Origin of the sequence: uncultured Psychrobacter sp., from assembly GCF_947500265.1 — a bacterium.
Taxonomy (GTDB): domain Bacteria; phylum Pseudomonadota; class Gammaproteobacteria; order Pseudomonadales; family Moraxellaceae; genus Psychrobacter.
Map to the genome: position 1 here is coordinate 346,029 of NZ_CANMRN010000001.1, position 115,343 is coordinate 461,371.

Below are 115,343 nucleotides of genomic sequence, written 5' to 3' on the forward strand. Positions count from 1 at the left end.
CAGGTTTTGCCTCTGAATATCCAGGCAAAATAAATAAACTGATCTTGGTCAATCCTGCTCAAGGCTACGGAGAGTTTGAGCAAGCAAAGCAAGATGAGGTTGCCAATGTGCGTCCAAAGCTTCTGCGTGAATTGGGTGGTACAGAGATGGCGAGGCAGAGGAGTAGTGCCTTGTTATTCGATGCTAGCAATGACAAGGTTGCGCTGCTCGAAAAAGTAATGGAGGACATTACGATAGAAGGGTTTGAAAAAGCATCACGGTTATTGGCGCATGACAGTATCCACCATTATCTAGCAACGATAGACAAATCTGTCGACTTAATTTATGGCACTGAGGATGGTATTACCACCCCCAAGATTATGTTTGAGATTGCAGCACGGCATAAAAATATCACCTTGCATGCTATTGATGCCGCCAGCCATTTATCGTACTTGGATCAGCCAGAGCGTTTTAACCAAGTACTTCTCTCCATTATTAAAGGTGATGATTTATGAGTTTTAAAGTAAGAGATAAGGTAGTCATCATCACTGGTGGCTCCTCTGGTATAGGACTTGAATTGGTCAAGCTATTCCTAGCAGAAGGTGCCAACGTCGCTTGGTGTGGTAGAAACCAAGAAAAGCTTCAATCAACCTTCGACGCGTTGAGTGCAGAATACGACGCAAACCAGATGTTCATTCATCAATGCGATGTGCTCGACAAAGAGCAGGTAGCAGATTATGTCGCGTTAGTGATCGAAAAATTTGGCGCAATTGACATGCTTGTGAATAACGCCGGACAAGGCAAAGTAGCAGATTTTTTTGCCACCGAAGAGCAAGACTGGGTTGATGAGCTTAAATTAAAGGTTTTTAGCGTGGTGAATATGATTAATGCGACGTTACCACATCTAAAGCAGTCCGATATTGCGTCGATAACCAACGTGAACTCTTTACTAGGTCTAAAGCCAGAAACGCACATGGTAGCAACCTCAGTCGCCAGAGCAGGCTTATTGAATCTAAGTAAGAATCTCGCTAATGAGCTGGTCAAAGAAAACATTAGAGTTAATTCTATATTGATTGGGTTGGTGGAGTCTGGGCAGTGGCGCAGACGTTTTGAGGAACGATCAGACCAAAGCAAAAACTGGCAAGAATGGACGGCCCACGTCGCTACCAAAAAGCAGATTCCACTTGGCCGTCTAGGTAAGCCCGAGGAGGCAGCTTACGCACTTCTGTTTTTGGCATCGCCATTATCCTCTTATACCACAGGATCAGTTGTTGATGTCTCTGGTGGCTTGAGCAAAGAAATATAAAAGATATAAACAGGAGTAAGGCATGAAAAGCGTGATGTTCATAGGCTACGGATCAATGGCAAAAAAAGTACATGAGATGTTGCCTCAAAATATCGTTTTATCAACGGTAGTTGCCAGTCCTAAAAGCGCAGAGAGTATCAAGGCGGAGATAGGCGACTCTATCGAGGTGATTACTTGCGTTGATGATTTAACTAACATGCCTGATTTGGCCATTGAGATGTCAGGACAAAATGGACTCAAAGAACATGCCATCAAGATTTTAGAGAAGTGCATACCCCTTGGTATTGTCTCTGTCGGGGCGTTTACCGATGAGACGTTTGCCGTCGCACTTGCTGATGCTGCACAAAGAAACGGGGTGAATATTCGTATCTTAGCGGGTGCCGTGGCTGGCATTGATGGTATCAATGCGGCAAGTTTGGCGGGACTGGACCGTGTAGTGTATCAAGGCAGAAAGCAGCCAGACAGCTGGAAGGGCAGTCATGCTGACCAGCTTATTGATTACGATCATTTAAAAGAAGCAACGGTTTTCTTTACAGGCACTGCGAGAGAAGCGGCGGCTTTATTCCCAGCCAATTCAAACGTTGCTGCCACCATTGCGCTGGCAGGTGTTGGTCTTGATCATACGACAGTAGAGCTAATCGCTGATCCAGCACTTGAACACAATATTCATCATATCACCGCTGAAGGCGTATTCGGTAAGCTTGAGATCAGTATGACTGGATTACCCTTAGCCGAAAACCCTAAGACTTCAAGTTTAGCAGCCTTTAGTGCTTTGCGCTTGTGCTGTCAGATTGACCAAACCTTACAAATATAAAGCGCCATTAATGTGAGAAACCTTATGAAAAAAATATTTATTGCAGGTAAGTGGAAGCTTGGTGGTGGCAAACCGTCAAAAAGTTATTACCCAGCCGATCATTCAGAAAATGCGGAAATATCAACCGCAAGTTTGGATGATGTCAATGAAGCCATTTTAGCGGCTGATGCTGCTTGGAGACACTCAGACTGGCGCGACACATTACCCTCAGAAAAGGCCACCATTTTATTTAAAGTGGCAAACCTATTAGAAGATAAGAAAACATTTTTAGCCAAACTGCAAACCCGAGATAATGGTAAGCCGATCTCCGAAACCATGGGTCTGGTAAATAGTGCGATTGCCACGACTCGATATATCGCCAGTTGTCTTGAAACCTTAGACAACGAGCTGACCAATCAGCGCATCAAGTCTGTCTTGACGTTCACCACTTATGAGCCGTTAGGGGTAATTGCCGCGATCACACCATGGAACTCTCCAATTGCATCAGAGATACAAAAAATCATACCCGCGCTGGCAGGGGGCAATGCCGTTATCCTAAAACCTGCTGAAGCAACCTCTCTTATCGCCCTTGAGTTGGCGACGATATTTGAAGAGGCCGGCTTACCAGCAGGTTTATTTAGTGTGTTGACTGGTAAAGGCTCTGTCGTTGGAGAAGCGATTGTCAAACATCCGCTGGTACAAAAAATTTCTTTTACTGGCAGTACCAGTACGGGTAGACACTTAGCGCATGTGGCAGCTGAAAAGCTTATTTCTACGTCCTTAGAGCTGGGTGGTAAATCCCCTACGATTGTCCTTGAAGATGCCAACGTTGATATTGCAGTAAACGGTGTGATTTACGGCATTTTCAGCTCATCGGGCCAAGCTTGTATTGCAGGCTCAAGACTATTTATTCATCAGAGTATTTACGACAAGTTTTTAGATGCTTTGATTGAGAAAACTAAGAAAATCATCGTAGGTGACCCAGAAGCACCCAACACACAAATGGGGCCTTTAGTCAGTGAAGCGCATCTTAATACGGTTGATGACTACGTCAAAATGGCTAAAGAAGAGGGCGGTAATGTCGTGACTGGCGGCTACAGACTCACTGGCGAAAACTTTGACAAAGGCTCTTACTATGCACCAACTATCATCACCGGGTTAACCAACCAAGCCCAAATCTGCCAAGAAGAGATATTCGGTCCTGTGCTGGTTGCAATGCCATTTAGTGACGAAGACGCATTGGTGGCTGAAGCGAATCAGAGTGTCTATGGTCTTGCCGCTGGTATATGGACAGAGGACTATCGAAAAGCGCTTGATATGGCGAAACGTCTTGAGGCCGGAACAATATGGATCAATACGTATAAAAAATTCTCTATCGCTACCCCCTTTAGTGGGCACAAAGAAAGTGGCGTCGGTAAAGAAAAAGGAAGACTGGGTATTTTAGATTATATGCAAACAAAAAGTATATTTCTAAACCTTGATGAAACACCAAACCCATGGTGTGAAGTCAAATAGTTATATATCAAATAACTATATTTAATACATGTATTAAACAACCAGATTATTAACATACAGGGATGAGATTATGACAGTCAAAGTAACCGTCGGTGAATTAGTAGCGAGAGTTTTGGAAGAACATGGTGTGAGCGATGTTTTTGGCTTGATTTCTATTCATAACCTACCGATTGCCGATGCCATTGGTAGAAGAGATAAAATCAGATTTATTTGTTCACGGGGAGAAGCGGGATGCGTCAACATGGCAGATGCGTATTCTCGATTCAAAGGGTTAGGTGTGGCCATCACCAGTACGGGTGCAGGTTCAGGCAATGCTATTGGCTCTTTGGTTGAAGCATGTAATGCGGGTAGCCCAGTTATTCATATCACAGGACAAGTTGAAAAAGAATACTTGGATCGTGATGCAAGCTTTATCCATGAAGCGGCTGATCAGCTTGGTTACTTAAAGTCCAGTAGTAAAGCGGCTTTTAGAATTTTGAGTCCTGAGCACGCGGTTGGCATGGTGAGAGAGGCGATTCGGGTAGCGACTACTGTGCCCAAAGGCCCCGTCAGTATTGAAATACCGATTGATGTACAAGCGACAACCATTGAGCTACCTACTGAGTTATCGTATGTGGGCGCTATGCAATTACCTGACGCCCATAAGAAAGATGTGGATTTTGTTGCTGAGCAAATCCAATCTGCCAAAAACCCTATTTTATGGATAGGCGGCGGCTGTATCAAAGCGAGTGCTGAGATCGAAAAATTGGCTGACATGGGCATACCTGTGGTGTCTTCCACTCATGCGCGCGGTGTCTTAGCCGATACGCACCCAAGAAGTTTAAATGCGTTTCATAACTCATCCGCAGTCGAAGCGCTCATCACAGAGAGTGATGCTTGCATCGTTATTGGCTCTCGCTTACGTAGTAATGAGACAAAAACCTACTCACTAAAATTCCCAGAAAACCTGATACAGATCGATGCAAGCCCAATGGCGCAGCAAAGAAATTATTCGGTCAAACACTTTTTTTGTGCTGAAGCAAAATCTTTTTTGCAGAATGTCATCCAGAGGTTAGGAGACACATCCAAAATAGATGCAGACTATGATCAGCGTATCAAATCGGCAAAGGACTTTGCCATTAATGCATTGGAGACTCAGCTAGGGCCGTATGCTGATCTGTGCTACTTGTTGCGTAAAGCCTTGCCAGAAGACGGCATATTGGTGAGAGACATTACGATGTCGGGCAGCACGTGGGGCAGTCGATTGTTCCCAGTCAATAAGCCGTTACAGAATATTCATTCTTTGGCGGGCGCGATTGGCCTTGGTCTATCACATGGGATTGGTACGGCAATCGCCAATCCAGACAAAAAAACAGTGGCGTTAGTAGGTGATGGTGGTTTGATGCTAGGTGTAGGCGAGATTGCCACAGCCATACAAGAGAACGCTAATATGGTTTTACTAGTGATGAACGACGGGGGTTATGGTGTCATGCGCGGTATTCAAAAAGAGTACTTTGATGGTAGACAGTATTACAACGAGCTACATACACCTTCTTTCATTGCACTTGGTGAAGCGATGGGTTGCAAATCTTACAAAGCAGACTCTCTAGAAGAGTTTGATATCCATATTAATGAAGCTATGAAACAAGATGGTATGTGTTTGGTTGAAGTCAATATGAATGCGATTGGTCCGCTCAAGTTCGCAGGGCCACCACAAAAGAAATTGTACTAAACATTGATATCAGTTGGTTTTACAAGAAGGATTTTTACTAATTGGATGATAGGAATTTCTCATGACTAAACTAATTTTCAAATCTTTGATTGTGTTAGTGCCAGTATTGTGGCTACCAACAATCACCAGTGCTCAAGCCAAAGTAATTGAACTAAAAAGTGAGGATGGAACTAAGGAGCTAAACGTTGGTGGCGTTATAAGATTTAATCAGCGTTATCAGAGTTGGAGTGAGGATAAGTATAATTCCGATTTAGGCGATCCTGAGTTTGATATTTTTCGTTTAGATGTTGATGGGGAGTACGATGATTTTTATTTGAATAGTAGTTATATCTTTCAAGATGATGATAAAACTTCTATTGAAAAAGCTTATGTAGGCTATAACGTAGATGAAGAAAACAGCGTTGAGGCAGGGTTGGTCTATAAGCCTTTTGCGATTTATCCTTATCCTCAAAATGGCTGGACCTATCATCTACCTTTCTTTTTGGGTTACGGCAACAATATTGCCCCGGGTGTAAATCTAAATCATGAAAGCAAAGATTGGGATATTAAGCTTGGGTATTATCCTGAGATGTTATCTGAAAGTCTTAGATACTCACCTGAAAGTGGGGCTTATAGCGAATTGGATAATACGTTCCCTTTTATGAGCCAGTATGAGAATGAAAAGAAGAACCAATTTAATGCGCGTGTGGCTCGCAAGTTTGAAACAGAGGCGGGTAAGCAGGAAATTGGTATGTCGGGTGCTTATTCCCAATTAGAGAACGGCTTAACCAATGATGATGGTAGCTATTATGCGGTAGGATTACATACCAATAATAATTTTGATCAGTTCAATGTTCAAAGTTCACTTATACATTATAACTATGATGCCAAAAATCCTAGTGGTGTTGATGATAGTATGACATTGATGGGCGCAAATGGATTAACCCCAGCATATTTTATTGCCTCAGAAGGTACCGTCGGTAGTTTAAACTTAGCATATACAATCCCAATGCAAGATATGGGTGCATTGAAAGCTGTCAAAGTATATAACGACTACAGTTATCTTAAAAAGCATCATGGTGATTGGGGTGATTCGCAAATGAATACCACAGGTCTGATGTTTATCGCGTCTCCATTTCTGGTTTGGTTAGATCATACTTACGGTAAGAATTCTAATATTATCGGTGGTGCAACCAACAGTACAGGCTTTACGTCAGCCACCTCTGAAAATAGTGATGAATGGCTTTCTAGAATCAATTTAAATGTAGGGTTTAGCTTTTAAAAAGCTGATATTAATGTTGTTACGATTTATATTTATTGATATAACTTTGAACACTATAATCAAAAAAGTTATTCATACTATACATAGTATGAATAACTTTTTTAGTATTCCTTTTTCCTTCTGGGTAACATTAATATTACGTTTGAGAATTTTGTCTTTTCTTATTATTATAAGTTTAGGACTATGTTGCTTATTATCGACAAGCTTGGCTTTATTCATTTTGTGCTATTAACAAATATAAAGTGTTTGCATCATTCTTCCTAAATGTTGTGCCACTACACTAAGATTATCTTTGTTGTTTGCTAGCTTCTTAACGGCTTTTGCTTTAAATTCTATTCTACAAGTACTGATTTTTCTGGTCGTTGTAAACTATTCATTAAAACGTTAGTTTACTCCATGGGTTCTTCAACACAGTTCGTTACCTACACTGCATATTAAATTGAACATAAGGCACAATTAGATAATGGCTACCTTCGCTGCCATGATAACCCGATTTTTCATACCAAGAGATATCCTGCTGATAAAACAGGGTAGTTGTAAAGCCAGTCATCAATAGATGTTGATTACCTTGCCCTTGAGAAGAATATTCTTTAGAAAAAGCTGTTGAAAATTGAGCAACTTGTTGACCTTTAGCCGAGTAAAAGCCATCGCTTTTCCTATCTTGTTTATAGCAAGCGACATCAAACAATCCTAGAATATCATCTCGTGTTTTCGTCCAGCTATCATGGCAAAACGTCTGTTCTACAAACTTGCGACCTGAGTCATTGACCAGTGCGCGCGGCGTCAATACCAGCTCATCCAAACGCATAAATCGATGAAAAGTTAGCATTGAAGGTGGACTAACCGCAGGTAAATCAATTTGCTCAGCATGAGTAAGCAATATGTTAGCTAAGGTAGGGTGATACGTTTTATGATGAAGTAGTAAGCTCAACGTTTGCTTCGCTCGCGTCAGTGCTACATATAACGGTCTATCATGACTATGATCTGCCTGAGCGTTTGAAGATGAGTTTGAGAGTTGATCATCAATGACATAAATATGATCAAACTCCATCCCTTTCGCACTATGATAAGTGATTAATATAACCTGTGTTTTATCATCGTATAGAATAGACTCTATCGCTTGTAATACCTGCTCATAAGTCACGTTTTCCATATCTTGAGTGCAACTGATAATTGCTTCCCAAGCTTTATCTAAATGGTTTAAGCCCCGCTTAACCCGCCAGCATTCCAAAAATTCAGCAACATTACCCTCAATAAAGTCTAAACGTTTCGCGCTCAAATCTTTAAATAACGCTTGTCCTATAAAACTATTTATGGGAGTAACTTGCTCATTTTCATTATAGCGCTGACTACTAATATTTAGAGCTTCAAGGTAATGCTGTATGGCATCGAAATATGACCATTTAGGGGCTAGTACAGCTATGGTTTCTGGCACTGCATTTTTTTGTTCATTACTTGCTAAGCGCTGCTCAATATCAGACGCGATCCATGCTGCCATGTCAACGCCTTTGGTCTGCTGGTAGTAGCCATAACGAATAGGACTATTAGGATAGGGTTTAGTCGCTTTGATGCTATGCTCAGCCTGCTTTAGACGCTCACTACTTGGCAATGTAGTAGCTATAAACTCATTGGCAAGCTCGACTATATTATTAGCACTACGATAGTTATTGAGCAGATAGTATTTTTGTTCAGTATTAACATGATAGTTGTCTGCAAACTGCTGAATATATTGAATGCTAGCGCCACGAAAGGCGTATAGGTTCTGGTCGTCGTCACCAACCACCATCAAATAGCCGCGCTGCTCAAAGTTATCATCAGTAGCATCACTATCAGCATCTATAGCAATATAGCTATCATCGGTGTCGCTATTATTGTCATCTTGTGTTTGTAGATCTGCTAATAGGCCAATCATTTGATACTGATATTCATCGATATCTTGAAACTCATCGACCATGATGTACTGAAAGTGTTGCGGCCGCTCTTGTAGTTGACTGATGGCCTGCTCAATCATCCACTGATAGCGAGCATTATCACGGCGCTTTTGTAAGTTTTTCTCTTGGCTTAAATGCTCAATGCGCGTAGCAATCTCATCAAGCGCGGCATCGGGTGCGTCTTTTTCACTCAGTCCTGTAATTTGCCGTGCCAGCCCATGGAATGTCTGAATGGTAACATTGATCGCATGATAACCAATCAAAGCCAGTAAGCGCGATCTTAGTTCAGCTACCGCCAAACGGTTATAAGCCAATATCAAAATCTTCTCAGGTTTGATTTCTTCTATCATTAATAGATAAGCGACTCTATGTACCACCACGGTGGTTTTTCCAGATCCTGGACCAGCCAGTACCATGGCCGCACGGCTTGTTTCTTTGATAATTTGTACTTGAGTGTCACTAAAATATTTAGGCAAAATCTCTTTTTCATAATCTTTGATATAAGGTTTATGCACATCGATATCGTTGTTAATATAGGTTTTAATGACTTCCGATAGAGGCTGGGTAAAGTAGTCCTCAATCAACGCTTTTTGGACATCAGCGTCTGCCTGTAACCAAAAGCTCAGCATATGGATGCGAGCGCAGCGATCTTGATAATGGGTTTGCAAATATTGATAGGCGTTTTCATGATACTTTGACGTGGATTTTCGGTGTTTGCCAATAAAGAAAATAGCATCTTGCGTATCGTCTAAGCGGCTAAGCTCAATCAGCTCCAAGCGCTGTAATTGCTCAAGTTGGGTTAAGATAGTATCAGGATCGCGCTGTAGCTTCTGGGCTAAAGTATCTAGATGAAACTCTTTACCATCGCCATCTTTTTTATCAGGTAGGGCAGGTAGTAGATGCTCTTCATATAAAGGTGTCAAATCTGCTACGAGCACTTTTGCATAGCGAACCCAGCTTTCCCAATTGTCTGGCAGATCCTCATCAATTAGCCATAACTTAGTCCTATTTGTGGAGGAGACAAACACTTGGGTCGTACCATGATTGCGTGTTTTTAAGATACCTAGTGCTCGAAACATAGGTAGAATATGACGTTTACTCGATAAATTATGGCGCTGCTGAATCAGCCAGTTGTCGAGTGCTTTGGTATTGAGCTGGGTGGTGCCTTGCATTTGTATCGCTTCAGTGCCATTTAGCGCGCCATAACTGCTATTTAGACATTCCTCTAAAGCAGTAATAATACGGCTTAAGCGATTAAGTTCACCTTTTAAATAGCGGTGTGTATATTTTAGTCGTACACGTACCACAACTTGCCACTGAGCATGACCTTGATTGACCAACTCACGTAGCCCTTTTAATAGTGACTTAACAGAATAGCCAAGCGCCAGTGCCAATTCAGGTAAATGATAGCGAGTCAGGCCAGTATTGTTATCGTTGTTAGAGCCTTCGTCACTGCTATGCTTAGCACTAACTATGTTTGTTGTCGCCGTGTTTAAGGTATCATCCGCAAGCTGCTGTAATTGAGCATAGAGCTTAGACATATTAGTATGTTGGCTGGCAGGCGATTGGCTTGAGAGTTTGATACTGATCCAAGCCGGTTGCTGGTCTTTTTCAGTCAGTAATCCGTAACGCTCGAGCGCCAATAAAGCCACTCTTACTTGGGTATTAAGTTGTTCAGTCTCGTCATCTGGTGCAAGTATAGGCGCTAGTACACTGCTAGGGAACCATTGATCTTGCATGGGTTTACTGAGAGCTGGACGTATGGCTGTCCAACAGTCTCTTAAGGTATTTGTATTTGGTATGCGTGACTCACGCTCTTGGAAAAACAAAGCTTCAATATCTCTTTGACCCCATAGCATATATGCTGCGCCGACCTCATACGACTTACGTGCTGCACGGCCAATCTCCTGAATATAAGACTCAAGGTTATTCGGCGGCCCACTATGGATAACAGTATGGATGCCCTCTTTATCAATGCCCATGCCAAAAGCATTGGTACAGACCACTACGTCTAGCTCATCATTTTTAAATTTTTCAAGTACACTCTTTTTCTGCCCCTCATTTAATTTAGAATGATAGGCGGCGGACACTAAGCCTTTTTGGGCGAAATCGTCAGCATATTGATCACAGCCTTTACGGTTACGCAGATAAACTATAGCCACGCCTTTTTCAGGATGTTCTGGATATTGGTTTTCGTACCAAACTTTGCGCTCATTTATAATTTTATAGATATGCGCTTCACGCTCGTCCTTGGCTGCTTCTATAAAATGCGCAGTAATATCGTCACGCCAAATCTTAAGGCTTTCGATAGGGGTGCCATATTGCACCAAAGTTTTATTGTCAGTTAAGGCAGTAAGCTTATCTACCAGCTCACTTTCTAAATCATCTTTGACACGTGTAGAGGCTGTGGCGGTCACTAAGCTTATGGTAGGGGGCAAGAATTCCGATGCGTTACTGCTAGTATTTGTTCTAGATGCGTTAGTATTGTCCTGATCAGATATCATTTCTAACATATCAAGCTGAAGCTTACCCTCTTTAATGTCGCTCTGGCGCTCAAGCTGCTTTGTAAAGTGTTCTCGAAGCTCGTCGCTATAACATGCCATCATGTGATCGGCGATACGCAAAAAGTCTGGGCGAAAATCAGTGCCCCATTGGCTAAGCGTATGCGCCTCATCTAATACCCAAAATGCTGGTGGGCGATTTTTGAGTAGTTGACGAATACTATGTGTACGTAGCCGCTCTGGACTCATATAAATAATATCAATATCGCCTTGCCAAATACCGTCTAAGATGTCTTTTTGGGTTTCTATGGACTGTCCTGAAGTCAGATAAGCAATACGGTTGGCGTAGTCTGGTAAATCAGTATGCAAGTTGACAACTTGGTCTTCGATTAATGCCTTTAAAGGCGATATCACTACGGTCAGCTGACGTTGGCACCTACTTAATATCAGTGCAGGTAGCTGAAAGGTCAAGCTTTTACCGCCACCTGTTGGTAATATGCCAAGAGGAATGTCTTTATTCATCAGCACTGCTTTGACAATAGACATCTGTCCTTCGCGCAAATGCTCAAATCCAAAAAAGTGATGACACTGTTGATTAATCCAATCTTCACTCGGTTCATGCAAATGCCAAAAAGTATTTTCAGCTTGGCTAAAACTATGTCTGTGGAAAGGATGCTTGATAAGCCATACTGGACGGCGTGCTTGTGGCTTATCAAAATATCTTAGCCAGTTAATAAAGGTGGCTAAACCAAGATGTTGCCATAATGTTGAGTGCTCTTTATCATCATTGCTTATATGAGTATTGCCCATATAACTTTCTAATAGGTTGATAAGATCAGTTCGATTTCCTGCGGGCAAGTTGTCAAAGATAGCTTTTATATCAAAGATATTATCTTCATCTATAGCAAAGTAGCTTTGACGGCTGAGCGTGTGTAAATGCAAAAGCTGTGGTAATAGCTTGTGCAGTAGTATTTGCATATTGGTAGGTAGGATTTGCCACGCCTGTGTGCAAAGCCCAAATACACAGCGACTTTCTAAGCAGTCAAGGACTGGGTTATTATAATCGACATTGGCTTTGTAGAGCTTAGCCAAGGCGTGGCTAGGCTGGTGCGGAATAAATAGGCAGCTCAGTATCAGTGTATCCCAAGCTTTTGCTTGCCATCGAAGCAGTTTGTCAGAACCGTCAAGCTGGCTTGTTAATAGCGTGTGTTTATAGCTAGTGGTTGATAATGTGTCGTTTAATAGCGAATATAGGTGAGGTAAATCAAACTCAATTAAATGGTGGCCACCTAAAAAATCAGCTTTATTTAATATTTCATAAATGACATCTGACTGTTGTCGAAACTGCTGAGCATTAAAGTGCCAATAGTAGTCGTTGATTAAGAAAGCACCATCTATCAGTGTCTCATTTTTAGGGTTGATTTCCAAATCAAGCCATAGAGTTTGTTGTGGGTTCAACTTTGAGAGGAGTTCAGATGCACTCTGAACGGCTGTTAATTTCTCTATATACTTCGCTGCATTGAGACGTAGAAACTCCGGTAAGCTGCTAGGTTTTGATGTTTGGATATCTGCTGTAGATGGAAGTGCGCTATTTATGGGATCAGAAATATCGTTATGACTGTTTTGAGGACTAATCTGCCCAGATATTCTGGAAGGTGAAAAAGAAGTAGGCTGGATAAAATCGGGTAGGTCTGACATGTTTTCAGCTTCTAAGTAGTAGGTAAATAAACGAACTATAGTATACAATTCTCTTTATCTTAGCCAGAGTCATAATGGGCGAGCACTTGCAAGTATTATCATATTCTTAATAAACCCTAATATTAATAACAGCATCTAAGTAAAAACCAAAGTACTAAGCACTAAATATGGTGCTAACGCTGCGTACTATATATGGTTGGCATCATATTTTTTGATTATTAAGATGTGCTTACTTTCAATGCTTAATCAGAGAGTCTGCACCTTAGACGCGTGGTTAAATAAGACTTTTGATAAGGAATTATTGCGATCAAAATTATGTGGCTATTCATCAATCAGATAGATAGAAACATCAATTTTAGTTTATTATTATTCATAATTGATATATTACGCGCTAGTTGCACAAGGATAGATAGCAAATTTTGTCGCTATCGATGTGAAAACTGCCAACTCAAACTTTGGCTCTATCTGCCAAGTAGAAATGGCAAAGTATATAAAAGGTAAGCTGATAAATACCTACTGTTACTTGAACTAAAAACTCTTGTCATGTATCTAAAATTAGTTGACCACTACAGTTCAACTACTGTAAATAACTCGCTAAATAATTTAAATAATAAGGAATATAATGACAAATGACATTATTCACCCAGTTCACCAGCTATATAATACATTTATTGAAGAATGCTTATTGAAGAATAATTCAATCCTCACTAATGAAGAAGACATATTTACATTAGAAAATTTGAAGAAAGTAAAAATCTGTTTTTTGGACTCACCTATAGAAGATAGCAATCAAGATTTTTGGCAAAAAATTAAACAGCAGTTTGAGCATGCAGATTACGAAACAAAGCTTTGCTTTGCTCATCTAAATTGGCTCTGGAGCTTACCTGCTCATGACATAACTGCTGATACCAAAGAGAAAACACCTATCTGGATATTGGGTGAAGAAGTAGACATCCGTCGCTTTAATGAATGTAGGCGAGAAAATTTTTTCCCTAAGTATGGTGTAGGTTCAACAGGTCAGTATCATAAAACTAATAAACCTGTAGAGTTAAACTACTTATTGATTCTCTGCATAACACTTAAAGAGAAGGTAGATAATGGAGGGTTTGATAAAGAAGCCATAAATGCTTTCATTATTGAAAACGCTGACATACTTTTTGAGGAAAATACTTACAGCATTGGTGAAGCAGAGTATCGACAACTAAAAAACAAAACAATCGCTATGCAAAGCTTAATGCTTCATTTAGCAAATCCTGACAAATATGAGCCCATAGCTTCAAAGCAAGATAAGCTAGCGATTAAGCAACACTTTGATGCTTTGATAAAAGATTTACCAGGATTAAAAGAAGATATTAATCTTGATGAAGAGGTTTCACTGATCAAAGAGCAGTTAGTTATATCGCAGCAAGAGCTACAGTTAGACTTCAAAAATGGGTTTAGCTTCTATAATGATCAGCTTTGGCATATTTGGAACAAGGGCATACATAATCTATCAGATGACCTGATGGCATTGCAGTATAAAAAAGCGATAGTATATTATGGCCCCCCAGGCACAGGAAAAACACACTCTGCAAACGCCTTAGCTGAATCTTTAATTGCTATTCATTTTTTACATAAAAAAGAAAACTTACAGCGCTTCCTTAAAGATAAAAAAACTGTTGTAGATGGCCGAATACATCATCTTCAATTTAATCCAAATACCTCTTATGAAGATTTCATAGCAGGCTACCAACTAAAATCAACCCCTGATGGCTCGGAAACAGTTCCTGTCGAAGGCCAATTGTTCAATATTATCGAAAAAGCAAACCAAGAAACTGAAACTACTGACAAAGATAACAAAATAAAGCTACCTCATGTACTCATTTTAGATGAGATAAATAGGGTGGATTTATCACGTGTGTTTGGGGAGTTGTTCTCTGCTATGGAGTATCGGAACAAACCTATCGAAACTGCAATTAAAGGTATTACACTCATTATTCCTGATAATTTATACATTATCGGAACCATGAATGAAATTGATTTTTCCGTAGAGCGTATGGACTTTGCTTTACGCAGACGATTTTTGTGGAAGTTTAAAGGCTATGATAAAGACGTTTTATTTAATATGCTCAGTCAGAATTCACATGACAAGCTATCAGAACATATTGAAGGATTTGTAAATGACTGCACTTTATTGAATGAATATATAAGTACAAAAATAGATGAGCTGGGCGTAGATTACCAAATTGGGCATACTTTTTTTGCTGAGTTACCTAAGATTTATGAACAAAACGCCAATTTGACAGGTAAAAGTAGAAACACGTTGAAGTTATACAAAGAAGCACGAGATATTTTATGGAATTTTTCAATAAAACCTATGTTAGAGGCTTTTTTAGGCAATACGGACAAAAAGATGGTACAGAAATATTTAACTAATGCTAAGAAATTTTTTACTCATGCAAAGTGATATTTGCACCATAAAAGTCAGGGATTGCTCGTATATTGATATAGAGGCAAATATGGCAGTTGTTATTAACAGCTGCTTTACAAGCACCAATGTATTTAGAATTAACACTGACTCAGTGGGCGATGAAACACCATTGTTAAGTTATAGTTATACTCATAAAAAGTGGCTGACAGGTAGATATATTGGAAAATTATATTTCGAATACAATGGTAGACCTCATTGTTTTGAAGTGCAGCCTCGTTTTGGTAATGCCAATATCTTAATATTATTAGAAGAAATATTTAATATTAAACTTGCACACAGCACTTCCGAGTACAAGCTGTATGATAACAGTGATAATGAGCTTTTAAAAAAGATTATAAGCATAATATGGGTTAAGACCCTGAGCAAAATTAATATACACGGTTTGCCGAAGCATAAAGTAGAAAAGCTAAATAAAAGTAGTACTGTAAGAGGTAAGATAGCTATAAAGAAAAGTGTGTTACCGATTTATAAAGAAAATTATGTAGTCTCAAAGCGGATAGAAAAAGAAGTAGACAGCACAATTTTGGCGATTTTAAAGAAAGCATACACCATCTTATGCAAAGATTATTATTTAACAGAAAATATGTTAAATGATGCGGTAAAAGAGGTAATAAGAGTACCGTGCCATAACAAGCAGGTTATCACCACGACCCAATTCCAAAAAATAAAATATGGCGCTATTTATGCTAACTATAAAGAAATAGTAGATTTCTCTTGGCATATTATTCAGTATAAGAAACAATCATCAATGCATGAAATGGCAGATATAATGGGTAATGCCTTATTTTTAGACATGGCAGAGATATGGGAAAAATATCTATTCACTATCTTAAAAAAATACTTTGCGCCTAGAGGATGGCATGTTTACTCACAGCAGTATAGAATCTACCAAAACACAGGTTTTGAACGAAGTATTATTCCAGATATTATTTTAGAAAAAGATAGTCATGTAGTTGTGCTAGATGCTAAATATAAGCGCATGACCGGTCATTTCAGAGACTATGATAGAGCTGATTTTTTCCAATTACATACTTACGGCTCTTATATGGAATCACATAATAAAAAGCTAATAGGTTTGGGGTTGATTTATCCACTAAGTGAGAGCTTCGACAAAGAAAAACTAGATAAGAACTTTGCTAACAATCTTTATGGTGACTCTACGAGTAACACTTGGTTTAAAGTAGATGGAATATGTTTAAAAGACTTACATCTCCAATTAACAGAACAAAAAGGCGGTTTTTTGAGAAGAATAGAATCGCTATTGCTTATATGACCCATATTTGATGCACCCTGACTTTAATCGCTTAAATAGACTCAAGACCTTTAAAGGGTATAACACCCGCCTTAGTAGTACCGAAGCTTCACAAGTTGATTTCTATACACTCAACCGTAGTGTTCTACAATCAATGTTATTGGCTCAATGCAAAGTTATGATCAATCAACACACAATATATGGGTTCAGGATCTAACCTCATTGAAATGACGTGTTGTGATTAAACTGTCTGTCAATATGACTAATAAAAAGTAACTGATTTATTTATAAAATAAAAAAATAGGGCTTAAATGAATTAGGCTATAAAATACAAAAAAACTTTTTTCCGATGAATATACGACAATTGTATTAATAATTTTATCAGAATGAGCTACTGTGCTTTCAGAGGATTGTTATAGTGCCCACGGCAGAATTCCAGCTCAACTTTTTAAGACGTATTCAGTGGCTGCTTGAGTCTAGCTCCTATACCTCGACCTATAAATTTGCCTTGTTAATGACAATAGTTAATCTGTCTATAGAGTCTGGAATTAATGACGACAGTGAACACAGTATTTCTTATGAGCAGTTAGCAGAGCAGTTTATACAGCTTTACTGGACACAAGCATTACCATACTCAGATCAAAGTAGTGATTCTGTACTCAGACAAAGCAGTACAACAGGGCAGGCTAGTGTTATTAATAGCATTCTAGATTTGCAGCATAAAACTAAGACAACCAGCCTGACTATAGCTCACACACAAAATATCAAACTATGGCAATCCACTATCAAAGATATTTCCTCGACTATCAAAAAGTACCCCGCAAGATATCTACAAAGTGCGGAGGACAAAGTTAGTCGTGAGTTCTTATATGTTTATGACTCAAAATCAAAGGTAATAACTTTAAAGCCTGGTATTGCATACGGTTTTACACGCTTTAGTAAAATAATTAACAAGCTATGCCAGCAATACTGGACAGAGTTCGTACGTAAGAACAGTCGTAACCAAATACATTTTAGTGATGATATTGATTTGCAGCAGTTCTTGTTCAATCAATCGCGCCAAAGTCTAAAAGTATTAATACCTATACTGATTGATACTCAGCAGGGACAGTGCTTCTATTGTCATAAACCCTTGAGAAACAATATCGAAGTTGATCACTTTATTCCTTGGTCGAAATATCCAATTGACACGACTCATAACTTCGTACTTACGGATCATAGCTGCAATAATAGTAAGCGTGATTATCTGGCTGAAGAGCTGTTTTATGAAAAATGGCTAGAACGCAATCAACAACATGGTGATACGATTGAAAAGGAAGCGAAAACTATTGGTTTTACGACCAATCAACTTCGCTCTGAAACGATCAGCCAGTGGGCTTATCAAATAGCAGTGGAACATGGGGATTTAGTTTGGTCGCCAGAATCAAGTATAAAATTACGAACTATTAACCCTAGTTTATTACCTAGGCTTAGAGGCTGATAAGTAAACTTATTATTATCTACTGGACTAAAATGAAGACTATCGAAGTTGTTGCCGCCATTGTTGTGGATGATGGAAAAATACTATGCGCTCAACGTGGCAAAAATAAGCTGAATTATCTTTCTGAGAAATTTGAGTTCCCAGGAGGTAAATTAGAAAGTGGTGAAACGCTAGAACAAGCATTAGCTCGCGAGATGAGAGAAGAGCTTGATATGTCGATTAGCGTTGATCGCCTATTACTAACAGTTGAGCATGTGTATCCAGACTTTAAAATTATTATGCACAGCTTCATTTGTTATACGCAAAGCCGTGCTTTGTTGTTGAATGAACATTTACAAGTGCTTTGGCTAGGTGTGAATGAGCTTGATACACTGGATTGGGCTGCTGCTGATCTTCCAATTGTAGAGCAGCTAAAGGCTATTATGTAATGAGCAATAAAATTCAAGAGTTACAAAATGCGTTGGTCTCTGGTTTCATAGATCATACGCGAGCTTCGAAGCATACTTTTAAACCAGAATTACTAGTTAATGATGGTCAAGGTAGAAAGGTTTTAACTTCAATTAATACACATTTGCAATTCTGCGATAAGTTTTGGTTCTCTGTTGCATTTGTCACCACCAGTGGTATCGCTTGTCTAAAGCAAGAGTTGATGGAACTTGAAAGAAAAGAGATTCCTGGACGTATACTTGTTTCGCAGTACCTCAATTTCACCCAACCAGAAGCATTGCGTGAACTACTGAAGTTTAAAAATTTAGATTTGCGAATTGCAACAGATTCTAATTTCCATGCGAAAGGATATCTATTTAGCTCATCCGACATCCATCATTTAATTATTGGCAGCAGCAACCTAACAGCGAATGCTTTGACATCAAATAAAGAATGGAATTTGAAGGTAAGCTCTAGTAACTCTGGTTCTCTTTCTCAACAAGCTATACGTGAATTCATGAAAGAGTTTGACTCTGCATTGCCTGTAACATCCGACTTTATTGAGCGTTACGAACTAATATATCAGCAAGCCAAGGCATTCTCTCAGCAAATAAAACAAGAGTGTAGTCAGGAGTCTGAAAAATCTATTGAACCGAATAAGATGCAGCAAGAAGCACTGGGGAATCTGTCTACTTTACGTGCAGAGGGTAAAAACAAAGCGTTACTGATTTCTGCTACTGGGACCGGGAAAACGTACCTTTCTACCTTTGATGCACTGAATGTAAATCCTAAACGCTTACTGTTTATTGTTCATCGTGCCAATATAGCTAAAAAAGCTTTACAGACCTATCAAACCATTTTTAAAAATGATAAAACGTTTGGTTTGTATAGTGGTCAAGCAATGGATTCTGAGAGTGATTATATATTCTCAACCATACAAACTCTCTCTAGAGAGAATCATTTAGCAAAGTTTGCTCCTGATACGTTTGATTATATTGTTATTGATGAAACTCATCGTGCTAGCGCCTCATCGTATCGAAAAATATTGGATCACTTTACCCCTAAGTTTCTTTTGGGTATGACGGCAACCCCAGAGCGGACTGATGATAGTGACGTATTTGAGATTTTTGATCACAATATTGCTTATGAGATTCGCTTACAGAAAGCGCTAGAAATGGATATCTTAGCGCCGTTTCATTATTACGGTGTGACAGACCTAAGTATTGATGGCGAATCTATAGACGACGCCTCAATGCTCAATCTCCTTATCAGAGAAGATCGTGTTAAGCACATTCTTCACTATATCGATCGCTATGGTTGTGACAATGGTGATGTTCGCGGCCTTGTGTTCTGCTCTAATATTCAAGAATGCAAGGCGTTGGCTGAGATCTTTAATGTTCATGGTTTACCATCTATTGCATTGACTGGAGAGAACTCAGAAGAACAACGTGATCTTGCAATAGAACGTTTAGAATCTTGTAATCCAGTAGATAAGCTTGATTATATTTTTTCTGTTGGTATTTTTAATGAAGGAATTGATATTCCTTGTATTAATCAGATTGTGATGCTGCGGCCAACAGAGTCGGCAATCATCTTTGTTCAGCAGCTAGGTCGAGGTTTAAGGAAGGCACAAAATAAAGACTATCTTACCGTCATCGACTTTATTGGTAACTACAAAAATAACTTCATGGTACCTATCGCTTTATACGGTGATGAGTCCTATAACAAGGATACACTGCGTCGCTTATTAGCTAGAGAAAGTTGCTTCATTCCAGGATCGTCCACGGTAAGTTTTGACAGAGTTGCAAAAGAGCGTATCTATCAAGCGATTGATACTGCGAATCTACAAACCAAAAAAGATCTATTAAAAGACTATAACTTACTTAAATATAAGTTAGGTTACGCACCTATGATGATGGACTTTATTCGTCATGGTTCCCGCGATCCTTTCTCGTATGTGGAATATGCAAAATCATTTTACCATTTTGCCAAGCAGCAAGAAAAAGATGCCTTACCGGCTCTAAATGATAATGAACTAAAACTAATTAGTACCTTCTCAAAAGATATTAATAACAGTAAGCGTATTGAAGAAAGCTTAGTACTGAAAGCTCTTCTTATGGGTGAAGTTATTACGATTGATGCTTTGGCGTTGATTATAGAAGAGCGATATGGTTATAAGATGAACCCTAATGTCGTGTCATCAGTGATTAACAATCTCAACTTAGGTTTTGTGACCGAAAAACATGAAAAAAAATTAAAATCTATAGGTAAAATTTATGGTTTTAACGTGGTTCAATTAGAGGAGAAGACGTTCTGTTGGCATCCTGACTTCTTAGGTTACTTGGCCAATGATACCTTTGTACAATTTTTAATAGATAGTACGAATTATGCTATTCATCAGTACAATAAACAGTTCAAACTGTCTGACTTTGTTGATGGTTTTCAGTTGTACCGCAAGTATTTACGTAAAGATGTTTTTAGAATTTTAAATTGGGCTGAAAACCCGGTTGCCCAAAATGTTAGCGGTTATATGGTTAGTCAAGACAAAACCAATTGCGCTATCTTTGTGAACTATCATAAATCTGAGGACATCGCAGATACCATAAATTACCAAGACGACTTTATTAATGAATCTGTATTTAGCTGGATGTCTAAATCAAGGCGAACGTTAACTAGCCCTGAGATCGAGTTGTTCAAAGCGCATGACATAAATAACCTTCGTATTCCCTTATTCATCAAAAAAGATAACATTGAAGGTAAAGATTTTTATTATATGGGTGATATATCACCAAGAAATGAAAGCTTTGAGCAAACCGCTATTTCTGGCGTTTCTGTTGTAAAAATAGAGTTTGATATGCATACAGAGGTTCGAGGTGATATCTATAATTATCTAATTGATGAGTAGAAAAATTAAGTGCTATCGTTTGAGATTTTTGATGGTTTTGAATAGTTATTCTAGTCTGCTAAGCCTATTCTACAATAAGCTTAGCAGACTAGATTTTTTTAGTGATAACGAGTGTATAAGTGATTTTATACTAACCCTAACGCCTGCTCACATGCTTCAGCTAAATAAGGATCAACCGTATCCTGTTTCAGTAGCCACTTTAGATATCCAGCTCCATCCGAATGAGTAGCTAAATCTGCAATAGCCTCACCCTTATATTTCCCAAAACTTAAATGCGTGGGTATACGAGCCATTTGGCTAAACCCATATAAGCTCTCTACATCGTTTATTTCATGACCTTGACTATTCGCCAAATCAATCAGACTACCAAGTACTAGCTGAGTGCTCATATCGACAAACTACAAACTTATAAAAATCATCTTGAAAACAAGCTATATTAATCAGTAATGGATGAAGATAAAACAATAGTATGAAAAAACTGATGTTTCTTTTATGTTAGTGCTGGTTGGTTATGGTTTTAAACCTGAAAAAAGTGTTGAAAAATAAAGCTTGCCGATGTCAACGCTTGAAGTTACTCCAGAACTTTCTGAAATTAATCTGTCTCTAAGTGAAGCGAAAAAACTTGCTACAGAAAATTAATGATGACGAACGGGCTATACGCGAAGTATATAAATAAAAAGATACTGCCTCGTCAAAACGATCTAGTACGGTGATGCTCGCTTATATTAATTCTGACCCAAAAGATATGTTCGATACCTACTGGATAGTTTTGGATGCTTTAGGTCTTTATGTAAAATTCGATACAGCATTGAGAAGCTTGAAACTCTACATTGGTGAGTTGACAATATATTTAGATAAAGGCGCTGCCTCTCTACAGAATATTGCAAAAAAGAAAAGTAGGATTCTATAAAGTCTAAGACTCAGTACGTAGAACGCGTTAATATGAGTTACGAGAAAGCTAAACAAGCTGATGAGAAAGAATCATGAGTCAGAAACAATTAACGAGTAAGCAAGAATTAAAGGTTTTGCAAGATGAGTTAGACCGTATACTTGACAGTGATCCTAGCGAGAAGTTTTATTATCAATATCAACAGTTAAAGCCTCACCTTGACGCACTTGAACGCGAAGTTGCTAATCACAGTAATTTAGCAAACAAGAAAGACCATGAGTGGATGAAGTGGCTTATTGTGATAGCAGCTGGTGTTTTTTCAGTTATTGTTACTCAAGTATCTAAAATGCCGTCACTATCATTAGATTAGCTACTTTTATTAAAAATCGCTATATCGGCAAATGCACTGGGTATCGTATCTGGTGCTATTTACCTATATACAGACGTAATAAATGCTAAAGATTTGGGCTATAAACTACAGGTGCAAAGATACTATTTGCTATTGAAAGGTAAAAAAAATATACGAAAGTTCGATAAATTCTGAGAAGTTATGGTTCACTAAAAAAGCTAGAAATCTTAGTCTATTTTGTTTTCTAGCTGTTATAGTGATTTGGGTGTGGTTCGTATGGCAAATGCAAACAGATGTTAGCCTTATAGTAAGTAATCCCTAACCTACTATAAAATCGTAAAACACCTATATCTTAATGCTGGAGAGTTAGAATGTGTACTGAAAAAGAGAGAGTAATAAAAAAAGCTCAAATGATTAGAAATGAGTGTTCTAAGAGCACTATGCCTTCACTACAACTGTGTAATTTTTTGGCACTTTATCTAGACAATGATGAAATGCCGATTGAAATAAAGGGCATCGATATAAACTTTAAGTATTTTTATATTGTAAAGACTGATAAACAGCGGCTATTACAAATACCTCAAGGTTCTGATCTCAACGAGTTGACGGATGGCAATTTACAAGAACGTGAACTAGCAAAATTGCGAGAAGATTGCAAAGCTGTTCAAGTAGAAATCGTTCAACTAAGTTAGCTACTATCTCAAAAACCCTTAGTAACCTCCCACGAAATTAAAAAACGTCTGTTTTTTATAACCTGTTAGCAAACACGCTAATAATTTCTTTATATTTATTAAACAAGAAAAGTCAAAGCCTTCGATGACTTTTTGGTTGTCTGTGTAGCAGGATGATAAGGTCCTTACCCAAACTATGGTAGACGGTGCTAATGCCCTAAATTCTGCCATCATCCAAATCAATTACTGGCAACGAAAAGTCTTTATTAATAATAGAAGGTCCCTTTATAATTAACTGAATATATAATTCTAATAAACTAACTCATGTGATAATAAATGAATTTAGACAGCATAAGAAAAATGAATAAAGGCGAACTACATGTTCATCTTAACGGTTTGGTAAGTACTGAAACTATAAAAAAAATAGTCCAGAGTGAGTCATGTGAAATACCAAAAAACTTTGACGTAAGTGTAGATTTAAATGTCTTAAGGCCTGCACAATCCCTTGTAGACTACTTGTTGCCTTGGCAAGTGCTCAGACTGATACCAAAAAACAGAGGAAATCTTAGAATTATTGTAGAAAGCGCATTTGAGAACCTGAAAGCTGATAGTGTTTCTTTCGTCGAAATCCGAAATAGCGTAATTTATTTAGCTTCTCTTAATAATATTTCTGTAGATAACGCTCTGTTTTGGCTTATAGAAGAAATAGAGGGGGCCTCACATAAATATCAGATTAGAGCAGGTTTAATTCTAACAGTCTCTAGAGGTATACATACTAATGAACATCTTAAGATATTACTTCAAGCATATAAAAATCTTGGTTTTCCCAAATGTGTTATAGGACTTGATCTTGCAGGTAACGAAGATATTGACCCTCCGAAAGAGACAGCCCAATCGTTCATGAAAGCTAAATCTGAATATGGTCTTAAAATTACTATCCATGCTGGAGAAACAGGCAATTACGAAAATATTAGGAAAGCTATTATAGAGTTTGGTGCAGATCGGATTGGACATGGAACGGCAGCATCGAAATCGGATGAGGTTATGGGGTTACTCAAAGATAGAGATATATGTCTTGAGGTGTGCCCTATTAGCAACAGACTTACCAAAGCAGTTGGTGAATATGAAGATCATCCTGTCAAAATTTTTATTGCTAATGATGTGCCCTTCGTGATTTGCTCTGACAATCCAGCAATTCATGCTTCTTCTCTTAGTTTTGATTATTACAGATTCCTATGTGAAACGAATAGTGAACAACATCTAAAAGATATGTATTTACATCAGAAAAAATATAGCTTTTTAGAGAGAATATAATGAAAATTCGATTCCTTACCAAGAATGATTACAAAGCAGCTGAAGTCAGTAAGATCCTCATGGAAACAGGGTTTGAAGTTATAGCCGCTAAGCATGTGATTAACGAGATTCAAACTGAAGACGTTAACATGCTTGTTAGAGATAAAGTCTTAAAAGCTTTTAAAATAGTTGGGCGTCCGGTTTTTGTTGAACATACAGGATTATATATAGAGAGTTTAAATGGATTTCCTGGAGGTTTAACTCAAATATTTTGGGATCAATTGCAAGCAGAGAAATTTTCTGAGCTTTTTGGTTCTAGTGGAGATAATAGACTAATAGCAAAAACAGTTATTGGCTATTGTGACTCTATGAAAATACATATGTTTGAAGGTGATATAAGAGGGACGGTTGCTGATAAACCAAGGGGAAACCGTGATTTCCAATGGGATTGTATTTTTATTCCAGAAGGAGAGACGGAGACGTTTGCAGAAATGGGTTCGCGCAAAAATGACATTTCAATGAGAAAAATTGCGTTTGATAAATTTAAATCATTTTTGAAGGAATCTAAAAAATAATGAAACAACTTCTATCATCCTTTGAACAAGGTAATGTAATACTATTCGTTGGAGCAGGTGTTTCAATGAACTTAGGCTTGCCTTCATGGAAAGCATTGATTGATAAAATCGCTGAAGAATTGGATTATGATCCTGAGATATATCAAACTTTTGGAAATAACGAAGCCTTAGCGGAATACTATAAACTGAAAAAAGGTAAAATTGGGCCATTAAGAAGTTGGATGGATATAAGTTGGCATGCAGACAGCATTGATATCTCCACATCAAAAATCCATGAGTATATTGCAAAAGCCAATTTCCCTATCATCTATACAACAAATTTTGATCGCTGGATAGAGAAATCATTGAGTCATTATAAAATGCCATATACTAAAATAATTTCTGTATCCGACCTAACTACAGTAGATAATAACAGTACTCAGGTCATCAAATTTCACGGTGACTTCGATGATGATAGTTCGATAGTACTAGGTGAAACAAGTTATTTTGAACGTCTAGAGTTTGAGACGCCTTTAGACATAAAGCTACGCGCAGACGTTTTAGGTAAGTCAGTTTTATTTATTGGATATAGCCTAGATGATATCAACTTAAGGTTTCTTTTCTATAAATTAGCTAAGTTGTGGAAGAATAGTTCTAACGAAAATTCACAGCCGAAGTCATATATTTTCTCTCCTAGACCTAACCCTATCCAAGAGACAATACTCGAACAATGGGGAATAGAGGTTATTTCTTCAGAAACCGAAAACTTAGGTTACGCACTTGAAGAGTTCCTTGGTAATTTCCAGTCAACAAAGTAATATTTGATTAATCGCTTCTTTTGATTGCCTCGGCTACTACTAAAAACAATTCATCCGTTACATCACAAATCATAGATGCTTCACCTGTCATCGCCCAAAAAATATCGCAGAAAAGCTCTATAACTATAAGTAGGTGTTCCGCTACTAAGCGAATATTTATGATTTTTCCTGGTATATGTAACCCTTTGGTATTATGTGAAAAATATAACGATATTTGGTAATCCTCCCAATCATAAGACACTTATTAAAGAGTATTAAGCTGCCTGTTTTCTAACTGAGAAGCATTAGAAAACTACATAGTAATCTCAGCTTTGCCAGTAAAAATCTTATATTTTGTCTTACGTTGAAGCAAAGTTTTGGTAGTAGCTCATAAATCAGAAAAGACACAATATAATCGTTGTGTCTTTTCTGATTTATGCCTACATATTTTAAATAAAGCCATTATTGTTGTGGCAGTTTCAATCGCTTTTACCTGTTATTTAATCTTCATCGATGTACGTAAAATTAAATGATCTTATATCTCAACCTAGAAAATAAAATTACAGGTTGTTCGCTATACTAGGCTTCATGATAAACATATGGGCTTACCATCATGATTGCTTCTTCAAATAATTGTCTTTCAAAAGAAATCCCCTCTATCGCACAAGCTTGTGCAGTTACTTTCTTAGGTAATGCCAGTAATAAATTGCAGCAAGATGCTTTTTTCTTTTTAGGCAATTGGTATCAAGAAGACTTAGGGATGATGGCAGTGACTCCAGTTGTAGTGCCCTTCTGCTTGGCAGTGTCTGATGGCGTGGCAAGCTCTAATCACTCACAGCACTGCTCAAAGGCAGTGGTAAAAGCAATCAGACGGTTATGGAACGATCAGAAGAGTATTTCTTCAGATAGTATTCATCAGCTGATTAATGAAGCTAAACACTTATCTAAGCGTCATGGTGCTGCGGCAACCCTCGCGATGATTGCCTGTGAGTTAAATGATGATGGAACCATAAAAGCAACGATAACGCATGTGGGTGACAGTCGCGTTTATCGGCTATCCAAAGGCGCATCACAGTGGCAGTGCCTGACTCGAGATCATAATCTATTGAATGAGCTCATTGACCAGCAAGCACAAGAGCAGGGTCGGCAAGCGGAGTTTGCAGACTATAACCGAGAGGGTATGGCGGGGAGTCTGTATAGCATTACTGAATGCTTTGCATTGACGGCTGATAACAGTTACTTAAGTGGTGAAGTGCCAGAAGACAGCTCTTGCAAGATTGATATTAATAGCGGAGATTGTATCGTGGTTTGTACGGATGCCATTCATGACTTAGTGCTGAGTCATGAATGGCAACTTATCAGTGCTAAAACGGATTTACAAGCTTGGCTAATCAATCTCAAGAATCAAGTTTATGAATCTGATGGCAATGCTTATGACAATGGCACCGCGATTTTGGTTCGTTTTGATTGAACATTTATGTTAATGATGAGTTGATTATTCCATCAGTCTAATAGAGAAGCTACTATGCCTACACATCCAATCGCCAGCTACACAAAGTCAGCACGTCTATTTGCTTTATATCAATGCCTGCCTCGTAGTGAAGCGGATGCTATATCACTGACAGAGTTGATGATCGCATATGGGGATAATCCAGATAATTATACGAATGAGCGTAAAAACTTAGAGAATGATTTGACTGGCTTAAACCAAATCTTTAACGATATTTTTTATAGTGATGCTCTGGTTCGAGTACCGAGATGGGGAAAAATAATCAGCGGCAAGACGGCACGATTTTATATTGAACCCAGCTTTAGTATCGATAGCCTTAATGAGCAAGCCGTGTTCTTTTGGGAGATGCTGGATAAATATACCGCAAACTATTTACCAGTTTCTTTTAAACAAGGAGTCACAGATAAGCTCACCCAACTACGACGGCAGGATAAGGAGAGTTTCCAAAAAAGTAAGCTAGGGCAATGGCAAAATCATCTCATCACCTTGCCTAGTATCGTGCAAGCACCACAACTTGATAGTGATGTGCTTGGCAGTATTCATCAGGCTTTGCTACAAAATCGCCCATTACACATAAGCTATCAAAACAAATGGGAAGACCAGCCAACTCAAAGAGTGGTGTATCCCAAAGGACTGATTTTTATTGACAATATGATCTATCTCACTGGCTTTAATCCTGTTGATGACCATATCGATGATGATGTGTTATTAAAAGCGCATCGCAACTTTGCGGTCAATCGTATTACCGGGGCAGTAGTCACAGATAAGCCAATACCTGACTGGGTAGGGCGTGAGGCTTTTTCATTAGAGCATTTGCATCAACTGGGTAGATTAGAGCCGACTATTGATAGCCAGATTAAACTGGTTTTAAAAGTACAAAAGTATGCCTGTCAGCATTTATACGAGCGCCCCTTATCGACAGATCAGAAGATTACTAAGATTGATGACAATTGGAATCAAGTCAGCGCTACGGTTGCCAATACTTATCGTTTGCAGGATTGGCTGGTAAGCATGTCGCAATTGTCCGTTGTCATTGAACCATTGGAGCTGAAGGAAGTTATTCTTGAACGTTTAAACAGTGCGTTAGAGCTTTATGAAAATCAGGCTTAGTTATTAATAAATTCAAAGTAATTTAGAGGTTCAAACTTCTGAAAGGATACATAGGAGTAGCATTATGAATGATTCTTTGTTCAACAATTTTATCCAAGCTCAAAATACTATTTATCCATCGGTTATTAAAGAGTTAACCGAAGGGCATAAGCGTACGCATTGGATGTGGTTTATCTTTCCGCAGGTTAAAGGGCTAGGACACAGTACAAAGTCTCGACGCTTTGCAATAGAGAGTCTTGATCAGGCAAAAGCGTATTTGCAGCATGACGTGCTTGGAGCACGGTTAATAGAGTGTACTAAATTACTGCTGTTGCATCCTGATAAAAGCGCTTTAGATATTTTTGGTTCTCCAGATAACCTAAAGCTGCAATCCTCGCTAACATTATTTGCCTTTGCAGCTGGTAACAAGTGTGTATTTGAGCAGCTTTTATATCAGTTTTATGCAGGCAGTTACGATATAAACACTATCAATATGCTAAGGCAAATCAATGACCAGCAATAGCGCTAAACATAACCGAACGAGGTCTTAAAAGGAAATATGAGTATGAGTACCGTGCAAAGTTTGATAAATGATGTTAGCCAAAAGATTAACGCTTTAGAGACTGCGCAAGCACTCTATAGCCGTCAATTGTCTCCAGACTTCAGTACTTTTGATTATATTAATACTGATGAATTAGGACTTAGTCGTATTCTAGCGGCTCTGCTTGATCCTAAAGGAAGTCATGCTCAACAGGAAGGCTTTTTAAGGTTATTTGTTGAGCATTGTTTGCCTGTTATATATAAAAATGATAACTGGCAGATTTTCTTTAACAACCTTGAGAAAACAGACGTTTTTCTTGAAGAAGTGACGGGAAAAAGTAATACCCAACGCCGTATGGATATTTACTTAAGATGTCAGGTGGGTGATGACAGCTACGGTATTTGTATTGAAAATAAACCTTATGCAGCAGATCAGCTTGACCAAATGAAAGACTATGCTATTGAACTTGAAAATAGAAAACACAAGCATTGGCATCTTGTTTATCTAAACGAAGATAATGACGTACCAAGTGAATATAGCGTTGATACTGAAACTTTGGAAGATTGGATAACCAGCAATCAATATAGTCATCTTAGATTTAGGGGTCTGATTGGTTGGCTTAAAGCTTGTCAAGTAGAATGCCAGAATTACAGTGTCAGTGAGTTTATTGCACAGCTAACTAAGTTTATTCAAAAACAGTTTATGGGGATAGAAGATATGAATGAAGACAACGCAATTTTAGATATCATTAAACAGAATGCAGCTACTATTGATGCAAGTATCAAGGTGTCTAACACTGTAGATCGAATGAAGAAAGAGCTGATAGCTAAGTTGAAAATAGATTTGTTAGCAAAATATAAAAAAACTGATTACGAATTAGATATTAGTTATATCGGCGAGGGCAAAAGATACGAACAGATTAGATTCATAATTCCTGGCTATGATAAGGCATGGGTTTGCTTCGAGTTCGATAATGCAGGGTTTGATCGTCCAATCCTAGGTATTAAGTTTATTTCTGTAGAAGCCGCGAAAGCTTGTCCACATACAGAAAGTATGAAAACGGTACTTAATACGATGCTGACTGATAAAAAAGTGAGCTCCTCTGCTCAGTGGCCTGCTTACTACTACTTTAATCCGCAGGATTGGAAAGGTTCGAGTGAGGCATGGTTAATGATAAATGAAGGCACGATGGCAGATAAAATTTTGGAAGAAATGGATAAGGTTTTTCGAATTTTAAATGAAAAAGGTTGTTTTAGTGATTGAGCTGGTCTTTGTACCTCATGCTGACAAAAAAAACTATTTCTATGAGCCAACAATAGTGCTGATTACAACTCTATAGACATGTGGACGACATCATTATGAGAACTAATAGTTGTGGAGACTATCCAATATGTGCGGCTTTATACCGTCCTATCATGGATTATTTTCCGCCATCTATTATCAGTTATTTTGTCACCAGCAATGACTAGGATGAGCAAACATTATTGGTGTTGAAAAGGAAGTCGGGAGCTGATTTTTTAGTGGGCATACAGACGGGTAATAATGCGTTTCAACACCTCTTTGACAATCTAGATATCATAAAGTGGATCATTAAATGTCAGTCTAATGAAGTAGAAGATGTGATCGATCTATTAGATGTCTACTCTTCACATTATGATGTTTGTCTGAATGCTTGTGATATCAAAAGTTTGTTTGAATGTAGTAGTCCATTTAAATTTATTCAGACTACCACAACAGGTAAAGCTGAATCAGATCTAATAGAAACAGCCACACAGCAGCTGATAAGCCAAATATCTAGCGTTGGTGATATTAGAGGACTATTTGTCAATCCAGAGAGCAGCGAAAACCTTGCACTAGAAGACTTTGCTTATATATCAGAAGCTATTGAATCAGTTTATGATGGTACAGAGGTATATTACAGTCAAAGCATTACTAACGAGCTCAACTCTTTTTGTTTAAGAGCGATATATGCTGAAGCTTGGGTATAAGCTTAACTTTAGAAAAGTGTCCAGTATCTTGCCAATGGTCAAAATTATAATTTATAAGACACTCTTTACTTTTCAAGAAGCAACTAAGTATTGGCATAATGAGAAGCTAACTACACCAATGCTTAGTTAGCTATATTTTAACTAATAGTTATGACTAGTTATGACTAGTTATGACTAGTTATGACGTATTAGGCAGAAAATTCCATTTGTTGCTCTAGAATCGATAAGCTCTGACGGTATTCAGCTGCATCAGCAGCCATTGTCCAATGAGCCTCTAACCCGGCATCCTCTACATAGTCACGAATTTCTTGTAATGTAACTTCAAAAAATTCTTTACGACTGTTGACCTTGTTAACTGAGGCTAAATCAAAATAACTGTGTAATTCTTTCTCTAAAGCTGGAGCATCTTCGCTATAAATCATAGCGTGCACATCAAAGACAAATGGTACAGATGCACTGGACAATTCCTTAACACGATCTAAAGGCTCTAGTCGACGAGTCATGCCAATTTTATAAATGTCTTCACCAAAACTACCGACATTACTAATAATATATACATGCCCTCGTCTAGTTTGCTGCGCCATTGATAAAGAGCGCTCTTTACGCGACTCTGCTTCTACTAATCTCTCATTGAGTTCTTGCAATTGGAGCTCATACTGCTGTTTTTGTTCAGCGGAAGCATAAGCTAATTCTTTACGTACTTTATTCATGGCTTCTCTTACCATCTGCTCGTCTCTTTTAGCCTCTTTTAAGGCTTGTTGTATTTCACGATCAGCTGCTTCTTCTTCACGCATTTGAGCGTTAATGTCACGCTGCTCTTCAGCTTCAGACATTTTTTGGTATTTATATTGATAATACACAGTACACTCCTGCATCTTTAGCTCTACATAGTCTAAAGAGAGGCCAATTTCTAAGCTAATTAAGCGTTTCTCCAGCTTTTCTGCAAGTTTCTCTATCCTAGTTAATACGGATTCGTAATTACTACTGTTTATTTTATTAATTAAATAATCACTTTCACTATTGAAAGCAAGAATTAACAAGTAACCTTGATTTTTTAACAAACGTTTGTCATATGTGGTATCACCCGTTATTTCTATATAATCTGGATAAGTGTATGCAGTAGCTTCTCTAAGCATTATTTTTTGTTTTTCTCGGATAGCTTTAAGCTTTTGGTTATATTCTTTGCTGGTTGCTTCCCCATAAGCAGGTAATGGATAAAAACCGTAATCCACATAACTTTTCATATCTGTATAAAGTGACAATTCACTCTTCAACTCTGCAAGTTGATCTTCCAAGTCTGATAAATTTTTCTGTTTATAAGGCAGCTGACTGAATGCTTGTTCTATAGTCTGTCGACTAGCTTCCATACGTTGTAGATCGCTAGTTTTATTTTCTAGTTGATTCAGTAGTCTTTGCTTTTGTTCTATATCTACATTTAGTTTTACTATCTCATTCGTCGATTGTTGCTTTTCAATTTCGAATTTTTGATTAGCTTTCCACAGCTCGTCTTTTACGACTTCAAGCTTGGCATACCATTGAGTGAACTGCTTTATAATATCATTGAGTGAACCTAGACTATTGGTGAAACGCTTGTGTGCAACAATAAAGCCAATGATAAATGTAATCGTAGAAACAACGATCAAAACACTAATATCAATCCCCGTCATAAAACCATCTCCAAATCTAATAGCCTTTCTTTAAGCTGCACACGCGCCTCAACTCGCATTGCTAGCGCTACTTTTCCACGCTCAATAACCTCCTTTTGATACTCTTTTTCAGCTTTAACCTTTTCGCGTCTATAAGCCTTCTCTTGTTGAATACGCTGTCTTTCTAACTCTTTATTTCTCTGATTCTCTTCTCTTAATCTAGCTTTTTCCTGCCGTAACCTTGACGCACGAACTCGCTTTTCTTGACGTTCTTGTTCACGTTGGATCTTTTGGTAGGCTTTATACACTTTTCTAACAGTGGGTACGAATTTTGGTTTAGCCATAATGTATTCTTAATTTAGCTTACTTTTGTATATTGTAACTATTTAAATTTCCTTTGCTATCTTTATCTACTTTTAAACCTAAGAAACAAACGAAGATGATAGGTCGGATTATATTCATTCAAGCGCTTAGCTGAAATTTCAAAATGTGATTTCTATAAAGGTGCAGGTAAAAATAAATATGAGTAATATACATACTCTATCTTTAACGTAGCTACTGCGTAGAATAAGTAATTTACTTGCTCATACCAGACAGGTATCAACCAATGTAATGGCATATTAAAGTTGGATTGAGTTTAATAGATGCCTCATACTAAAAAGCCAGACAACCTGAGTAGTCTGGCTTTTATAATAGTTAACACTTATTTCTGCTTTTTATCTATCCGCCATAAAGCATGCTCACATATTGCGCATAACCAACCGTCTTTTGCGCGCATATAAGGAATATCAGCAGGTACTTCAATTGGACAAGCATAACCGCAATACTCACATACAACATCGTCTAAGTAGGCATAACACTGAGCGATTGTTTCAAACAGTATTTGAGGGCTGACCTCATACTTCTCACAAAGCGTCTTCACATGTTTAATAAAGCCGCTTTTATTATCGTATGTCCAGTAATCCTCACATATTTTGATATCATATGTGCTCTGCATCATATTGGGTTGAAGTTTTACACTCATCATATCCTCCTCAGTAGCCACCATAACCAGACTGCGGTAATAGCTCATAGAGCTCTGCTTGAAGCTTAATACTTATATCTTCCACAAAGTACCCATCCTGAGCATCCAAGCGCTTCTGTACCCATATACGCATCGCCATATCGTTATTAAAGCACCGCTTCACTCCTAAGAAGCGCGCTAGGTTATAACCCGATGAAACGTACAACTCACGCATCAATGCATTGGCGATAAGATTTGCATCTGCACTGATTGCACCATCAGGTTTAAACTCACCAAACAGCTCTTCATAATTGATGATTTTCATTGTGACGTCTCCTTGTCAGTTTGTGCATTTGTGATTAGTCCTTTAGTGTCAGAGCTATTCGATGCGCTGATTAGCTTCTCCTTGCTCGCCAGTAGTAAGTTATCCATCGCTGAGCCATCCTGACGGGTAATATCAGGCACATAGCGGCTATACACCCGAAATAGCATCTCCGTACTACTGTGACCCATCTGTCGAGCTATCCACTCAGGATTCTCACCAGCAGCGAGCCAAAGCGTCGCTGCTGTGTGCCGAGTCTGATAAGCACGCCGGTGTTTAAGACCGAGTAGGGCAAGGGTGGGTTTCCATACCCGTCTATTCACATTACGATACTCCATTGGGTTGCCTTGTGAATTGCAAAACACAAACTCTGACTTTCCATAGGTGCGTGCCTTCTGCTCTAATAAGGCGTTATAGACTAACTGTGACATCGCAATGTCACGTTGTGAGCCTAACGTTTTCGTCGGACCCATCTCACCATTGACTAATGCCTCTCTTATACTGATCTCACGGCGATCAAAGTTAATGCACTCCCACTTAAGCCCATCAATCTCACTGGTACGCATCCCTGTAAAAAAGCGGATAGTGTAGTAGGGCTTATAGTCCGCGCGGACATGCTTTAAAATCAGCCATACCTCAGCCAGCGTAAAGGGATTTACATCCGGACGAGCTTGTTTAAGATTCTTAATATTTTTATAAGGCATCTCAAACTCATGGCGATCTGATGCTTCTTCTAGTATCATACGAAGTAGTATCATGATCTGGTTGATCCGTGCTACTGACAGACTTGACTGACCATCTTTACCGTAACGAACTTTGGCGAGGGAGCTACGGAAGGTCAGCAAGTCTGGTTTTTTTATGGCATGTACCGCTTTACCACCAAACTCAGGTAATAAATACTTATTCAAAATAATCTTTGTTTTTTGCCGATAGCTTGGTCGCCATTCAATTTTCTTCTCCTCATAAAAAGTCTCTGAAAACTGTTTAAAAGTCGGATTGCGACTGATACAAGCTTCGGCTCTATCAGCCAGTACTATCATCTCCTGTGCCCGTTCACTTTTTGGAAAGTAAGCGGCATAGTCGAAGATGCCTAGGGTAATTTCTGCTTCCATTTTTTTCATGACTTGCGCTAATTTTTTACGATTAGCTGGGTTGTCTTCTAAACTGGTCTTTTCTCGACAGCGCTTACCTAAGTAGCGGAAGTCAACGACCAGCTTGCCAAACCGTCCTCGCATAGTAGCCATAGTAAATCTCCTTATTTTTTTATTGAAGTGCCATACCGTTGATAGCGCTCATAACCGGCTTGCACATATCTTCTTCGATACGTTCCCATACATACAAAATCTTACGACCACCAAACGGGCGTATGTAGTGAATGTTTTCAATCAAAACGGTGTCTTTCATTTGATTGCGGATAGTACGTGCGTCGTACTTGATGCGTTCGGCTAACTCATCAGTTGTTAAATAAGTATTACTCATGGTATTTACCTCTTTTCAGTTATTAAGTGATTGCATTAAGTGATAGAATAAAAATTATTTTATCAGCCTGTAAAAATGCATCTTGAAGGAATCAGTTAAAATTTACCCGCTTAAAGGTAATTAATAACCGATTTGTGTAATATATTACCTTTTTACTGCAATGTAAAGCATTTTTACCCGAAAAGAGGTAAATTTTATGATCGTGTCTAAACTTCCTGTTATTTTGGCAGAGAAAAAATTGCGTGTAGCAGATGTTGTAAGAGCAACAGGCATGAGTAAATCAACCCTTCATAAACTATATAATGAAGAGTCATCAAGAATTGATTTCAATACTATCGACCAGTTATGTGAGTTTTTAGACGTGCAGGTAGGTGACTTGTTTATCTATAAGCCAAATACTGAAGATGTGGGTGACCAGTCTTGAAGACTTACAAAACTGGAAATATATGAGTAGAGAAACAGCTGTATAGCCTTATATAAAAGGCGCTTTAAAGTATGCAATTAAGGTTGGGGTTATTTTTTATATTTACTTTTCCATGATTTGGTCACGTTCTGGTCACGCTATGAGGTCAATCTACAAAAGTAATGGAAAAGAAAAAACAACGTTAAGAAAATATTTTTTAGCGTTGTTTTTTATAAAGGTAGGGATGTAAGTTGGGGTCAATTATAGAATCAGTGTTTATAGCGTGGGCACGAAATGGTCACGTTTTGGTCACGGTGCTGATTTTGAGACTTTTATCTCGTTAGATTAACTTAATAATTTGATTGAACAATAAGATATAAAAACGCTACAAGCCTTGAAAATTGGACAAAAAAAAGCCTCACTGTTAAGTGAGGCTTTTTAAGTATTTGGAGCGGGAAAAGAGATTCGAACTCTCGACCCCAACCTTGGCAAGGTTATGCTCTACCACTGAGCTATTCCCGCTAATTATCAATTAACTATCGTCAGTTGATGAAGGCGTATTATACGCAGTTTTTTTTAGGTGTCAACACCTATGACGAAAAAAATTAAAGTTATTAAAATAGGCGTGTCTTCTGGCCGTAGATATATGTTATAACGGTTTATTATAATATGTATTCCAAAAGCTTTGTATTACATAAATAAGCTGGGACGCACTTTATAATTTAATCGTAATCACATTCACAATTATCAATACTTACAAAGATAAGTCATAAGGATAAAAAATGAGTCAACAATATACCATCGCTGATTATTTGTTTGATCGTGTCGCAGAAGCGGGTGCCTCTGAGATATTTGGCGTACCTGGTGATTTTAACTTAACTTTTTTGGATAACGTTCTCGCCTCTGACAAGCTACGCTGGGTGGGTAACACCAATGAGCTAAATGCTGGCTATGCTGCCGATGGCTATGCACGCGAGCGTGGATTTGCCGCCATGGTGACGACTTTTGGCGTGGGCGAGCTGTCAGCGATTAACGCGACCGCAGGTTCTTTTGCTGAGTACGCACCGGTATTGCATATCGTCGGTGCACCAAGCACAGCCTTACAAGACTCAAAGCGCCGTATTCATCATTCGCTTGGTGATGGTGTATTCAATCATTTTATTAAGATGGTCGAGCCTGTGACGGTAGCACGAGCGCAGATTACCCCTGAAAATGCTGCTTCAGAAATTGATAGAGTGATTCGCTTAATTCTCAAAAAGCATCGCCCAGGTTACTTACTATTATCACCAGACGTTGCGCGCCAGCCTATCTATCCACCAACGACCAAGTTGATCGATAGCCAAGAAGATATTACCAGCCAAGCGGCATTGTCGGATTTCAAGCAAGCACTAACCGAGTTTTTGCCAAATAAGACCACAACACTAATGGCAGATTTGATGGTGCATCGTTTAGGCTTACAGTCACAGCTCAAAGCATTGATCGCTGAGACAGATATTCCTTATACCACGCTATCTTGGGGCAAGACGCTGCTTGATGAAAATAGCGATCGTTGGGCAGGTACTTATGCGGGTGTTGCTTCGCGTCCAATTGTCAAAGATGCGGTAGAAAACTGCGAATGCCTCATCAAAGTAGGGGTGCAATATACTGATACTACTACCGCAGGGTTTAGCCAAGATATCAATGAAGATGTGGTCGTAGACTTGCATTATGAGCGTGCTGCTATCAGTGGTAAAAACTTTGCACCGATTGCGCTAAAAGATGCGTTGCAAGCCCTGCATGAAGTGATGACCTCTGGCATTAACATCGTGCCAAAACCTTTCTGTGAAGAAGTTAAGCCGCACGAACAAAAAGGTAAAGACAGTGAGGCTATCCGCCAAGATGATTTATGGCATATTATCGCTGACCGCTTAGATCACAATAATTTGGTGTTTTCTGAACAAGGGACAGCCTATTTTGGTATCAGTGATGTGCGTCTGCCAGAAGGGGTGACATCATATGGGCAGCCGATGTGGGGCTCAATTGGCTACACGTTGCCTGCCAGCTTGGGCGCGGCAATCGCATCGCCAGATAAACGCAGTGTGTTATTAATTGGGGACGGTTCAGCATTGTTGACTATTCAAGAGCTAGCGGTCATGATTCAAGAGCGTATCAATCCAGTCATCGTCCTAATCAATAACGATGGTTATACGGTAGAGCGTGCCATTCATGGCGAAAATCAATATTATAACGATATTCCTAAATGCGATTGGCAGATCATGCCAAAAGCTTTTGGCGCCACCGAAGCAAACAGTGTATTGCTCAAAGCAGAGACGGCAGGCGAGCTAAAATCTGCTTTCGACAAAGCTGCTGCGACTACCGATAAGCTTATAATGATTGAGGTGATCGCAGACAAGCATGATATACCGCCATTGCTAGCAGACATCAGCGCGGCACTAAAGCCAAAAAAGGATTAAGCAATTCGTAGAAGCTTACTTAATAGAAGTAAATAGCTCCATTTAGCAACTTAGCTAAGTGGGGTTTTTGCATTTTTTTATCATACGGATTAATTAATCAGCGATTGCTCTTATGTCAGTTTGCAGACTTTAGTATCATGGCGGATTGGGCTACGTTCAGCCTTTATAATCAACAGGAGATGGACCCGTCGTGATTTGGTTAAAAATGCTTATCGGCGCCTTGATGGTACTGGCGATTCAAATGTTCGCCCAAACCCGATTTTTCTATTTGGCGGCACTTGCGCCGCTATTCCCCACTTTTACGTTAATCAGTCACTTTATCGTTGGTACTGAGCGCAGTCCCGCTGATTTAAAGGTCGCGTTGATATTCAGTATGCTTGGCGTCATACCGCATTTGATTTATACCTTTGTGGTGTTTTTTAGCATCAGTTATATGAGCTTATACAAGGCATTGCTATTAGGGGTAGTCGCTTGGACGGTTGCGGCGGCTATTTTGGTACTGACATGGCAATACATTCAGGGTTAAGCAATATTAAGACGTAAACTCTTTTTAGCACAGCAATGGCATTTTATGGGCTTCACTTTAATATTTGAACTTTTTTTATTGAAGTATTTTTATTGATTTGGTATTGGCTGCTAGGTCTGATGGTGATGCTAATATCATCATAAGTAATTGTCATTCATATTTTGAATAACGGCCGCTTATGATAGGCTCACTGGTGTAATATCTACTAACAGCAAAATAACGAAAAACCCATCGCAATCAATTACTATTCTTAATAATAAAAAGTAGGGCTCAAAAAAAATGGATACCTTAAATATCCTGTATCTCGTAGGCGCAGTATTAATTTTCGCCAGTATCATGGCGAGTACATTGTCGGCGCGCTTAGGCGTACCATTGTTGTTGCTGTTTTTGATAGTGGGTATGTTGGCAGGCGAGCAGGGTATCTTGGGTATTGAGTTCTCTCAATATGCGCTAGCCAATTTCGTTGGGCAGGCCGCCTTAGCCTGTATCTTGCTAGATGGTGGTTTACGTACGTCCTTTAAATCGTTTCGAGTGGGTCTAAAACCTGCGATTACGCTGGCCACGTGGGGCGTGTTGGTCACGGTCATGGTGTTAGGGGTATTTGTCACTTGGCTACTTGATGTCGATTGGCGCTTTGGTTTGCTGATGGCTGCGATTGTCGGCTCTACCGATGCCGCTGCCGTATTTTCTCTATTACGTAATGGCGGTGTCAAGCTTAACGACCGTGTACAAGCCACGCTTGAACTTGAGTCTGGTGCCAACGATCCCTTGGCTATTTTATTAGTCACTGGTTTGATTGCCCTAAATGTTGATCCTGATGGTCAGACAGTATTTGGATTTTTAGTTTTATTGCTACAGCAGCTGAGCTTTGGGCTAGGTATGGGCTTATTGTTCGGTTATTTCTTATCCCGATTATTGCCCAAGGTACATTTGGCAGAAGGGATGTATGCCATTTTGATCCTCTCCGCTGGCTTGGCTGTATTCGCTGCGACCAATCTTATTGGCGGTAGTGGGTTCTTGGCGGTATATCTCACTGGTGTATTAATCGGTAACCATAAGGTCCGCTCAACAGAGCATGTCATGCGAGTAATGGATAGCTTTGCTTGGTTGTCTCAGGCGGTACTTTTTGTGGTGCTAGGGCTATTGGTCACCCCATCAAATGTACTCAATGTCTGGCATTATTCAGTGGCGATAGCGCTCTTTATGATCTTTGTAGCGCGTCCTATTGCTGTCTATACCAGCGTCAAACCATTTAAATTTAAAGACAGAGAAATTGGGTTTATTTCTTGGGTCGGTTTGCGCGGAGCAGTGCCTATTACCTTGGCGATTTTACCCGTCATGGCTGGGATAGATAACGCCTTTATGCTGTTTGATATTGCCTTTGGTGTCGTGGTTCTCTCACTAATTTTGCAAGGTACGACCATTCCTACAATGGCAAATCTGTTTAAAGTACGTATTCCAACGAATAAAGATCCCAAAGAAGAACATGAGGTTTGGGTATCAGATAAGGCCAGTATCACACTGTATGAGTTTGAGGCAAAGTCAGGCGCATTTGCCATTGGGCGTCACCCTATGGGTATCTCCAAAGGTATCAACCCTGATGAAATCAGTGTCTTTGCGCTAGTACGCAACCAACAAATCGTAGTAGTCGATGAGCATACAAAGCTAAAATTCGGCGATAGTGTCTGGTATGCGATGAGAGGTAATCACGCTAGCAAAATCGCTAAGATTTTTAATGACACGACATTAGATCGCAAAGCTATCGATGATTTCTATGGCGATTGGTTGCTATCACCGAGTGTCAAGCTTGGAGACTTGCCGTTTTTTACAGGAATTATGGCGTCTGAGACATTGGTAAAAACACTCAAAACGTCCGATGAAGACAGCGCAAAAAATATGTGGGAGCAGACGGTAGCTGAGTACGTAAAATCGCATTTAGGTACTGCGCCAGTGTCAGGCGACACCGTCGTGATAAGTGATGAATGGTCATTGGTCATTAAGGAAGTCGATGACAAAGGGAAGCTGAGAACCATTGGCCTAAAGTACCAAGACCAAACAGCGACCGCCTAAAATTTTGTCGCAAATTTTTAATGGCTAATTATCAGAATAGTAAGATAAAGCCTTGTCTTTAAAGGCATTACTTTCAAGACAATGCACCAGCTACTAGAACTCTATGATTAAGAAACACTGAGAGTCCGAGTAGAAAAATCTGCTGATAAATTAGGGCGTGTCTTCAATTGGATAAGCCCTAAATAATAGTTACAATACCGCATCTATTGAGTCGATGCGAGAAATACAAGTTATGGCAAGAAAAGCATTAACAGATACGCTTTGGGATCAATTGCAATCGACGATGATAAAGTACGGCTGCTATCAAACTCAAAACAGCCGAGAGATCATGGAAGCCATACTGTGGAAACTACGCACAGGGGCGCCTTGGCGTGACATACCTGAAGAATTATGTTCGTGGAAAACAGCCTATAGTCGTTTCAACCGCTGGTCGAAAACTGGCTTATGGGCGGATTTTTTTTTGGCTTATGAAAAGAAGTTGATACGGAATGGGTATTCACAGACGGAAGCTATGTTCGCTGTCATCAGCATGCAAGTGGAGCTCGGCTTGGTGAAGAACGAGCAATTGGACAAAGCCGTGGCGGAGCAACTACAAAGATACACCTATCCTGTGATGCCGATGGATATCCGCTCAATTTTAAAATCACTGGGGGTGAAGTCCACGACAGTCAAGTTGCAGGTGAATTGATTGAAATGATTGGGCAAGCTGATTACTTTATCGCTGATAAAGGCTATGACTCAGAGTCTATCAGAGACAAAGCTCGAAGCCATAATATGATACCTGTCGTTCCTAAAAGGAAAAATGCCAAACAGCCTAATCCAGAGTTTGATAGCTATTTGTACAAGCTGCGTCATCTTGTTGAAAATATGTTTGCAAGGCTTAAGCATTTTCGTAGTATCGCTACTCGCTATGAGAAGTTAGCGCGTAATTTTAAGTCAATGCTTTATCTGGCGTGTACTATCGTTCATTGTAAGATGAATTGAAGACACGCCCTAGGCTTTAGAGTAATTCTCTGACAACAAATTTATCATTTTATTCAAAAAATCTGCCACATGTTTATGCAGATTCTCTCGGTATGCCCAGTGATGCTTCACTTCATAGCTTGCCTCATCAGGCAGTAGTATTTTCATCAGTCCCATCTCTTCATAGCGCATTGCTAGATCGCGTGGCAAGTAACCAACATGGTGACCTGCTAGGATAAGCTGCGCGGTGGCTTCCATTTGATAGGTAGTCGCGCTCAGTATCTTTGGGCGAATATGATTGATACTGACATCAGTAATATAGCCTCGTTTCACCCAATGATGGTCTTGCTCTAATTCCTCAAATGTTAGCTTGTCAGGCTCATGAAACGAGCGATGCTCACGTCCACAGCAGACGACCTGTGTTTCGATAAAAGCAGGTTGAAAGGTCAGTAGCGGCGGAAAACTACCAAAGTATCCCACACCAATATCACTCTCGTTACCGAGGAGTTTTTCTATCATGCTCTCAGGACTTTGCACGTCAATAGAAAAGTGTATCAATGGATTGTCACGGTAGCTAGCAGCCAAGCACTGACGCAGCGCATCATAAAAAAGCGTCGGCATCTGATCGATTAAACACAGTCTGATATGACCACCACGCACAGAGTCTAACTGACGGATGTAGTGCAATTGATGTTGAAAGCTGGCAACGGCTTCTGTAAAGCTCAAACATGCCTCGTATACTGCTGCGCCGTCCTCTGTCAGCTTAAACCCTGCTCGACCACGATGACACAGTGTCATGCCTAAGCGGTCTTCTAAATGCGTCAAATGTCCACTGATGACAGAAGTCGTGACATTCAAGCGTGACTGAGCAGCTGTCACGCCTTGGCACTCTACGATAGCCATAAAGCTACGCAGCGTTTTTATATCTACTTTTATTAGCTCATCTAGCATCGATCGCCACCCTATATCAAATTAATTAAATAGTAATGGATAAGAATTGAGTAATTTTCATCAACCTTACTTTTCTATATGTATTCGTACCATCTACTAAGAAATAAAAAGTAAAAGCTAATTTTATCAAGGTTTTAAGATTACCTAACAAAACATTCTGCTTGTCAAAACTTCTGATAATAATATGTAAATTTCGTTTACTACGAAAAAATAGAAGTTTGCTTCTGAATTTTACCATGGTTCATGCTCTTATATTTATGTATTGTCAATGGCATGTAGCAAATTGTGTACTTAAACCAAATAGAACAAGGAAGTAACTTATGACATTCAATCAACCATTAAGCGGCAACGATATGCCAAGATTTGGCGGTTTCGCTTCTATGATGCGTCTGCCAACTCAAGCCGATGCTGAAGGGTTAGATGTGGCGTTCGTTGGCGTACCTTTAGATATTGGTGCATCCAACCGTAGCGGTGCAAGATTGGGTCCTAGGCAGATTCGTGATGAGTCAAGAATGATTCGTCCTTACAATGTGGCCACTCGCGCTGCGCCTTTTGAGTCATTACAAGTCGCTGACATCGGCGATGTGCCTATCAATACATTCAACCTGCTAAAAAGCGTTGATATCATCGAAAAATTCTATACCGATAAAATCGTCAAACACGGCGCGATTCCTCTAACACTAGGCGGCGATCATACTATCGCGTTGCCTATCCTACGTGCACTTGCCAAAAAACATGGTCCTGTCGGTATGGTGCATATCGATGCTCATGCTGATATCAATGATGATATGTTTGGCGAAAAAATCGCGCATGGTACGCCGTTCCGCCGCGCTGTCGAAGAAAACCTAATTGATGGCAATCGTGTGGTACAGATTGGTCTACGTGGTACAGGCTATAGCGCTGAAGAGTTTGACTGGTCAACTGAGCAAGGATTCCGTGTGGTACCTGCTGAAGAGTGCTGGTATAAGTCGCTAACACCGCTCATGGCTGAAGTACGCGAAAAGCTAGGAGATGGTCCTGTTTACTTGAGCTTCGATATCGACGGTATCGATCCGGCGTTTGCCCCAGGTACGGGTACTGCTGAAATCGGTGGTCTGACCTCTACTCAAGGTATCGAAATCATTCGAGGTATGCGTGGTCTAGACGTGGTGGGCGGTGATTTGGTCGAAGTATCACCACCGTATGATCCATTTGGTAACACCTCGGTATTGGCGGCGAACTTATTGTTCGAGATGCTATGCATCCTGCCGGGCGTACGCTATGACGACAAGGTTAAAGCGGTTTACTAATCACCATCAATGATTACCTCTATAATGAGCAACCTTTGCAGCCAGTAATTAGTGACTAATAATGGGTATGAAAGAAAAAATACAAAGGTTGTTTTGAGGTATTGATAATTATCTGCATATTCAGCGAAATTTTTTAGGATGACTGACCCATGACCCAATTGACGCAAACGCCTTCTTCTTTGTCGGACACATCATCACTGACCTGCGGTGAGCTGTTGGTGCAGTGGCTAGAGTATTATGGTGTAGAGACCGTTTTTGGTATCCCTGGTGTACACACGGTAGAGCTGTATCGCGGTCTGCCAAATACCAACATCCGTCATGTGACGCCGCGTCACGAACAAGGTGCTGGGTTTATGGCAGATGGTTACTACCGTGCCTCTGGCAAGATTGGCGTGTGTTTTATCATCACTGGCCCTGGTATGACCAACATTATGACGGCGATGGCGCAGGCATTGGCTGATTCGATACCGATGTTGGTCATCTCTAGTGTCAATAAAGTCAAAGACACGGGTAGTGGTGAAGGGCATTTACATGAGTTGCATGATCAGCAAGGCATGATTAGCAAAGTAGCATTGACGAGCAAGACCATTTGGCAACCTGAATCGCTACCGAAAGTCATCGCAGAAGCTTTTGCCTTATTTAACGGTGCACGTCCGGGGCCAGTACATATTCAGCTACCTATCGATGTCATCACTGCTGATGCCCGTCATGTTGCTAAGCCGCCTAGTTTAAATGCTGTAGCAAATAGCCAAGCCGATACAAATAGTTTGAGCCTACCACAGGTTACAAGACCATTGCCGAATCCTACGCAATTAGACCTAATTGTGCAGTCATTACAAACCGCGAAAAATCCTGTAATACTTTATGGGGGCGGCTGCGTCGATGTCGATCACGATGCACAGCGATTGGCTGAGCTGATAGATGCACCAACGTTTTTGACGATTAATGCCAAAGGCTTGCTGCCACCTGGTCATCCGTTAAGTTTGGGTAGCAACCAGTCATTAGACGCAGGCCGAGCCGTGATTACCGAGGCGGATTGGGTGTTAGCGATTGGTACTGAGCTTGGTGAGACTGACTATGATGTGTTCTTTAATGGTGAGTTTAAGATAAATGGCACGCTGGTACGTATCGACTGTGATGCTCAGCAGTTGCAGCGTCCATTTAGAGCAGATATTGCGGTACTGTCTGACGCACAGATGGCGATTAGTGGTTTATGTAGTCGCTTAGAAGGTCAGACATTCGATCATCAAGCACTGTCACGAGTAAATGAGGCCAAAGAAGCCATATTGAAGGACGTAACGACAGACTTTGCGGGTCAGAATGCATTACTAAAGCTGATCAGAGATGAGGTAGAAGACGTTATTTTCGTTGGTGATTCAACGCAGCCTGTCTATAGCGGTAACCTTGGTCTTGAAGCCTTAGCGACGCGTAAATGGTTTAATTCATCGACAGGTTTTGGCACATTAGGTTATGGTTTGCCTGCTGCTATCGGAGCTATGGTTGGCTCAAATCTACCTGTCGTCAGCCTAATGGGTGATGGTGGTATTCAGTTCACGATTGCCGAGCTTATCTGCGCCGCCGAGCTTGAGCTACCATTGATCGTTTTGCTATGGAACAACCAAGGCTACGGTGAGATTCGTCGTTACATGGAAGAGGGCGGTCTACCACTAATTGGCGTCAATATCAAAACGCCAAACTTTGAGCCACTAGCGGCAGGGTTTGGCGCTGGCTATCGCAGAATCACCGATAAGCAGCAATTGCTAGACGCATTAAAGACAGACACAAAGGGTAAACAGCCAATCATTTATGAGATTGATGAAGCAGACGATTTTCTAAAAGAAATGGCTGGGACAGTGACTTATTTTAGTTAATAGTAATACTGGCGCTAATGCCACGGATAATCACGAGACCGATAGTCACAGTTCTAAAAAACGACACAAAAATGACAAACGCTGGTTACGCAAGGAAGCACGTCCATGACGCCCAATGCTAGAGAAATGTCAGAAAGTAGACATGAGCAAATACCGCGTTTGTTGGCAGAGCTTGCTGCTGTCGTTGGTACGACCAATGTATTGACAAAACCTAGCCAACAGCAATCTTATGTGCAAGGTGCGATTGAGGCTATCACAGACGCGACCATCGCAGTTGTGATACCGCACTCTCTTGTGGCACTATGGCGCGTCATTAATATCTGTGCCACTTTTGATGTGATTATCATTGCTCAAGCGGCCAATACAGGCTTAACAGGTGGTTCAACTCCGAATGGAGATTATGATCGTCCACTAGTCGTAATCTCTATGCAGTTACTAGCCGGTATGCATTTACTTAATGATGCAGCAGAACTGGTTGCTTTGCCAGCTGCCACCCTTCAGCAATTAGAGTCCACCCTTGCGCCATTAGGGCGTGAGCCGCATTCAGTACTGGGCTCTAGTTGTGTGGGAGCATCGGTGATAGGCGGCATCTGTAACAGTTCAGGCGGAATGTTGATGCAGCGTGGACCTGCCTATACTGAGATGGCGTTATTTGCCAGACGCAATACCTCAAGAGCGTTTGAGTTAATCAATCATTTGGGACTGGATTTGGGCACACAGCCAGAGGAAATGTTAGAGAACCTGCAAGCTGGCACATTTAGCGAAGCGTCAGATAGTGCAAGCGATGGTAAAGTCTGTACCAACCATCATTATCAACACAAAGTCCGTGATTGTGAGGCAGAGACACCTGCTAGATTTAACAATGATCCTAACGGCCTGTACGAAGCGTCTGGCTCAGCTGGCAAGGTCATTGTATTTGCGGTGAGGGTAGCGACCTTTGCCAAGCCCAAACACGAGCAAACATTTTATTTCTCGACCAACGACACTGATACCTTGTCCACACTCAGAAAACAATGGTTAAAAAGCGAGTTGAAACTGCCTGTTTTGGCTGAGTATATGCACAAAGACTATAACGACATCACGATGCACTATGGTCGAGACACTTGTCTGAGTATGCGTAAGCTCTCTGCTAGCAAGATAGGGGCGCTGTATCGACTACAAGCAAAGATTGGCTATTATCTGGATAAGTGGCATCTCCCAAAGACGCTGCCAGATCGGATATTACAGATGACATCTAGGTTTATGCCGCCGTCATTACCAGCCACTTTGAGTACGCAGGCGCTCTCATATAAATACCATTTGATTATAAAAGTCGCAGATGGTTTTGGTAACGACTTTGATAATGGCATTAATAAAGATTCTAATAAAAACGATGGCAACAATATCGCTGCTGCGCAGGATTTTTTGCAAAATCATATGCAGCAATATCAAGGTGCGCTGCATGTATGCACAGAGCTTGAATCGCAAACGTTATTGGTATTTCGCAGTGCCGCGACCGCTGCCATGTTTCGTTATCATAATTTAAATCAAGATAAGTTTGGCGAGCTGCTATCGACCGATATTGCTTTACCTAGAAATGCCGTAGATTGGGACGAGACTCTACCTGAACATTTACAAAAACAAGTCAGCAAAACTTTTTATTTGGGGCATTTTTTCTGTCATGTCATGCACCAAGACTATTTATTGAAACCTAAGACCAATGCCAAGCAATTCAAGGAAGACCTGCTGGCATTTTATGACCAACGTCATATTGAGTATCCTGCCGAACACAATGTGGGGCATGTGTATCCTGCTAAAACTGAGCTACATTATTTTTATAAAAAACTGGATCCAACCAATTCGCTTAACCCAGGTATTGGTCAGACAGAGAAATGGAAAAACTGGCAATCATCGCCCATTAAGGAGAAATTAAATGACGAGTTACATGGATAAGTCGCAGCAGCCGATTTTAGGGAATAATACGGTCGATCCAGAAACGCCAAAAGCAGGACAGTGGCGTGCGGCAATGTGGAAGTTTTTATTGTTTTCAGCGTTGGGTATTGCACTTTTTATCATACCGTTCGAGTGGGATGGTAAGGTCACAATTTTATTAGGTGTATTGACCGATACGCTACAATCCGCCTTAGGTGGTTTGGTGACCTATATCACGATGGCGCTCGTGACGATATCCTTTATCGGTGCGTTAGCCGTCAAAGTATTGAAGCCAAATTTGAATGAAGGTTCGATCGCTAAAAAACTCTTTGATGTTGAGTGGTTTTGGCTTGCTATCCGGTTTTTAGGAATGGCGTTTGTTTGGATGATTTTTCTACAAGTCGGCCCTGAGTTTATTATCAATCGTAATACGGGCGGTGTTATTTTTGAAGATTTGATTCCTGTCTTAATTCCGTTGTTCTTCTTTGCCATTTTATCACTGCCATTTTTGACTGATTTCGGCTTGATGGAGTTTTTGGGTACTTTAGCCAGTAAAGTATTTATCAAGCTCTTTAAACTACCGGGTCGTTCTGCTGTCGATGCAATGTCTTCTTGGTTTGGTGCCGCGTCTATCGGCTTGCTAGTCACTATGCAAGAGTATGATAAAAGCTTCTACAGCCAGCGCGAAGCCGCCATTATCGCGACCACATTTTCCGTCACTTCTATCGCCTTTACCTATGTGGTTGCCAAAACCATCGGCGTAGACAATAACTTTGTCTTCTTTTATCTGACCATTGCGCTAACCGGTTTTATCGCTGCGATTATCATGCCGCGCATACCACCATTATCACTCAAGCCTGATACGTATCATTCGGGCAAAAGTATGCTAGATGAAGGCATCCCTGCTGAATATACAACGTACCAATGGGCAGTCAATCGTGCCGTCACTCGCGCACATTCTATGCCTAGCTTAGGTAAAGTGTTCAAACGTAGCGTACACAATCTGTTTGATATCTATTTGGGACTAATTCCAGTAACGTTCGCTATCGGTACGATTGGTCTTGGTTTAGCAGAGTACACGCCTGTCTTTAATTGGATTGCGACACCGCTTGTACCAGTACTTGAATGGTTACAGATTCCAGAAGCGGCCAAAGCAGCTCCTGCCATGATTATGGGCTTTGCAGATATGTACTTGCCAGCGCTAGTCGGCAAAAGCATTGAAAGTGAGATGACACGTTTCATCGTTGGTGCTGCTTCAATTACTCAGATTATCTACATGTCTGAAGTAGGTGCGCTGATTTTGAAATCAAATATTAAGCTAAATGTATTAGAGCTATTTTTAATCTTTATACTTCGTACGCTTATCAGCTTGGTAGTGATTACATCAGTGGCGCATCTACTGTATTAGTGGCGTGTCTAGTATTCACAAGGCATCTAGCCTGACGATAATATTCAAATGGTCGGTTTTTCTGTAGGCAGTTAAACCGACTATTTAGCCAATCACATTACGGACGTTACGCACATAAAGACAATTTGATCAAAAATATAAGGCGATTGACCATTATGGAAATGCTGAACTCTACAGATTTAACCAGAGAAACTGCCATACAAACGGCTCAAAACGAAGTTGTATTAAATGCCGTTTATATCAATGGTGACTGGGTTACGATTGAAGCCCTCGCGACTGACGATAATAATGCAAGCTTTGATAATAGAAATAACCATGCGTTGTATGATCCAAATTCAGGTGAGGAGATTGCAACGACACGTCTGTGCACCAGTGCCCATGTAGAGCAGGCAGTCGAAGCGGCTGATGAAGCCTTTGCTAGCTGGTCACAGACTAGTGTAAGTGAGCGTGCCCGCTATCTAAATGCAATTGCAGAGTCTATGGAGCAGCAATTCGATAAGTTGGTTGGACTGTCTGTATTAAACAACGGCAAACCAATTGAAGAGGCGAAGATAGACGTAGGGGACGCCATTGCCTGCTATCGCTACTATGCCAATCTCATCACAGAGCAGGCAACATGGTCTAAGGTATCAACGCTTGAATCGGGTATTCGTTTGTTAAAGACATACTCGCCAGTGGGTATTTGTGCGCTGATTACCCCTTGGAATTTCCCAATGGTGACAACCTCTTGGAAGCTGGCACCTGCGCTAGCGGCAGGTTGTACCGTGCTATTAAAACCGTCTGAGGTGACATTATTACCAGAGCTTATGCTAGGTAATATCCTATCTGAGATAGGTTTGCCAAAAGGGGTGGTTAATATTTTACCGGGTGCTGCTGAAGTGGGCACTGCTATGACCAGTCATCCGCTGATTGACAAAGTGTCTTTTACTGGTAGTAATGTAGTCGGCGAAAAGGTGATGATCCAAGCAGCAAAAGACATCAAAGACATTAGCCTAGAGTTGGGTGGCAAGTCTGCTATTATGGTCTTCGCAGATGCTGATATTGATTACGCTTGCGATTTAATCATTGGCGGTATATTTACCAATGCAGGTCAGATATGCTCGGCCACGTCGCGATTGGTTGTCCATCAAGATATCGCTAAACAGCTGTTTGAGGCATTAAAAGTCAAAACGGAAAGTCTGCAAATTGGTGACGGTTTTGCGACAGAGACGCAAATGGGTCCATTGGTGAGCGAGCAGCAGCTGAATCAAGTTAAGAAATTCTTTGATATTGCGACAGCTGAAAATCTGGACTGCTTAACTGGCGGTCAGTTGTTAGAAGTATCTGGCTATTTTGTAACGCCAACTGTCTATACGAATGTGCCAACGACCAGTCAATTATGGATGGAGGAAGTGTTTGGCCCTGTATTAGTCAGTACAACCTTTATCGACAATGCAGAGGCTATTCGCCTAGCTAATGATAGCAAGTTTGCTCTAGCAGCTACCATCGTGAGCGCCGATGAGACTGCTGCGCTTGAGATGTCGCTACAAATAAAAGCCGGGCATATCTGGATTAACGAGCAACAAATCGTACTGCCAGAAGCAGGATGGGGCGGATTTAAGCAAAGCGGTATCGGCCGTGAGTTGGGCGGTGATGGTTTGTCCGCTTATCAGAAGAGCAAACACGTATTACTGACCGATCAATTGGATTTTTAACTAGATTATCACTAGCCACTGTAGAGACCATTTACTAGCTATCAGCATGACTGTTGAATTATTGTAGAGTGATTGCTGATTGCTGATTGCTGATTGCTGATTGCTAGGTCGCGCCCTAGCATTACGTTTGTTTACCAGACCGTTTCTTATATTAACTTTACTGTCGCACCCATTCAGGATAAAATTGAGCAATCATTCAAGTTTTATAGCCGTGCCCATTTTTATATGAGGTCACGGCTTTTTAAATGGGGCACATTATGTCACGCACCGCACTTTACAACCGTCATGACGCCTTGGAGCGTGCGCTACAGCTTTTTTGGCAAAAGGGCTTTCATGCTACTTCTCTAAAAGACATCGAGCAAGCGCTCGATATGCGACCAGGCAGTATTTATGCCGCTTTCGGTAATAAAGAAGGTTTGTTTCAAGAAGCGCTAGAATACTATGCGCGTCTGGGATTGACCGAGCTTGAGCGAGTATTGAGCCATCATGAAACGCCTTTATTGGGACTAGCCGCTTATATACGTCAGCTTGGCGGGATTCGTGACAAAGCATTACCGAGCCGAGCCTGTATGTTGGTCAAAAGCTTACTAGAGCTTGGTGCGCGTGAACAAACAGCGTTAACCAAGGTGGAAATGCTGCTGGCAGGTATGGAGACACGCTTTATAGAATGCTTTAAAGAAGCGCAGAATGTAGGTGAGATGGATGGTGAGCTTGATCCGGTTAGACTTGGACGCCGTCTACAGGCAGAAGTCATGGGGCTACGTGCCTTTGCCCAGCGTGACATAGAGAGCTCGACGGTACACGCCCTTGCTGAAGATATGGCCTTATCTATAGAAGCACTGCGCCTCGATGATTCGGTAAATGCTTAGCGGTATGATTATGATGGCTGGGTTTTGATATGGTGTATATCTTCAAATATTTACTTGGTAGATTCGAGCTCCTTGAGGGTATGATACCCACCATGTATACGAGTAAAAATAGTAACAGCGCAGGCAGTAGCAAAGATACCAGCAAGTAGCACAAAATGCTGAGGCCAAATGCAAAGAGCAATAAAAAGAGCAATAGTTTCGGTGCCTTCGGTGAGACCATTAAGATAGTAAAAGCTTTTATATTTAAACTGCGGCTTGTCCAATTTAAATTTTTCTGCAGAAATTGCAAAGGCCAAAAAGCTCGAACCTGTCCCGATAAATGCCGCTAATAACAACGCACCTGCAATAGCATTTTGTGCAGGGTTGGCCAAAATGAACCCAAGTGGCACAGCGGCATAAAACAAAAAATCAAGCGTGATATCTAAGTAGCCGCCAGCGCTTGAGCTTTGCTGTGCATAGCGTGCCATTGCGCCATCCAGCCCATCAAAGATACGATTCAATATTATCGCTGCCAGTGCGCCATACCATAGCTCAAACGCGAGTAGTGGTAATGCCAACATACCAATCAAAAACCCAGCTACCGTAAGCTGATCAGCCGTAATACCGAGCTTATGCAATGTCGCTACTATTGGAGTTAGCAGTGGCTTGATCACGGGCGTAATAAACTTGTCTAACATGCGAGCTGCCTTTTGTATTTTGCTTTCTTTGTCATTTTGGCTGAGTGTTTGTCTCTGATGTCCAAAACTATTGTCCTACATGAATAACCTTACCATTGGCTGCTTCAGCGTCGCTTTGATCGTGCGTGACCATGATGGCAGGCAGCTTATGAGTACGAATTTGCTCAAACACCAATTGCCGCGTATCCATTCTCAGCTGGGTATCGAGCTTGCTAAAGGGCTCATCAAGTAGTATCGCTTTGGGCTCACTCAGTAGCGTTCGTAGTAGGGCGACACGCGCTTGTTGACCGCCTGATAGGTTATCAGGATGACGATCTCCCATCCCTTCTAATCCTATTTGAGCTAAAGACTGAGCTATTTTTTCAACTCGCTGTTTTTTATTTCCTTTTGGCATGGCAAAAGCAATGTTGCCCGCGACTGATAGGTGCGAAAACAGCAGGGCATCTTGATACAACACACCAATACGGCGCAAATGTGCTGGCAGGTGAGTCACGTTTTCATCGTTCAACCAGACAGTACCCGTCGCGGTAAAATCGCTCGCCAAAGTGCCTGTTAGCCAGTTTAGTAAGCTGGACTTACCACTGCCAGAAGGCCCCATCACGGTTAAAATGTCACCACCAGCGATGTTTTCATTGATACTCAATAACTGCTCATTCTGACGAAACAGTTGTAAGTCTTTTATCTGTAAAGATGATGGCATCAGGAACCCTTTGGTTGCGTTTTTTAAGACTGATTATTTTAATATTTGATAACGTTTGCTTTCGTTTATGATTAGCGTGCTATCGAGTGCCATTTCTAAAAAAGTATTTGGGTAGCATCCAAGCCAATATAAAACCGATGAGCGGTAGCGCCATTTGCATAATGGCATAGACAGCACTGGTGCGCCTACTGGCTCCATTCGCCAGTGTCACTGCTTCCGTCGTAATAGTGGCAATACGTCCGCCGCCCGCCAATAGAGTTGGCAAGTACTGGCCAAAGCTGATCGCTAGACCGAGTGCTATAGCAATCAAAATAGGGGCAAATAATTGCGGCAGTTTTATCTGAAAAAACACTTTAATGGGTGCAGCACCAAGGCTGGCGGCCACATGAGCAAAACGTGAGTCTAAGCGTCGATAGCTACTGGCCAGTGATAAAAACACGTACGGCAGCACGAATAAAAGATGCGCAAAAGCCACGTTAAAAAATGCTGACTGATGATTGGCCAACTGCTGTAACCATACTAAGCCAAACAGAAACGCAATACTTGGCACCAAGAGCGGTAAGTAAATAATAAAGCTGGTGCAGTGTGACAGCGGCTTAGCACTCAGTTGCTCAGCTTCCAAGCATAACAAAGTCAGAAAAACAGCAAAGGCAGTACTGACGGCACCAATGGTAAGTGTATTGACCAGTGGTGTGCTCATTTGGGTAAAGGCACTTTGAAAATGTAATAGCACGAACTGCTCTGGTAGCATCGCCGGAAACCGCCAAAACCCTGCAAATGCCCATAAAACAAGGCCAGCGAGTGACATGAGCATAAAACCAATCACGCCTACGGTAAGTATAGCGGTGACTTTTTGCCAAATAGCATCTGCATAACGACGTTTGCCATTAACTGATGAAACATTCAATATTGCCTTGATAGTTTTTTCGCTGCCCAGCCAAAAGGCGACTAAACCTGCTGTCAGTACGAGTTGTAATAATGCGCCTGCTGATGCTTTGATACGCAATGTCAGGTCAACATCGTTGAACCATTGTATGATAGAGACAGCAAGCGTTGGCGGTGTGTTAGGGCCCAGTATCAACGGCATCTCAACGCTCGCACTGGCATAGGCCAACACGGCCAAAATCGGTAAACGCAGAAAAGGATATAACAGGGGCAAGACCGCCTTAAAAAAAGCAGTAATTGGGTAATAACCAAGATTGAGTGCAACGGTATACTGTTGACGCAATTTTTTGCCAAGTTCAGGCTGAGAAAGTGCGCCCAGTGCCATTAATAATAAAAACGGCAGCTCCTTTAATGTTAAACCCAAGATGATACTGATACCGTATGGATCATGTGGAAACATACCATCGGGTGCCATCTCCCAACCAGTTAGCCAAGGAGAGATGAGCCGTGCAAACATGCCTGACGGCGCAATCAAAAATCCAACGGCAATGGCTGCAGCTGCATGAGGAATGACCAAGATAGGGCTTAGTAAGTGCTCAATACGCTGCAACCAAACACTGTTAAAAAACGCGGCCAATATCATCAGGGCAATAACAAAAGCAAGTAGGGTGCTGACAAGTCCTGTAGCCAGGCTTAATGCAGCCATCTGCGTGATGCCAGGCGTTTGCCACAGGTCTATAAACCCTTGCAGATTCAAGGTCGTCTTTTCTAGGGCAGGAAGCCAGCTCAGAGCAGGCAACAGTACACAGATGAGGCCACAGAGTACGGGTAATATTAATATGAGAATTAAGAGTTTGGGGCTAAAAGACACGATACGCGTAAACAGGTCTTTTTTCTCAAGTGTAATAGGTCTAGGGCTATCACCTTTTTTCGTTATTTTATCAAAACCTTGGCTCATGGACTCACCCCATAACGTGCTTGCCAGCCTTGCTGGATGGCCTCTACCCAACTTGGATGCGGCTCGCTTACCGTGCGTTTGACACTATTAAAGGGCAGGGCGCTTGGATGGGGCTGCTTGGTTTTGAATAATGCTTGTTGTGCAGGGCTAAGTGTAGATTGAACCAGTACGCTTTTGTCACCCCATACCGAAGGGGTTTGTTTTTTTGCTTGGGCTTCTGGACTCATCAAAAAGTTGGCTACTAATTGTGCCGCCTGAGGATGGCTAGCGTTATAAGGGATAGCAACAAAATGAGTATTGCTTAAGCTGCCGTCACTCATGGCATAGCTGCGAATGCTCTGGGGTAAGTCATAGCGCTGCACGGCTGCAGGAACTTCTGGTGCTGAAAAGGTAAAGGCGAGACTCAGCTCCGTATCATCGACCAAGCGCCGCATCTGCGCACCTGTCTGCACGAACTGCTCGCCATTACGCCATAAGGTTGGATGAAAGTCATCCAAAAATGCCCATAGCGGATCTAATACGAGCGCGGTGTTTTCTGTGGTGGCAGGCAAGTTGAGCTGTGCGCTAGTGTTTTTACCCGTTTGAGCGTCTTGTTGTTCATGTAGCATGACTAAGACGTATTTTAAGAAACTCATACCCAAAAAATCAGGCGGTTTGGGGTAGCTAAAGCGGCCGGGGTTTTGTGCTGTCCAAGCTGTCAACTCATTTAGAGTCGTTGGTGGCTTACTGGTAGCTAAGCTATCGTAATAAAACGTCAGAGAGGCTTGTCCCCATGGTGCTTCCATGCCGTTGGTCGGCACACCAAAGTCGAAATTTACGGTTGGATTATTCTCTGGGTCCGTCAACGCAAAATTGGGCAGCTTGTTTGCCCATTGTTTGAGTAATAACGAGTTCTCACTCATGGTGGCAAAGTTAGCACCATTAATCCAGACCAAATCAACACTGCCTTGATCGTCATTATGAGCAGATTTTTCTGCGAGTACCCGACTGACTGCTTCACTGGTATCGCTCAATTTAACATGGACTAAGTTGACACTATATTTGTCATCGACTTGATCGGCGACCCATTGTAGATAGGCGTTAATTTGCGGATCACCGCCCCATGCATAGAAATAAACGTCTTGATTGCTGCCTTGGGCTTCCATCTGCTGCCAAGGTGAGAGGTCTTGGTTAATGTTGGCAGTAGTAGGTGATGCCGTGCTTGCTGATATACCAATACAAATGCTCATCACCATAGCGTAGGTGCTATAGCGCGTAAGACGTTTGAGCATCGGTAAAGCGGTAATAACGTGCATTCAAGTTTCCGTTATGATTTAAATGTTAGTAAAGCCGGTAAAGATCTCATAGCCTGTCATATCAAACCAAACAGATACTACGAAATCTAAACCAGCTTTGTTCGGCTTTTTTTAGAGCTTTCCTACCAGTCGCATCGTTCAATGACGCTTATCATCAAACTGCCATTAACTAACCGCGACGCCAAGTATGGTATTTCTCTAACCAGCTTAATACGGTCTCAGGCGCATGAGCACGTTTCCACTCACCAGCGGCGTATTTATTGCCTTCTGCCCAAGTAGGGTAGCTATGAATAGTACCCAATATTTTATTAAGACCCAGACCATGTTTCATGGCCAGTATAAACTCAGCGATTAGGTCGCCTGCATGTTCAGACACCACCGTAACGCCAAGTATTTTATCTTTACCTTTTGGCGTGATGACTTTGATAAAGCCTTTAGCCGCGCCATCTGTGATAGCGCGATCCAGCTCTTCAAATTCAAAACGAGTAATCTCGTAATCGATGCCTTTATCAATGGCTTCTTGCTCGTTGATACCGACACGAGCGACTTCTGGGTCGATAAACGTAACCCACGGAATGACGCGATAATCTACTTTAAACTTTTTCAGATTGCCAAATAAACCATTCACTGCGGCATACCAGCCTTGATGAGCTGCGACATGAGTAAACTGGTATGGGCCAACGATATCGCCTGCAGCAAAGATATTGGGATATAACGTCTCTAAGTATTCGTTGGTTACGATCGTACGATTGGTTTCGATACCTAGCGCCTCTAAACCATAACCTTCAAGGCGTGCGCTACGACCAACGGCACAAAGAAGCTCATCATACTCGATATCGATTTCTGTTTCATTGTGTTTGACGATAATGTATTTTTTGCCATCACGCATCTCGCAGCGCATCGCTTGATGTGAGGTCAAAATATTAACACCGCTATCAGTGAGCGACTGATGAGCAAAGGTAGACACTTCAAGGTCTTCTTTACCCATAATGCGATCGCTCATCTCAATTTGCGTCACGTTAGAACCCAGCCGAGCAAAGCTCTGAGCAAGCTCGCTACCGATGGGGCCACCGCCCAGTACTACTAGCTTCTTAGGTGCTTCTTCTAGCTCGGCAAACTTGGTCCATAACGTGTCACTGGTTACGTAGCCAGTTTCTTCTATACCTGGCAGAGGCGGTACAAATGGACGGGCGCCCGTGGCGATAACGATGGTGCGCGCTGTTAGGGTTTGCATGCCGCCATCGTTCAATTGAATTTCTACTGTCCACGGGTCAACTAATTTGGCATAGCCTTTGACCACATCGACGCCCAGATTGGTATAACGCTCAACGCTATCGTGCGGTGCGATATCAGCCACTACTTGCTGTACGCGTGCCATCACTTTTTTGAACGAAAACTGCGGTACAGTGTTCTCTAGACCGTAGTTTTCACCATGACGAATTTGATCAGCGATTTTTGCACTTTTGATGATGGCCTTACTAGGTACACAGCCATAATTTAGACAATCACCGCCCATTTCACCTGCTTCAACCAGTGTGACTTTTGCTTTGACTGCTGCGGCAATATAACTTGTGACTAATCCGCCAGCGCCTGCACCAATCACAATCATATTGCGATCGAACTTTTTAGGTTTGGTGTGGTTTTTATAAACACGGCGTTTTTTAAACATGTTCAACACTCCTTTTGCTATTAATGGGAAGAAACCTAATAACGCAAACGAGACAATTAAGTTGAAAGATAAAATACCCGATAAGCTGTCTATCTGTGCCAGCTGTGTCCCTGCATTGACGAAGACAAAGGTCCCAGCTAGCATACCGATTTGACTGACCCAGTAGTAAGTCCATGTTTTAATAGACGTCACACCCATCAATAGGTTAATCAAAAAGAATGGGAATATGGGTACCAGACGTAAGGTAAATAAATAAAATCCACCTTCTTTTTCGACGCCTGCATCAATAGCTGCCAACCGCTCAGGAAAGCGCTGTTTGATGGTGTCACGCAGTAAATATCGCGATGCCAAGAAGGCAATGGTAGCACCAATACTCGATGCGAACGATGCTACTAGCAAGCCTTGTACCAAGCCAAATAAAGCACCAGCGGCTAGCGTTAAAATCGCAGCGCCTGGTAAGGAGAGGGCAGTGACGACGACATATAGTAAGAAAAATCCACCGATAATCAATAGCGGTGACTGCGCTTTATAGTCATTAAATTGTGCCATCGACCCTTTTAAGCCATCAAGCGTCAATAATTGATTTAGGTCAAAATAAAAAAAACTTGCCGCTAATATCAATATCAATAGTATTAAAAATATTCTTTTAATCATGAAAAATCCGGCCAAATAAGGGAGCGAAGGCTAAAATCGTAGTTATTGCTCAAACAGTAGAACACTCATCCCTGAGTAACCCTGTTTGAGTAATGGTGGCGATCAAATCGAATCGTCTGAATCGCCTAACCACGATAAAAAGTTTAAGTCGGTAGTCTTAATAGTATATACATTGTGTCTTGTTGTCTGATATTTATACTAGGGGATCAATAAGCACTGCTATCGACGTTTATACTGGGAGATTATTTTTACCCAAGGTTAAGGTGTCATAATCTCTCATTAAGAAAAGCGCTATACAGGCTGCCAGCATTGGCCATGCAGCAAAAAACAGTAAGTTGTCAAAAGGCGTGAGGTAGAGACCAAAGGATGCAAAAGTAGAGGCTGCGTGTAGCAATAGAATGATGCCGTATGTCCACTTTTTGAATAAACCCATTACGAACGAGAAGATCAGTATGATTTGTAAGCTACCAATCACGTATACGATACTGGTGCCTAAGCCTTCTAATGCATAAAATTGAGAAAACACATTGGCGGTGTGGTCAGGATTGACAAATTTGTCGAGCGTCCAAAAAAAGAACACAATGAAGACACCAAGGCGAAGGAATAATAGTGAGAGTGGTAGGTGTTTTGGCATAAATAATCTCTTGTTGAGAAAAACTGAAATTGAATTGAAACAAGCTAAGCAAATAAAACGGGCACTATGGCACTGGACTAATAGATAACAAATACAGGTAAAAATACGAACAATATTGAGTGATTACTCAAAAATAAACAAAGTATTACCACCAGAAGTGCTAAAAACGCATTGTAGTGGTTATTGAATGGCTGTTCAAGTTGATTATATCCATGTTCTGGCAATTAGAGCGCTAGGTTACTTTCTTTAACCAAACCAGCAATGTTAGGTTAAAGAAGCCTGACTTGTGTACGTTTGATTGAGTCTATCGACACATTTAACGTTTATTTTGCGCTATAAAGATTCGCCTAACCTGTATAAATGCAAAAAGCCCTTTATAGAACATCAATTCTATAAAGGGCTCTAAACCGGCGTCTTTTTATTAAACTATAATTTTTACACTAAAAATTGGTAAACTCAAGACCAATACCAGCACCTACATCAGTTGACTGTTTGTTCGAATCTAGTGCCCAGACTCGGCTAGAAATGAGCGTTTTTGGATTCATTTGATGCTCCCAAGCTATATCAGCTACTTTCAAAGTTTCTGGCTCAGGAAAAGCTTGGTTGTCACTCTCATTCGATTGATTAACCTTAGCATATTGTAGCTTAGTAGAGATAAAGTTTTGGTTATCTACCCAAAGCTTACCACCAAGCGCCACACTTTCGGCGTCACCACCCAATCCATATCCTAGCGGATAACCATGTTGATAATAACCATCTGTATAGAGAAAGTGATCATAGGATATGCCGCGTGCTTCACCGCTAGAACGAGTATCAGTATATTCAGCATATAATTGATAAGGCAGCGCATTTATACTTGAAGCATAGTCTATACCTGCTAAATACATATTTTTGGCAGGTAAGCCACCAGCTTCATCTTCACCGATATACTGTGCATAAATACCAGTCGGTACACCTACTAGTGGCATTAAGTTAACGCGAGCATCAAACCCTCCTAGTTGGTTGGCAGGATCTTGATCAGTATTACCAGAAGTAGTATCGTTGTCTCTTGTTCCTAACAGAGCATCACCAAATGAGCTAAAGCTCTCAGGCCGTCCTTCTCCCCCCCACATAAAAGTACGAGAAGCTCCGACTTCTAACCAAGGCCATGGACTAGCAGTAAGACGCGCACCAAAAAGTTTAGCATCTGGTACCGCTTCATAATCGTCCAACTGGCCTGCAAATAATTGATACTGCCAAGGACCTACCCAAGATAAATAGGGAGAGGTTGGCACATTTTGCTCATCACGCTGTATAGTCAAACCTACGATAGGAAGACTTGCATCTCCCCGAATCAGGCTACCATCATGTCCAGGGCCCCACCAAGTTGGAATTTGTCCAGCTATTAGCCATTGATTAGCAAATTTACCTGCTATATAAGAGCCTTCAAAACTCACATCGTCATTATTTATTAGGTCATCATTTTTAAGGTTGGCCTGTAGATTGAGTTCCCAATCTTCCTCACTAATACCAGCTTGTAAACTAGCCTGTACTGTAGACATTTTATTATCAGCAAAAGTTTGTGGTAAACGTTGTCTATCAGTTTGAGCGTATAGACCAACTTGTGCGTTAACAAGCGATTTAGGTTTTTGCCCTAATGTAAGTTGTATTGACTGTATTATTTGCTGTTGTTCTGAAGTTTTTACTTTAGCTAGACTAAGTACGCGCTTGATCTCATTTGCAGTTAATGGCCATGTACTAGTACTTATTTGAATAACACCTTGTGAGTTCAACCAGTTCAGTTCTGATTTTAAGCTCATATCATTGACATATATGTTTTGAGCAGTAGCGTATGTACTTACTATGCCAAAACTCAATAAAATGCTTATTACTTTTAAATGATGTAAGCGGTGGTAGGGAGGTTTTTTTGTCATAGTAGTTTACTCATAATCTATAGTGTTAGCGAAACAGATGGTTTATTAATTTCATGACCTTACCGAGAACCGAAACCTGTAAGCGTGGTATGAATGGTTCTAAAGAAAATTAGCAAATCTAATGTAAATGATATGTGCTTTATATAATAAAAGTCATATTCAATTTTTAATTTGGTTTCTTCGGCACCAGTCGCGTATCCTTGATTGACTTGAGCCCAACCAGATATGCCAGGTTTTACAATATGACGATAATTAAAGAAGGGAACTTGCTGTTCAAGTTTGAGAGCAAAATCAATAAACTCAGCCCTAGGACCAATCAAGCTCATCTCACCTTTGAGGACATTAATAAACTGAGGAAGCTCATCAATTCTCGTTCTACGGAGAAAATAACCAACTTTGGTAATACGGTCATCGTTATCAACGGTCAGAACTTCTTTAGCTTTCTCACGCATACTACGAAATTTATAGACTTTGATACTCTTACCTCGATGACCAACGCGTAACTGGGTATAAAAAACCTTGCCATTGTCTTCGAGTTTTATTGCTATCGCAGTGAATAGAAAAATGATGAGAGTCATCGGTAATAGCGCTAAGATGATTAGAAAGTCAAAACAATATTTGACCATCATATAGTTTTCACAAGGTAGCAATGAGCCGAGCTCGTTTTCATACATATGGTTGATTTTAACTCTACCAGTGAGTGATTCACGAATATGACGATGATGGTATACCGGAATGCCTTGCAAAGTCTGATGAGCGATGAACTCTTGCCAATCATCAGTCAAATCGTAACTATGAAGATCTGTTACTATGCCATTTACATGCTGACCTAAGTTGGTTGTATCTAGCTTTAACCAATCTGCAGAAGGCACTTGTTCTGGCATATTTATCGCTCTACCCACTGGAATATAAGCAAGAGTTTGAACGGTATAACGACGATTGATTATATCAATAATGAAAAGATAGCTGAGTAGGCATATGCCGCTGATGCAATAATAAATCAAAGAAAAAGAATACTTGGTCAATTCAGCAGGCACAAAAACTAAAGCAAACCAAAAAATAAATACGGGCAGTATGTATGAACTCGAATTAATACCTGGAAACTGACGTATCAAGTTCAAAGTAAATAAAGTTAACGAAGTAAGCATACCACTTATGAGAATATTAAACGTGCTTGTCGTATTGAACCCTTGGTCTAAATAGCTCCAATCCAAGAACAAGTATGGGATCCAAGTGCATAGTAATAGTCCGATGAGTAGCTGAACAGGTAAAAACTTTAAAGACGCAAATATTCTTTTATTGAACATAAATGAATTCTTATTCATAGAGTGCTAAAAACAGTGAAAAACTCGACAAGTATAACTTATTATAGAAGTAAAGAAACTGTAATTATTCAGTAACTTAAATCAGATGCTGAGGAGTAACTTCAAGGAAAATGAGAGTAAGTCTAATTTGAATGATTTAAATCTACCAAATCCATTTCTTCAATCATGAAAGCATTCACTTTATGAACATCGTAGATATCTTCCGTTAATTTACGAGACTCTTGCCCCATAGTAGTAATCAACTCAGGATTTACCAAAAACTTTTCCATAGCGTACGACAACTCATTCACGGTTTTAATAGGTACTAAATAACCATTCAAGCCTTCAGTCACTGTCTCACGACAGCCTGGCGCATCCGTAGTAATAATAGGCCGACCCATAGCCATAGCTTCTAATACAGATCGCGATGTACCTTCTCTATATGATGGCAGTACGTATACAGAACTGGCAGCAATAGCAGGTCTAACGTCGTCGAGTTTGCCCCAGTAGGTGATGATGCCGCTTGCTATCCATTCATCTAGCTGCGCTTGATCAATTGCTGCTGGGTTTTCATCTATCCATCCTACCAAATGAAACTGGGCTGAAGGATACTGCTGTTTTATGATTTTAGCAGCCTCAATATACTCGACAATACCTTTATCTTTAAGAAGGCGGGCGATAAGTAAAAAAGAAGGTATGATATTTCCGGATTCATTTGTAGGGAAGGGCAGTACATTAAAGTCGGCCACATCTACTCCTGAGCCATTAACTATCACAGCAGGTATACTAGATTTTAGTATCTGAAGTTTTTTAAATAGGTTTAAGTCGTCAGGATTTTGAAAAAATACTTTAGTCGATCTAGATAAGGCCTGCTGGTATAGACCATGTACTAACTTTTGGAATCCACTACGTTTTCCAGACTCTTCAACTTCTTGAAAAGTATAACCAAGGCCTGATAACAGCACAAAACGCTTAGGTACTTTGGCAAGCCATGCTGCTAGAGTGCCATATATGATAGGTTTGATAGTGTAAGAAAGCATATAATCAGGCTGTATATCACATAATAGTCGATAGGTAACTATCAGTGTCTTCATATCAGCAATAGGATTTGTACCAGTACGCTGCATAGGTACAGCATGTACGATATAACCTAAGGCAAGTAATGTATTATAATCTTTGGTATGTGACTCTAGATCCGGTGCTAAGACGTGTACCTCGTAGCCTAGATTGGCTATTGCTTCTAATAGCTTACCTCGAAAGTTCAACACATGAGGTAAGTAGTTTGCACATATTAAAAATTTCACAGTATTTCACCTAACTGATTTGACTTGATATTGGGATTCATTACAAATATAAAGATATAAGACGTTATCATTTAAAAAGGAAACGTCTATTAGGCAAAAGTTGCTGGATATTACAGTCTGCACAAACAAATAATACGTAAATCATGACAAATGGATAGCGATAACGAACTGCAGTACCGTAATTAAATACTACCAAGCCATAGACAGACATGGACAATATCATGAATAAAAGCCAGAAAGCGAGCTTGTCTGGACTCTTTATCCAAGCATTGCGAGTAATTAGAAACAAAATGCTTAGTACAAATAAATTCTCGAATGATTGAATGAAAGGCAGTAGGCCACGTGCTTCCCATATAAACGGTTTAGAGAGGAAGTATAGTCCTGAAGTAAGGCCTTGAATGACAAAATCACCTATTCCAGATATCAATGTAATGTCTGCAATATCTCCTCCGTCCTCAACATACATAGCTGCTCTATATTTATTGACCAAAGGAATAGCAATAGGAGCCGATAAAATAAGTCCAGTTAAACTAATAATACTGATGATTAGTGCTTTAGTTAGCCCCATGCCTTTCTGTGCAACACTAAAAATAAAATACATTAAAACGATAGGGCCTAGAATAAAAAAGTTCTGAAATTTAATAACATATATGGGGATAATACAAAGAATACTTCTGAATATCTTGGACTCTCGAGCAAAAACAATTGTCAGAATCATAAAAAAGAAAATTAGTGTCTCCCTTAAGCTTAAAGCTGTATAAAGCGCAGCACTCGGAAAAAGCAAATAAAACCATACAGTAAATTTTGTGAATATATTTTTGAAATAAAGTATGAAGAAGAGAATGATATAAAGCGCTGTGTTATAGAAACCTAAACTTATATAGGAAAAGGGTGCTGGAAAAGGTATCGCGGCTAGAAAAGCACTCGCCTGTAGAACATTTTGTCCGCTAAATAGAGCCTCTACAAAGCCTAGTTCACCATTTCTTATAGCATTTACGCCTTGCCAATACCTAAGTTGATCACCCATATAGTGAACGCTAAACAATACGTCATTCAATACAAATGGTAAGAAACAATGTAACACTAAGAGCAACTGATAATTTGTTGGAACCTTAAACTTGTATCCCAATATTATTATTAGTAGTAGGCATATAAGAAGAGCAGGTAAATCATATAGTCTAAGTGCTATAAAACTATAATTATTAATCAAATTCAGGTCTAACACTTATTCCTACCTCTACTTTTATAAAGTCTATTTTTAGACCAAAAAACTATTTAAAATCTTATTAATCTTAGGTAATTGGCTTTGTATAGAGTAGTTTTGCTCTACAGCATCTCTACCTGCCTCACCAAACTGTGCACGTAAATTTGGTGAGTTTATCAACTTGACTATAGTACTGCTCCAATCGGATTGCTCTTTGACAAGTAAACCAGATTTTGAATTTTCTATTATTTCGCGGTTCACTCCGACATCACTGGCAATGACTGGAACGCCACTTGCCATGTACTGAATGAGCTTATATCCGCACTTTCCTTTTTCCCAAGGCCCATCATGTAGGGGCATGATACCTATATCCATTAAACGAATTAGGTCAGCTTCTGTATTTTCATCCCAAGGATAAATGTCTACCTCTAATCCCTGGAGATCTTTTTTAATAGCATTCGTAGCACCAACTAAAAGTAAGCGAAACGAACACTGTCTATTAACTTCATATAGCATGGGTGCAATTTCAGTAATATACTTTTGAGTAGTGGGTGAACCAATCCAACCTATGGTTAAAAGATCTTTACTTACATTTTCTTTGGTTTTATATTTCAAATGGTCGACTACAGTAGGTCTTAACTTTATGTTCTTAGCTCCTGAGCTTTTGGCTCTTGTTGCAAGATAGTTATTACCAGCCATAACACAGCTAGAATACTTCATGACTTTATCAATTTTCTTTTTAAGAAATAATTGTACTAGTTTGTTTTTTGAAAAATCATAATTGTGAAATATAGCATCATCGTAATCTACTATATATCTCACACCTATTGTGGCCAGCATTTTCTCGAAAAAAGCAGGAAAATAAGGAAATAACTCTTTTTCAATCCAGATAAGGTCATATTGCTTTACCGTTAATAGTGTTAGAAAACGTTTGAAGTAATAGCGTGCGCTTGCCAACTTAAATCGATTGCCGTTGTTATACAGGTTTTCAAGATAGGTATTGTCAAATAGGCTTTGAACGGTAAACTCAAAGCCACTAGTCTCCAGTAAAGGTAAAAACTGTAGCGTTCTTAATCGAGAACTTGCACCCATACGAGGATATTTGGTTAAAACCAGCACTTTCATTTTAAAACCTTTTTACAATATTCATGAAAAAAACGAGCAGTCACTTTTTATAGAGTAAAGTTATTGCTTTATAAACTTTACGATACTTCTCGGCTCCTTTATCCGCAGAGAAGTATTCTTCTGCGGCATATCGACAACGTTTGCTTAATTCTTTATCTTGATAGAGCTCGTCAAGGTTGTCTAATGCTTGTTCTATAGATTTTTGACTGCCATCTTCAATAACCAAACCTACTTGGTATTTCTCTATTAGGCTAGCCATATCACCAACACCGCGGTTACCGATCACAGGGATACCACAAGCTAAAAACTCACCCATGCGTGTTGGGGCCGAGCCCAATTTACTAATCCCTGCAGTAAAGTAAAGTAACCCTGCTTTGATATCAGCTATGTTACTTGCAATATCGTTAGAGCTTGAGCTCTCAATCTCTAATATTGAAGGTTCGATGCCGTATTGTCTCGCTATTTCACGCAGTGTTTGCTCTGAATCACGTGTGACTATTTTAAATGTTGAACTACGGTCTCTTTCTAGTTGAGTTTTTAATGACAAGAACAACCAGTCTAAATGATACCATCCACTGATCACTGTGCCCATCGTGCCGAGCTTCTTAGGCTTATTCACAGCAGTATTAAGTTTGAATTTGTCTAAATCTACGCAAGTCGTTATCACAGAAAAATTTTGGTTTTTTAAATATGGCTGTTGTACCTGTAAGTAATCAACTGCAGCTTGGGTAAGACTAACCACATGTGCCGCATCTTTTAGTAGTCTGGACTCTAACCAGACTAGTATTCGATGAATCATACTACCTCGGCCTAAGCGTCCAGCATCGATCATCTCTTCTGGCCACAAAGCACGCATGTCAAAAATGAAAGGCACTTTAGTTATTTTACCTACTAGCCATGCTGCTATCGCTGGTATGTAACTACGGCAGTGTATCAACTGAGCTCTGTTAGAGTATGAGTATGACCAAGTGTAATAAATCAGTGCTGATAAGTCCCATAGGGTAGCTAATAATCTTGGCTTATGATGGTAAACTTTAGGCTGCCAGTTGATACCATAACTCTCACATTCTTGTTTTAAAGCCCTTACATCATTAATATTATTGAGGTCTTCAGGTTTTTCAAAACTTATAATAGTAAATTGATACTCGTTTGATAACCGTAATAGGTAAGCTAAAATCTGTGAACGACCTAGTGGCTCCATCAGACCAGTGTAAGATAAGTATAGTATTTTTTTCTTAGTCATTTTTTACTAGTCTCTCAGGAAACATGATATCTAAATATTGAGCGGCAATTTTATCAACTGAAAAATCAGCTGCACGCTTTTTTAAGCCTTCAATGTCATGTTCTTCTTTCAAAGATTGCAGCATTGCTTGTGCGAAAGCATCAATATCATTTACAGGTACTAGTTTGCCATATTTGCCATCACATAAGATCTCCCTAGGGCCGGATTTACAATCAGTGGAGACTATAGGAGTGCCCATAGCTAACGACTCTATTATAACGTTCGGTAAGCCTTCATAATGTGATGATAGAACAAATAAGTCAGCCGAAGCTATCCATTTTTGTGGTACTTTACTAAAACCGACAAATTGAACATATGCTTCAATGCCCAACTTCTTGGCGTTCAGCTCCAGCTCTGAAAGTAGCTCACCCTGACCAACAATAGTCAAAATTGCTTGTTCTTTCTGTAATAGAATAGCGAATGCTTGTAATAAAAGAGGATAGTTTTTTGCCCATTTCAGAGAGCCAACAGCGACAATTTTTTTGCCGTGGAAGTTTTGCCAGGCTGTTTGTTGTTGCTGCATACTAAAGGCTGGAATATTTTGGCTAATAGGATTATGAACTACTGTAATGTTATCCCTGTTAATACGGCTAAGGTTTGATAAGTCGTCAGCTACACCAGCCGACACGGCAAGTCTTGCATTAGCTAAAGGATAAATTAACGGTATACTAGACTTAAAGATGAATCGATTTAGTCGACTTTTAAGCAAAGGTGACTGTGAGTAGGTTGTACGATCTGATACCACAACGCGACCCGGCAGATTGGCGAGTTTAAATGCTAAGACTGCTAATAAGGTCAATGGCCACATTAAAGCAAGTAACGTATCTGGGCGTTCTGCTTTCAGGTATTGCAACAGAGGCAAAAACCCCTGACGGATTCTAGAAGATTTTAGATCAATCACATTGATGCGACTATCCAATGTTGTTAATAGCTCACCATGAGCATCAAGCAATACTAAATCGATAGAAAAACCTTTATTTGCAAACTCGTTAGCCAAAATTGATGTAACTTTCTCCGCTCCACCAGTTGAAAAATTAGGAAGCAGGAATGCAATTTTCTTTTTCATAAAATACCATATAATTTATATGCCGTTGACCATATTCGAAAAATAACAAACATATTGTTAGAAATCTTAATAGATGTAACTTTGAGGATATTGCGATATGTATTCGATTACCTAATTAGAGTCTCATGAATTAGATATTTAAAATATTATTATGGCTATAAGACTTCTTGGATTTGACATTGTAACGACTAATTAAGAAGTAACAGTCCGGGCTAGCTGCTCCCATCTATTGCCGATAGCATTTAGAGAAAATTTCTTAACATTTTCTCTAGCATTGTTGGCTAATGTCCACCTCAACTCATCGTCATCGATTAACCTACACAGCTCAGCTTCCATAACCTCGGTATTTTGGTCTTTTACTAAAATACCATCCATTCCATTGGTAATTATCTCACCAGGCCCCGCAACACAGTCATAGCTGATACAAGCGCAGCCCTGAGACATGGCCTCAATCAGGACCATTCCAAAACCCTCATAACGAGAGCTCAATACAAAAATTGATGACTCCCGCATAGTGCTATCCAAATCAGTACAAAATCCTAAAAACTCTATATTATTTTCAATATTTAGAGAGATAGCTAGTGACTCAAGGTACTCTCTGCCTTTATCACCAGCACCTGCTATTTTTAATTTCCAATCTGGATGCCTTATTACAACATTCGAAAATATTTTAAGTAGGTTGTCGAAACCCTTTATACTCCAACGGTCCAACACTCCTGAAGCTAAGATGGTTTTGTCTCTAGGCCTTAACTCATTGATAGATTCAAAACTAACTGGATTGGGCATAACATATACGTTATTCAAAAATTTTGAATAATAATTATCATAATCATACTTTGTAAGTACAGTAACAGCGTTTGCCAATTTATAAATCCAGCGTCGCTCTACCCAAGAAGAAAAGCTTACGCCTGCCTTATAATTGGTATGTTCAGAAACTATTACAGGAATATTTAATAGTTTAGAGATTATAGTAACTTTGCTATTCATACCTACAAGGAAAGAAACTGTTAGATCTGGTTTTTCCTTATTAATTCTAAGTAATAGTCTTGGGAAATACTTTACTCTTCTACTTAACTTATCAAAAAAATCAGATTTTATTTCTTCTCTCTCAAAAATAGGCCGCCATTTTACAGCAGTATTTAATATATAGTCACATTCAGGCGTTTTGGTAATAACAGTTATTTCATGGCCTCTTGTCGATAGTTCATTCACTACTAAAGAGAGAACTCGCTCTGCACCGCCACCACGTAGACTACCTATTACAAAAACTATTTTCATTATCTATATACCCAATTCATAACGAATATTGAAACTCTATTAATATTATATTTTTACAAATTTAACTTGAAATCCTAGACACCATCGAAATATCAGAAAATTATTTTTGAATAAAAATTTTGGCAAAATAGCGACTATATATAAAATATCTATTTATTATTTTTCTTCTTGATGACGTTGACGAGTGTATTGGGGAGCAGTAAACGTAATAGTAAGTAAGCTTTATCTTTATCTTTGAATAAATTATTATTTCTCAAAAAAACCTTGGCTGCTCGTAGTCTCTGACCATTAATAAGATAGCGTATTATAATAGATTTTAATTTCTTTGCTCGAAAATTGTTTAGAGATGTTAGAAAATTATCTGCCATTCCTGGATAAGAACTATATTTCTCTAAGTTATGCAAAAAAAATAATTCTCTTTCGGTAAAGTCGATTATTTTATCTGATCGATTTTCAGCATCACGATAATACACTGCCCCTACAGTTGATGAAAAGGCTATTTCAGTATTCAAAGCAACTCTAACCCACATATCAATATCTGCACCTATTTTGAGAGAAGAGTCAAAGCTACCAATATTTGAAAGCAGCTCTTTTTTTATACATGTACTACTAGAGGAGAGCGGGTATGCTCCATGTGAAAGACATTCAAAATAACTTGGAATTATTCCATTCCAAGGGTGAGGTGGCAAATTTTTATAGTAATACGTGTTTAACTGACCATTTCTCTCTTTTACCTTTAGAGCGGTAGCGAAAACTCCAGCATTCGGATAGGTTGCTATAAGGCCAGAAATAATATTTAAGAACTCTACCTCCCATTCATCGTCGGCATCTAAAAATGCTATAAAATCTCCTTTTGCTTCTTTGATACCTCTATTTCTAGCCGCAGCCTCTCCTCCATTTTTTTGATTAATTAATCTAACGCATTTGTTGTTATAGTTTTTGACTAATTGTTCACTATCATCGGTAGATCCATCATTAACGACGATGCATTCAAAATCTTGAATGCTTTGGTTCAATACAGAGTCAATGGCTCTCTGAATATGGTTAGCTTTGTTGTATAGTGGAATTACGACTGAAAACTTCATTTAATAAATATCTCTCAATTATTTTTTCTTTCAAAGCTATAACTTACCAGTAGTAATAATATTGAAAAACTTTGAAAAGTTAGTTTATAAATAAGATATGAACAGGTTAGTTATTACTTATGATAGGTTTAATTTTTTAAGGTACTTTTAATTTAATACATATCTACACTGGTCTTTTGACTAAGACTGCTTGCTTCTTTATCTTTTTGACTAACAATCAATTCCATAGACAATGGCCATTCAATAGCTAGTGCGCTATCATCCCAACGTATAGATCTTTCGCACTCTTTTGCATAATAATCTGTCGTTTTATACAGGAAGTGTGTGTTGTCTTCTAATGCGATAAACCCATGAGCGAAGCCCTCAGGTATCCATAGCATATGCTTGTTCTTGCTATTCAACTCAGCACTGACCCACTTACCAAAGGTAGGTGAGTCTTTGCGAATATCTACTGCGACATCTAAAGCGGCACCTTGAGTAACGCGTACAAGCTTACCTTGTGCATGTGGCGCTGATTGATAGTGCAATCCACGCAAGACGCCTTTATTTGAGCAAGAGTGATTATCCTGTACAAAAGGACGAGGGACTGGTAAATCTAATTTGATAAGCTCTTGGTGAAAGCGCTGCTCGTTAAAGCTTTCCATAAACCAGCCACGCTCATCAGTGAAGACCGTTGGTTCGATTAATACAACATAAGGAATGTCAGTTTGAATTAATTTCACTTTATTTCTCGTTCAGAAGATTAAAGAGATACTGACCATAGCCTGTTTTTTTGAACTTCTCAGCTTGGTCACGAAGGGTATCGTTAGAGATCCAGCCATTGTTCCATGCGATTTCTTCTAAACAAGCTACTTTTAAACCTTGACGCTGCTCGATAGTATGCACAAAATGACCTGCTTCCAATAACGATTCATGTGTACCTGTATCTAACCAAGCAAAACCACGACCCAATAGCTCAACTTGTAGCTGCTCATCATCTAAGTAGCGTTGATTGACATCAGTAATCTCGAGCTCACCACGGTGTGAAGGTGATAGAGACTTAGCAATCTCAATGACACGATTATCGTAGAAATATAATCCCGTAACCGCATAGTTAGATTTAGGCTGAATAGGTTTTTCCTCAATACTTAGAGCGACACCGTTTTCATCAAAATCGACCACACCGAAGCGCTCTGGATCAGCAACATGATAACCGAATACAGTGGCACCCTGATCTTGTGCAGCTGCTGCTTTGAGCTTAGAAGAAAAATTCTGCCCATAGAAGATGTTATCTCCTAGCACTAAACATACACTACCGTCACCAATGAAATCTTCACCAATAACGAATGCTTGAGCCAATCCATCAGGGCTAGGTTGCTCAGCATATTCTATGTTAATCCCAAACTGACTACCATTACCTAGCATTTTTTCAAAGTTAGGCAGGTCTTCAGGAGTAGAGATAAGTAGAATATCTTGAATGCCGGCTAACATTAATACCGACAATGGATAATAAATCATTGGTTTATCATATATAGGGAGTAACTGCTTAGATACTCCCATCGTGATAGGATGCAAACGAGTACCAGAACCACCAGCTAAAATAATACCTTTACGCTTTGTCATATTACATTCTCAATAGTTGTTAGTTTCATTAATCATTCTGATCACGCCATCTTGCCACTGCGGCAACACCAGATTAAAATTATTACAGAATTTTGTAGTATCAAGTCTTGAATTGAGCGGACGTTTTGCAGGAGTAGGATACTCTAAAGTAGTTATTGGTTTTATCTCGTCTACCAGCAGTTCTTTGCCCATAGCTCGAGCGTGTTCAATGACCAAATTAGCATACTCATACCAAGTAGTTTTTCCGCTGGCAGATAAATGATATAAACCTAAAAGTTGGGGGTTACGGACGCCTTGATATATAGCATGAGCCGTACAATCCGCTAACAATGCTGCACTAGTTGGAGCACCCACTTGATCATTGATTACTGATAACGATTGACGTTCGCTCGCCAACCGCAACATCGTTTTAGCAAAATTATTACCTTTGCTACCATATACCCAACTGGTTCGAAATATTAGATACTTGCAACCACTAGCTTGTATAGACTGCTCTCCAACAAGCTTACTCTGACCATATTGGTTAAGAGGTGCTGGATTATCATTTTCATGCCAGGGATTTTTACCTTCACCATTAAACACATAATCGGTGGAGTAATGGACTAGTAAAGCGTTTACTCTTTTGGCTTCCTGAGCTAATAGCTCTGGTGCTTGCACATTAATAAGCTGTACAAGCTCAGGTTCATTTTCAGCTTTATCCACTGCTGTATAAGCTGCTGCGTTGACAATAATATCTGGTTTCACAGCGTTGATAGTATTACGTAAACCTTCTAAATCAGATAAATTTCCGCATAAATCTTTGGATCCTAAGCGATCAAGTGCAATCAATGTACCTAGTAGTGAAAGAGTGCGTTGAAGCTCCCAACCTAGCTGACCACTTTTACCAAATAGTAGTATTTTCATTCTGTAGTGCCTAGTCTTTCACGTTGATAACTACCATCTTGCACGCGGCGGCACCATTCTAAATTTTCTAAGTACCATTCAACCGTTTTACGTATACCTGTTTCAAAACTTTCTTCTGGTATCCAGCCTAAATCATTGGCAATCTTACTAGCATCGATAGCATAACGTAAATCATGGCCTGGACGGTCTTTGACAAAAGTAATCAGTGACTCATATGCTTGCGTGTCAACTTTTGGTTGTAACTCATCTAATATCTGACAAATAGTCTTGACCACTTCGATGTTTGGCTTTTCGTTATGACCACCAATATTATAAGTTTCACCCACTTTACCCTCGGTGACTACTTTATATAGAGCGCGGGCATGATCGTCTACAAACAACCAATCGCGGATTTGATCACCTTTACCGTAAATAGGTAATGGCTTACCGTCTAAAGCATTGAGTATAACCAAGGGAATAAGCTTTTCGGGGAAATGGTATGGGCCATAATTGTTGGAACAATTAGTTATAATAGTTGGTAGTCCATAAGTACGCTGCCATGCACGCACTAAATGATCTGAGCTTGCTTTACTTGCAGAATAAGGTGAGCTTGGTGCGTAAGGTGTAGACTCAGTGAATAAATCAGTCGTACCTTCTAGATCACCATAAACCTCATCAGTAGAAATATGATGAAATTTAAACTGAGATTTTTCTGCCTCACCAAGACTTTGCCAATACTGACGTGCAGCTTCTAGTAAATTGTAAGTACCGATGATATTAGTATTGATAAATTCAGCAGGTCCATCGATAGATCTATCCACATGAGACTCTGCAGCCAAATGCATAACCAGATTGGGCTCAAAGCTAGTAAAGGCTTGTTTCAGTGATTCTGCGTCACAGATATCAATCTGTCGAAACTCGTATCGTGGGCTACCATCAATTACTTTGAGTGATTCTAAATTGCCTGCATAAGTTAGTTTGTCGACGTTTAGTACTTGATCATCAGTTTTATCTATAATATGGCGTATGACAGCAGAACCGATAAAGCCTGCGCCACCTGTAATTAATATTTTCATAAGAATATTACCAACTTGAGAAGATATTGTTCATGTAAAAGTAAAGAAAAAAATTTTACTATCGTTACAGCTGCCTGTTGCTTTAAGAATATCTAAGAATGTAATGCCATTTCTTTAAATTTTGCATTTCTATTTATAAGCTCTTGATAGGTACCATAATCTATTATTTTTCCATGATCCATAAAGTAGATGAGATCACACTTCTCTACTGTCTTTAGACGATGAGCAATCATAATGATGGTTTTTTTGCCATTAAACTCATGGATGGCATCCATAACTATTTTTTCAGTAATACCATCTAGCGCACTGGTTGCTTCATCAAAGACTAATACTTCGGCCTCATGATAGAGTGCGCGCGCAATACCAATTCGCTGACGTTGACCACCAGAGAGTTGTACACCTCGTTCACCTACTTTGGTATTGATACCATCTGGCAGTTGCTCAACCAACTCAGTGAGGTTGGCTAAGGTTAATGCTTTATTTATTTGCTCTAGACTAATGTTTTTCGCTGGGACACCAAAGGCAATGTTTTCAGCAATGGTTCCTTCACTCAGAAATATGCTTTGCGGTACAAAGCCCAACAGGTCTTGCCATGCACGTTTGTTATCCGCAGTAATACGAATATCATCTACATACAGACTGCCTTGTTGAGGTGTCAGTAAGCCAAGCAATAAATCTATCAAGGTAGACTTACCAGAGCCTGATGAACCCACCAAACCAATCACGCCATTAACAGGGATACTCATATTGACGCCGTCCACTGCTGTTCTATCCTTACCAGGATAACTGAATTCTATATTATTCAGAGCAATACTTTGATTGAGGTTTATCGGTGTAGGCATAGGTGCTTTACTAATGGCCTTCTGGTTTTCAAATGAGTGCTCTAAGTCGTCTTTAACGGCCTCAAAGGCAGCACTGCTTCCTTTAATTTGAGAAACGCTAGAGTATATCTGCTGTAGAGCTGGCAACAGCTTAAATGCTGCCAATGCATAAACGGCTAAAATGGGGAGGACTTCTCCCAAGTTACCAGAGTGCAGTTTAATCAGCACTAGAACTAGTGAAATCATCGCACCGAAGGCTATTAACTCTATGAAATAGCGAGGTACTTGGCTAATGGCTATATTGGTTCCTTGAGCACGAGCAAAGATCTTGCCACTATCATTAAACCGGGTTATAAAATCGTAGCTTCGGTTTAGCAGTAAGACGTCTTTGATACCGCCAAAACCTTCGTTCATGAGTCTAAAGCGTTGGGTTGATACTTCAGAAAGCTTTTGACCATTGCTTACTAACTTTTTCCGGACCAATCTGTATAGTAGTAAATATGCTAATGAAAATATAAATAAACCCAATACCGCGATGACTGGATCGTAAATTATAATACTGATAGATATAAACAGTGCTAAGACGAGCTTTGCATTCATTTGCACTAACGGCTGTATTATTCCATTACTGATTCGCGCAGCTTCAGTAGATACCTGTTTGGTAAGCTGTGCGCTACTGCCGCTTGCATGGAATTGCCAGCTTTGTTGCATATAATAGGTATAGAGGCGATTAGCAATCTCCGTACCAATGCGTGCACCAAAGATTGATAGTTTCCAAATCGTAAACATAGAAATCACGGTAGATAAAGTCAACATTACTAGAACAGTTAATCCAGCATAGAATAAAAAATCCATGGGATCATTCAAACCGGAAATTTGATACAGCTCAGCAAAAATACTGTTGGTTTCTAGTATGCTAATATCACCAACCAGTGCCATGAAGGGTGCTATGGAGGCAATTCCTAATAGCTCAGTAAAAGCCATTATGACAACCAATACTTGCAATGTATAAAACTGCTTCAATTGTTTATCAGTCAGCAAAGAGAAAAGCTGTCTTATTACTTTTAACATAATTTATTCAACTACAGACTGTTTTGGAGAAAAGTAACATACCAAGGCATCGCTTTTTCAATACCTTGAACAATATCAAAATGAGGGGCATAGCCGAGTGCATTCTGTATCTTACTGATATCTGCCTGACTATGACGTACATCACCTGCACGGAAGTCTCGATACACTGCATCCTGAGTATAACTTACCCCATTGATGGCTAAATTCTCTTGTAGTGCTGTGAATAGTGTGTTCAATGTCGTACGACCACCGACCGCCACGTTATATACCTCATTTTTCGCTTCCTCAGTAGCAGTTGCTGCTAGGATGTTGGCCTGTACTGCGTTTTCGATAAAATTAAAGTCGCGACTGGTGTCACCATCACCATTGATGAATACGTCATCGCCTGTGATCATAGCTGCCGTCCACTTAGGGATCACAGCTGCATACGCACCATCAGGCGTTTGACGCTTACCAAAGATATTGAAGTAACGCAGACCGATAGTATTAAAGCCATAAGTGCGAGCAAACACATCTGCATACAGCTCATTGACGTACTTAGTCACTGCATAAGGGGATAGGGGATTACCAATATTGTCTTCTATTTTAGGCAGAGCAGGGTGGTCGCCATACGTTGAGCTACTAGCAGCATAAGTGAAACTAGCAACCTTGGCATCACGAGCAGCAACCAGCATATTTAAGAAACCAGAGATATTGGTATCATTCGTCGCGATAGGGTCAGCGATAGAGCGTGGTACTGAGCCAAGTGCGGCTTGATGCAGGACATAATCTACGTCTACACAAGCGGCATAGCAGTCGTCTAGCTTACGAATATCGCCTTCCATAAAGCTAAAGTTTTGCCACTGCTCAGCCGTTACCAGTGATTGCACCTCATCTAAGTTATGCTGAAATCCAGTGGCAAAGTTATCTAAACCGACGACCTTTTGATTAAGTAGTAGCAAGGTTTCGAGTAAGTTAGAACCTATAAAACCGGCGACTCCAGTCACTAACCATGTCTTTGGTGCGTTTACCAGCTCTTGCTTCACTTTCTCATACGTCGTCTGTGTTGGTACTGAACTCTCTGCTTTTAAATTCATAGGGCTTCTCTTACTATTTACGGCTCTTATTTATGATTAACCAGCTTACAAACGGATATCAGTCTCATCTGTAGCAAATACATATTTAAGATCGTATAGCACATGATTATCTTTACCTAGAGCGCGAATACGGTCTACACCCATCTGGACAAACTGATGATGGGCAACAGCTAATATAATGCCATCATACTGATTGGCGATAGGCTCACTAACTGGAATAATATGGTATTCACGCTGGGCTTCGTGGTTGTCTACCCAAGGGTCGTAGATATCGACGTCGATATTATACTCTTGTAGCTCATGAACGATATCAATGACCTTAGTATTGCGAACATCCGGGCAGTTTTCTTTGAAGCTAAGTCCTAATATGAGCACTTTTGCGCCTTCAACTTGGATTCGCTTTTTAATCATTGTTTTGACCAGCTGCGTTACCACATACTCACCCATACTGTCATTTAAGCGGCGACCAGCCAATATAATCTCAGGGTTGTAGCCTATGGCTTGAGCTTTATGGGTTAGGTAGTAAGGGTCAACACCGATACAGTGACCACCGACTAGGCCAGGGCGAAAGGGTAAAAAGTTCCACTTAGTACCGGCAGCGGTCAATACAGCTTCAGTATCGATATTCATCTTATTAAAGATAACAGCCAGCTCATTAATCAAGGCGATATTGACATCTCGTTGCGTATTTTCGATGACTTTTGCCGCTTCTGCTACTTTGATACTCGGAGCTTTATGCGTACCTGCGGTAATGATTAAGTTATATACCTCATCGACAAAATCGGCTACCTCTGGCGTAGAGCCTGCGGTGACCTTCAAGATATTAGTCACTCGATGCTCTTTGTCGCCTGGGTTGATACGCTCAGGGCTATACCCTGCAAAAAAGTCCTGATTGAAGGTAAGTCCAGAGATATTCTCTAGTACAGGAATACACACTTCCTCAGTCGCACCAGGGTATACCGTAGACTCGTAGACTACGATATCATCTTTGTTAAGTAAGCCACCTATAGCTGTAGATGCTTTCACTAATGGAGTAAGGTCTGGTTGCTTATACGCATCGATAGGGGTTGGTACTGTTACAATATAAAAGTTACAGTCTTGCAGCTCAGTGATGTCTGAGCTAAAGCTCAAATGCGCGGCTTGGGCCAACTCTTCCTTGCTAACTTCTAACGTATGATCTACACCCGATATCAGGTCAGAAATACGATTACTATTAATATCAAAACCTATTGTAGTAACTTTTCTACCAAACTCGACTGCAAGTGGTAAGCCAACGTAGCCAAGACCGATAATGGCTATTTTAATATCATTAATATTTATCATAGTACCTTTTTAAATCATATTGTTTTGAGTGACAGTCTTCTAAGCAGCATGTTTTTACCTGATGCCTATTTAAATAGAAGGCTACTGGTTTTAAATAGAAAGCTACTGGTTAAAACTTATAATCAGTGTGGTAATTATTTATTATTACCATAAGCGTAGCTATAGTGATAACTGTATTTATTCATCACACCTTGTTGTACATCGTTCATAATAATTCCATCAACACGCACATGATCTTTAGTCAACTGGCCTATTGCATAGACTAGCTGTCTCTCTAGTGAATGATCATATCTAGTCACCATCAATAGTTTATCAGCATACTCTGACAAGATAATAGCATCTGATGCCGCTAGTGTCGGTGGAGAGTCGATTATAATATAATCGTAATGCTGATTTAGATTTGACATCAGATCACTCAACCTTTTACTAGCGAGGAGAGTGGTTGGCTGTGTTGGAAGTTGACCTCTAGGTATAAAATCAATATTGTCCATGCTAGTAGGCTGCACGAAGTTAGCAAGTCTATCACTTGTTTGCTCTGTATTATCTTTATTTGACAAATAATCAGCTAAACCGAAGTCCCCTTCTATATTAAAGGTTCTATGCAGCTCACCCATACGCATGTCAGCATCTATAATCAAAACCTTTTTATCAAGTTGTGCAAATACTTCTGATAAATTGGCAGATATAAATGATTTCCCAACACCAGGGCTTTCGCCTGAAATGAGTATAACTTTAGCTCGTTTGCCCGTTTTCCCTTGTTCAGGCATACCAAACATGAGATGAGTTCGTAAGCTTTTTATAGCCTCATAACTCAAGCTGTTACGATCAGCATAAGCCAGTAAACGATTAGGTGCTTTTTTGTTTTTAGCTAGTCTTGTCAGTAAAGGAGAACGTGGAATAGTGGCAATCACAGGCACACCAGTTTTAGATTCCAAACGATCTGGATCCTTAACCGTATTCCTAAGCAAGCTTCTAAGGAATACTACCATGACCCCTAGTAAAATACCCGACAGTATTGAGAGCATTATAATTCGCTGCTTCTTCGGTGCAATAGTGCGATAAGTACTAATAGGCATGTCGACAATACGTGCAAAACCTATCTGGCCTGCTTTTACGATTTTTAACTGCTCATAGTTTTTGAGCATAGTGAGATAAATCTCTCTATTGATCTCCGTATCTGCAGATAATTTCAAAAACTCTCTTTGGGTTCCAGGAAGCTTTGCAATATCATTTTTAATTTCTTGCTTTCTATTATTAAGAACTTTAAGTTGATCATTTATTTGAAGAACTAATGGATGCTCTTCAGTATAGTAAGTGGTTAAGTCTGCTTTCTTTAGTTTCAGTTCATTAATCTGTGAGTCAATTTGAGAGTTTTCTGCTACTAGTAGACCAGACTCTTGACTAATATCAATACTACCAGACCTTTCGCGGAAATCATTAAATATAGCTTCAGACGCTTCTAGCTTTTGCTTAAGTAATGGTATTTGTGTTTCCATAAAGCTAAGTGTCTTAGTCGTTTCTTCAGATCCACGAGATTTATTTTTAGCAATATAAGAATCAATAATTTTTTTAAGTATCAAGGTGATTTGTTCTTGGTTTGAACCAATCATAGATAGTTGAATGATACCAGTTTTACTGCCGAGTTCTGCGACTGTCAGAGCACCACTTATGGCGTCTGTTGTATTCTGAAGGGACTGCTTAGCGATAGTTATAGGGTGGTTATCATCAGGTAAATCATTAACAGTGATTTGAATAATACCATCTGTACCTCTGAAATAGTTTACCTTATTTAATTGGCCTTTAAAGTCATCAAAACCATTACTAAGCGTAAAGCTATTATCAGTATCAGATTTGAGTAAGGTAAAAGACTTATCTAAGTAAGCTTGTGAGACATCGAACTGACTAATCTTTACCTGCCCATCAGCAGTTTTCAGCTCTACACCTTCTACCGTATTCACTTGAGTATGAGTTTGATTACTTTTTATCCTGTCTAAAGAGTTTATCGAAGGATCACTCAAGCGAATACTCAAATGAAGCAAGTCGACTACTGGCTTCAATATCATACGCGACTTAATTAATAACGCCTCTGTTTGAGCTGGACTTACCTCATTTGAAACGAGGTCAGAGATATTTGTACCGAGTGCCGAAACACCTTGTGATGCAGTATCGATCTGAACGAGAGCATCTGATTTATAAGTAGGATTTTCATATCTGCTATATAGTACTCCTATGATTAACCCTAATACTGCAAAAAAAAGCAAGGTTTTCCAGCCTCGTAGCACAACGAAAACTAAAGCTAGTAAGTCGATATCATTACTATCTTTTTCGGCAGTAGACTTTGATAAGTTGTTTGAATCTGTATTCATAAGTATTCACTATTTAACTAATTTTATTAAACCATGGACTCAAACTGTCAATAATATCTTGTTTGGCAGCCTCAAATGCTAACTTGTCATGTCCATAGGGGTCAGCAATATCTTTATCAATCCAGTAGCCGATTCTGAATGTCTTTCCACGACAGTGTGGCCACTTATCTTCAACCCATTTGCTTTGACTGGTTGACATAGTCAAGATCAAATCTGCTTTCACTGTTAACTCTTCATTAATTTGCTTGGCAATGTGTTTGTTCATGCTTGAATTAATTACGGGATTAAATGCGGACATCGCATTTAGAGCTTTTGAGTCAGCCCCATGCCCCACAACAGCTGATAAACCTGCTGAATCAATATGTTTATTTGGATATTTATCTATCAAAAGAGCCGCAGCTATTGGGCTACGGCATATATTCCCCACACAAAGTACTAAAATATTATTAAATTCCATAATGCTGACGCCTTTTATAAACCTGAAACAGATCTAATTGCCGATGAGGAAGGCAGTAAAGAGCTGATAACACGATTCCAGCGAGTCAAGCCAGTAGGATCAACGTAGACAATATCATTAGGAAGCATTTCAAAACGATTAGCCAAAGAGAAGCTCGTAATTGATCGCATATCGACATAGTAGATATTGGTCATCGGGTAATTAGTATTGTCACGAACAACATATACTTTAGCTGCATCCGCAGTGTTAGAGTTCAGACCATTGGACTCACCTAATACTTGCGCTAAACTTATGCCTTGCTCCTGTATAGGGACAGGTTCTACTTTGCCAAACTCACCTAAGACATATATCTTATTACGGCTCTGACTATTTACATGAATTGAATCACCGTCTTTTATGTATATTTGATTGGCTGATGACCCCATTTCTTGTAATGTTTGTAAACCGATATTGTAGCTAACGCCGTTACGATTTAATACTATGCTGTTAGAGTCACCAGTTGGCGTTGCTCCGCCCGCCATAGAAATAGCGCTATATAAAGAAACAGGTGTATCTGCAATGCTAAATTGACCAGGCTTACTTACTTCACCGTCAATAAAAAATTTGTTGCCAAGATAATCAGTAACTTTTACTTGCGGGTCTGGATATTTAAGATAACGCTGTAATTGGCTACTTAGATTTGCAGTAAATTGTGGCACACTCATGCCACTGGCTTTAATACGCCCTATTAATGGAAACTGAATGAATCCTTGCTGATCAACCGGGTAGCCTGTAGACCCTGCAGCAGTAATATCAGGATATCCGACCAAGGTAATACTTAAGACATCTGCTTGAGCTATACGATAGTCTGATCGGCTAGAGCTTCTAATTAATTGTGATAGATTATTATCAGGGCGACTTATAATCTGTTTAGAAGGTAAGTTTGCTAAACTGAGTGGCTGAATATCAAACTGAATACCATTATCCGCTTGGAAGACACCACTAGGAGGTAAGTCGCCAGCTTGCAGACCAGTGTTTATGCTCGTGCAACCTGTAGTTGACCCGATAATAAATGTTAAGGCAACAGTAATAGACAGTGATTGCCGAGTTTTCGAAAGAATCATGACAATTTTTACCTTGATTAAATAGTGATGCAACGAACATTTGAATTTTTAAAATTAAAAGTCAGCAGTCTAGCACACTAAGCTATCTATTTAGTAGTTTAGTGTATGTTAAATATTTACATAGTTACTATCTATCAAAAGGGACATTAAATACATTTTTTCTAGAAGTTAAATAGAAAGGATGGTTAATTCTAATATTATACATATCTTTGCAAATAACTCTAACGTATATAACACAGTGCTTTGAGGTAGAGGAGCCTAATTATTACCTAATATTGTGTCGAATTATTTGATAGAAGTTATTGTTAATAATATGGTCTTTATATACTAAAATATTCTTTCTAAGTAAGTCTATCTCGTCGTAAAGACTTACTAATAATGAAAATCTGATGTTGCTCACGACAATCAAGGTTAAAGTTAAACTCTAGCAAAAATTATACTTAACACTATCTATTTTAGGCTTATCTATAAGGGCTATTTAGACTTAGTACTTAATAATTATCTAGAATATTTACACTTATACTAGGGCGTGTCTTCAATTCACCCGATAGTCATCTAAATGGGCTAAAAATGGCTAAATCTTGCCAAACAGCGTCAAATAGCTGGTTAATATCCCGATATTATCTGCGCTATTTTTCTTGTTTGACGGCAATTTATCTCATTTTTATCACCATTTTTGAAATGAAGACACGCCCTAGAGTTAAAAATAGATAATGAGAAAATATTTTTAATATATTGTAAGCTAAAACAGTCCAAAATTTAATGTATTTTTGATGGATATTAACTGGACTAAGTGTTTACCTACCACATCAAGTCATCTGGAATCACATAAGCGGCATACGGATCGTCTTCTGCCAATGCTTCTTCAGCAGTGTCATTCGACACAACCATAAAGCCTTCCATTTTTGAATCAATTCGATCAGCCAATGGGCGAGGTAATAGCGCGTAGCTCTCTTCCAAACGTGCGATGACTACGTGACCAGCCACGATTTGATCGTAGAGTTTCTGAGTGATAGCGATTTTCTTTACTTTGGACTCATCGACAAACTGATAGCTGACCTCACCTTCTGTCTCAGTAATTTGATGCTGCTTAATCATTTGCACGATATTGGCCTTTAATGCTTTCTCTTCCAATACGCGCTGTTTCTCTTGATTAAGCTTTTGATCCTTTTCTAGCTTTTGAGCTTGCGCCTCTGCCAACGCTTTTTTTGCTTCGACGCTTTCTGAGTCACCAGTACGCTTGGCATGTTGCGTTTGCTTGCTGATTTTTTTGGCCTTTTTGCTATCAACCAATCCAGCCTTTAATAATTGAGCCTGTAGGGCATTTTTTGCCATAATCCAATCACCTAAATAACGATACCGAAATCATAAATGCTAAAAAATACATTGTAGCAAACTTTGCTAGCACATGTGGTCAGACGATGATAAGACTTTATATATAGCTAGGTATCAGCCTGCGGTGAGCCATGCACAATGCTGTCGGTAACAAATTGCAATTATTGCAAAAGGGTCGCACACATCGCTGGATGAAGCCGTGTAAATTGGTTATTATCAAATGAAGGGGCAAATTTGCTTTATAAGAGGATTTCTGCAAGGTAACTGTTGTGAAGTAAGTAAAATATACCCTACCCAGAGAGCATAGCTTGGTCAGGACTAACAAGCTGTATAGGATTAAATAATTAAATTTAAGGACAGATTATGACAACATCACAGCACATTTTAGCCTGTATTGACGGCTCGGCAGTGACTGAATCGGTTTGTGACTATGCAGCGTGGTATGCCAGTAAACTAAACGTACCTGTTGGATTACTGCATGTCAGTGACATACCAGCATCGACCAGACGGGATTTATCAGGTGCTATAGGCATAAATAGCCGTCAGTTTTTGTTAGAAGAGTTGTCCCAGTTGGATGAGCAAAGAGCAAAAGTCGTCAACAGCTATAGCAATGCGTTGGTACAAGATGCAAAAAGCCATATTCAAAGCAGTTTCGCTGATGTCAATGTTCGCGTTTATCAACGCCACGGCAAACTGCTTCCTAGCATTGAGCACTTCAAAGAAGAAAATCGTGCGATTGTGATGGGACGACGCGGAGAAGATCATAAGAACAGTCGGATCAATATTGGTAGTCAGATTGAGACGGTCGCTCGTGGGTCAGATATTCCCATATTGATTTGCTCAGAAAAATTTGAAGAGCCAAGCTCCTATATGATTGCCTTTGATGGTAGTAAAACTTCTATTAAAGCGGCACGAATGGTGTCAAAAAGTTCATTATTAAAAGGTCTAAAAGGTCACATCGTAATGGTGGGCAATCATAACGACGCCGCCAAGCAAAGTATGAGCGCCGCCGCCGCACAGTTAGAAGATGCTGGGTTTGTCGTTGAAGCACATCACTTATCTGCTTCTGATGCGGTAGATGGGTTGCTAAAATTTCAGGTAGAGAACAATGTCGACATTATGGTGGTGGGTGCGTACGGACATTCGAAATGGCAGCAATTGTTTCTCGGTAGTACAACGACAGAAATTATCGCTAGCACGTTATCACCGGTCATTCTAGTGCGGTAATAACGTCATATATTTGTGTTTATCGTCTAGGGCGTGTCCTCAGTTTTATATTGTGGGTACGCCCTAATCATTTAATACCTTTGGAATACTTTATGCTAATTAATGCAGATTTTTCACAACGCGCTTCATTAATCCCTGAAGCACATCAATGGATTAAGTCACCACAAAATGGTGTGGAGCGTGTGATGCTTGATCGTGTGGGTGCGGAGAAGGCTCGCGCTACCAGTCTTGTGCGTTACGCGCCAAACTCTTACTTTCCGCATCATCTACATCCAGGCGGCGAAGAGATTTTAGTATTATCAGGCACTTTTTCTGCAGATGACACTCATTATCCAGCAGGTTGGTATCTACGTAATCCGCCGACTTCAGGCCATAAGCCTTATAGTGACGAAGGTGCTGTCATTTTCGTCAAGTTGCGGCAAATGTCGTCTGACGAAACGCAGCACGTGGCTATCAACACTTATGACGATGCTAATTGGCAACAACAAGGTAGTCGTACTGTCTGCCCGCTTTTTTCCGATGGGGTAGAGCACGTTAGTCTACAGCGTATCGATGCAGGCGAGTTATTATTCACTGAGACAGTTCATAGCGGTGCAGAAATATTAGTTATAGCAGGCAAGCTAATAGAAGGTGAGCAGGTATATCAGCAGGATAGTTGGATACGCCTACCGATAGATGCAAATGTACAAATAAAGGCAGGAGCAGAGGGCGCAACAATATATCTAAAAACTGGACATGTTAATCATGTCATTGGTTTGGAGGTTGAAGAAATTTAAATAATGCTTATTAATTATATAGACAAAATATAAAAATAATTTGGTACTTCTAGTTCTTAATCATGACGTACCAAATTATCTGTATTAGAACTTACTACACTATGAAAAACTCTTATCTATATATGAGTATCTTTAGGTAAAAGTATCAAAGATCACTTGTTTTGATAGCATCTTTGCTCTCAAAGTCAGCCAGCATATCCGTGATCAGCTGATCCTTTTGATGCCATATTTGCTCTACCCATTCAAACATCTTTGCTTTTATAGCCTCATCTGTTTCATAGCCGCCGTTTTTGATCGCCGTAAACAGGTCTTTGGGTATCTCAATATGTCGTACATCGACACCTAAACGCTTGATATTGCCTTTCCATAGATCACTATAAGTGGGAACACCGTCAGGGTAGACAATCGTCATGTCCAAAATCCCATCAATCTCTTCCCCTAATGCACTCATAGCCAGTGATAACCCGCCAGCGCGTGGCTTAAGTAAATGCGTATATGGGGATTTTTGTTTATCATGTTTACTAGGAGTGAAGCGAGTTCCTTCTAGATAGTTCAATAGTGTAAAAGGCTTGTCTTTAAGCAATGCACACGCTCGTTTCGCTTCTTCGATATCCTTACCCTTTAGAGCAGGGTTTTTAGCGATGGCTTCTTTTGAATGTCGACGCATCATAGGAAAGTCGAGAAAGTAGAAAGCTTGACCAATGACAGGGATGTATATGAGCTCAAACTTGGTAAAAAAGCGCGTCAATGGCAAACGTTTTTCGCTGATATATTGCACGATACTGGTATCAACCCATGATTGATGATTGCTCACCAGTAGATACTTACCGTTGGTATGCACATCATCAGGCAGATTAATGCGCCAATCTTTGCGCGGTAATACGTTATCGATCAATGCATTGTTGCTATTGATCCAATAGTTCGTCACATCGATAACGGCTTTGTCAGCGATGGCAGCACCGGTGATAGCCTTGGTAGCACCCATGACCCAGACAGGTAGACCAGCTAACATACTATTGAAAGTGATAACGCTGGTTGCTGTCGTCAGTGAGGCAGCTTTGCCCAGTTTTGGAGCGCGTTCATGTAGTTTTTGAACGATTGATTTCAATCGCATATCGAATCCTTTTACTCATGCCTATGATGAGATATTGATAATGTTGCTGCATGATTTTAGCAGAAATCAATCTCAGTGTACGAGTGTTAACAACAAATAATAAACAGCATTGATAAATCAAAATGTACAATCGTATTGAGATTTAGCCGAAACGAGAGACAAATCAAACCATAAAAACAGTCTGTTTTATCTATAAAAATAAACCGATAAAAAAAGAAATACAGATTACTTAAAGGGTAAGTGTCTATGGTGATATTTCGAGCTCAAATATAGCCCTTATATGCTGGCTAGTCTATGAGTTTCGTCTAGAACCTCTTTTTATAGATTAACAGTACTACTCACACATTAGTACTGAGCAAAGATTAATGAAGTTAAATATTTTGATAGCAGTTAAGTTATCAATAAACAAAAAAAAGGGCATATCAAGAATTATCTCGATACGCCCGCTATAATCTAACCAATGAAATTTGACTAGCTAAATAATCGAGTGAATCAACACTCTATATCTACTATATCAATTAGCCGTGCATACCACGGATAGGGTAATTGTTTTCTGGGTTTCTAACAAAAGCCAAACCGTTTGCCAAGGCTTCAAGATCTGGTCTAGAGAACGGTGCGTTTGAGATATCAACAATATGCACTTTTCCTTCAGCATTGATAACGAACACAGCAGGCTCAGCGAAAGGATGGTCGGTTTCTTTCTCTGAACGTGGGTCAGAGATATATAGACCTAGCGTATTCATCTGTTCGATAGTCAGACCATAAGCCATAGGGAAGCTAACATCTATTTGATCTAGATGACCTTCTAACTGCTCTTTGCTGTCTGCAGATACTGCGATGATATCGACACCGACGTCATAGAAAGATTGTTTTACTGTCTCTAAAGTATTTAGGTACTTTGTGCAAATTGGGCAATGCTTACCACGGTATACAACGACCAGTTTCCAGTCATGACCGTTTTCAGGTTTGCCTAACGAAGTCATTTCACTGTTTAATACTTGTACTTCCATTTTAGGAAACGTAGTACCGGCTTGAATTTTTTGAGCATAATCTGTTGACATAGTTCTTATCCTTTTTAATAATATTTTTATGGTTAGTTGGTATTTAACAGCCTTACATTAGCAGTCTTAAGTGCAAAAGTATTGGATGTTTACAGTAGTCCCAAGTAGTAATAGGAAAAGTTAACATTACCTTTAAAATCAATTAATAAGACTACTTAAGTAAGCTAGTAAGTCATAGACAAAGCGTCTATTTTTTTGCTTCTTCAGTTGTCTGAGCGTCTAGTTTATCTTGAGTTTTTAGCTCAAAATCTGAGGCGTCATGACGTTCGTGTAATTGCTCAGCAGGTTCACCCCAAGTGCGATTTACCTTGCGACCACGTTGCACAGCAGGACGCTCTAAAATCTCAGTTGCCCAGCGACGCACATTTGGATAGCTCTCAACTTGTAGGAACTCTCCTGCATTATATGCTTCGCCTAGTATTAGATTGCCATACCAAGGCCAAGTGGCGATATCTGCAATCGTATACTCATCGCCACCTAGATAGCGATTTTCTGCAAGCTCTCGTTCTAGTACATCTAATTGGCGTTTTACTTCCATCGTGAATCGATTGATAGGGTACTCAAACTTTTCTGGTGCATAAAAGTAAAAATGCCCAAAACCACCGCCCAAGTAAGGAGCAGAGCCTTGCAACCAGAAGAGCCAATTCATCACTTCAGTACGTGCTGCTGCATCTTTAGGCAGTAGTTTTCCGAATTTTTCGGCAAGATAAAACAAAATAGCGCCACTCTCAAACACACGACTACCAGTCTCTGTATCCAAAAGCACAGGGATTTTTGAGTTTGGATTTAGCTCAACGAAACCTGATGAGAACTGTCCACCTTCACCAATTTGAATCAGGTGCGCGTCGTACTCAGCTTCTGTCTCACCCAACGCCAATAATTCTTCGACCATAATGGTAACTTTTTGGCCATTAGGGGTGCCCATTGAGTAGATTTGCAACGGATGTTTGCCGCGAGGTAGATCTGCTTCATGCGTTGGGCCAGCGATAGGGCGGTTGACGCTTGCCCACTTACCGCCGCTTTCTGCATCCCATGTCCAGATGCTAGGTGGCTCGTAATGATTGGAGTTTGACATAATGATGATACCTTTTTATATACTGTGCTCAATAGAGGGTAATTGGTAAATCAGATCCAGTTTATTGTTTTTATTCTGGCATGTCTGCTAGTTGCTTTAAGATGTTTTTGTAGTTTTCTATACCTTGTGCGCCGCTCACCAGATGACGACCATTAAAGATAACGGATGGTACGCTTTGAACACCTTGCTGCTTTGAATGCTGTACGGCTTCACGTATCACATTGGCAAAGCGTTGATCTGTGATAACGGCGAGTGCTTCATTACGATCTAGTCCAATATCTGCTGCGACATCTGCCAGTACGGTACTGTCAGCCACGTTTTTATTATCAACGAAATGCGCAACGAACAATGCTTGTTTTAGGTCGTGCATACGTCCTTGCTGATCAGCCCAATGCAGCAATTGATGCGCATTAAAAGTATTGTAAGTACGAAACTCGTCGGTAAACTGAAAATTAAATCCAGCTTCTGCACCTGCTGCTGTCATTCTAGCTCGGTTCTCTTTAACGTCCTCAGCAGTCGTACCGTACTTCTCCATAATATGCTCACGATAGTTTCGTCCTCCGTGCGGCGTATTAGGATTTAATTCAAATGGGTGCCAATGAATCTCGTGCGGCGTGTTGGTTTGCTTTAATGCCTTGGCCAGTTGACTATAGCCGATAGCGCACCAAGGGCATACAACGTCTGACACGATGTCTATTCGTAAAGGGTTTTTTGCCTGTTCCATAGGATCTCTCATTAGCGATAAATTAAAATGAAAAACTGCTGCCCGAAGATGTTTCGAACAACAGTATGAAAACATCAAATGGACTGTGTCAGCGTTAGCCGAAAAACGTATTAGTCAGCTTTGTGCCATTCAAATTTCTGGAATGGTTTGTCGACTGGTGTGTTAGCTAGGTGATTCGTGTAGTTGCTCATGACTTTTTGAGCAGCACCAAGGATAACTTCAAGAATCTGACGCTTAGTGTAACCAGCATCTAAAAACGCTTGAACCGCGCTGTCATCAACGTTACCACGATTACGGACTACAGATAGTGTGAAGGTACGCAATGCTTCCAGTTTTTCAGTTGGTAGTGGCGTTTCATCACGTAATGCATCAGTGATAGCATCATCTACTTTCATGCTCTTAGCAATACCAGTATGCGCAGGCACACAGTAATGGCAAGCATGTTCAACGTTGATAGTCTGCCATACCACAGTGGTTTCTTCATCATCAAAGCTGCTGTCTAAAAACAGTTGATGTAGCTTTTGATAGCCCTCTAGCAAGCCAGGCGCTTCAGCCATCACAGCATGTAAATTAGGTACCATGCCAAATGCTTTGATAGAAGAATCCAGTAAGTCTTTGCTTTCTGCTGGGGCTGTGTCTTTATCGTGTAGAGTAAATTCGGTCATAATATAATTCCTAATAATAGGTTTGAGATTTAGTGTGTTTTAGAGTTTTCATGCCCGCTTCAAAGTAGTCACTGATTTACATTTAATTATTGGCTTGAGTAGTTACTCAAAATTAGCAACTTTGCTTAGTAAGCGAGTCAATAGAGACTACTATAAATGATATTGAGCAATCGCTCAATAATTATTTGAGTAATCGTTCAAGTAAATTGTAATGGCTCAATTACATTCCTCTGCGTAATTAATACTACTCTATTAATATCAATATCTTAAGAAGGTAACACTGTGTAAGTAGTAAGAAAAAACAACGATAAAAATATTTTTTAACTTTAGTGGCTCTGTAGTACGAACAAGACTTATCGAAATGGAGCTGATCGACTTCATCCATTGCATGTAGAGAAAATAGTATTGATATGATGCTTATTATATCAATATATAACATTACTTGAACGACCGTTCATTTGTGGTTATAGTGTATATCAGACAATAAAAATGTGCTTCAAATTTCGACGTCTATTTTTGTTATCTCATTACAGCTTTTATAGTCATTAGTATAGTCACTAGATTTGATAGTCATCAGACGACTGTCTTCATATAATAGGATAAAGTTATGCTTAAATTTTATTTTCACCAAACGCCAAACCCAATGAAAGTAGCATTGTTTCTTGAAGAAACTGGGCTGCCTTATGAGCTTGTGGCAGTAGATACGCTAAAAGGTGAGCAGCATACGCCTGAGTACCGCGCTATCAACCCAAACGGCAAAACCCCAGCGCTCGAAGATGATGGCAAACGTGTATTCGACTCTACTGCTATCTTGATGTACTTGTCCGAAAAGACAGGACAATTGGCAGGCAAGCCAGAAGACCGTAGCGAGATGCTGTCATGGCTCATGTTTATTGCATCAGGACTGGGTCCTTTTTCTGGTCAATCGGTGCACTTTAGACACAAAGCGCCAGAAAAAATCGCTTATGCCATCAATCGCTATCTTCGTGAAGCTGAGCGTCATTACGAAGTCCTAGACACCCACCTGCAAGATCGCGAATATTTCGTTGGGGATGAATACACAATTGCGGATATCTCTGCATGGGGCTGGATTGATAAGGCAGCGGTCGTACTAGGTGATGCAGGATTGGATAATTATCCTAATCTAAAGCGTTGGTTTGCAAATATTGATGCCCGTCCTGCGGTACAAAAAGCCCGCGATATCCCTAAAGGTATTGATTTTAAGACTGACTTTGATGATGTTGCAGCACGCGCACTTTATCCACAAAACTTTGATAAAAACAGTTAATCGAAGCAAAGGCGGTCAATAAGCCTTATAATATAAAAAGTGATTAAAACCAAGAACTAAGGTTGATTCTACAAACTTTGCCTTAAAATAGGTTTTAAGGCAAAGCTATTAAGGTGAAAATTATGAGTGCTCCGATAAAATTCAATCGTGAGGATGTGATCGAAAAAGCCAAAAATCTCTACTGGGAAAAAGGCTATCACGCAACGTCGATGCGCAACCTACAAGATGTCGTCAACATGCATCCTGGCAGTATCTATGCAGCTTTTGGTAGCAAGGACAAGCTGTTTATAGAGTCATTAAATCGTTATGCAGCAGAAGGCGCAAAAAGGCTGGCCAATTGCATGGCACAAAAGGATACGGTGCTTGGTGGACTACGGCATTTTATTCACACTGTGATCGTGTGTAATAAGGCAACAGCACCAAGTGGTATGTGTATGATCGTAAAAACGGTCGCTGAACTGACTCAAAATGACAGTCCAGAGCTACTGGCACACGCGACAGGAATTTTAGAAGGGATAGAGGCTTCATTTGCTACTTGGTTTGAGCAAGCTATTGAGAGCGGTGAAATCAGTGCACAAAAAGACGCGACTGAACTGGCACGCTATCTTCAGATTCAGATCATAGGTCTGAGGACGTATGCGCAGGTCACTAATGATAATGATGCGGTAGAGAAATATATCGATGATATTTTCAAAAATATCGTATAGCAAGGTTGTGTAAAAAGCAGATTTTTTAGTTATGACAGCTCGCGAATTTTGTCGTTGACCAATCATCATAGTATTACTAAAAACCCTGATTGCTAGTACATTAGCGATCAGGGTTTTTGTTATCTATTACTGTGCTTTTGGATTGTCATTGATGAACTTCAGCAGAAGCTCAGCCAACGTTTCGCCTTGGTCTTCTTGCAGGAAATGACCGCCATTGACAATAGTCGTATGATTTTGGCCTTTGGTACCAGGAATTAGCTTTTGCATGATGCGATCGCCGCCACCAGTTACAGGGTCAGAATCACTAAATAGTGTAATAAATGGCTTGCTCCATTTGCTTAGCACGACCCAAGCTGCTCGGTTGTTTTCTGAAGCAGGATCATCTGGTGTCGTGGGCACTAGGATAGGAAACTGTCTAGCACCTTCTTTATAGGACTCATCAGGGAAGGGTGCATCGTAAGCATCCAGTACAGCTTGAGACAATGTCGTTGTGGTACCGCTTTTGATGGTGCCTGCTACATTGAACTGCGGCGTCTCCTGAGAGAATTTCTGCCACTTGCGAAAGCCTTCGCCCGGATCGTGATCCCCAGTCGGTAGCATCGTGTTGCCTGCTGCGACGCGATCGAATTTATCAGGATGCGCTGCTACTAAACGTAGACCGATTAAGCCGCCCCAATCTTGACAAAACAGTGTGATATTTTTTAAATCTAATTGATCAAGTACCGATTGCATCCAATCGACATGGCGCTGATAAGTGTAGTCAGTACGTGATGCAGGTTTGTCTGAACGTCCAAACCCAGGAAGGTCTGGCGCGATAACGCGGTGTCCTGCTGCTGTTAGTATTGGAATGACTTTACGATACAGATAAGACCAAGAAGGCTCACCATGTAATAACAAGATAGGGTCGGCGTCGCTTGGACCTTCATCAAGGTAGTGTACGCGTAGCTCACCACCTTCTGTATCATCAACCATCAGATAGTTCGGTTCAAAATCGTAATCTTGCAAGTTAGCAAAATACGAATCAGGCGTCCTAAGTTTTTTCATATATCATCCTTGGGTTAGAAAAATAACAGTGCATTCTGGCACAGGTGTTAGACAGTCTATTAGAAGTGAGTCTCTGGGTGCTACTCGACTATCACTGGTAATTCTAGCGATAAGTCTATCTACCTATAGTCTATATTGATTAAACGTTCAAAATGAAAACTATACCTTACAAACATTCGTTGCTGCAAACATTAATAGTGGATTCGCCAGTAGCATCCACTATATACAGGATAGGTTTTGAGTTTCATTTTATAAGGCTAAACTAATCGTGACGCCAGTAGACCTTTACCACGACATCGGTACGACTTAGCTCAAGTCGGTCTTTCAGCAATGGGCGCAATGCTTTGGCAGTATTTGCTTCTAGCGCCCCCCAAACTTTATCAATCTGTAGAGGATTATTAGTCAAATAGTCGCCCAATTTACTGTCAATTAGCGTGGCTAACTCTGCTCCTGAGTTTGGTTGATTGGTCACTATAGGCAATACGGTAAAATGATCATCCTTGCGGCTTTCAGTATCGCAATCATTATTAGTGTCACTGTCAGTATTGCTGTTGTCATTACCAATGTTATCAATGCCACTGCGCATTTTTACAGTATCAAAATAGCTTTGATCGCCTGCATCTTGCGTCACGCAAATGACCAATGGTGGTGTAGGATTGTTCCATAGCTCTAGCAGTCGTGCTGCCGTTGGCATCGAGGTCTCATCGACAATCAGTACCGCTTGACCGTTTCGTAAGTGCTCTACCTTTTCTGGAAACTCTCGTTTTGTAACGACGGTCTCGCCCGCTTGTAGTGCTGCTGCCCAGTTGCCACCTGGTGTATCTCCATGCAAAAAAACATCGACCCATGCTCGTATTCCATTATCAGCTTGCCATGCTTTTCTCAAAGTGTAATAGCAGTGAGGACGAGCAGGGCGTACGTTTTCCTTATTGCTACCATTAGTTTTATAGTCACTAGCTTTATTGCCATCAGTGCTATCAGTCATCAATGCGTCGGTCATTGCATTGTGCTCTAAATCAAACAAGTAAGCGTAACCCGCTTCGTTGGTAGGTACTGACGTCGAGCTTGTGACGCCCTTAGCATTACTTAACTGAGCGGTATTATTTAATGGCGTATCACTATTTAATGACGGCATGCTCAATTCAAGGCGCAGCATATTTTTGCTGACTCTATAACTACTTTGCACATCAAATATTTGCTTGGTCAGTTTGATTGTTTTTTTGCCTAGCTTTTTATCTGCTCTTTGTTTTAGCAAGATATATTGGGCTTGCAAATCATCAAGCTGGGAGATAGGTGCAGCAAAAGCGATAAAGAAAGTCTGGTTATGAAGCGAGTTATTTTGAGCGTCAGTTGATTGATTCTCTACGCCTTTTGGACAAGTCTGTATGGCAATACCTTCAGCATAAATATCAGTTATTTGGGCATCGACCAGATCCGATTCGGCGGTAGATAATGAGGTAAATGCACTCAAAAATCCAAGCAGTTCGTCGAGGTGCTCTTCATTAATATGAGCGACCACACTTGCTATTTCAGGATCGTTTAGAGAGGTGTATTGGCTGTTTTGGTTATCAGTGTTTTCTGTAGTAGCTAAAAGAAGGTTGGTCATATAAATACTCGCAATCAACAGAGCGTTGAAATTAAAGTGAATGAGTTTATAGTTAATGATAATTGTTTTTGTTATCATTTACGAGTAAAATCAATTTTTATTGTGGTTTGATCATCAAAAATCGGTCTATAACCGATGGCCGATAAACCATCATTTTTATGACATATTATTTTTATCAACAATGAGTGCTTATATGCTACGTGCAAACCAGCTGACTATCAGCCGTCAAGGAAATACTCTATTAGACAACGTGACTTGTGAGATTGATACCAATCAACTGGTGGCTTTGGTTGGGCATAACGGGTCTGGCAAGTCGACCTTGATCAAAGCGCTAGCAGGTGAGATGGCAAGTAGTAGCGGCAATGTCACTTTAGATGAACACAGTATCAATGACTATGGCAGTAAGGAGTTAGCGCGGCAAATGGCATACCTGCCGCAGCAATTGCCAGAAGCTGCTGGATTCACGGTGCGCGAGCTAGTCATGCTAGGGCGCTATCCTCATCAAAAATGGCTGCAAAAGCCAACTCAAATAGATAAAGACAAAGTCGCGCAAGCATTAAAAGTGACTCAAACCGAAGCGTTTGCTGATCGAATTACTGCCACGCTATCTGGTGGTGAGCGCGCTCGTGCGTGGCTCGCGATGTGTTTGGCACAGGATACCCGTTACTTATTACTCGATGAACCACTTGCTGCGCTTGATATGCATTATCAAATCGAGGTCATTCAGCTCATTCGTCGTTTGGTGGATGAGCAAGGCTTAAGCGTGGTAATTATTATCCATGATATTAATTTGGCAGCGCAATATGCCGATCGAGTCATCGCACTGAAAAATGGCCAAATATGTCACAACGGCGATATCGCCAGTACCATGCAACCTACCGTGCTACACGATATCTTTAATGTCGATATGCAGCTACTCAGTCATCCTATTACTGGACAGCCTGTCGCAGTCGCTTAACGTCTGGTTTCTGCTCCTTCTTTCTAATTTGCCTACAAAGATACGCTTCTATGCCTCCCGTTTTTTATACAGATAAATTATCGAAACTTCCAATAGTTACGTCAGTATCAGTAATGACATCACTGAAATGGTTCGCCCTCGCATTGTGCTTGGTATTGACGGCCTGTAATAGTCAGACATCCACTACCTCAGAAGCAGAAGAAAGTGATAGCGATAGGATGAATATCGTGTCTCCCGACTGGGGTAATGCAGCGACTTTGACGGCGATGGGGCATGCACCAATTGCAACAGGTGATGTCAGGGTTTGGGACAGATGGGTGGGTAGCCCCAAACTGCCAGCGTCGATCACAGACTTAGGCATACGCTATCAGCCCAACGCTGAGCTAATCGCTCAACTGCCTGTCGATATGGTCATAGATAATTATTTTTATGAGCATGCACGCAACTTATACGGCGATGTGCCTGCAGAATCTGTAATGTCTGCGGCAAAAGGAGAGACAGCAATGTGGGCTGACTATACCGAACCGACGCGGGAGCTTGGCGTACTGATCGATAACCCGAAGATGGCTGAAGACTATATTGTACAAAGTCAGAAAGACATACAGCTCGCCAGTCAGCAATTCAAGGAGCGTTATCCAAAAGCCAAGAAATTCGCAGTGGTACAGTTTGCGGATGCTAATAACATGCGTATGTATGTGGCAAACAGCTTATTTCAGCCTGCGTTAGAGCAGATGGACAGAGAGCTTGTGGTATTGGGCAAGGGCAATCAGTGGGGGTTTGTGCCAATACGAATGGGAGATTTGGCGCAACTAGATGATGAGACTTGTCTATTAATTATCGATCCACTAAGCCCAATTACTAGAGCTGAAATTGATGACAGCTTGATTTGGCAGCGCCTGGGTTATGGCAAGACCCGCTGTGTGGGCGAGCTACCACCAGTATGGATTTATGGTGGGATGTCATCATTGGTTAGCCTAGCAAATAACTTGTCAGAAGTTTCATTAAAAGGCGGGGAAGTACTATGAGCGCCAATGCAGATACTAACAACAACCAAAACAATAATATCAATAATCATACCGACAGTGCTCATACGATGACATTAGCTTCTCAAGCAGCAACAGTTCCAAAACCCTCATCAACGTTATCATCTTCGCACTCATTGAAACAGTCATCATCACCACTGAATCAGCCACCGAACCAACCCAATCCCCAAACTTCTTTATTTGCCAGTATGTCTTGGCGACTATGGACCATGCTCATCGGACTAGCGGCTTTGTCATTATGGAGTAGTTGGGCGCTGCTAGATCAACAGTGGACGCGCCCACTGAGTGACTTGCTTATACCAAGCTCGCAATTGGATATTGCCAGTATGGCGATACAGCTGCATCTATTGGCGACCAGCGTGGTGGCGTTGTTGGCTGGCGGGCTATTAGGCGTGGTCAGTATTTTACTACAGCAATTGGTAAAAAACCCACTAGCATCAGATACCACGCTAGGTGTGGGCGTGGGTGCACAGTTGGCCATGCTTATTGTCACGTTATTTTTGCCAAGCTTGGCTATTTATGGCGGACTTTATGTAGCCTTTGTAGGAGCTATCATTAGTATGGGTCTGGTATTTGCCTTATCATCACCCAGTCGATTTAATCCATTGATTTTAATATTGGCCGGTTTGGTGGTCAATATTTTGCTGGCCGCAGTAGCCAATGTACTGGTGTTGTTTTTTGCTGAGCGTAGTAATGGCATGCTGTCGTGGGCGGCTGGGTTTTTGGCACAAAACAGCTGGCATACCAGTATCGCGTTAGTTATCACTGCTATTTTGATGGCGGTCGTATGTCTACCATTATTGAAACCATTAACGCTGATGAGTCTAGATGACACGCAGGCAAAACGTCTGGGTGTACCTATTAATGGGATTCGCGCACTTGTTGTGTTGATTGTGGCAATTGTGACTGCTTTAGTGATTAGTGAAGTTGGCTTGATTGGATTCATTGGTCTTGGTGCGGCAAGTTTGGTCAATGCGCTAGGTATTTCTGCTATTGGTAAGCGTTTGGCTACTGCTTTTGGGTTGGGGGCGCTGCTGTTGTTGTTGACCAGTAATGTCGCGTTACTGCTTGAGCCGTTACTTGATATGCAGATTCCAGCTGGTGCCATGACAGGTATCTTGGGTGCACCGCTGATTATTTGGCTGATTTTGCGTCAGCGTCGCGAGCGGATAGAGACAGTGACACCGATGCTTGCAGGTAAGCATACATCCATTGCCTTTTGGCGATGGGGCGTTGGCGTGCTCGCTATTATCATGTTTGCCTGTTTATTTGTACAAGATATCAATGGTTGGGGGTTAAGTACGGACTGGGCGCTTACGCAGCAGTACCGCTTACCTCGCAGTTTGAGCGCTGCGGCCACAGGCTTGATGTTGGCGGTCGCCGGTGTGCTACTGCAAACTTTAACGCGTAACCCCATGGCCAGTCCTGAGGTGCTGGGGGTCAGTTCAGGCGCGGCACTTGGGGTTATTTTAGGGTTTTTATTACTGCCAAGTTTAGGACTATCTGCAGGAGCAGGAACGTTGCTGGTTTCAGGACTGTCAGGGGCGATGGCCGTGCTGCTATTGATTATTTGGCTAGCACGCAGGGTCAGCTCAGGTTATTTATTATTGGTAGGTATAGGCATTGCCGCCATGATGGATGGGGTGATGCATATGGTCAAGCTCTCAGGAGATCCGCGTCTAGAAGCGATGCTCAGCTGGCTTTCAGGGACGACTTATAGCGCTCAGCCTAGTACAGTATGGTATCTCATTGGCATTGCCGCTATCTTATTTGTACTCAGTCTATTGCTGATTAAGCCTTTGCGAGTTCTTGGGCTAGGTACAGGTGTGGCGCGTAATTTGGGTGTGGCGGTTACGCCAGTGACTTTGTCGTTATTGGCATTAGTAGCAGCACTTAGTACGGCCAGCACGCTTGCCGTTGGCCCATTGAGCTTTATTGGTTTGATGGTGCCGCATTTGGCTACTTCACTGGGAGCTGTGAAGCTTGAACGACAATTGCCACTAGCTGCACTTTTAGGGGCAGGGGTAATGGTGATAGCGGATTGGATTGGCCGTTATGTTGTTTTCCCTTATGAGCTGCCAGCTGGTACGATTGCTGCCATTATCGGTGGTGGCTACTTCTTATGGCTCATTCGTAAGGTACCAGCCTCAGCAAAAAGGTAGCTCATGTCTGCAAGCATTGAATTTGAATAGCCGACAATTTTGACTTCATTCAGCAGAGGCTTATCTAACCTTATTTGATCAGTATTTTGATAAGAATAATGATGCTAAGTTTCAGCGAGATTGGATGACGTGCTCGGCAGGCTAGCAAAATAATAACTAGGAGCAAGTCATGCCGACCATCACTCAATTTTATGGTGCCACTGCTTAATGAGCAATGCCCCTATAAATAAGGCATCTACAACTGAGTCGCCTATAAGCGAAGTCTCTCAGAGTAGTAGTGATGGCTTGAGCAACAAACAAGTACAGCAGGTATTACTGACACTATTACTCGGCGGTACGGTCGTCAGCTTTAGTAATAGTGCACTTAATCCAGCGATTCCTGTCTTTATGTCGGTGTTTGATGTCGATATTGTGATGGGCGGCTGGGTGCTAAATGCTTATGTATTGGCCATGAGTGTGGGGCTGATGCTCAGCGGCTACCTAAACAAAAAATTTCCTTTTAGATATATTTATTTAGCGGCAATTTTTGGGTTTATGCTAGGCTCAGTCATTGGCATGCTAGCCTATAGTATGAGCTTTGTTATCATTGCTAGAGCCATACAAGGGCTGAGTGGCGGTCTGATTATTCCACTATCTATTGGCATGCTATATCAGATTTATCCGCAGCAGCAGCATGGCAGAGTAATGGCGCTATGGGGCATCGTTATTATGATGTCGTTGGCGTTTGGCCCTTTGGTCGGTGCTTACTTGGTTGAGCAGTTTGCATGGTGGACACTGTTTGCCATTACCTTGCCACTCAGTGCAGTAGTCATGGCGATGGCGTGGCGATTGATACCTGACATACGCTCACATGATAAAAAAAGCCCTTTCGATACCATTGGGTTTATCAGCTTACTCATTTGGCTATTGACCATGATGGTGTGGCTCAGCACGCTGAAAATAGATTTTACTAGTGGATTATTCAGCAGTGAGGGCTTATTAAAGATAGCCACGTTGGGTTTGTTGTCTGTCGGATTTTTACTGTTCGCGATGGTTTGGTGGGCTTATGAGCGGCAGCAGAAATATCCATCATTAAACGTGCGCCTGTTCCGTAATAAAACCTATTTGCACAGTAATATCATTAGCATTACTCAAACAGTCGGTTTGATGTTGTGTCTCTTGCTATTGCCCGTGTTAATCCAAGATGTGATGGGTGAGAGTGCGTTATGGACAGGCATTGTCCTGATGGTCGCGACGCTCGTAGCCAGTGTCACCACCCATTACGCTGGCAAGATGGTAGATAAGCAAGGTGCCAGAGGGATTGGCATCATAGGAATTACGATTAGTGCGCTGTCTACCTTGATGCTGGCATGGTGCTTGTATCAGCCCACACTTTGGCTATTAATGCTAATTATGAGTGTGCGAGGTATCGGGGTAGGCTTGGCTTACCTGCCAACCACAACGGTAGGGTTTAGCAGCTTACCCAAAGACGAGGTCACTGAGGGAGCCGCCCTTAATAACATCAGTCGGCGCATTATCTCTACCATATTTATCACGCTATCCACCCTTTATATAGACAGTCGAGGTGCGCAGTTATTAGTAGCAGGTAGTAGTGACAGCACGGCGAGCGCCATCCAAGAAATACTGGTGATCATCGCGATGATTTTATTATTCACGATTCCTTCAGCGTGCAAATTACCACGATCCCCATAAACGAATACCCCGTATCGGGGTTTACTTTAACTTATCAAGACGGAAATATCATCGATTTTTGGCACCAGACATTAATCGCCACAGAACAGTGGGCATCATTGATCAATCGTGCTTTTCACCTACTGGCTAAAAGTAAGTTGGGTTGCCCTGTATTTGCGCAGGGTATCAGCGCTGTGACTACGTTCAAGAGCAACCAAGCACATGGTCAAGATAGCGCCCGATATTGCCTATCGCCTCGGTGAGCAGACGACGACGATTCGTTCAAGCGACATCGCCATTATGGATAATGACGGCGTATTTATATTATCTGTTGATGTAGCACAGCAGCTATTATCAGATTGTCAAAAGAAGCATAAAGAAGATGAGGTAAAGTTTCAGCGGTTTCTTGAGGTCTATCGTAATAACGAGCTAGATAAACTATTCAGTGATTAATGAAATTATCAGAGTTCAAATAGTCAACCATATCTGAAAACAGTACAAATAAACGCTTACTACCAAAGTGTAAATACATATATAAATAAAAACGATTATCATTTACAATATGATTCACAAAGTTAGTACACACAGTATTATTAGCTAAATATTACTCATACCACTGTTTATTTATCCAACTAAGTGAAATAACCTAAGTGAAATAATTATGAAAAGCCATCATCAAATTGCTCTATCTGTTCTTACCCTCTGTATTAGTCAGCAATTATATGCACAAAACAATATCAATGAAACGGATGCCTTATTAGATGCGCAGACATCAGCGGAAATGGCTTCAAGTACTGTGTCTAACGAGACGCCTAATGTGACTTTAGACACTATCAATGTCACGGCCAAAGCCAGAACGGGCACGGCGCTGGCACAAAAAATTAGTGAGATGCCGGCAGTTACTCAAGTAATTACTGAAAATGAGATTCAGATGCAGGCAACGGGTGACCGTACTACTGGTGATATCTTGGCACAGTTGATACCGAGCTTGGGTGCCAGTAGTGGCTCTACCAGTAACTATGGTACGACCATGCACGGACGTCCTGTACAGTTCTTGTTGAATGGTGTGCCTTTAAGCAGCTCACGCAGTCTTTCACGCGAGCTAAATAGTATCGATCCTGCGCAGCTTGAGCGGGTAGAGGTACTCTCAGGTGCCACCAGTATTTACGGTGCTGGTGCAGCAGGTGGCCTGATTAACCTTGTGACCAAATCTTTGGTAGGTTATGGCCCTATCAGACAGACTAGAGTCGGTGTCAGTAGCAGTCGTGGTTTTGAGTCAGACTCATTGGGTTATCATGTAGGACAAACCTTAGGATATGGCGGCGAGCGAGTGTATGGTCGATTAGATGTTGATTATGATAATAAAGGCGGCAAGTTTGATAGCAAAGGCGACCGAGTTAGTCCTGATGTCAATCAAACGGATCAACAAGATACCGAGTCACTAAGTGTGAATGGTAGCTTAGGTGTAGAGCTAACGGATACCCAACGTCTTGATCTCGCAGCGACTTACTATAAAGATGAGCAAAACACCGACTACGGCCCAGACTACGGTGATGGTTTAGCTGTGTTATATGGTGCCAGCCCATCTTTAGTAGCCATTGATGGCGCCAACGTAGAAAACCAGCCTTATACCGAAAAAAGCTCGGTAAATTTAAATTACAGTGATGATGACTTCGTAGGCTCAGGTTCTAGCGTAAGCTTGACTGGTTACTACAGAAACGAAAAGGGCCGTTTTTACCCTTCCGTTAAAGCTGTAACAGAGCAAGATGATTATGTTTATTATGCAAATGGCAATCCATATTTTATCACTCAGTCAGAAGCAGAAATTGATGTCATGGGTCTGCGTGCCGCTATGCAAACAGAAACTGAACTTGCTGGTAAAAATACATTATTTAGCTACGGCGCTGATTTTGAACGTGAAAACAGCGAGCAAACCTACAATGGACAAGACTTTACGACATTTTATGTTAGCAATGGCTTAACGGCTAAAACAAACGGTCTTACCTATAATGCTGGACCAGATACCACCATTGATAAATTGGGGGCGTTTATCAATGCAGATGTGGATTTGACTGATAAGTGGCATACCAGTGCTGGCGTACGTTATCAAAAGCTGACATCGGATACCGATGCCTTTGTACCGGTCTACGAACAAATGATGGAAGAGTATTACGCTAATGATTCTACAAATAATTATGAAGCAGGAACGGTAGAAGCAGGCAGTACCGACCATGACAAAGTACTCTTTAATCTTGGTACCAGCTATCAGATAACACCGAAAGATCAATTGTTTGCCAATTTTTCACAAGGTCTTGACACCGCAGATATACAGCGAGCTTTACGTGATGTGCGTGCTGGCTTCGTGGTTAATTCAGACAATGTTCAACCGATTGCAACCAATAACTACGAGTTTGGTTGGCAAGGAAAACACGGCGATACAGCGGCACGCTTAAGCGGTTTTTATAACGAATCAGATAAAGTAGTGCGCTTTACAGACAACTATACCGTAGAAGTTGTCGATACCGATGAGCGTGTCTATGGGGTAGAAGGGTCGCTTAGTCATGATATCAGTGACAAGTGGCAAGTAGGCGGCAGTGTGGCGTATACCCGCGGTCAGTACGATAAGGATGGTGATTGGCTGGAGCTCGATGCAGTACGTCTAACACCGCTAAAAGGTACGGCATTTGCTCAGTATAACTTCGATGAAGGCAGCAATATTCGTTTGCAAGCACTGGCAATCGGCGGTGATGATAAAGCCTTTAAAGACCAACAACAAGACCCTGACTCTAGTGCCTTACCTGTCACTGGTTATATGACCCTTGATGTATTAGGTCAAGTGAATATGCCAGTCGGCCGAGTAGACTATGGCGTTTATAACCTGCTTAATAAGGACTATCTAACGGTCTATCATCAAACTACATTTGGTGACTTGAACCGCTTACCTGCATCAGGCACGACTTATGGCTTAAGCTATACCGTCGATTACTAAAAAGCGCCACGCATTAAAAAACCCTTCAGGCTATGTAAATTTAGCGTGAAGGGTTTTTTTATGTTCATAACTCTCTAAAGAATTCATCTGCTCCAAGAGTATTTGCTAGCGTTTCCAACTTTACGCTTTATCAGGTGCAAAAATTATTTTTTGGCATTTTATGATTGACTTATATCGTATCAATGCTAATCTAACCTCTCTTTGGGGAGTAGCCTGCTTTCGTACTGCGAAAGCGTTCGTATCAACATACTTGGCCACATGCCATGGTGCGAACACCTCTCGGTTGGCGAGACCATCGATATATCTACACTGCAGGTCGGGGGTGTGGCTATGTCGTGGACTCTATACTCGACCAGAGAAAATCACATGAATCCTATCGCACTTCTATTACTTGCGCTTTCTATGTCTACGGATGCCTTTTCCGTGGCAATCAGTAAAGGCGCAAGTCTTAAAAACCCTCGTTTTATTGAAGCTTTCAGAATGGGTGTTATTTTTGGCACCATTGAAGCGATCACGCCTATTATTGGTTGGTTAATTGGTCACTCTGCCACAACCTTTATAAATGCGTCTTTTATTGAGGCGTGGGACCACTGGGTCGCGTTTGTCATACTTTTTGCGCTCGGTCTGCACATGCTATATGAGGGACTGAAACCAAGTGATGAAACGGCAGAAGCGCCGTCGAGACATTCTTTTTTCAAACTTGCTTTGACTGCATTTGGTACCAGCATCGATGCCATGGCTGTCGGTGTGAGCCTAGCATTTGTAAAGGTCAATATTTTACTGGCGGCAGGTCTTATTGGCTTGGCCACTACAGTAATGGTCACGCTAGGGGTGATGTTAGGAAAGGTGTTAGGTTCATTAATCGGTCATAGAGCTGAAATATTTGGTGGTATGATGCTAATTGCCATCGGTGCATGGATTTTATTAAGCCATCTTCAATGATTATATAAAAACTGTCTACTACGAACAGATAGTCATTACGTGTATAAATTTATTACTGACTTGTAGAGGCAAAGCACTTGTTTATCTAAGAAAAGCCTATCTATATTAATAGTTAGGCTTTTTGGGTCTAAAACTAGCACATTACGCTGTAACGGCTCGCAAGAAGTCTGAAAAACACAGCACTACAAAACTATCAATAATTATCCGCTGTCAGCGAAGAGGCTTGAATAAAGTGCCTATATCTATGCTTATACACATGGTTGTTATTTACTAAGAAAACAGCAGACAATAAAAAAGACCTCCAATCTCTTGAAGGTCTTTTTTATTAAAACTTAAATTTGGTGGGCCCAGTAGGACTTGAACCTACGACCAAAGGATTATGAGTCCTCTGCTCTAACCAACTGAGCTATGGGCCCTAACGTTAGACGCACAATGATACCTGATTTTTTTAATTTTTCAAGCAAAAGATAGGCAGTAATCAAGATATTTTTTATTGAGTAAGATTCTCGTATTACAGGTGACCACCAGCTATGGTTAGACTACGGCCTCCATCCACGGTGATGATCTCTCCTGTGACATAATTTGCCTGCACAAGATACAGTACGCTATGAGCAATCTCATCAGGTCGGCCTATTCGCTGCATAGGAATAGCATCGATGATACTTTTCTGTTGCTCGTTATCAATAGCTTGGTCACTAGTAGGGTCAGGTAAAATGTTGACCCCAGGAGCAACTCCGTTGACCCGTACTTCTGGTGCCATCTCTAGTGCTAGCGACTGTACCATCATTCGATGCGCAGCCTTTGCCATGTTATAGACAGTATAGTTGTTAAACGGTCTATCATGCGCATGTATGTCCAACAAACTGATAATGCAGCCTTGTTGTTGCTTAAGATAAGGTAGTAGGGCTTGGCTTAGTAATAAAGGGGCTTTTGCGTTGGTCAAAAGCAACTCATCCCACTGTGCATGATTGATACTACCGAGTGGGCTAGGATAAAACCGTGAGGCATTATGCACCAGTACATCAAGCTGTCCAAACGCCTCTATAATACTTCCAACAAAGCTGTCTAAAGCTGTTTTATCATTAACTATTGTCAAGTCAGCAACGATAACTTTTGCACTATTAGCACGGATGTCGTTCAGATGGTCAGCTAAATCATTAGCGTCTCGTTCACTACGGTGACAATGAATAATGACGCGGTAACCTTGCCTATGAGCCGCTTTAACAATAGCCGCCCCAATGCGCCTAGCACTACCTGTGACAAGCATCACTGGCGTTTGGTTATTTATATTTTCTGTTTGGTAGGCATTAGTTTCTTGGTTCATAGCAATACTACTTTTTTCTCTAAGGTGCTTGTCTATATCATTGTTGCGCTTGCAAGTGTTTAATCCTGCTTTGGCGTAAGGCTGAACCAATGGCGGGGCCTTTAAGGTCTGGCGCAATGTCGGTCATACCGATGGCGTGAAAGCTGTTTAGTGCTAGCATCATTTGGCGATGCTGTGTTGCTAGCTGTAATACATGACTGCACACTAGCAGCTGAGAGAGCTTGTCAGGCTCCTTATGCGCACCGCAGGCTTGGATTAGATCGATTTTTTCAGCCGCAGTTAGACTGTTTATTGTGCTTAGTTTTTCAGCTTGCTGAGCGAATAAAGTCGCGAATTGAGTATGTGCTTTTGGGACTTTGGCTTTATTACCGATAGCGTTAATATTTTTTATAGCGGTTGATACGGTAGACGTAGACTCAGAGTTTTCGCTATTAAATAATGATGAAGACAGGCTAGTCATTAGTAGCGCCCAACGCTGTGACAAGTTTAGACGCATTTGGCCTGCAAAATATAATGCTGTCTGCGCTGTTTCTCTTATTTGGATATTGTCCCAAGCATGATGCAATGGCGCGAAATACTCTATGAGCGCACCAATTTCAAACAGTTTTTGCCAATAGACTTGCGGTGATAGTTGCATAGTTGCACGGCTCGATTCTTGCCAAATACGTTCGGCGCTTAAATGAGCCAGCTCTCCTGTATCAACCAATTGACGCATCAGCGTTAAAGTGTCATCCGCGATGGTGAACCCCAAATCGTAGTAACGGCTATAGAAACGCACTGTGCGAAGTACACGTAATGGGTCTTCGCTAAAAGCACTGGACACATGACGTAATGTCTTGCTTTCTAAGTCTTGTAGGCCGCCATAGTAGTCGATGACCTGTCCGTCAATAGGGGTGTCGTCAGTTAAGCTGGTAACTTCAATTGCCATCGCGTTGATGGTTAAATCACGACGGCGCAAATCATCCTCTAGACTAACATCAGGGCTGGCATGTACGCTAAAACCTTTGTAGCCTGAGCCTTGCTTACGTTCTGTGCGTGCTAGGGCATATTCTTCGTGACTGGTCGGGTGCAAAAACACCGGAAAATCAGCACCGACTTGTTGAAACCCTGCGTCAATCATCTCTGCCACGGTAGCACCAACGACGACGAAGTCTTTATCTTTGATCGGACGTTTCAGGAGTCGATCACGTACCGCGCCGCCCACAAGGTAAATCTGCATAAAAGCCTCTATTTATTTAGCAAAATGTTACTGTACTTATTATTGCTGTGCTTATCACCACTGTACTTATCAACATATCATCTGCTCAATTTTTCTATAGTGAAAGAAATCTAAAATTGCTACAAGGCAGCCGACTACAGATTGTAAAAGTAGTTCTCCAACGATATATCAAAAAAAACAGCCAATGCTTTATAGGTCGCATTGACTGTTTTTAGTATAGCAGACGGGCTTTGTTAATGGATAACAGCGCCTGCCTTAATCACGCATTGTTACTGAATACGAGATATCATTGATTACTAAGCTTCGACTACTGAGCTTCGTTTTCTAAATCTTGAGCTTCAGTGACGGTCAATGCAGTCATGTTGACGATACCACGTGCTGTCGCTGATGGCGTCAAAATGTGGACTGGCTTATTGGTACCTAATAGGATAGGGCCAATAGAAGCACTACCAGTGGCTGTCTTCAGCAGGTTGAAAGCGATGTTTGATGCATCAAGCGTTGGCAAAATAAGTAAGTTCGCTGCGCCTTTTAATGGGCTTGATGGCATATCGTTTAGACGAATATTTTCGTTAAGCGCGGCATCACCTTGCATTTCGCCTTCAAACTCAAAGTCGACATTCATATTGGTTAATAGTTCATGAACCTTACGCATTTTGACAGCGCTGGCACGATCTGAAGCACCAAAGTTAGAATGAGACACTAGCGCCACGCGTGGCGTAATACCAAAGCGACGTAGCTGATCCGTTGCCAAGACAGTCATTTCAGCCAATTGCTCAGCTGTTGGGTCTTCATGGACATAAGTATCAGCGATAAAGATATTACGATCTTGCATGAGTACTGCATTCATCGCATAGAAATCATTCATACCTTGTTTTTTGCCAATGACGCTTTCAACGTATTTTAGATGCAATTGGTAATGGCCAAAGGTACCGCATACCATGCCATCTGCCGCACCATTTTCAACCAGCAAAGAACCAATCAAAGTCGTCTTACGGCGAACATCACGGCGCGCAAGCTCGATGCTTACACCGCGGCGTTTGTTTTTCTCATAGTAGCCCTGCCAGTAGTCTTTGTAGCGAGGATCGTCATCAACGTTGACGATGGTAATATTTTCGCCAGCTTTTAAACGTAGGCCTAGCTTTTTGATATTGGCTTCGATAACTGAAGGACGACCAACCAAGATAGGTTGTGCTAACTTCTCATCAACGACGACTTGCACAGCGAGCAAGATGTTGTTGTCTTCACCTTCACAGTACACGATACGTTTTGGATCGGCTTTAGCACGAGCAAAGATTGGCTTCATGACAAACGCGGAGTTATAAACAAACTCAGACAGACGCTGACGATAGGCTTGCATGTCATCGATCGGTAGCGTGGCAACGCCTGAATCCATCGCTGCTTTGGCAACAGCAGATGCGATTTCAATGATTAGATTTGGCTCTAGAGGGCCTGGGATTAAGTAGTCACGACCAAAACTCTGCATCTTTTCGATGTTTCTAGCGCTGGTAGTTGGAGTGGCTTCAACGTGTGCCATCGCAGCGATTGCTTTTACGCAAGCGACTTTCATCTCTTCATTAACAGTGGTCGCACCAACATCCAATGCACCGCGGAAGATATATGGGAAGCATAGCGCGTTGTTTACTTGGTTTGGATAGTCTGAACGACCAGTTGCCATGATGACGTCTGGACGTACGGCATGTGCCAATTCTGGCATGATTTCAGGAGTAGGGTTGGCAAGTGCAAAGACGATAGGGTCTTTTGCCATACGGCGAACCATATCTTCTGATAGTGTACCTGGCATTGATAGGCCTAGGAACATATCGACATCGTCCATAACTTCTTCGATAGAAGTAGCCGTGATATCACGAGCATAACGCTGTTTGGTTTCGTCTAGGTTTTCACGGCTAGTACTGATGATACCGCGTGAGTCTGAAACAATAATGTTGTTCTTATTAACGCCAAGTGCGCAAATAATATCTAGGCAAGAAATGGCTGCTGCGCCTGCGCCTGAACAGACAATTTTAATCTCTTCGATTTTTTTGCCAGTAATCAACAAAGCATTTAGCATGGCTGCAGCAACGATGATTGACGTACCATGTTGGTCATCATGGAACACAGGAATGTTCATGCGCTCACGTAGTACGCGTTCAATTTTGAAACATTCTGGTGCTTTGATGTCTTCTAGGTTGATACCACCAAAAGTAGGCTCAAGTGAGGCAACCGCTTCGATGAACTTATCTGGATCGTTTTGAGCAATTTCAATATCAAAAACGTCGATACCTGCGAACTTCTTAAATAGAACGCCTTTGCCTTCCATGACTGGCTTCGATGCCAATGGACCGATATTACCCAGACCCAATACAGCAGTACCATTAGTGATAACACCAACTAGGTTATTACGTGCCGTGTATTTAGACGCAAGTTTTGGATCTCTTTGGATCTCAAGACAAGGTACAGCAACGCCTGGAGAGTAGGCGAGTGCTAAATCACGTTGGTTGGCTAGCTGCTTAGTAGGGGTTACCGAAATTTTACCTGGGCGTGGAAACTCATGGTAATGTAAGGCAGCTTGTTCAAACTGCTCTTTTTCTGTACTGAGGTTATCCGTATTCGAAGTGGTATCGTCATTCATAATAATTGCCATGGTTGGAATAAATTGAAATAAATTAAATGGTGATAAAAAACAACGTCTAACCCTCCAAAGATCATTGAATGATAATAATTGAAAGGTATAAAGACGTTAAACGACTCACGACCATCAGAATCATGGTCGACGATCAAAGATCAGGTCAAAAAAGCAAACTAGCTAAAATATTCATTCTAGCATTATTGCCAATTCACTGCCTAGTCAACAACGGTGAATTGTGCGAATAATATAATAAAATGATATTCGTTATTTATCTCATTGATAATGCCAAAAAACGCAGTTAGATATCAACCTTAATTTCATAATGTTTCAAAATATTACAGAATTGAAAGATGCTAAGACTAGCAACTACTAAGAAGAGCAGCTAATAGGCATCTGCGGTGTATCAGGCGCAGGCGCACTGCTATCTAAATCATTAGCGATATCTTGCACACTATAAGGGTTGGCTAATAAACGAAACACTCGATCAACCTCTTCAAACTGACCTTGCTCTGCGGCAGTAATTGCACGCTGCGCCATGCTATTACGAAGAACATAAACAGGATTGTTGGTTGTCATGTCGTTAACTGCCTGCTCAAGTAGCAGCTGCTCGATCTGTGCCAGATAACGTGCTGACCAGTCTTGCCATACTTGCTGCGCATCACCGCTTAATTCAGTGGTAATGGTATCCAGTAGCTTTTGCTCATAAGGATGATCTGCTGGTGCGACCAAACCGAGTAGGGCGCGGAAGCTATTGGTGTAGTCGAGCAAGTTGTCTTCTAATAGCGTCAACCATTCAAAGGCCAAGCTGAGACTCTCTCTTTGATGCGGTAGGCCAAGCTTACGGCACAGACCTTGCTGATAGTGCTGCATAAAGGTTGCTTCGTAAGGCGCTAGGCAGTCAGATAGAGTCTCACGAGTAACGCCTTCTAGGCGCATAAAGTGTGGCAGCCAAACGTTTAGGTTCCAGTGCCCGATAGCAGGCTGATTCTGATAAGCGTAGCGACCCGTATGGTCTGAGTGATTATTGATCCATGCAGGATTAAAGCGCTCCATAAAGCCAAACGGCCCGAAGTCCAAAGTACTGCCTGTGATAGATAAGTTATCTGTGTTCATCACACCATGAGCAAAACCAATCAATTGCCAATCAGCAATCATACGAGCCGTACGCTCAACCACTGCGGTTAAGAAAGCTAAGACAGGCGTTTCGCTATCGCGGCACTCTGGATAGTAGGTGTCAATCATATAGTCAGTGAACTCACCCAGTACATCAGGGGCAAAGCTGGCAATCCATTCGACATGACCGAGACGAATATGACTGTCTGCCACACGCATCAACGCTGCACCTGCTTCGATACGCTCACGGCGCACTCTCGTATCAGATACCACAAACCCCAAAGCGTTAGATGAGGGGATGCCAAGCTGGGTCAATGCATGACCGCACAGGTATTCGCGAATAGTACTACGTAAGACTGCGCGTCCATCACCCATACGTGAATAGGGCGTCAAACCAGCACCTTTGAGATGCAAGTCTTGTGGCTGTCCATCAATATCGAGTACCTGCGCCATAAGCAAACCGCGTCCGTCACCCAATTGCCCAGCCCATTGTCCAAACTGGTGACCAGCATAGGCCATAGATAGTGGTTTGAAATCAGCTGGCACGTATTGACCGCCCAATATCTCAACCCAATTGGTCATCAGGTCCTCGTCGTTTGCCCAGCCTAACTGCTGTGCAACTTGAGTGTTGAAGTGACCGACACGAGGATTGTCTAGTGGCGTCGGTGGCTGCTCATGATAAAGGCGCGTGTCTAGGTTGACGTAAGTGTTTTGATAACGCATACAGGCCGTTTCCATTAAAATATAAAAGTGAGAATGTCACTATAGCATAGCTCTCATATGGCATCGTTGCACTCTGTCCGTCTCTTGTAATATCTGGACAAAAAATAAATTTTTCGGTCTTTAATTAACTGAATATGATGGATGAGATGGTTATTGTTTTTGGATTAGAGAAAGCAATGGTTCAGCCAATGTATTTGACCATTTATTATGATAATAAAATCATTAGAAGTAGCTGTAATGACATAATCGATAAAGTATAAGCAAAAAAATCCCCCTATCTAGGACGGGTAGGGGGATGGAGAAGCTTCAAAATTATAAAATAAATCAGAGGTTAATTAAGCCGCTTTTTCGTTCGCGCCAATAGAGCGGAAAGCAGTTTTTAGATTGCTGTTATGCTCAAGGATTTTCTGTTCAATTTTCGCATAATCATGCTTTAGCTTATCATCAACTTCACGTAAGCGATCAGCACATTCTATTTTTTTCATTTCAATAGTTTGAGCTTTCAGTGATTGCCATTCTTCGACAGTTTGTTTAAATGCATCGTATTCAAACTTAATGCGGTCTTGGAAGCTCTTCATCGCATGAGGAAGATCAAGCCCAGTGCTTGTGGCTGTATCGATCTGCTGTTGTGCTGCTTTGAACTGCATTTGCACTTCGGCATGCTTGATAGTCGTATCATCAACAGTACGCAGCTCAGAAGTCAAACCAAGTTTTGATAAACCAGCAATTAACCATTTGGTTGGGTCATATTGCCACCATTTCACGCCATTACGATAGTCGTATTGGAAGAAGTGATGGTAGTTATGATAACCCTCACCCCACGTAAAGATAGCCAAGAAGAAGTTATCACGAGCACTATTGGTATCCGTATAAGGACGTGTACCAAACATGTGGCAGAACGAGTTGATAAAGAACGTAAAGTGATGCGTCAATACCAAACGTAGTAGGCCTGCGATAACCAACGTACCCCAAACATCACCAAGCAACCAACCGATAGCGGCAACCATACCGACGTTCATGGCAACTACCCATAGACCGTAGTATTTATGCTGAATCTGTAAGACTCTATCTTTAGTCAAATCAGGAATGTTTTTGTAGTCGAACTTGCCGCTAGGGTAGTTACGTAGCATCCAGCCAATATGACTGAACCAAAATCCACGCTGTGCTGAATACGGATCATCCAAACGATCATCTACATGACGATGGTGAGTACGGTGACCAGAAACCCAATCAAACGCAGAACCCTGTACCGCTAGGGTAGAACCAAGCAATAAAAAGTTTCTGACAATTGGATGCGCTTTATAAGCACGATGCGCCATTAGACGATGGTAACCTGCCGTAATACTGATACCAGTCCATACCATAAAGGCACCAAATACACCCCAAACAGGTGCGCTCACTTGATGAGTGAACAAGTACCATGGCGTAATGATAGCAGCAGCAATCGGCGTCGCTACCAAAATAGTCGCCGGAATCCAGTTGATCGGTGCTTTGGTAAATTCAAACTCGCGCATATCAATGCTTTGCTCTTGCGCAGAAAGATCCGCTTGCTCAGAAGCTTTAGCATAATTGCGTTTGGCAACAGGCTGCTCATCAAGCGCCATTTGCGCTTTTTTCTCATCAAAACGAGTTTTAAAACGCGTTACTTGAGTGCTCGCGGTCTTTACAAGCGTGTCACCAGATTTGATAGCGAAACGTAAGCCTTTAAGCGGTAAGCCAAGTGCTTTTTTTGCAATCATATAATATCCCTAACGGTATTAATTTAAGCCACCATAGTACCTTAAAAATCGTGTAAAGTGAACACTTATACACTATAAAAATATTGCTAAATAACAATAACTTGTATGGATTATAGAATGTATTGATCAAAAATACGAGTGACTTATCAGACATGAAGGAGAAGTGTAACAAGAAGGGTAGATATGTAGGAAAGAATGCGTTTATCAAAAAAATGATTAAATATCAAAAAAGTACGGATAACTCGGTTAAGGCAACAGCAAATGACTTGGAAAATCCGTAATGATGACATCGGTTTCCCATTTTATGAGCTGTTCAATGGTGGGAATATCATTGACCGTCCAAGCACTTACAGGCAATCCATAACGGTGGCTATGCTTGATGACAGCTTGGGTCAAAAGCGGATAATGAATGCCCAGTTGAATACAGCCGAGTTGCAATGCGGTATTGGTCGCGCTTGCCAACGCTTCTGGCGTACGAATGAGTAAGCCGCGAGGCATATGAGATAATAGTCTGTGACGTTGCAAACGGTTATGTAACTCGACATCGAAACTCGTCAATACAACTGGTAAGCTGGCAAAAGGTGTATCAATAAATGCCTGCCGAAGCGCTGCAATCAATACTGCATAGTTGGTACGGCTATGCGTCTTAATTTCTAGCTCAATAACGTTAAACCCACTAAGCGCAGGTGCCATGCTTGCGAGCGTCATAATGGGTTGACCAAACTGCAATTGGCATTGAATCTCAGTCAGTTTTAACTGGTCAATACGTGATTGCCGACCGCACATACGCTCTAGATCGTCATCGTGGAATACGATTAAGTGACCGTCAGCATTTAGCTGTATATCAAACTCTACGCCTGCTAAGCCTTTTGACTTAAGATTTTGAGAGTATTGAAAGCCTGAAAAGGTATTTTCTAACGCTTCACCGCGTGCGCCTCGATGACCTAACAACAACGTATCTCTAAAATTTATCATATGCACCAATTATCGATGATTTTTATGCCCAATCATATAGCGTCATATCAACGACGTCTAACAAAAACTGTGATGTAATCCGTACTTTTTTAAATATGACTTTTTAGAGTCCAAATCTGCGAATGTTTGTTATGTTTTTGCAACCAAACGCAGGTTTTTTCCACAATGAGGGGCACTATTTGTATATCCATGGGCTACACTAATGACCATTTGATTTAAACACCGTATAATGATGTGGTTTTCATATCTGTAGCAGCTAGCGTTGCATTTGAATGTTGAACACTGTCAGTCAGTGGCGGTACGAACCTGTAAATTGGGAGTAGAGTTAGTATGAGCGTAGCAAATATAAGTTTGAGCAAGTGGCATAAAGTTGCTGGGATTGGATTGGTATGTGGTTTGGCGCTTGCAGGCTGTGATCGCTCAGATAAAGAAGACACTACTGAGCAGGCAGAGCTAACAGAACAAGAGACTGTCGATGCTGAAAATAGCGTTGCGCCTGCGATCAGTTGTGATGATCCTATGGTGCAAGATCGCCTGAAGTCAGCTCTAAAGAATACGCTCAATCAACAAGCACAGTCATTGGCTGCCAACTATGCAAATGATGCTGAAATCAGTTTAGCAAATGGTGTGGTTAGCGAAAAAACCAATGGCGTTGTCATT

91 protein-coding genes, 2 tRNA genes, 1 pseudogene and 1 riboswitch (2 of these 95 cut by a window edge) are annotated in these 115,343 nt (G+C 40.8%); of the genes and pseudogenes, 44 read left to right on the forward strand and 50 right to left on the reverse strand.

Annotation, left to right across the window (positions count from 1 at the left end):
- The 6 genes from Q0788_RS01455 to Q0788_RS01480 all read left to right on the forward strand — a co-directional run.
- Positions 1-494, forward strand: the 3' portion of a protein-coding gene (locus Q0788_RS01455; RefSeq protein ID WP_298807390.1) for an alpha/beta hydrolase. It extends 316 nt beyond the left edge of the window; only the last 494 of its 810 coding nucleotides appear in the window; the start codon falls outside the window, past its left edge; it ends in the stop codon at positions 492-494.
- Positions 491-1,285, forward strand: coding sequence for an SDR family oxidoreductase (locus tag Q0788_RS01460; RefSeq protein ID WP_197130877.1), 795 nt, complete (start codon positions 491-493; stop codon positions 1,283-1,285). The genes Q0788_RS01455 and Q0788_RS01460 overlap by 4 nt, the downstream gene beginning before the upstream one ends.
- A 22-nt stretch (positions 1,286-1,307) precedes the next feature.
- Positions 1,308-2,099, forward strand: coding sequence for an aspartate dehydrogenase (locus Q0788_RS01465; RefSeq protein WP_298807392.1), 792 nt, complete (start codon positions 1,308-1,310; stop codon positions 2,097-2,099).
- Between the two features lie 24 nt (positions 2,100-2,123).
- The gene (locus Q0788_RS01470; RefSeq protein WP_298807393.1) at positions 2,124-3,593 is read left to right on the forward strand and encodes an aldehyde dehydrogenase; all 1,470 of its coding nucleotides are present in this window, start codon (positions 2,124-2,126) and stop codon (positions 3,591-3,593) included.
- Positions 3,594-3,663: 70 nt separating this feature from the next.
- Positions 3,664-5,304, forward strand: a complete 1,641-nt coding sequence (locus Q0788_RS01475) for a thiamine pyrophosphate-binding protein (protein ID WP_298807394.1) — start codon at positions 3,664-3,666, stop codon at positions 5,302-5,304.
- Positions 5,305-5,365: 61 nt separating this feature from the next.
- Complete coding sequence (locus Q0788_RS01480) at positions 5,366-6,565, forward strand: hypothetical protein (RefSeq protein WP_298807395.1); 1,200 nt, start codon at positions 5,366-5,368, stop codon at positions 6,563-6,565.
- A gap of 418 nt (positions 6,566-6,983) precedes the next feature.
- Here the strand turns inward: Q0788_RS01480 and Q0788_RS01485 are convergent, their stop codons facing one another.
- Complete coding sequence (locus Q0788_RS01485) at positions 6,984-12,695, reverse strand: UvrD-helicase domain-containing protein (RefSeq protein WP_298807396.1); 5,712 nt, start codon at positions 12,693-12,695, stop codon at positions 6,984-6,986.
- A 622-nt stretch (positions 12,696-13,317) separates the two neighbouring features.
- On the opposite strand from Q0788_RS01485, the gene Q0788_RS01490 reads away from it, so the two are divergent.
- The 5 genes from Q0788_RS01490 (at position 13,318) to Q0788_RS01510 (ending at position 21,228) form a co-directional block, all read left to right on the forward strand.
- On the forward strand, positions 13,318-15,141 hold the full coding sequence (locus Q0788_RS01490; protein ID WP_298807397.1) for an AAA family ATPase: 1,824 nt from the start codon (positions 13,318-13,320) through the stop codon (positions 15,139-15,141).
- Between the two features lie 52 nt (positions 15,142-15,193).
- Positions 15,194-16,438, forward strand: coding sequence for a hypothetical protein (locus tag Q0788_RS01495; protein WP_298807398.1), 1,245 nt, complete (start codon positions 15,194-15,196; stop codon positions 16,436-16,438).
- Positions 16,439-16,931: 493 nt separating this feature from the next.
- Positions 16,932-17,897: an HNH endonuclease gene (locus Q0788_RS01500; protein WP_298807399.1), complete on the forward strand. Its 966-nt coding sequence runs from the start codon at positions 16,932-16,934 to the stop codon at positions 17,895-17,897.
- A 32-nt stretch (positions 17,898-17,929) separates the two neighbouring features.
- Positions 17,930-18,325, forward strand: coding sequence for a (deoxy)nucleoside triphosphate pyrophosphohydrolase (locus tag Q0788_RS01505; RefSeq protein WP_298807400.1), 396 nt, complete (start codon positions 17,930-17,932; stop codon positions 18,323-18,325).
- The gene (locus Q0788_RS01510) at positions 18,325-21,228 is read left to right on the forward strand and encodes a DUF3427 domain-containing protein (protein ID WP_298807401.1); all 2,904 of its coding nucleotides are present in this window, start codon (positions 18,325-18,327) and stop codon (positions 21,226-21,228) included. The genes Q0788_RS01505 and Q0788_RS01510 overlap by 1 nt, the downstream gene beginning before the upstream one ends.
- A 125-nt stretch (positions 21,229-21,353) precedes the next feature.
- Here Q0788_RS01510 and Q0788_RS01515 read toward each other — a convergent pair whose 3' ends face one another.
- Positions 21,354-21,617, reverse strand: coding sequence for a hypothetical protein (locus Q0788_RS01515; protein ID WP_298807402.1), 264 nt, complete (start codon positions 21,615-21,617; stop codon positions 21,354-21,356).
- A 594-nt stretch (positions 21,618-22,211) separates the two neighbouring features.
- On the opposite strand from Q0788_RS01515, the gene Q0788_RS01520 reads away from it, so the two are divergent.
- The 10 genes from Q0788_RS01520 to Q0788_RS01565 all read left to right on the forward strand — a co-directional run bounded on the left by Q0788_RS01520 (position 22,212) and on the right by Q0788_RS01565 (position 30,909).
- The gene (locus Q0788_RS01520; RefSeq protein ID WP_298807403.1) at positions 22,212-22,487 is read left to right on the forward strand and encodes a hypothetical protein; all 276 of its coding nucleotides are present in this window, start codon (positions 22,212-22,214) and stop codon (positions 22,485-22,487) included.
- 350 nt (positions 22,488-22,837) lie between these two features.
- On the forward strand, positions 22,838-23,158 hold the full coding sequence (locus Q0788_RS01525; RefSeq protein ID WP_298807404.1) for a hypothetical protein: 321 nt from the start codon (positions 22,838-22,840) through the stop codon (positions 23,156-23,158).
- Between the two features lie 315 nt (positions 23,159-23,473).
- Positions 23,474-24,451: a hypothetical protein gene (locus Q0788_RS01530; protein ID WP_298807405.1), complete on the forward strand. Its 978-nt coding sequence runs from the start codon at positions 23,474-23,476 to the stop codon at positions 24,449-24,451.
- On the forward strand, positions 24,451-25,005 hold the full coding sequence (locus tag Q0788_RS01535; protein ID WP_298807406.1) for a non-canonical purine NTP pyrophosphatase: 555 nt from the start codon (positions 24,451-24,453) through the stop codon (positions 25,003-25,005). Before Q0788_RS01530 ends, Q0788_RS01535 begins: the two co-directional genes overlap by 1 nt.
- Positions 25,005-25,802 carry an SIR2 family protein gene (locus Q0788_RS01540; protein WP_298807407.1) on the forward strand — a complete coding sequence of 266 codons (798 nt, stop codon included), beginning with the start codon at positions 25,005-25,007 and terminating at the stop codon, positions 25,800-25,802. Before Q0788_RS01535 ends, Q0788_RS01540 begins: the two co-directional genes overlap by 1 nt.
- A gap of 592 nt (positions 25,803-26,394) precedes the next feature.
- Entirely contained in the window at positions 26,395-27,252 is an 858-nt protein-coding gene (locus tag Q0788_RS01545) for a protein phosphatase 2C domain-containing protein (RefSeq protein ID WP_298807408.1), read from the forward strand.
- A 54-nt stretch (positions 27,253-27,306) separates the two neighbouring features.
- The gene (locus Q0788_RS01550; RefSeq protein WP_298807409.1) at positions 27,307-28,401 is read left to right on the forward strand and encodes a WYL domain-containing protein; all 1,095 of its coding nucleotides are present in this window, start codon (positions 27,307-27,309) and stop codon (positions 28,399-28,401) included.
- A 64-nt stretch (positions 28,402-28,465) separates the two neighbouring features.
- The gene (locus Q0788_RS01555) at positions 28,466-28,903 is read left to right on the forward strand and encodes a DUF1810 domain-containing protein (RefSeq protein WP_298807410.1); all 438 of its coding nucleotides are present in this window, start codon (positions 28,466-28,468) and stop codon (positions 28,901-28,903) included.
- 42 nt (positions 28,904-28,945) lie between these two features.
- Positions 28,946-30,184: a PD-(D/E)XK nuclease family protein gene (locus Q0788_RS01560; RefSeq protein ID WP_298807411.1), complete on the forward strand. Its 1,239-nt coding sequence runs from the start codon at positions 28,946-28,948 to the stop codon at positions 30,182-30,184.
- Between the two features lie 257 nt (positions 30,185-30,441).
- A complete protein-coding gene (locus Q0788_RS01565; RefSeq protein WP_298807412.1) occupies positions 30,442-30,909 on the forward strand; it encodes a hypothetical protein in 468 nt (155 codons plus the stop codon).
- Positions 30,910-31,097: 188 nt separating this feature from the next.
- Here Q0788_RS01565 and Q0788_RS01570 read toward each other — a convergent pair whose 3' ends face one another.
- The 6 genes from Q0788_RS01570 to Q0788_RS01595 form a co-directional block, all read right to left on the reverse strand.
- The gene (locus Q0788_RS01570; RefSeq protein ID WP_298807414.1) at positions 31,098-32,576 is read right to left on the reverse strand and encodes a DUF4041 domain-containing protein; all 1,479 of its coding nucleotides are present in this window, start codon (positions 32,574-32,576) and stop codon (positions 31,098-31,100) included.
- A complete protein-coding gene (locus Q0788_RS01575; protein ID WP_298807416.1) occupies positions 32,573-32,899 on the reverse strand; it encodes a hypothetical protein in 327 nt (108 codons plus the stop codon). Before Q0788_RS01575 ends, Q0788_RS01570 begins: the two co-directional genes overlap by 4 nt.
- Before the next feature lie 359 nt (positions 32,900-33,258).
- Positions 33,259-33,579, reverse strand: coding sequence for a hypothetical protein (locus tag Q0788_RS01580; RefSeq protein ID WP_298807418.1), 321 nt, complete (start codon positions 33,577-33,579; stop codon positions 33,259-33,261).
- 10 nt (positions 33,580-33,589) lie between these two features.
- A complete protein-coding gene (locus tag Q0788_RS01585) occupies positions 33,590-33,883 on the reverse strand; it encodes a hypothetical protein (RefSeq protein ID WP_298807419.1) in 294 nt (97 codons plus the stop codon).
- Entirely contained in the window at positions 33,880-35,124 is a 1,245-nt protein-coding gene (locus tag Q0788_RS01590) for a tyrosine-type recombinase/integrase (protein ID WP_298807421.1), read from the reverse strand. Before Q0788_RS01590 ends, Q0788_RS01585 begins: the two co-directional genes overlap by 4 nt.
- Before the next feature lie 19 nt (positions 35,125-35,143).
- Complete coding sequence (locus Q0788_RS01595; RefSeq protein WP_011513303.1) at positions 35,144-35,359, reverse strand: hypothetical protein; 216 nt, start codon at positions 35,357-35,359, stop codon at positions 35,144-35,146.
- A gap of 196 nt (positions 35,360-35,555) precedes the next feature.
- On the opposite strand from Q0788_RS01595, the gene Q0788_RS01600 reads away from it, so the two are divergent.
- A complete protein-coding gene (locus tag Q0788_RS01600) occupies positions 35,556-35,783 on the forward strand; it encodes a helix-turn-helix transcriptional regulator (RefSeq protein ID WP_298807424.1) in 228 nt (75 codons plus the stop codon).
- A gap of 426 nt (positions 35,784-36,209) precedes the next feature.
- Here Q0788_RS01600 and Q0788_RS01605 read toward each other — a convergent pair.
- Positions 36,210-36,284, reverse strand: a tRNA-Gly gene (locus Q0788_RS01605).
- 260 nt (positions 36,285-36,544) lie between these two features.
- Between Q0788_RS01605 and Q0788_RS01610 the strand changes: the two genes are divergently transcribed.
- From Q0788_RS01610 to Q0788_RS01625, 4 genes and pseudogenes are all read left to right on the forward strand, one after another.
- The gene (locus Q0788_RS01610) at positions 36,545-38,215 is read left to right on the forward strand and encodes a thiamine pyrophosphate-binding protein (protein WP_298807426.1); all 1,671 of its coding nucleotides are present in this window, start codon (positions 36,545-36,547) and stop codon (positions 38,213-38,215) included.
- Positions 38,216-38,405: 190 nt separating this feature from the next.
- Positions 38,406-38,741, forward strand: coding sequence for a GlpM family protein (locus tag Q0788_RS01615; protein WP_224737711.1), 336 nt, complete (start codon positions 38,406-38,408; stop codon positions 38,739-38,741).
- Between the two features lie 279 nt (positions 38,742-39,020).
- Positions 39,021-40,811 (forward strand): potassium/proton antiporter, encoded by a 1,791-nt coding sequence (locus Q0788_RS01620; RefSeq protein WP_298807427.1) that lies wholly within the window; start codon positions 39,021-39,023, stop codon positions 40,809-40,811.
- 232 nt (positions 40,812-41,043) lie between these two features.
- Positions 41,044-41,795, forward strand: a pseudogene (locus Q0788_RS01625) (IS5 family transposase).
- Positions 41,796-41,804: 9 nt separating this feature from the next.
- Here the strand turns inward: Q0788_RS01625 and Q0788_RS01630 are convergent.
- A complete protein-coding gene (locus tag Q0788_RS01630; RefSeq protein WP_298807428.1) occupies positions 41,805-42,725 on the reverse strand; it encodes a LysR family transcriptional regulator in 921 nt (306 codons plus the stop codon).
- A gap of 320 nt (positions 42,726-43,045) precedes the next feature.
- Here Q0788_RS01630 and speB point away from each other — a divergent pair, with 320 nt between their 5' ends.
- The 6 genes from speB (at position 43,046) to Q0788_RS01660 (ending at position 51,767) form a co-directional block, all read left to right on the forward strand.
- On the forward strand, positions 43,046-44,014 hold the full coding sequence (gene speB / locus Q0788_RS01635; RefSeq protein WP_057760617.1) for an agmatinase: 969 nt from the start codon (positions 43,046-43,048) through the stop codon (positions 44,012-44,014).
- Positions 44,015-44,163: 149 nt separating this feature from the next.
- The gene (locus Q0788_RS01640) at positions 44,164-45,885 is read left to right on the forward strand and encodes a 5-guanidino-2-oxopentanoate decarboxylase (RefSeq protein ID WP_298807429.1); all 1,722 of its coding nucleotides are present in this window, start codon (positions 44,164-44,166) and stop codon (positions 45,883-45,885) included.
- A gap of 105 nt (positions 45,886-45,990) precedes the next feature.
- Entirely contained in the window at positions 45,991-47,817 is a 1,827-nt protein-coding gene (gene dld / locus Q0788_RS01645; protein ID WP_298807430.1) for a D-lactate dehydrogenase, read from the forward strand.
- Positions 47,798-49,204 carry a YjiH family protein gene (locus Q0788_RS01650; protein WP_298807431.1) on the forward strand — a complete coding sequence of 469 codons (1,407 nt, stop codon included), beginning with the start codon at positions 47,798-47,800 and terminating at the stop codon, positions 49,202-49,204. Before dld ends, Q0788_RS01650 begins: the two co-directional genes overlap by 20 nt.
- A 155-nt stretch (positions 49,205-49,359) precedes the next feature.
- Positions 49,360-50,898, forward strand: a complete 1,539-nt coding sequence (locus Q0788_RS01655) for an aldehyde dehydrogenase family protein (RefSeq protein ID WP_298807432.1) — start codon at positions 49,360-49,362, stop codon at positions 50,896-50,898.
- A gap of 257 nt (positions 50,899-51,155) precedes the next feature.
- Positions 51,156-51,767, forward strand: coding sequence for a TetR/AcrR family transcriptional regulator (locus Q0788_RS01660; RefSeq protein ID WP_298807434.1), 612 nt, complete (start codon positions 51,156-51,158; stop codon positions 51,765-51,767).
- A gap of 50 nt (positions 51,768-51,817) precedes the next feature.
- Here the strand turns inward: Q0788_RS01660 and Q0788_RS01665 are convergent, their stop codons facing one another.
- From Q0788_RS01665 to Q0788_RS01790, 26 genes are all read right to left on the reverse strand, one after another.
- The gene (locus Q0788_RS01665) at positions 51,818-52,444 is read right to left on the reverse strand and encodes a CDP-alcohol phosphatidyltransferase family protein (RefSeq protein WP_298807435.1); all 627 of its coding nucleotides are present in this window, start codon (positions 52,442-52,444) and stop codon (positions 51,818-51,820) included.
- 67 nt (positions 52,445-52,511) lie between these two features.
- Positions 52,512-53,144, reverse strand: a complete 633-nt coding sequence (locus Q0788_RS01670) for an ATP-binding cassette domain-containing protein (protein ID WP_298807436.1) — start codon at positions 53,142-53,144, stop codon at positions 52,512-52,514.
- A 79-nt stretch (positions 53,145-53,223) separates the two neighbouring features.
- Complete coding sequence (locus Q0788_RS01675) at positions 53,224-54,987, reverse strand: ABC transporter permease (protein WP_298807437.1); 1,764 nt, start codon at positions 54,985-54,987, stop codon at positions 53,224-53,226.
- A complete protein-coding gene (locus Q0788_RS01680; RefSeq protein ID WP_298807438.1) occupies positions 54,984-56,282 on the reverse strand; it encodes an ABC transporter substrate-binding protein in 1,299 nt (432 codons plus the stop codon). The genes Q0788_RS01675 and Q0788_RS01680 overlap by 4 nt, the downstream gene beginning before the upstream one ends.
- Positions 56,283-56,451: 169 nt before the next feature.
- A complete protein-coding gene (locus Q0788_RS01685) occupies positions 56,452-58,500 on the reverse strand; it encodes an FAD-dependent oxidoreductase (RefSeq protein ID WP_298807439.1) in 2,049 nt (682 codons plus the stop codon).
- A 334-nt stretch (positions 58,501-58,834) separates the two neighbouring features.
- The gene (locus Q0788_RS01690; RefSeq protein ID WP_298807440.1) at positions 58,835-59,239 is read right to left on the reverse strand and encodes a hypothetical protein; all 405 of its coding nucleotides are present in this window, start codon (positions 59,237-59,239) and stop codon (positions 58,835-58,837) included.
- A gap of 440 nt (positions 59,240-59,679) precedes the next feature.
- Positions 59,680-61,038: a capsule assembly Wzi family protein gene (locus tag Q0788_RS01695; protein WP_228707080.1), complete on the reverse strand. Its 1,359-nt coding sequence runs from the start codon at positions 61,036-61,038 to the stop codon at positions 59,680-59,682.
- 173 nt (positions 61,039-61,211) lie between these two features.
- A complete protein-coding gene (locus Q0788_RS01700; protein ID WP_298807441.1) occupies positions 61,212-62,459 on the reverse strand; it encodes a sugar transferase in 1,248 nt (415 codons plus the stop codon).
- A 140-nt stretch (positions 62,460-62,599) separates the two neighbouring features.
- Positions 62,600-63,760 carry a glycosyltransferase family 4 protein gene (locus Q0788_RS01705; RefSeq protein WP_298807442.1) on the reverse strand — a complete coding sequence of 387 codons (1,161 nt, stop codon included), beginning with the start codon at positions 63,758-63,760 and terminating at the stop codon, positions 62,600-62,602.
- A gap of 67 nt (positions 63,761-63,827) precedes the next feature.
- Positions 63,828-64,787 carry a hypothetical protein gene (locus Q0788_RS01710; RefSeq protein WP_298807443.1) on the reverse strand — a complete coding sequence of 320 codons (960 nt, stop codon included), beginning with the start codon at positions 64,785-64,787 and terminating at the stop codon, positions 63,828-63,830.
- A gap of 231 nt (positions 64,788-65,018) precedes the next feature.
- Positions 65,019-66,089, reverse strand: coding sequence for a glycosyltransferase family 4 protein (locus Q0788_RS01715; protein ID WP_298807444.1), 1,071 nt, complete (start codon positions 66,087-66,089; stop codon positions 65,019-65,021).
- A 40-nt stretch (positions 66,090-66,129) separates the two neighbouring features.
- Entirely contained in the window at positions 66,130-67,332 is a 1,203-nt protein-coding gene (locus Q0788_RS01720; RefSeq protein ID WP_298807445.1) for a glycosyltransferase, read from the reverse strand.
- Positions 67,325-68,437 (reverse strand): glycosyltransferase, encoded by a 1,113-nt coding sequence (locus tag Q0788_RS01725; RefSeq protein ID WP_298807447.1) that lies wholly within the window; start codon positions 68,435-68,437, stop codon positions 67,325-67,327. Before Q0788_RS01725 ends, Q0788_RS01720 begins: the two co-directional genes overlap by 8 nt.
- 192 nt (positions 68,438-68,629) lie before the next feature.
- Positions 68,630-69,715: a glycosyltransferase family 4 protein gene (locus tag Q0788_RS01730; RefSeq protein ID WP_298807449.1), complete on the reverse strand. Its 1,086-nt coding sequence runs from the start codon at positions 69,713-69,715 to the stop codon at positions 68,630-68,632.
- A gap of 149 nt (positions 69,716-69,864) precedes the next feature.
- Complete coding sequence (locus Q0788_RS01735; RefSeq protein WP_298807451.1) at positions 69,865-70,800, reverse strand: glycosyltransferase; 936 nt, start codon at positions 70,798-70,800, stop codon at positions 69,865-69,867.
- Between the two features lie 152 nt (positions 70,801-70,952).
- Positions 70,953-71,522: a dTDP-4-dehydrorhamnose 3,5-epimerase gene (gene rfbC, locus Q0788_RS01740; RefSeq protein WP_298807453.1), complete on the reverse strand. Its 570-nt coding sequence runs from the start codon at positions 71,520-71,522 to the stop codon at positions 70,953-70,955.
- A gap of 1 nt (position 71,523) precedes the next feature.
- Positions 71,524-72,402, reverse strand: coding sequence for a glucose-1-phosphate thymidylyltransferase RfbA (gene rfbA / locus Q0788_RS01745; protein WP_298807454.1), 879 nt, complete (start codon positions 72,400-72,402; stop codon positions 71,524-71,526).
- A gap of 9 nt (positions 72,403-72,411) precedes the next feature.
- On the reverse strand, positions 72,412-73,305 hold the full coding sequence (gene rfbD / locus Q0788_RS01750) for a dTDP-4-dehydrorhamnose reductase (protein ID WP_298807456.1): 894 nt from the start codon (positions 73,303-73,305) through the stop codon (positions 72,412-72,414).
- Entirely contained in the window at positions 73,302-74,360 is a 1,059-nt protein-coding gene (rfbB, locus tag Q0788_RS01755) for a dTDP-glucose 4,6-dehydratase (RefSeq protein ID WP_298807458.1), read from the reverse strand. Before rfbB ends, rfbD begins: the two co-directional genes overlap by 4 nt.
- A 92-nt stretch (positions 74,361-74,452) precedes the next feature.
- Positions 74,453-76,252, reverse strand: a complete 1,800-nt coding sequence (locus tag Q0788_RS01760; RefSeq protein ID WP_298807459.1) for an ABC transporter ATP-binding protein — start codon at positions 76,250-76,252, stop codon at positions 74,453-74,455.
- 11 nt (positions 76,253-76,263) lie between these two features.
- Complete coding sequence (locus Q0788_RS01765; RefSeq protein ID WP_298807460.1) at positions 76,264-77,328, reverse strand: NAD-dependent epimerase/dehydratase family protein; 1,065 nt, start codon at positions 77,326-77,328, stop codon at positions 76,264-76,266.
- A gap of 45 nt (positions 77,329-77,373) precedes the next feature.
- The gene (tviB, locus tag Q0788_RS01770) at positions 77,374-78,651 is read right to left on the reverse strand and encodes a Vi polysaccharide biosynthesis UDP-N-acetylglucosamine C-6 dehydrogenase TviB (RefSeq protein ID WP_298807462.1); all 1,278 of its coding nucleotides are present in this window, start codon (positions 78,649-78,651) and stop codon (positions 77,374-77,376) included.
- 134 nt (positions 78,652-78,785) lie between these two features.
- Positions 78,786-81,017, reverse strand: a complete 2,232-nt coding sequence (locus Q0788_RS01775) for a polysaccharide biosynthesis tyrosine autokinase (protein ID WP_298807464.1) — start codon at positions 81,015-81,017, stop codon at positions 78,786-78,788.
- A gap of 13 nt (positions 81,018-81,030) precedes the next feature.
- Positions 81,031-81,474, reverse strand: a complete 444-nt coding sequence (locus Q0788_RS01780) for a low molecular weight phosphotyrosine protein phosphatase (protein ID WP_298807466.1) — start codon at positions 81,472-81,474, stop codon at positions 81,031-81,033.
- A gap of 14 nt (positions 81,475-81,488) precedes the next feature.
- Positions 81,489-82,577 carry a polysaccharide biosynthesis/export family protein gene (locus Q0788_RS01785; protein ID WP_298807467.1) on the reverse strand — a complete coding sequence of 363 codons (1,089 nt, stop codon included), beginning with the start codon at positions 82,575-82,577 and terminating at the stop codon, positions 81,489-81,491.
- Positions 82,578-83,378: 801 nt separating this feature from the next.
- On the reverse strand, positions 83,379-83,912 hold the full coding sequence (locus Q0788_RS01790; RefSeq protein ID WP_102078489.1) for a DUF2058 domain-containing protein: 534 nt from the start codon (positions 83,910-83,912) through the stop codon (positions 83,379-83,381).
- A gap of 363 nt (positions 83,913-84,275) precedes the next feature.
- On the opposite strand from Q0788_RS01790, the gene Q0788_RS01795 reads away from it, so the two are divergent.
- The gene (locus Q0788_RS01795) at positions 84,276-85,139 is read left to right on the forward strand and encodes a universal stress protein (RefSeq protein ID WP_298807468.1); all 864 of its coding nucleotides are present in this window, start codon (positions 84,276-84,278) and stop codon (positions 85,137-85,139) included.
- 92 nt (positions 85,140-85,231) lie between these two features.
- Positions 85,232-85,915, forward strand: a complete 684-nt coding sequence (locus Q0788_RS01800) for a cupin domain-containing protein (protein WP_298807470.1) — start codon at positions 85,232-85,234, stop codon at positions 85,913-85,915.
- Between the two features lie 145 nt (positions 85,916-86,060).
- Here Q0788_RS01800 and Q0788_RS01805 read toward each other — a convergent pair whose 3' ends face one another.
- From Q0788_RS01805 to Q0788_RS01825, 5 genes are all read right to left on the reverse strand, one after another.
- A complete protein-coding gene (locus Q0788_RS01805; protein ID WP_298807471.1) occupies positions 86,061-87,029 on the reverse strand; it encodes an acyltransferase in 969 nt (322 codons plus the stop codon).
- A 518-nt stretch (positions 87,030-87,547) separates the two neighbouring features.
- Positions 87,548-88,090, reverse strand: coding sequence for a redoxin domain-containing protein (locus Q0788_RS01810; protein WP_057760581.1), 543 nt, complete (start codon positions 88,088-88,090; stop codon positions 87,548-87,550).
- A gap of 187 nt (positions 88,091-88,277) precedes the next feature.
- The gene (gene yghU, locus Q0788_RS01815) at positions 88,278-89,165 is read right to left on the reverse strand and encodes a glutathione-dependent disulfide-bond oxidoreductase (RefSeq protein ID WP_298807473.1); all 888 of its coding nucleotides are present in this window, start codon (positions 89,163-89,165) and stop codon (positions 88,278-88,280) included.
- A 70-nt stretch (positions 89,166-89,235) separates the two neighbouring features.
- Positions 89,236-89,889: a DsbA family oxidoreductase gene (locus Q0788_RS01820; RefSeq protein WP_298807475.1), complete on the reverse strand. Its 654-nt coding sequence runs from the start codon at positions 89,887-89,889 to the stop codon at positions 89,236-89,238.
- A 110-nt stretch (positions 89,890-89,999) separates the two neighbouring features.
- Entirely contained in the window at positions 90,000-90,554 is a 555-nt protein-coding gene (locus Q0788_RS01825; protein WP_191113760.1) for a carboxymuconolactone decarboxylase family protein, read from the reverse strand.
- 607 nt (positions 90,555-91,161) lie between these two features.
- Here Q0788_RS01825 and Q0788_RS01830 point away from each other — a divergent pair.
- Both Q0788_RS01830 and Q0788_RS01835 read left to right on the forward strand, forming a co-directional pair.
- Complete coding sequence (locus Q0788_RS01830; RefSeq protein ID WP_298807478.1) at positions 91,162-91,842, forward strand: glutathione S-transferase N-terminal domain-containing protein; 681 nt, start codon at positions 91,162-91,164, stop codon at positions 91,840-91,842.
- 122 nt (positions 91,843-91,964) lie between these two features.
- Entirely contained in the window at positions 91,965-92,549 is a 585-nt protein-coding gene (locus Q0788_RS01835; RefSeq protein ID WP_179799686.1) for a TetR/AcrR family transcriptional regulator, read from the forward strand.
- 126 nt (positions 92,550-92,675) lie between these two features.
- Here the strand turns inward: Q0788_RS01835 and Q0788_RS01840 are convergent, their stop codons facing one another.
- Together Q0788_RS01840 and Q0788_RS01845 are read right to left on the reverse strand one after the other, a co-directional pair.
- Positions 92,676-93,593, reverse strand: coding sequence for a haloalkane dehalogenase (locus Q0788_RS01840; RefSeq protein ID WP_179799687.1), 918 nt, complete (start codon positions 93,591-93,593; stop codon positions 92,676-92,678).
- 262 nt (positions 93,594-93,855) lie between these two features.
- Positions 93,856-95,199 carry a siderophore-interacting protein gene (locus tag Q0788_RS01845; RefSeq protein ID WP_298807479.1) on the reverse strand — a complete coding sequence of 448 codons (1,344 nt, stop codon included), beginning with the start codon at positions 95,197-95,199 and terminating at the stop codon, positions 93,856-93,858.
- Positions 95,200-95,392: 193 nt separating this feature from the next.
- Here Q0788_RS01845 and Q0788_RS01850 point away from each other — a divergent pair, with 193 nt between their 5' ends.
- The 7 genes from Q0788_RS01850 (at position 95,393) to Q0788_RS01880 (ending at position 104,964) form a co-directional block, all read left to right on the forward strand.
- Positions 95,393-96,157, forward strand: coding sequence for an ABC transporter ATP-binding protein (locus tag Q0788_RS01850; RefSeq protein ID WP_101205244.1), 765 nt, complete (start codon positions 95,393-95,395; stop codon positions 96,155-96,157).
- 113 nt (positions 96,158-96,270) lie between these two features.
- Positions 96,271-97,182 (forward strand): ABC transporter substrate-binding protein, encoded by a 912-nt coding sequence (locus tag Q0788_RS01855; protein WP_298807480.1) that lies wholly within the window; start codon positions 96,271-96,273, stop codon positions 97,180-97,182.
- Positions 97,179-99,362 (forward strand): Fe(3+)-hydroxamate ABC transporter permease FhuB, encoded by a 2,184-nt coding sequence (gene fhuB, locus Q0788_RS01860; RefSeq protein WP_298807482.1) that lies wholly within the window; start codon positions 97,179-97,181, stop codon positions 99,360-99,362. Before Q0788_RS01855 ends, fhuB begins: the two co-directional genes overlap by 4 nt.
- 207 nt (positions 99,363-99,569) lie before the next feature.
- Positions 99,570-101,054 carry an MFS transporter gene (locus tag Q0788_RS01865; RefSeq protein WP_298807483.1) on the forward strand — a complete coding sequence of 495 codons (1,485 nt, stop codon included), beginning with the start codon at positions 99,570-99,572 and terminating at the stop codon, positions 101,052-101,054.
- 201 nt (positions 101,055-101,255) lie between these two features.
- On the forward strand, positions 101,256-101,486 hold the full coding sequence (locus Q0788_RS01870; protein WP_298807485.1) for a hypothetical protein: 231 nt from the start codon (positions 101,256-101,258) through the stop codon (positions 101,484-101,486).
- Positions 101,487-101,694: 208 nt separating this feature from the next.
- Positions 101,695-104,022 carry a TonB-dependent receptor gene (locus tag Q0788_RS01875; RefSeq protein WP_298807486.1) on the forward strand — a complete coding sequence of 776 codons (2,328 nt, stop codon included), beginning with the start codon at positions 101,695-101,697 and terminating at the stop codon, positions 104,020-104,022.
- A gap of 191 nt (positions 104,023-104,213) precedes the next feature.
- Positions 104,214-104,381: riboswitch (yybP-ykoY riboswitch) on the forward strand.
- Complete coding sequence (locus Q0788_RS01880; protein ID WP_298807487.1) at positions 104,353-104,964, forward strand: manganese efflux pump MntP family protein; 612 nt, start codon at positions 104,353-104,355, stop codon at positions 104,962-104,964. (Overlaps the previous riboswitch by 29 nt.)
- Before the next feature lie 339 nt (positions 104,965-105,303).
- Here the strand turns inward: Q0788_RS01880 and Q0788_RS01885 are convergent.
- From Q0788_RS01885 to Q0788_RS01915, 7 genes are all read right to left on the reverse strand, one after another.
- A tRNA-Ile gene (locus Q0788_RS01885) sits at positions 105,304-105,380 on the reverse strand.
- Between the two features lie 95 nt (positions 105,381-105,475).
- Positions 105,476-106,288, reverse strand: coding sequence for a pteridine reductase (locus Q0788_RS01890; protein ID WP_298807489.1), 813 nt, complete (start codon positions 106,286-106,288; stop codon positions 105,476-105,478).
- A gap of 37 nt (positions 106,289-106,325) precedes the next feature.
- Complete coding sequence (locus tag Q0788_RS01895) at positions 106,326-107,507, reverse strand: tRNA nucleotidyltransferase (protein WP_298807491.1); 1,182 nt, start codon at positions 107,505-107,507, stop codon at positions 106,326-106,328.
- A 307-nt stretch (positions 107,508-107,814) separates the two neighbouring features.
- A complete protein-coding gene (locus Q0788_RS01900) occupies positions 107,815-110,136 on the reverse strand; it encodes an NADP-dependent malic enzyme (protein ID WP_298807492.1) in 2,322 nt (773 codons plus the stop codon).
- Positions 110,137-110,502: 366 nt separating this feature from the next.
- Positions 110,503-111,969 (reverse strand): protein adenylyltransferase SelO family protein, encoded by a 1,467-nt coding sequence (locus Q0788_RS01905; protein WP_298807493.1) that lies wholly within the window; start codon positions 111,967-111,969, stop codon positions 110,503-110,505.
- A 335-nt stretch (positions 111,970-112,304) separates the two neighbouring features.
- Positions 112,305-113,483, reverse strand: a complete 1,179-nt coding sequence (locus tag Q0788_RS01910) for a fatty acid desaturase (protein ID WP_298807669.1) — start codon at positions 113,481-113,483, stop codon at positions 112,305-112,307.
- Positions 113,484-113,954: 471 nt separating this feature from the next.
- The gene (locus Q0788_RS01915; RefSeq protein WP_298807494.1) at positions 113,955-114,683 is read right to left on the reverse strand and encodes a glycerophosphodiester phosphodiesterase; all 729 of its coding nucleotides are present in this window, start codon (positions 114,681-114,683) and stop codon (positions 113,955-113,957) included.
- Positions 114,684-115,013: 330 nt separating this feature from the next.
- On the opposite strand from Q0788_RS01915, the gene Q0788_RS01920 reads away from it, so the two are divergent.
- Positions 115,014-115,343: the 5' end (the start) of a hypothetical protein gene (locus Q0788_RS01920; protein ID WP_298807495.1), read on the forward strand. The gene runs 609 nt beyond the window's last position; the window shows 330 of its 939 coding nt (coding positions 1-330); the start codon lies at positions 115,014-115,016; the stop codon falls past the right edge of the window.

What these genes read in the sequence shown, in the direction of transcription:
- rfbB (WP_298807458.1), bottom strand. Translation starts at nt 74,360, where the DNA reads ATGAAAATATTAATTACAGGTGGCGCAGGCTTTATCGGTTCTGCTGTC.
- Q0788_RS01530 (WP_298807405.1), top strand. Translation starts at nt 23,474, where the DNA reads ATGAATTTAGACAGCATAAGAAAAATGAATAAAGGCGAACTACATGTT.
- Q0788_RS01515 (WP_298807402.1), bottom strand. Translation starts at nt 21,617, where the DNA reads ATGAGCACTCAGCTAGTACTTGGTAGTCTGATTGATTTGGCGAATAGT.
- Q0788_RS01805 (WP_298807471.1), bottom strand. Translation starts at nt 87,029, where the DNA reads ATGCGATTGAAATCAATCGTTCAAAAACTACATGAACGCGCTCCAAAA.
- Q0788_RS01690 (WP_298807440.1), bottom strand. Translation starts at nt 59,239, where the DNA reads ATGCCAAAACACCTACCACTCTCACTATTATTCCTTCGCCTTGGTGTC.
- Q0788_RS01580 (WP_298807418.1), bottom strand. Translation starts at nt 33,579, where the DNA reads ATGAGTGTAAAACTTCAACCCAATATGATGCAGAGCACATATGATATC.
- Q0788_RS01560 (WP_298807411.1), top strand. Translation starts at nt 28,946, where the DNA reads ATGAGTACCGTGCAAAGTTTGATAAATGATGTTAGCCAAAAGATTAAC.
- Q0788_RS01610 (WP_298807426.1), top strand. Translation starts at nt 36,545, where the DNA reads ATGAGTCAACAATATACCATCGCTGATTATTTGTTTGATCGTGTCGCA.
- Q0788_RS01520 (WP_298807403.1), top strand. Translation starts at nt 22,212, where the DNA reads ATGAGTCAGAAACAATTAACGAGTAAGCAAGAATTAAAGGTTTTGCAA.
- Q0788_RS01825 (WP_191113760.1), bottom strand. Translation starts at nt 90,554, where the DNA reads ATGACCGAATTTACTCTACACGATAAAGACACAGCCCCAGCAGAAAGC.
- Q0788_RS01730 (WP_298807449.1), bottom strand. Translation starts at nt 69,715, where the DNA reads ATGAAAATAGTTTTTGTAATAGGTAGTCTACGTGGTGGCGGTGCAGAG.
- Q0788_RS01850 (WP_101205244.1), top strand. Translation starts at nt 95,393, where the DNA reads ATGCTACGTGCAAACCAGCTGACTATCAGCCGTCAAGGAAATACTCTA.
- Q0788_RS01795 (WP_298807468.1), top strand. Translation starts at nt 84,276, where the DNA reads ATGACAACATCACAGCACATTTTAGCCTGTATTGACGGCTCGGCAGTG.
- Q0788_RS01465 (WP_298807392.1), top strand. Translation starts at nt 1,308, where the DNA reads ATGAAAAGCGTGATGTTCATAGGCTACGGATCAATGGCAAAAAAAGTA.
- Q0788_RS01620 (WP_298807427.1), top strand. Translation starts at nt 39,021, where the DNA reads ATGGATACCTTAAATATCCTGTATCTCGTAGGCGCAGTATTAATTTTC.
- Q0788_RS01595 (WP_011513303.1), bottom strand. Translation starts at nt 35,359, where the DNA reads ATGAGTAATACTTATTTAACAACTGATGAGTTAGCCGAACGCATCAAG.
- Q0788_RS01495 (WP_298807398.1), top strand. Translation starts at nt 15,194, where the DNA reads ATGGCAGTTGTTATTAACAGCTGCTTTACAAGCACCAATGTATTTAGA.
- Q0788_RS01910 (WP_298807669.1), bottom strand. Translation starts at nt 113,483, where the DNA reads ATGCGCGAGTTTGAATTTACCAAAGCACCGATCAACTGGATTCCGGCG.
- Q0788_RS01765 (WP_298807460.1), bottom strand. Translation starts at nt 77,328, where the DNA reads ATGAATTTAAAAGCAGAGAGTTCAGTACCAACACAGACGACGTATGAG.
- Q0788_RS01810 (WP_057760581.1), bottom strand. Translation starts at nt 88,090, where the DNA reads ATGTCAACAGATTATGCTCAAAAAATTCAAGCCGGTACTACGTTTCCT.
- Q0788_RS01650 (WP_298807431.1), top strand. Translation starts at nt 47,798, where the DNA reads ATGACGAGTTACATGGATAAGTCGCAGCAGCCGATTTTAGGGAATAAT.
- Q0788_RS01785 (WP_298807467.1), bottom strand. Translation starts at nt 82,577, where the DNA reads ATGATTCTTTCGAAAACTCGGCAATCACTGTCTATTACTGTTGCCTTA.
- Q0788_RS01555 (WP_298807410.1), top strand. Translation starts at nt 28,466, where the DNA reads ATGAATGATTCTTTGTTCAACAATTTTATCCAAGCTCAAAATACTATT.
- Q0788_RS01660 (WP_298807434.1), top strand. Translation starts at nt 51,156, where the DNA reads ATGTCACGCACCGCACTTTACAACCGTCATGACGCCTTGGAGCGTGCG.
- Q0788_RS01865 (WP_298807483.1), top strand. Translation starts at nt 99,570, where the DNA reads ATGAGCAATGCCCCTATAAATAAGGCATCTACAACTGAGTCGCCTATA.
- Q0788_RS01675 (WP_298807437.1), bottom strand. Translation starts at nt 54,987, where the DNA reads ATGAGCCAAGGTTTTGATAAAATAACGAAAAAAGGTGATAGCCCTAGA.
- Q0788_RS01890 (WP_298807489.1), bottom strand. Translation starts at nt 106,288, where the DNA reads ATGAACCAAGAAACTAATGCCTACCAAACAGAAAATATAAATAACCAA.
- Q0788_RS01535 (WP_298807406.1), top strand. Translation starts at nt 24,451, where the DNA reads ATGAAAATTCGATTCCTTACCAAGAATGATTACAAAGCAGCTGAAGTC.
- Q0788_RS01630 (WP_298807428.1), bottom strand. Translation starts at nt 42,725, where the DNA reads ATGCTAGATGAGCTAATAAAAGTAGATATAAAAACGCTGCGTAGCTTT.
- Q0788_RS01735 (WP_298807451.1), bottom strand. Translation starts at nt 70,800, where the DNA reads ATGAAGTTTTCAGTCGTAATTCCACTATACAACAAAGCTAACCATATT.
- Q0788_RS01485 (WP_298807396.1), bottom strand. Translation starts at nt 12,695, where the DNA reads ATGTCAGACCTACCCGATTTTATCCAGCCTACTTCTTTTTCACCTTCC.
- Q0788_RS01895 (WP_298807491.1), bottom strand. Translation starts at nt 107,507, where the DNA reads ATGCAGATTTACCTTGTGGGCGGCGCGGTACGTGATCGACTCCTGAAA.
- Q0788_RS01780 (WP_298807466.1), bottom strand. Translation starts at nt 81,474, where the DNA reads ATGGAATTTAATAATATTTTAGTACTTTGTGTGGGGAATATATGCCGT.
- Q0788_RS01760 (WP_298807459.1), bottom strand. Translation starts at nt 76,252, where the DNA reads ATGTTAAAAGTAATAAGACAGCTTTTCTCTTTGCTGACTGATAAACAA.
- Q0788_RS01905 (WP_298807493.1), bottom strand. Translation starts at nt 111,969, where the DNA reads ATGCGTTATCAAAACACTTACGTCAACCTAGACACGCGCCTTTATCAT.
- Q0788_RS01510 (WP_298807401.1), top strand. Translation starts at nt 18,325, where the DNA reads ATGAGCAATAAAATTCAAGAGTTACAAAATGCGTTGGTCTCTGGTTTC.
- Q0788_RS01790 (WP_102078489.1), bottom strand. Translation starts at nt 83,912, where the DNA reads ATGGCAAAAAATGCCCTACAGGCTCAATTATTAAAGGCTGGATTGGTT.
- Q0788_RS01870 (WP_298807485.1), top strand. Translation starts at nt 101,256, where the DNA reads ATGGTCAAGATAGCGCCCGATATTGCCTATCGCCTCGGTGAGCAGACG.
- Q0788_RS01715 (WP_298807444.1), bottom strand. Translation starts at nt 66,089, where the DNA reads ATGAAAGTGCTGGTTTTAACCAAATATCCTCGTATGGGTGCAAGTTCT.
- Q0788_RS01900 (WP_298807492.1), bottom strand. Translation starts at nt 110,136, where the DNA reads ATGAATGACGATACCACTTCGAATACGGATAACCTCAGTACAGAAAAA.
- Q0788_RS01490 (WP_298807397.1), top strand. Translation starts at nt 13,318, where the DNA reads ATGACAAATGACATTATTCACCCAGTTCACCAGCTATATAATACATTT.
- Q0788_RS01550 (WP_298807409.1), top strand. Translation starts at nt 27,307, where the DNA reads ATGCCTACACATCCAATCGCCAGCTACACAAAGTCAGCACGTCTATTT.
- Q0788_RS01655 (WP_298807432.1), top strand. Translation starts at nt 49,360, where the DNA reads ATGGAAATGCTGAACTCTACAGATTTAACCAGAGAAACTGCCATACAA.
- Q0788_RS01665 (WP_298807435.1), bottom strand. Translation starts at nt 52,444, where the DNA reads ATGTTAGACAAGTTTATTACGCCCGTGATCAAGCCACTGCTAACTCCA.
- Q0788_RS01775 (WP_298807464.1), bottom strand. Translation starts at nt 81,017, where the DNA reads ATGAATACAGATTCAAACAACTTATCAAAGTCTACTGCCGAAAAAGAT.
- Q0788_RS01590 (WP_298807421.1), bottom strand. Translation starts at nt 35,124, where the DNA reads ATGGCTACTATGCGAGGACGGTTTGGCAAGCTGGTCGTTGACTTCCGC.
- Q0788_RS01540 (WP_298807407.1), top strand. Translation starts at nt 25,005, where the DNA reads ATGAAACAACTTCTATCATCCTTTGAACAAGGTAATGTAATACTATTC.
- Q0788_RS01685 (WP_298807439.1), bottom strand. Translation starts at nt 58,500, where the DNA reads ATGGCACAATTTAATGACTATAAAGCGCAGTCACCGCTATTGATTATC.
- Q0788_RS01670 (WP_298807436.1), bottom strand. Translation starts at nt 53,144, where the DNA reads ATGCCATCATCTTTACAGATAAAAGACTTACAACTGTTTCGTCAGAAT.
- Q0788_RS01720 (WP_298807445.1), bottom strand. Translation starts at nt 67,332, where the DNA reads ATGACTAAGAAAAAAATACTATACTTATCTTACACTGGTCTGATGGAG.
- Q0788_RS01830 (WP_298807478.1), top strand. Translation starts at nt 91,162, where the DNA reads ATGCTTAAATTTTATTTTCACCAAACGCCAAACCCAATGAAAGTAGCA.
- fhuB (WP_298807482.1), top strand. Translation starts at nt 97,179, where the DNA reads ATGAGCGCCAATGCAGATACTAACAACAACCAAAACAATAATATCAAT.
- speB (WP_057760617.1), top strand. Translation starts at nt 43,046, where the DNA reads ATGACATTCAATCAACCATTAAGCGGCAACGATATGCCAAGATTTGGC.
- Q0788_RS01500 (WP_298807399.1), top strand. Translation starts at nt 16,932, where the DNA reads ATGACAATAGTTAATCTGTCTATAGAGTCTGGAATTAATGACGACAGT.
- Q0788_RS01840 (WP_179799687.1), bottom strand. Translation starts at nt 93,593, where the DNA reads ATGAAAAAACTTAGGACGCCTGATTCGTATTTTGCTAACTTGCAAGAT.
- Q0788_RS01525 (WP_298807404.1), top strand. Translation starts at nt 22,838, where the DNA reads ATGTGTACTGAAAAAGAGAGAGTAATAAAAAAAGCTCAAATGATTAGA.
- Q0788_RS01845 (WP_298807479.1), bottom strand. Translation starts at nt 95,199, where the DNA reads ATGACCAACCTTCTTTTAGCTACTACAGAAAACACTGATAACCAAAAC.
- Q0788_RS01725 (WP_298807447.1), bottom strand. Translation starts at nt 68,437, where the DNA reads ATGAAAAAGAAAATTGCATTCCTGCTTCCTAATTTTTCAACTGGTGGA.
- Q0788_RS01820 (WP_298807475.1), bottom strand. Translation starts at nt 89,889, where the DNA reads ATGGAACAGGCAAAAAACCCTTTACGAATAGACATCGTGTCAGACGTT.
- Q0788_RS01700 (WP_298807441.1), bottom strand. Translation starts at nt 62,459, where the DNA reads ATGTTCAATAAAAGAATATTTGCGTCTTTAAAGTTTTTACCTGTTCAG.
- Q0788_RS01875 (WP_298807486.1), top strand. Translation starts at nt 101,695, where the DNA reads ATGAAAAGCCATCATCAAATTGCTCTATCTGTTCTTACCCTCTGTATT.
- Q0788_RS01480 (WP_298807395.1), top strand. Translation starts at nt 5,366, where the DNA reads ATGACTAAACTAATTTTCAAATCTTTGATTGTGTTAGTGCCAGTATTG.
- Q0788_RS01545 (WP_298807408.1), top strand. Translation starts at nt 26,395, where the DNA reads ATGATTGCTTCTTCAAATAATTGTCTTTCAAAAGAAATCCCCTCTATC.
- Q0788_RS01695 (WP_228707080.1), bottom strand. Translation starts at nt 61,038, where the DNA reads ATGAGCTTAAAATCAGAACTGAACTGGTTGAACTCACAAGGTGTTATT.
- Q0788_RS01470 (WP_298807393.1), top strand. Translation starts at nt 2,124, where the DNA reads ATGAAAAAAATATTTATTGCAGGTAAGTGGAAGCTTGGTGGTGGCAAA.
- Q0788_RS01475 (WP_298807394.1), top strand. Translation starts at nt 3,664, where the DNA reads ATGACAGTCAAAGTAACCGTCGGTGAATTAGTAGCGAGAGTTTTGGAA.
- Q0788_RS01460 (WP_197130877.1), top strand. Translation starts at nt 491, where the DNA reads ATGAGTTTTAAAGTAAGAGATAAGGTAGTCATCATCACTGGTGGCTCC.
- Q0788_RS01915 (WP_298807494.1), bottom strand. Translation starts at nt 114,683, where the DNA reads ATGATAAATTTTAGAGATACGTTGTTGTTAGGTCATCGAGGCGCACGC.
- Q0788_RS01710 (WP_298807443.1), bottom strand. Translation starts at nt 64,787, where the DNA reads ATGGGTGATCAACTTAGGTATTGGCAAGGCGTAAATGCTATAAGAAAT.
- tviB (WP_298807462.1), bottom strand. Translation starts at nt 78,651, where the DNA reads ATGATAAATATTAATGATATTAAAATAGCCATTATCGGTCTTGGCTAC.
- Q0788_RS01880 (WP_298807487.1), top strand. Translation starts at nt 104,353, where the DNA reads ATGTCGTGGACTCTATACTCGACCAGAGAAAATCACATGAATCCTATC.
- Q0788_RS01640 (WP_298807429.1), top strand. Translation starts at nt 44,164, where the DNA reads ATGACCCAATTGACGCAAACGCCTTCTTCTTTGTCGGACACATCATCA.
- Q0788_RS01855 (WP_298807480.1), top strand. Translation starts at nt 96,271, where the DNA reads ATGACATCACTGAAATGGTTCGCCCTCGCATTGTGCTTGGTATTGACG.
- Q0788_RS01680 (WP_298807438.1), bottom strand. Translation starts at nt 56,282, where the DNA reads ATGCACGTTATTACCGCTTTACCGATGCTCAAACGTCTTACGCGCTAT.
- Q0788_RS01800 (WP_298807470.1), top strand. Translation starts at nt 85,232, where the DNA reads ATGCTAATTAATGCAGATTTTTCACAACGCGCTTCATTAATCCCTGAA.
- Q0788_RS01835 (WP_179799686.1), top strand. Translation starts at nt 91,965, where the DNA reads ATGAGTGCTCCGATAAAATTCAATCGTGAGGATGTGATCGAAAAAGCC.
- Q0788_RS01600 (WP_298807424.1), top strand. Translation starts at nt 35,556, where the DNA reads ATGATCGTGTCTAAACTTCCTGTTATTTTGGCAGAGAAAAAATTGCGT.
- Q0788_RS01505 (WP_298807400.1), top strand. Translation starts at nt 17,930, where the DNA reads ATGAAGACTATCGAAGTTGTTGCCGCCATTGTTGTGGATGATGGAAAA.
- Q0788_RS01575 (WP_298807416.1), bottom strand. Translation starts at nt 32,899, where the DNA reads ATGGCTAAACCAAAATTCGTACCCACTGTTAGAAAAGTGTATAAAGCC.
- dld (WP_298807430.1), top strand. Translation starts at nt 45,991, where the DNA reads ATGACGCCCAATGCTAGAGAAATGTCAGAAAGTAGACATGAGCAAATA.
- rfbD (WP_298807456.1), bottom strand. Translation starts at nt 73,305, where the DNA reads ATGAAAATACTACTATTTGGTAAAAGTGGTCAGCTAGGTTGGGAGCTT.
- yghU (WP_298807473.1), bottom strand. Translation starts at nt 89,165, where the DNA reads ATGTCAAACTCCAATCATTACGAGCCACCTAGCATCTGGACATGGGAT.
- Q0788_RS01570 (WP_298807414.1), bottom strand. Translation starts at nt 32,576, where the DNA reads ATGACGGGGATTGATATTAGTGTTTTGATCGTTGTTTCTACGATTACA.
- rfbA (WP_298807454.1), bottom strand. Translation starts at nt 72,402, where the DNA reads ATGACAAAGCGTAAAGGTATTATTTTAGCTGGTGGTTCTGGTACTCGT.
- Q0788_RS01585 (WP_298807419.1), bottom strand. Translation starts at nt 33,883, where the DNA reads ATGAAAATCATCAATTATGAAGAGCTGTTTGGTGAGTTTAAACCTGAT.